77 protein-coding genes and 1 riboswitch (1 of these 78 running past the window's edge) are annotated in these 100,624 nt (G+C 51.4%); of the genes, 51 read left to right on the forward strand and 26 right to left on the reverse strand.

What is annotated here, in order from left to right; translation table 11 throughout:
* The 3 genes in view from GQS10_RS08345 to GQS10_RS08355 are tightly spaced (at most 20 nt apart) and all read right to left on the reverse strand, a layout consistent with a single transcriptional unit that may run on beyond the window.
* Positions 1-772, reverse strand: partial view of a methyl-accepting chemotaxis protein gene (locus GQS10_RS08345; RefSeq protein ID WP_166240962.1) — the start only. Its footprint begins 959 nt before the window's first position; the window shows 772 of its 1,731 coding nt (coding positions 1-772); its start codon is at positions 770-772; the stop codon falls past the left edge of the window.
* A 20-nt stretch (positions 773-792) separates the two neighbouring features.
* Positions 793-1,293: a chemotaxis protein CheW gene (locus tag GQS10_RS08350; RefSeq protein ID WP_166240964.1), complete on the reverse strand. Its 501-nt coding sequence runs from the start codon at positions 1,291-1,293 to the stop codon at positions 793-795.
* 12 nt (positions 1,294-1,305) lie between these two features.
* Positions 1,306-3,387, reverse strand: coding sequence for a chemotaxis protein CheA (locus tag GQS10_RS08355; RefSeq protein ID WP_166240965.1), 2,082 nt, complete (start codon positions 3,385-3,387; stop codon positions 1,306-1,308).
* 94 nt (positions 3,388-3,481) lie between these two features.
* A riboswitch (cyclic di-GMP riboswitch) is annotated at positions 3,482-3,574 on the reverse strand.
* A 359-nt stretch (positions 3,575-3,933) separates the two neighbouring features.
* On the opposite strand from GQS10_RS08355, the gene GQS10_RS08360 reads away from it, so the two are divergent.
* The 6 genes from GQS10_RS08360 to GQS10_RS08380 all read left to right on the forward strand — a co-directional run bounded on the left by GQS10_RS08360 (position 3,934) and on the right by GQS10_RS08380 (position 9,026).
* Positions 3,934-4,086 (forward strand): hypothetical protein, encoded by a 153-nt coding sequence (locus GQS10_RS08360; RefSeq protein ID WP_166240967.1) that lies wholly within the window; start codon positions 3,934-3,936, stop codon positions 4,084-4,086.
* 262 nt (positions 4,087-4,348) lie between these two features.
* Entirely contained in the window at positions 4,349-4,471 is a 123-nt protein-coding gene (locus GQS10_RS23090; protein WP_243735046.1) for a YjcZ family sporulation protein, read from the forward strand.
* 51 nt (positions 4,472-4,522) lie between these two features.
* Entirely contained in the window at positions 4,523-4,654 is a 132-nt protein-coding gene (locus tag GQS10_RS08365) for a sporulation protein YjcZ (RefSeq protein ID WP_166240969.1), read from the forward strand.
* Between the two features lie 202 nt (positions 4,655-4,856).
* Positions 4,857-5,486, forward strand: coding sequence for a DUF1796 family putative cysteine peptidase (locus tag GQS10_RS08370; RefSeq protein WP_166240971.1), 630 nt, complete (start codon positions 4,857-4,859; stop codon positions 5,484-5,486).
* 76 nt (positions 5,487-5,562) lie between these two features.
* Positions 5,563-7,080, forward strand: coding sequence for a hypothetical protein (locus tag GQS10_RS08375; RefSeq protein ID WP_166240973.1), 1,518 nt, complete (start codon positions 5,563-5,565; stop codon positions 7,078-7,080).
* The gene (locus GQS10_RS08380) at positions 7,077-9,026 is read left to right on the forward strand and encodes a TOMM precursor leader peptide-binding protein (protein WP_243735047.1); all 1,950 of its coding nucleotides are present in this window, start codon (positions 7,077-7,079) and stop codon (positions 9,024-9,026) included. Before GQS10_RS08375 ends, GQS10_RS08380 begins: the two co-directional genes overlap by 4 nt.
* Before the next feature lie 102 nt (positions 9,027-9,128).
* Here GQS10_RS08380 and GQS10_RS08385 read toward each other — a convergent pair whose 3' ends face one another.
* Positions 9,129-9,626, reverse strand: a complete 498-nt coding sequence (locus tag GQS10_RS08385) for a tyrosinase family protein (protein ID WP_166240975.1) — start codon at positions 9,624-9,626, stop codon at positions 9,129-9,131.
* Between the two features lie 302 nt (positions 9,627-9,928).
* On the opposite strand from GQS10_RS08385, the gene GQS10_RS08390 reads away from it, so the two are divergent.
* From GQS10_RS08390 to GQS10_RS23465, 3 genes are all read left to right on the forward strand, one after another.
* Positions 9,929-10,657, forward strand: a complete 729-nt coding sequence (locus GQS10_RS08390) for a hypothetical protein (RefSeq protein ID WP_166240977.1) — start codon at positions 9,929-9,931, stop codon at positions 10,655-10,657.
* Positions 10,658-11,008: 351 nt separating this feature from the next.
* A complete protein-coding gene (locus tag GQS10_RS08395) occupies positions 11,009-11,269 on the forward strand; it encodes a GAF domain-containing protein (protein ID WP_166240979.1) in 261 nt (86 codons plus the stop codon).
* Entirely contained in the window at positions 11,266-11,457 is a 192-nt protein-coding gene (locus GQS10_RS23465) for a response regulator transcription factor (RefSeq protein WP_166240980.1), read from the forward strand. Before GQS10_RS08395 ends, GQS10_RS23465 begins: the two co-directional genes overlap by 4 nt.
* 124 nt (positions 11,458-11,581) lie before the next feature.
* Here GQS10_RS23465 and GQS10_RS08405 read toward each other — a convergent pair whose 3' ends face one another.
* The 9 genes from GQS10_RS08405 to GQS10_RS08445 all read right to left on the reverse strand — a co-directional run bounded on the left by GQS10_RS08405 (position 11,582) and on the right by GQS10_RS08445 (position 22,463).
* Positions 11,582-12,070, reverse strand: coding sequence for a hypothetical protein (locus GQS10_RS08405; RefSeq protein ID WP_166240982.1), 489 nt, complete (start codon positions 12,068-12,070; stop codon positions 11,582-11,584).
* Complete coding sequence (locus GQS10_RS08410; RefSeq protein ID WP_341805030.1) at positions 12,071-12,718, reverse strand: ATP-binding cassette domain-containing protein; 648 nt, start codon at positions 12,716-12,718, stop codon at positions 12,071-12,073.
* A gap of 17 nt (positions 12,719-12,735) precedes the next feature.
* Entirely contained in the window at positions 12,736-13,539 is an 804-nt protein-coding gene (locus tag GQS10_RS08415) for a hypothetical protein (RefSeq protein ID WP_166240986.1), read from the reverse strand.
* 11 nt (positions 13,540-13,550) lie between these two features.
* Positions 13,551-14,405: a hypothetical protein gene (locus GQS10_RS08420; protein WP_166240988.1), complete on the reverse strand. Its 855-nt coding sequence runs from the start codon at positions 14,403-14,405 to the stop codon at positions 13,551-13,553.
* Positions 14,402-15,166, reverse strand: a complete 765-nt coding sequence (locus tag GQS10_RS08425; RefSeq protein ID WP_166240990.1) for a hypothetical protein — start codon at positions 15,164-15,166, stop codon at positions 14,402-14,404. Before GQS10_RS08425 ends, GQS10_RS08420 begins: the two co-directional genes overlap by 4 nt.
* 101 nt (positions 15,167-15,267) lie before the next feature.
* Positions 15,268-15,702 (reverse strand): hypothetical protein, encoded by a 435-nt coding sequence (locus GQS10_RS08430; RefSeq protein ID WP_166240992.1) that lies wholly within the window; start codon positions 15,700-15,702, stop codon positions 15,268-15,270.
* A 634-nt stretch (positions 15,703-16,336) separates the two neighbouring features.
* Complete coding sequence (locus GQS10_RS08435) at positions 16,337-17,044, reverse strand: class I SAM-dependent methyltransferase (RefSeq protein ID WP_166240993.1); 708 nt, start codon at positions 17,042-17,044, stop codon at positions 16,337-16,339.
* A 103-nt stretch (positions 17,045-17,147) separates the two neighbouring features.
* Positions 17,148-17,525, reverse strand: coding sequence for a hypothetical protein (locus tag GQS10_RS23100; protein WP_243735048.1), 378 nt, complete (start codon positions 17,523-17,525; stop codon positions 17,148-17,150).
* Positions 17,526-17,789: 264 nt separating this feature from the next.
* Complete coding sequence (locus GQS10_RS08445) at positions 17,790-22,463, reverse strand: endo-1,4-beta-xylanase (RefSeq protein WP_166240995.1); 4,674 nt, start codon at positions 22,461-22,463, stop codon at positions 17,790-17,792.
* Between the two features lie 352 nt (positions 22,464-22,815).
* On the opposite strand from GQS10_RS08445, the gene GQS10_RS08450 reads away from it, so the two are divergent.
* The 3 genes from GQS10_RS08450 (at position 22,816) to GQS10_RS08460 (ending at position 26,810) form a co-directional block, all read left to right on the forward strand.
* Positions 22,816-24,963 (forward strand): ABC transporter transmembrane domain-containing protein, encoded by a 2,148-nt coding sequence (locus tag GQS10_RS08450; protein ID WP_166240997.1) that lies wholly within the window; start codon positions 22,816-22,818, stop codon positions 24,961-24,963.
* Positions 24,964-25,129: 166 nt separating this feature from the next.
* Positions 25,130-25,501, forward strand: a complete 372-nt coding sequence (locus GQS10_RS08455) for a PH domain-containing protein (RefSeq protein ID WP_166240999.1) — start codon at positions 25,130-25,132, stop codon at positions 25,499-25,501.
* A gap of 85 nt (positions 25,502-25,586) precedes the next feature.
* Positions 25,587-26,810 carry a hypothetical protein gene (locus GQS10_RS08460; protein ID WP_166241001.1) on the forward strand — a complete coding sequence of 408 codons (1,224 nt, stop codon included), beginning with the start codon at positions 25,587-25,589 and terminating at the stop codon, positions 26,808-26,810.
* 16 nt (positions 26,811-26,826) lie between these two features.
* Here GQS10_RS08460 and GQS10_RS08465 read toward each other — a convergent pair whose 3' ends face one another.
* The gene (locus GQS10_RS08465) at positions 26,827-27,504 is read right to left on the reverse strand and encodes a DUF421 domain-containing protein (RefSeq protein ID WP_166241003.1); all 678 of its coding nucleotides are present in this window, start codon (positions 27,502-27,504) and stop codon (positions 26,827-26,829) included.
* A gap of 220 nt (positions 27,505-27,724) precedes the next feature.
* Between GQS10_RS08465 and GQS10_RS08470 the strand changes: the two genes are divergently transcribed.
* The 4 genes from GQS10_RS08470 (at position 27,725) to GQS10_RS08485 (ending at position 31,085) form a co-directional block, all read left to right on the forward strand.
* Complete coding sequence (locus GQS10_RS08470; protein WP_166241005.1) at positions 27,725-28,501, forward strand: MerR family transcriptional regulator; 777 nt, start codon at positions 27,725-27,727, stop codon at positions 28,499-28,501.
* Entirely contained in the window at positions 28,485-30,293 is a 1,809-nt protein-coding gene (locus GQS10_RS08475; RefSeq protein ID WP_166241007.1) for an ABC transporter ATP-binding protein, read from the forward strand. Before GQS10_RS08470 ends, GQS10_RS08475 begins: the two co-directional genes overlap by 17 nt.
* A gap of 212 nt (positions 30,294-30,505) precedes the next feature.
* The gene (locus GQS10_RS08480) at positions 30,506-30,745 is read left to right on the forward strand and encodes a helix-turn-helix transcriptional regulator (protein ID WP_166241008.1); all 240 of its coding nucleotides are present in this window, start codon (positions 30,506-30,508) and stop codon (positions 30,743-30,745) included.
* A complete protein-coding gene (locus GQS10_RS08485) occupies positions 30,735-31,085 on the forward strand; it encodes a DUF2178 domain-containing protein (protein WP_166241010.1) in 351 nt (116 codons plus the stop codon). Before GQS10_RS08480 ends, GQS10_RS08485 begins: the two co-directional genes overlap by 11 nt.
* Before the next feature lie 165 nt (positions 31,086-31,250).
* Here GQS10_RS08485 and GQS10_RS08490 read toward each other — a convergent pair whose 3' ends face one another.
* Positions 31,251-32,648 (reverse strand): sensor histidine kinase, encoded by a 1,398-nt coding sequence (locus GQS10_RS08490; protein ID WP_166241012.1) that lies wholly within the window; start codon positions 32,646-32,648, stop codon positions 31,251-31,253.
* Positions 32,649-32,650: 2 nt separating this feature from the next.
* Positions 32,651-33,424, reverse strand: a complete 774-nt coding sequence (locus tag GQS10_RS08495) for a response regulator transcription factor (protein WP_166241014.1) — start codon at positions 33,422-33,424, stop codon at positions 32,651-32,653.
* Between the two features lie 162 nt (positions 33,425-33,586).
* Between GQS10_RS08495 and GQS10_RS08500 the strand changes: the two genes are divergently transcribed.
* The 5 genes from GQS10_RS08500 (at position 33,587) to GQS10_RS08520 (ending at position 46,327) form a co-directional block, all read left to right on the forward strand.
* Complete coding sequence (locus GQS10_RS08500; RefSeq protein ID WP_166241117.1) at positions 33,587-34,504, forward strand: ATP-binding cassette domain-containing protein; 918 nt, start codon at positions 33,587-33,589, stop codon at positions 34,502-34,504.
* A complete protein-coding gene (locus GQS10_RS08505; protein WP_207952190.1) occupies positions 34,501-35,259 on the forward strand; it encodes an ABC transporter permease in 759 nt (252 codons plus the stop codon). Before GQS10_RS08500 ends, GQS10_RS08505 begins: the two co-directional genes overlap by 4 nt.
* Positions 35,260-35,268: 9 nt before the next feature.
* Positions 35,269-36,003, forward strand: a complete 735-nt coding sequence (locus tag GQS10_RS08510) for an ABC transporter permease (RefSeq protein ID WP_424991776.1) — start codon at positions 35,269-35,271, stop codon at positions 36,001-36,003.
* A gap of 245 nt (positions 36,004-36,248) precedes the next feature.
* Positions 36,249-40,061, forward strand: a complete 3,813-nt coding sequence (locus GQS10_RS08515) for an S-layer homology domain-containing protein (RefSeq protein ID WP_166241016.1) — start codon at positions 36,249-36,251, stop codon at positions 40,059-40,061.
* A gap of 716 nt (positions 40,062-40,777) precedes the next feature.
* Positions 40,778-46,327 (forward strand): cadherin-like beta sandwich domain-containing protein, encoded by a 5,550-nt coding sequence (locus tag GQS10_RS08520; RefSeq protein ID WP_166241018.1) that lies wholly within the window; start codon positions 40,778-40,780, stop codon positions 46,325-46,327.
* A gap of 94 nt (positions 46,328-46,421) precedes the next feature.
* Here GQS10_RS08520 and GQS10_RS08525 read toward each other — a convergent pair whose 3' ends face one another.
* From GQS10_RS08525 to GQS10_RS08540, 4 genes are all read right to left on the reverse strand, one after another.
* Entirely contained in the window at positions 46,422-46,652 is a 231-nt protein-coding gene (locus tag GQS10_RS08525) for a hypothetical protein (RefSeq protein WP_166241020.1), read from the reverse strand.
* 166 nt (positions 46,653-46,818) lie between these two features.
* Positions 46,819-47,949 (reverse strand): type II asparaginase, encoded by a 1,131-nt coding sequence (locus tag GQS10_RS08530; protein ID WP_166241022.1) that lies wholly within the window; start codon positions 47,947-47,949, stop codon positions 46,819-46,821.
* A gap of 295 nt (positions 47,950-48,244) precedes the next feature.
* Entirely contained in the window at positions 48,245-49,825 is a 1,581-nt protein-coding gene (locus tag GQS10_RS08535; RefSeq protein ID WP_166241024.1) for a diguanylate cyclase domain-containing protein, read from the reverse strand.
* Between the two features lie 181 nt (positions 49,826-50,006).
* Positions 50,007-50,996 (reverse strand): dimethylarginine dimethylaminohydrolase family protein, encoded by a 990-nt coding sequence (locus GQS10_RS08540; RefSeq protein ID WP_166241026.1) that lies wholly within the window; start codon positions 50,994-50,996, stop codon positions 50,007-50,009.
* 217 nt (positions 50,997-51,213) lie between these two features.
* Between GQS10_RS08540 and GQS10_RS08545 the strand changes: the two genes are divergently transcribed.
* From GQS10_RS08545 to GQS10_RS08555, 3 genes are all read left to right on the forward strand, one after another.
* Positions 51,214-52,563: a sensor domain-containing diguanylate cyclase gene (locus GQS10_RS08545; RefSeq protein WP_166241028.1), complete on the forward strand. Its 1,350-nt coding sequence runs from the start codon at positions 51,214-51,216 to the stop codon at positions 52,561-52,563.
* 247 nt (positions 52,564-52,810) lie between these two features.
* A complete protein-coding gene (locus GQS10_RS08550; protein WP_166241030.1) occupies positions 52,811-56,980 on the forward strand; it encodes a chitobiase/beta-hexosaminidase C-terminal domain-containing protein in 4,170 nt (1,389 codons plus the stop codon).
* A 260-nt stretch (positions 56,981-57,240) separates the two neighbouring features.
* Entirely contained in the window at positions 57,241-58,059 is an 819-nt protein-coding gene (locus tag GQS10_RS08555) for a methyl-accepting chemotaxis protein (protein WP_166241032.1), read from the forward strand.
* A gap of 132 nt (positions 58,060-58,191) precedes the next feature.
* Here the strand turns inward: GQS10_RS08555 and GQS10_RS08560 are convergent, their stop codons facing one another.
* Complete coding sequence (locus GQS10_RS08560) at positions 58,192-59,022, reverse strand: imm11 family protein (RefSeq protein ID WP_166241034.1); 831 nt, start codon at positions 59,020-59,022, stop codon at positions 58,192-58,194.
* A gap of 175 nt (positions 59,023-59,197) precedes the next feature.
* Here GQS10_RS08560 and GQS10_RS23640 point away from each other — a divergent pair, with 175 nt between their 5' ends.
* The 8 genes from GQS10_RS23640 to GQS10_RS08600 all read left to right on the forward strand — a co-directional run bounded on the left by GQS10_RS23640 (position 59,198) and on the right by GQS10_RS08600 (position 73,027).
* The gene (locus GQS10_RS23640) at positions 59,198-61,846 is read left to right on the forward strand and encodes a winged helix-turn-helix domain-containing protein (protein ID WP_166241036.1); all 2,649 of its coding nucleotides are present in this window, start codon (positions 59,198-59,200) and stop codon (positions 61,844-61,846) included.
* A 211-nt stretch (positions 61,847-62,057) separates the two neighbouring features.
* The gene (locus tag GQS10_RS08570) at positions 62,058-65,747 is read left to right on the forward strand and encodes an Ig-like domain-containing protein (RefSeq protein WP_166241038.1); all 3,690 of its coding nucleotides are present in this window, start codon (positions 62,058-62,060) and stop codon (positions 65,745-65,747) included.
* Between the two features lie 260 nt (positions 65,748-66,007).
* Positions 66,008-68,284, forward strand: a complete 2,277-nt coding sequence (locus tag GQS10_RS08575) for a helix-turn-helix domain-containing protein (RefSeq protein WP_166241040.1) — start codon at positions 66,008-66,010, stop codon at positions 68,282-68,284.
* Between the two features lie 234 nt (positions 68,285-68,518).
* Positions 68,519-69,532 carry a tripartite tricarboxylate transporter substrate binding protein gene (locus tag GQS10_RS08580; RefSeq protein ID WP_166241123.1) on the forward strand — a complete coding sequence of 338 codons (1,014 nt, stop codon included), beginning with the start codon at positions 68,519-68,521 and terminating at the stop codon, positions 69,530-69,532.
* A 23-nt stretch (positions 69,533-69,555) separates the two neighbouring features.
* The gene (locus GQS10_RS08585; RefSeq protein WP_166241042.1) at positions 69,556-70,020 is read left to right on the forward strand and encodes a tripartite tricarboxylate transporter TctB family protein; all 465 of its coding nucleotides are present in this window, start codon (positions 69,556-69,558) and stop codon (positions 70,018-70,020) included.
* Positions 70,021-70,026: 6 nt separating this feature from the next.
* Positions 70,027-71,535, forward strand: coding sequence for a tripartite tricarboxylate transporter permease (locus tag GQS10_RS08590; protein ID WP_166241044.1), 1,509 nt, complete (start codon positions 70,027-70,029; stop codon positions 71,533-71,535).
* A 47-nt stretch (positions 71,536-71,582) separates the two neighbouring features.
* Positions 71,583-72,347 (forward strand): SDR family NAD(P)-dependent oxidoreductase, encoded by a 765-nt coding sequence (locus GQS10_RS08595; RefSeq protein WP_166241046.1) that lies wholly within the window; start codon positions 71,583-71,585, stop codon positions 72,345-72,347.
* 32 nt (positions 72,348-72,379) lie between these two features.
* Positions 72,380-73,027: a bifunctional 4-hydroxy-2-oxoglutarate aldolase/2-dehydro-3-deoxy-phosphogluconate aldolase gene (locus GQS10_RS08600; RefSeq protein WP_166241048.1), complete on the forward strand. Its 648-nt coding sequence runs from the start codon at positions 72,380-72,382 to the stop codon at positions 73,025-73,027.
* Positions 73,028-73,090: 63 nt separating this feature from the next.
* On the opposite strand, the gene GQS10_RS08605 is transcribed toward GQS10_RS08600, so the two are convergent.
* Both GQS10_RS08605 and GQS10_RS08610 read right to left on the reverse strand, forming a co-directional pair.
* Positions 73,091-74,230 carry a glucosaminidase domain-containing protein gene (locus tag GQS10_RS08605; protein ID WP_166241049.1) on the reverse strand — a complete coding sequence of 380 codons (1,140 nt, stop codon included), beginning with the start codon at positions 74,228-74,230 and terminating at the stop codon, positions 73,091-73,093.
* 220 nt (positions 74,231-74,450) lie between these two features.
* A complete protein-coding gene (locus GQS10_RS08610) occupies positions 74,451-74,927 on the reverse strand; it encodes a DUF2798 domain-containing protein (protein ID WP_166241051.1) in 477 nt (158 codons plus the stop codon).
* 162 nt (positions 74,928-75,089) lie between these two features.
* On the opposite strand from GQS10_RS08610, the gene GQS10_RS08615 reads away from it, so the two are divergent.
* A complete protein-coding gene (locus tag GQS10_RS08615; RefSeq protein WP_166241053.1) occupies positions 75,090-75,521 on the forward strand; it encodes a MarR family winged helix-turn-helix transcriptional regulator in 432 nt (143 codons plus the stop codon).
* Positions 75,522-75,653: 132 nt separating this feature from the next.
* Positions 75,654-76,556 carry a helix-turn-helix domain-containing protein gene (locus GQS10_RS08620; RefSeq protein ID WP_166241055.1) on the forward strand — a complete coding sequence of 301 codons (903 nt, stop codon included), beginning with the start codon at positions 75,654-75,656 and terminating at the stop codon, positions 76,554-76,556.
* A gap of 53 nt (positions 76,557-76,609) precedes the next feature.
* Here GQS10_RS08620 and GQS10_RS08625 read toward each other — a convergent pair whose 3' ends face one another.
* Together GQS10_RS08625 and GQS10_RS08630 are read right to left on the reverse strand one after the other, a co-directional pair.
* Positions 76,610-78,319, reverse strand: coding sequence for a methyl-accepting chemotaxis protein (locus GQS10_RS08625; protein WP_166241057.1), 1,710 nt, complete (start codon positions 78,317-78,319; stop codon positions 76,610-76,612).
* A gap of 80 nt (positions 78,320-78,399) precedes the next feature.
* The gene (locus GQS10_RS08630; protein WP_166241059.1) at positions 78,400-79,365 is read right to left on the reverse strand and encodes an HD-GYP domain-containing protein; all 966 of its coding nucleotides are present in this window, start codon (positions 79,363-79,365) and stop codon (positions 78,400-78,402) included.
* A 262-nt stretch (positions 79,366-79,627) separates the two neighbouring features.
* On the opposite strand from GQS10_RS08630, the gene GQS10_RS08635 reads away from it, so the two are divergent.
* Entirely contained in the window at positions 79,628-79,858 is a 231-nt protein-coding gene (locus GQS10_RS08635) for a hypothetical protein (RefSeq protein WP_166241061.1), read from the forward strand.
* Positions 79,845-80,429, forward strand: a complete 585-nt coding sequence (locus GQS10_RS08640; RefSeq protein ID WP_166241063.1) for a nucleotidyltransferase — start codon at positions 79,845-79,847, stop codon at positions 80,427-80,429. The genes GQS10_RS08635 and GQS10_RS08640 overlap by 14 nt, the downstream gene beginning before the upstream one ends.
* 109 nt (positions 80,430-80,538) lie before the next feature.
* Here GQS10_RS08640 and thrS read toward each other — a convergent pair whose 3' ends face one another.
* Positions 80,539-82,458 carry a threonine--tRNA ligase gene (gene thrS, locus GQS10_RS08645; protein WP_166241065.1) on the reverse strand — a complete coding sequence of 640 codons (1,920 nt, stop codon included), beginning with the start codon at positions 82,456-82,458 and terminating at the stop codon, positions 80,539-80,541.
* A gap of 691 nt (positions 82,459-83,149) precedes the next feature.
* Between thrS and GQS10_RS08650 the strand changes: the two genes are divergently transcribed.
* From GQS10_RS08650 to GQS10_RS08720, 15 genes are all read left to right on the forward strand, one after another.
* The gene (locus GQS10_RS08650; protein WP_166241067.1) at positions 83,150-84,076 is read left to right on the forward strand and encodes a serine/threonine protein kinase; all 927 of its coding nucleotides are present in this window, start codon (positions 83,150-83,152) and stop codon (positions 84,074-84,076) included.
* A 371-nt stretch (positions 84,077-84,447) separates the two neighbouring features.
* Positions 84,448-86,619: a transcriptional regulator gene (locus GQS10_RS08655; protein ID WP_166241069.1), complete on the forward strand. Its 2,172-nt coding sequence runs from the start codon at positions 84,448-84,450 to the stop codon at positions 86,617-86,619.
* A gap of 173 nt (positions 86,620-86,792) precedes the next feature.
* Positions 86,793-87,218 carry a membrane-associated protease 1 gene (locus GQS10_RS08660; RefSeq protein ID WP_166241071.1) on the forward strand — a complete coding sequence of 142 codons (426 nt, stop codon included), beginning with the start codon at positions 86,793-86,795 and terminating at the stop codon, positions 87,216-87,218.
* A 141-nt stretch (positions 87,219-87,359) separates the two neighbouring features.
* A complete protein-coding gene (locus GQS10_RS08665; protein WP_166241073.1) occupies positions 87,360-87,815 on the forward strand; it encodes a J domain-containing protein in 456 nt (151 codons plus the stop codon).
* A 44-nt stretch (positions 87,816-87,859) separates the two neighbouring features.
* A complete protein-coding gene (locus GQS10_RS08670; RefSeq protein ID WP_243735050.1) occupies positions 87,860-88,408 on the forward strand; it encodes an FHA domain-containing protein in 549 nt (182 codons plus the stop codon).
* A gap of 17 nt (positions 88,409-88,425) precedes the next feature.
* The gene (locus tag GQS10_RS08675) at positions 88,426-88,980 is read left to right on the forward strand and encodes an FHA domain-containing protein (protein ID WP_166241077.1); all 555 of its coding nucleotides are present in this window, start codon (positions 88,426-88,428) and stop codon (positions 88,978-88,980) included.
* A gap of 15 nt (positions 88,981-88,995) precedes the next feature.
* Positions 88,996-89,838 carry a PP2C family protein-serine/threonine phosphatase gene (locus GQS10_RS08680; protein WP_166241080.1) on the forward strand — a complete coding sequence of 281 codons (843 nt, stop codon included), beginning with the start codon at positions 88,996-88,998 and terminating at the stop codon, positions 89,836-89,838.
* A gap of 36 nt (positions 89,839-89,874) precedes the next feature.
* Complete coding sequence (locus GQS10_RS08685) at positions 89,875-91,491, forward strand: PP2C family protein-serine/threonine phosphatase (protein WP_166241082.1); 1,617 nt, start codon at positions 89,875-89,877, stop codon at positions 91,489-91,491.
* 56 nt (positions 91,492-91,547) lie between these two features.
* Positions 91,548-93,002, forward strand: coding sequence for a normocyte-binding protein (locus GQS10_RS08690; RefSeq protein ID WP_166241084.1), 1,455 nt, complete (start codon positions 91,548-91,550; stop codon positions 93,000-93,002).
* Positions 92,999-93,688 (forward strand): iron-dependent peroxidase, encoded by a 690-nt coding sequence (locus GQS10_RS08695; protein WP_166241086.1) that lies wholly within the window; start codon positions 92,999-93,001, stop codon positions 93,686-93,688. The genes GQS10_RS08690 and GQS10_RS08695 overlap by 4 nt, the downstream gene beginning before the upstream one ends.
* Positions 93,689-93,823: 135 nt before the next feature.
* Positions 93,824-96,472 (forward strand): Hsp70 family protein, encoded by a 2,649-nt coding sequence (locus GQS10_RS08700; protein WP_166241088.1) that lies wholly within the window; start codon positions 93,824-93,826, stop codon positions 96,470-96,472.
* A gap of 35 nt (positions 96,473-96,507) precedes the next feature.
* On the forward strand, positions 96,508-97,287 hold the full coding sequence (locus GQS10_RS08705; RefSeq protein ID WP_341805032.1) for a DNA and RNA helicase: 780 nt from the start codon (positions 96,508-96,510) through the stop codon (positions 97,285-97,287).
* Between the two features lie 45 nt (positions 97,288-97,332).
* The gene (locus GQS10_RS08710) at positions 97,333-98,004 is read left to right on the forward strand and encodes a hypothetical protein (protein ID WP_166241089.1); all 672 of its coding nucleotides are present in this window, start codon (positions 97,333-97,335) and stop codon (positions 98,002-98,004) included.
* A complete protein-coding gene (locus GQS10_RS08715; protein WP_166241091.1) occupies positions 98,001-99,425 on the forward strand; it encodes a contractile injection system protein, VgrG/Pvc8 family in 1,425 nt (474 codons plus the stop codon). Before GQS10_RS08710 ends, GQS10_RS08715 begins: the two co-directional genes overlap by 4 nt.
* A gap of 26 nt (positions 99,426-99,451) precedes the next feature.
* Positions 99,452-100,621 (forward strand): pentapeptide repeat-containing protein, encoded by a 1,170-nt coding sequence (locus tag GQS10_RS08720; RefSeq protein ID WP_166241093.1) that lies wholly within the window; start codon positions 99,452-99,454, stop codon positions 100,619-100,621.
* Positions 100,622-100,624 lie beyond the last annotated feature (3 nt).

Below are 100,624 nucleotides of genomic sequence, written 5' to 3' on the forward strand. Positions count from 1 at the left end.
CTGTCATTCGCTGGAACGCCGCCGCCAGTATGCCAACCTCATCCTTGGAGGTCACTTCAATCGCCACGTTCAAATCACCATCTGCAATGTTTTCGGCCACACCGACCATTTTGCGAATGGGATTGCTGATGATTCGGGAAATCAGGAAACCAAGCGCGATCGCAGCGATCACGGATATGGCTACAATGGTGATCATTGTTGCAATGGTTGTATTCGATTGATGTGTTAGCTGCTCTGACTTCATATCTCCATCGGACATTTTACTTTCATACAGCTTCGCTATGTATTCCGATGCCTTCACGGCCAACGGATTCGCTTCCGATTGAATCAGCTTGAAGGCCTGCTGTGTGTTTCCTTCGCGATCTAACGCCATGGCGTTTTCAAATGCCTTTTCATATTGCTCGAGGGTTTGCTGCAGCTGAATAAAATTGTCTCGTGTTGCCTCGCCTACGATCGAGACTTCAAATTGCTTCAACGCTTCTTTAATGATTGGAAGCTGTTTCCGCGCCTCCTCTGCGTATCGCTGCTTCTCTGCCGGATCTGCAGCTAGCATGACATCTCGAATGGAAGCACGCATATGGTGGAAGGACATCCCTGCAGAGCCGATATCGCCTACAGCGACACCGTACCTGACATAAAGCTCACTGTAGTCATTGTCCATGTTATTCATATTGACGACGCCAACCGTGCCCACTACGCCAGCCAAGATCGCTACGAACACAAACGAGCTGATCAGTTTACTGCCTATCTTCATATTGATGAACCATTTCATGGCGCACTCTCCCAGATGATTTATAAGTTATGAAGCTGTTCCAGCTCATGTTCGTTCAGCAGCTTATTGCAATCCAGCAGCAGCTTGGCGCCGCCGTTCGCTTTCCCGACCCCCATGACGTACTTCGTTCCACCGGTCTTAAGATCCGGCGGCGGAACAATGTCCTCATCGGCGATCCACAGCACTTCAGACACGCTATCGACGATCAGTCCGACGCATAGGTCTTCAATTTCAATCACGATAATACAGGTACGATCGTTATAATCGCGATAAGATTTCTTAAATCTCAATCTTACGTCCATGATCGGGATAATTCTGCCGCGTAAATTGATGATGCCTTTAATATATTCCGGCATTTCCGGCACCTCTGTAATCTTGTGCAGCCCTACGATTTCTTTCACGTATTGAATGGGGATGCCGTAGTGCTCCTTTTCCACGAGAAAGGTAAGAAACTTGCCCTTCAGCGTATCCTCAAACGGGCTGAATTCACTTTGCTGTGCTGACTCGGACATGCGTTCCATGTCATCCTCTCCCTATTTCGTAATCAAATGCGGAATATCGAGTATTAAACTGGTGCTCCCGTCGCTTAATAGGGTGCAGCCGGCGATTCCTGTCAAATTTCGTAGCCTTTTAATATATTGCGGGAGTGCCTTGACCACGACCTGCTGCTGGCCAAGCAGCTCGTCTGCGAACAGACAGACATGCTGCCCATCGATTTCTACCATGGTCAAAATTCCGTGATCGACATCGGTGACGTCCGAATGGAGATTAAACCGCTCATGCAGCCGAACGATCGAGTAGCATTGACCGCGTACCATGATCATTTCGCTGCCGTCCGGATCTACCATGATTTGCTCCCGCTGAGGACGAAACGATTCCTTGATAGAGGTAATCGGGAGGGTAAAGCACGACGAACCGACCTTCACGTTCATGCCGTCGATAATCGCGAGAGTCAGCGGAATTTTAATGGTGATGGCCGAGCCCCGTCCAGGATCGCTGTCCACGGAAACGGTGCCGCCGATGCTCTCGATATTTTTCATGACAACATCCATTCCTACGCCCCGGCCGCTGAATTCGGAGATACTGTCCTTTGTCGAGAACCCGGGCAGGAAGATCAGCTGGTATACCTCACGATCGGACATGTCCGCTTCGTTTCTGTAAAGCAGCTTGTTTTCGCGGGCTCTCTTTAGCAGCTTGTCCCGGTTCATCCCTCGACCGTCATCCCGCACCATAATGATGACCTCACTGCCCGTATTGCGAGCCTCCAACGTAAGAGTGCCGGTACGCGGCTTGCCTGCGGCTTCCCGCTCATCCCCGGTCTCCAAACCGTGGTCGGCCGCGTTACGCACAAGATGCATGAGAGGGTCGGTGATTTTGTCGATGACGCTTTTGTCGACCTCTGTTTCCTCTCCGATCAGCTGAAGGCGGATGTCCTTAGCGAGCTTTTTGGACATGTCCCGAACGACTCGATTCATCTTTTGGAAGCTGCTCTCCAGCGGCACCATGCGAATGGACATCGCCTTATCTTGAATCTCCTTGGTAATCTTCGTCAGATGCCTTGCTGCAAGCTGAAACTGCTCCAGCTGCTGCCCTCGCAGCTCGGGATGCTGGGTCACCATCGCTTCTGCAATGACGAGCTCGCCGATTAAGTCCATCAGCTCGTCCAGCTTGTTCACATTCACGCTCAAATAGCTGGCCTGTTGAGCTGCGGATGAGGACCGTTCCGGAGCGGCTGCCCGGGCCGTCTCAACCGATCCCTTCGATTCGGGTTCAGTGCGGCTGCCGCTTACTTCCACTGCTTCAGCCGTCGCCGGCTCCTTCTCCGATGCTGGGGGTGAAAGAGGTGAAGGAGATTGAGCTGGATCAGCCGCATCGCTTTCATAGAAGTGTAGTGACGTGACACCGTACGCGTCTTGTATGCATTGTCGGAGCGTATCTGCGTTTTGCTTGCTAGGAAAGCAAAGCTGGAAGCCGTTGCTCCGAATGTGCTCCGCCCCGGCCGATTCATATAACCATTCGTGCGGGTAATAGCTGAAGTCCGTCTCCAGCTCCGTCACGCTTTGAATGAGCTGGACGGCTCTGACGCTCTCCATCCCGACATCATCCCCGAAGAAGGCGACCGCTTTGAAGCCATTGGGCGGGATGGGGAGGCCGGCTGCATCCGATTCAGCGGTTTCCGAACGTGTCGAGTTCGACGAGTCGCCATCCGACTTGAGCTGTTCAAGATATGAGGTAATTCTGCTTACTAAGTCGGAGCTGTCCTCATCCGCAGCGTGGTCGTTCTTCAGCTTGAGCAGCTCGACCTTAATGAAGTCTCCTCCTTCAAGCACGAGCTCCGATAGCCTCGAATAGTCAGGCAGCGCTGGTTCCCGTTCTCTCAAATATGCAAAAAGATCTTCCATAGCATGCGATAGAGCGGCAATGTGGTCGAATTGCATCATGGTGGAAGAGCCCTTGATCGTATGCATAATACGGAAGATCTCATGAATTGCTGTTGCTGGATATGCGTTCATTTGCTCACATTCGAGAATGACGACCTCCAACTGCTCCAATAAGGCGGAATTCTCGAATAAATACATCTCTAGGATCGGGTCTAATTTAGAATGATCAATCATGAGCGCTCCCCTATGCGGTCTGACATTCAGTGGGTAAAAATAAAAAAACCTTTGTCCAAATAAAAAGACAAAGGAATGGCTGACAAATGTCAGCTGCTGCAACCCGGCTGCCGTAGTGCTATAAAAATAGTACTTTAGGCCCGTGGCTTTGCGTCCTAGTCTTTCGACAAGTTTGCCAAAAATATGAGTTTTTTCGACTAATATATTGCAATCATAAGCTAGGTAATTGGGCTTGTCAACGATTTGGAGAAGGGGAAAATATTCCATATCCACCTGAGGTCAAAAAGCTTGGTAATGAAAGCATGAAACAGAGGGAGCTAGGGTACCCGTTGATACCTTGCAGCGTAGTGTAGTATAGCGGAGTGCTATAGGGTTAGGTGGTATATGGGCCATATAGTTCTGGGGCTTCAGGAAAAAAAGGGGGTTGCTCCTTCGAGCATTGAGTTGTCCGCATTTTGCCTAGGTATGTCGACTGAACGGCGTATTTTCGATCGTATGCGGCATACTAAAGCACGTCCACTTCAAAAAGGAAAGGATGTGTCTCGCATGAACGAGCAAAAGCCCGAAAATGCCAAGAGAGAACAGGAAATCAAGTCATTGACGCCGGAGGATCGGCTGCAGATGACTTCAATCAGCGAAATTGCGGAGGAAGTTGTAAAGGATGTTTCGGATGAGCCTGAAAGACAGCGCTCTAAATAGTGGAAAGGCACAAAAAGCTGGACAAGCGGCATCGAGCTGCTGTCCAGCTTTTTGTTTTGCCGAACTACTGAAGCCCCTCGAGATGAATCGGTGTCTGTTCGTCAGGCATGGTGTGTTTATCACCGCCTTCACCCCGGAGTTACGGAGGATGAAAGGCCAAGCGATTATGTTTTCTTGAAATCGAATAGGCGGATATACAGTCAATTCAGCACGAAACTTTATAAGATAAGATCAGGCCAAGAGGGAAGGAGGAAATTTGACTATGGCATACGCAGGCGGCGCAGGTGCAGGAAGCTGTGTAGGAGGTAACATCTATACTTCCACGGGTGCAATCCTTGTACTCTTCATTCTGTTGGTTATTATCAGCCGTACAGTATTGTTCTAATCCTCGACGATCCATCTCAACCTATTCGATGAGAAGGGAGGGGAATTCAATATGGCATACGCAGGTGGTGCAGCAGGTGCAGGAAGCTGCGCGGGTGGTTTCGCGATCACTAGCACAGGAACGATTCTTGTATTGTTCATCCTTCTAGTTATCATTAGCCGTACCGTTTTCTTCGGCTATTAATCACGATTTCTCAGACTGCCGGCCTTCGTCGGCAGTCTGCACTTCCCCTCTCCGGCAGGAGCCTCTGAATACATACCGGAATCGGTTTAACCGGGTTATGGATTAGGATGTTGAACTTGAAAATCAGCTTGTAGAGAGCTTTGTTGTTGGCAGTTTGGCATTGTTTATTTACATGTGAAAATTTCTAATAGAGGTGAGAGGCTTGAAGTGGGAAGATTGCCGAGGAAAATATAAAGCATTTATAAGTCTCGGAACCACCTGCCAGACCGCTCACCAGCTGAAACGGCTGAAGCTGCGGAACTCCAGCGGCCCGTTGGATTGGTTCATGTCTCCCTTCGCAGAGGATGTAGCCAAATTGCTGGACTCTCGTTTCAAAGGATTTATGGAATGGAACAATCTTCAGCTGATGGGCACTGCGCAAAATTATTATATCGTGAGGGACACTGCCTATCAGATCGAGTCCTATCATGATTTCCCCATGACCTACAACCCTGTGTCGTGGGGCACGCCTTACCCCCAATTTAAAGACACCATGCAGCGGCGGATCAAGCGCTTTGTAAGCCTCGTTCAGAAGAACGCCCCCTTGTGTTTTGTTCGCATTCAAACTTCCAAAGCAGAAGCAGAGCAGCTCGATGCCGCATTGTGCAGGCTGGCGCGCAGACCTTACCGCCTGCTCATTGTAAACCTCCACCATCAACAAAATCGGAATATTACTTTTGAGGACTGGGGATTAAAGCGTGTCGCCAGCGTGAGCATTCCACACGGAGTGGACTGGAAGGGCTCCGACGAAGCATGGAGCACGATAATGAGGGGATTTTCTTTATCGTCGTAGTCGTCATCATAATGCAAAGCGTGTCGGCATAGGTTGAGAGGGATGTCACAAGAAACTATCGGGGTGGGCGAGAAACATGAACGCTGATCAAAACCAACCGATACTGCTGGTTGGAGCGGATGGTATCGTTTCGATAATGACGGATGTATTATCGGACGCTGGCTTCACAGTCACAGGGGCTTCCACTGAAGCATTTCGAAGTGAAAGGAAAGCAGCGGATTGGAGCACGTTCATGGAGCCTTTCCCTATTATTATATATGCGGACGAAATGGACTATCCCTATGAAAATACCACTCTCCAGCACATTTGCCGGGAGCAGCAGCTGGTTCTGCTGCCTATCCATTTCATACGAAGCGCTGCCATCGTTGGACCAATCGTCGACCAAGCTTCACCAGACGCATGGGATTCCGCAAGGCGGCGTTTGCAGCTGCACAGAAGCGAGCTTGCTGGTCCGCGCTTGACCTCCGCTGCTGCAAAGCATTTTGCAGCCTGCCTCGCAGTACATATGCTGGAAAGCTATAGCCATCGAGATTCAGCGCTGATGAATTCAATATACAGGATTAACCTCCCTACTCTTGAAGTTGAGCTTCACCACTTCCTGCCGCATCCACTGACCAACAAAATCTCCCGTCCTCTTCATTGGAGCCGGCTGGATGCAGCCCGTCCCGCCAGTCTCGCGAGTACCGCCGATCTAGCTGATGAACTCCATCCCGACGAACCACATTCATTGCAGTGGGAAGCCTTATTTAAACTTTTCGAGGCATGGACCTCGGAACGAACCGGCATCCTGCTGAGCTGGTCGGAGGAAGACCTTCCCCAGCTTCCGCTGGCTTTATGCCGTGTGCAGGCTTCCGATCCTCAAGCTGGTGGACCGGCTGATTCGCTGCCCGCGTCAATCGAAGCTGGCATCACGCATATCGAGGCGCGCCAGGAAGCCGGGCTGTCCGGTCTAGAGGCTTATCTTGCTGGGCTTGCCGCAGCATGCGAGGGGCATGAACAGCTAAGGGCTGCGGGGATCGGGGCGGGTACAACCTCATGCGAAGCAATCGGCCGCGCGCTGCAGAAGTCATTGATGGAAAGACTGGAGCGCCGATGCTCAGGCCCTATTCCTCCTGCTGCCCTGGAAATGACAATCGATCCCATCGAGGATCGGCACTGTCTGTTTTACTTGGACTCTCTTACCCTCCTAAAGGAGGGACAGCCGCCCATCATCGCCCAGGGCGAGGCCTGCGAAGGCTTCCCCGTCTTTTGGATTCAAATGGATAACGGGTGGCTGGGTGCCGTGGACCTGAATCCTACCCTTGCCCTGCGTCGGGCTTTGCTGCAAGCATTATACGTCAAGCAGCTCGGAAGCTCAGGCCCAGCGGGCCCTTCATGGCCTTTTGCCTTTGATGTCCAATTGAATCAAGCTGGGACACCGCATTACATAGACATCCCAGAGGTGTCATTTCCTTATACCTCGGTGACCATTCAGAAAGCCGTGGACATCGTAAACGAACGCGAGCGGCCGGTTTGTTTTGCAGAGCTGCGGCTCGATGCAGCTTTAGACAGCCTGAAAACGTTCGCTGTATGCTGGGAGGAGGAGCCTTCATGATGGAGCTTCACAATCCAACCGTTGTCGTATACGGAAGCGGCCGGTTAGCTCAATTTACAGCCGAAGCTTTAGCACGCAGCCGCCTGCAAATCGAGCAAAACGAGCAGCTCGATCAGCCCTCTCCCGCAGCTGATTTCGCCCTTGTGCTGGCGGATGATTGGCAGCCCGAAATGCTTGTCCAGGCGGAGCACCTTCTGCGGGCTGCAGGGCTGCCTTGGATCGGCGCCTTCGCTGGACTGGCCGAAGGGGTGGTCGGCCCGCTCGTGCTGCCGGATACCCCCGGCTGCTCACAGTGTGCGGAGCTGCGCCGAAAGACAGCTGGCCGAGACAGCGAAGAACTGCTGCAAGCCCAATATCAGCTCCTGATGCATGGGCAATTGTTGAGGGAGCAGCCTTTGCCGGACCGCATCCTGAAGCAAATGGCCCTGCTGCTTTGTCAGGAGACGGAGCTGTTTCTGCAAAAACAGCAGGGTTTTACGCAGGGAAAGCTCTACATTATGAACCTCTCCACGCTGGAATGTGGCCTGCACGCTTTTTTGCCTGATCCAACGTGTTCGGTTTGCAGTGTACTCCCCGAGGATTCGCAGCAGCTCGCGCAGCTCACACTTCCATTAAGCCCGAAGCTAAACCGTGATGTCTATCGTTCTACGTCCCCGGAGATGCTGCAGGCTGGCTTGCTGGACCTTTATGTTGATAGTAAAACCGGATTGCTGCACAGTCCGAAGATAAATCCGTACACACCATTTGCGGATGTCGTGCTGGAGCTGGCCTCTCCGCTTGGAGACGAAGCGGTAGGCGGACGTTCTCATTCCTATAAGGCGAGTGAAACGACCGCAGTGCTGGAGGGCTTGGAGCGGCTATGCGGCATGGCGCCGCGCGGCAAAAAAACAGGGGTATTCGACTGCTACCGCAATCTCAAAGAGCATGCTCTCGACCCGCTCACTACAGGGGTATACAGCAGAGAGCAATATGCGAGTCCCGATTTCCCTTATGAGCCCTTTGATCCTGACCGTGAAATCCCATGGGTCTGGGGCTATTCCTTCCGCCGGTCATGTCCGGTTCTTGTGCCGGAGCAGCTTGCCTATTACAGCGGGGGCGAAGGGTTCGTCCATGAATTTTCCAACGGCTGCGCGCTGGGCGGAAGCTTAACCGAGGCTGTTTTTTACGGCATATTGGAGGTGGTGGAACGCGATGCGTTCCTCATGACCTGGTATGGACGGCTGCCGCTTGCCGAGCTGGATCCCTTCACCGCTGGCGACACCGAACTGAAGTTGATGCTGATACGGATAAAAGCCATCAGCGGCTATGAGGTGCGCCTCTTTAACGCTGCGATGGAGCATGGCGTCCCAAGCATCTGGGGGATAGCCAAGCTGACGGACGGCCAAGGCCCGAACCTCATCTGTTCGGCCGGAGCCCATGTGGACCCGATCCGCGCAGCACGCAGCGTCGTCTACGAGCTGGCCTCGTCCATCCCTGTGATGCAGGAGAAATACAGTGAGCATAGAGAGTCAATCCTCTCTATGCTGAGCGATCCTTATCAAGTTACGCAGATGGAGGATCATGCTCTGTTATACTGCCTGCCGGAAGCGGAAAGCCGTCTGCAATTTCTATTGCATCAAGAGCGAGAGCCGAAAGCTTTCCACGAGGCCTATCAGCGCACAGCTCCCTATGAAACGATGAAGGAGGAGCTCGAAGCGCTGCTCCATCGCCTAGAAGCCCATGGCTTTGAAGTCATTGTTGTGGATCAAACCTCACCAGAAACCTTGAAAAAAGGGCTGCACTGCGTGAAGGTGTTGATTCCGGGCATGCTTCCAATGTCCTTCGGTTACGCCTTTACTCGTCTCACGGGCTTGAGCCGTGTGCTCGAGATTCCTGAGAAGCTCGGCTTCACAAACCGGCCTTTAACCCCTGAGCAATTAAATCCGCATCCCCACCCCTTTTTATAAAAAATGAAAAGATCTCCTCCAATAACAAACCCCGACCACTGAATGACACCTCCAACCGGTAGATGGTTACTACCCAGTGGGGCGTTCAAGGCCGGGGTTTTCTTATGAATTACGAGTTCGTCTCCTCCTTCTGCTGATCCGCTGCCAATCCCTCCACCAACGATCAATAAGCCCATGCCAGTTATAGAAAAGGGTGCTTCTCGGGGCAAGGCTAATGAGTCCAAAATCAGGATCACGATACACCTCTGCACCGATAACATGCACGGAATCGTGAAGGGACGACATCAGCAGAAATCTGCCCAGCTCCTCGGACGAGCGAAACGACGCGAGATTCCGAGTGATGCGATCCTCTGCTTCTTGAAGTCCTTGGTTCCACATAGGGTGGCTGCGAATTTCCGCAGGGATCGAGGACCAAGCGGCCACGCTTCTTCTATCGAGCCCTTGGGCATTGTACCACTGCAAGGATCTCCGCATAAAATCGCGGTGAAAGCGAAGAAAATCGGCTCCATCGCCTTGACGCATATTCATCATATTCATATTGCTGTGCCATTGGAAATGCTCATCAAGCAGGCGCTGCGGGTAATTAGGAATCGTTGCCATACAATCACACACCCTTTTTTTACAAATATATTCAGCAATGGGTGGGTTGTGTTTGGGCGAATCGAGGAGGATGCCGAGGCTAGCGGGCGACGATGGGGAAGGACCTTCCCTTTCCTAGTTATCGGACGGATTAATGGAGACCGTTGTTGGTGATAATAACCAAAAAAGGTGAGGTCTCCTAACCGATGCCGAATTATATCCCCTACTTGGTCCTAACCCTGATCAGTCTGGCTATCTTAGTAACCATGATGATTCATAAACGGCAGTTTGGACTAATCGTATTATTTTTAACATTTTCAGGAATGATATATGTTTTTGAATTTTTTATTATGGTCTGGTGGAACAGCTACGAATATTTCCCGAGAGTTCTTCCCATCCGCTATTATGACAACGTCGTAGGGGCGACAGTATCGAACTTGTTGATTGTGCCGGCACTTGGAACGCTGGTGGCGGTTTACAGACTTCGGTGGGGCTGGATCGTTTTGTTCGCCACGTCTTTAGTCAGTGTGGAGTGGTTGTTTACCCAGTTGAATATCTATGAACCTCATTGGTGGAAAAAGGGGTACACCTGGATTGGGCTCGTCTTCTTTTTTTACTTAATTCGAATTTGGCTGGGTCAGCTGAAAGAGGGGCACAACTCCTTTCGTGTTATCAGCTTGTGGATGCAGGCTTGGAGCGGTGTGGGCACGGTTTTGTTCATAATGAGTGTTTTGGGTATGCGATATTATCAAATCGGTTTTTTTGAAGATATGTATCGGGATGACGTCTTTACATCATCAATCATGGGGATATTGAAATCGGGCGTTTTTGCTGTATTTGTTGCTTGGTTCAAGAAAGCTAAGTGGCGTTTGCTTGCCCCCGTCTTGGTTTTTGCTGTTGATCTCCCTTTATATTATGCGGGCATTCTAATGGTCAATATCCCGTTCTGGATCTATACGGTCATGTATATGGTGCTGGCCGTGCTGCTGCTTTGGTGGAACAGCTACGCTTATCGCTTCCTTAAGCAGCTGTCCGACAAGCATTTGCTGTAATGCATTCGTCAGGCTGAGGATTCAATGGAAAGATGAGATTTACTTGAGAGGCGGCACTAGCCATTAAGGCTGGTGCTTATTTCATGTTATGGGAAAGGGAGCCGCAGATGATTACTACACCTGGGTATCGATACCTCCAACTCGTATACGAAGATGAAAATATTAGGATATGCTATGCGTATTCCGAACATTTGGATCGAGTTGTACTGTGGAAAATGGTAAAAGAAGGTCCGCTCGCCATGGTTGAGAATGCGAAGCTGATCCATGAGTACGAGACGTTGCAGCCTCTCCCGATGGATCGGGTTTTGAAACCGCATACACTTTTGCGTCAGGGATTTAGGCGAGGTCTTTTTGCCTCGGGATGAGGGGACGGGCGGGGATGGAAAACGTACGCAGGCGTTTTCTACGCTCTGTGTGCCGATCATGGAAGAAGAGCGATTATGCGGCTTACTCTACGTGGAGAACAAGCTATTACCGGGTGTTTTTGCAGCGGATCGGCTTGGTGTGATGCGCATGGGCGCGATGCAGTTATATTATGCGATGCAGCTCGAGACGACTCACCAGGGCCGGAACCGGTTACTGCCGGGCAATCTGGATATCGCTAGCCTTTGACAGAACAGGAGCTTGAGGTGCTGCAATACATGGCTTTAGGCCTGCCTAATAAAGCGATTGCCCGGCAGCTGTTTATCTCCGCGGAAACGGTGAAGTCGCATACTCGCAACATTTACGCGAAGCTAAAGGTAAAGAATCGGATTCAAGCCATTGAAGCGGGAAGACGGCTGCGTATCATTTTCAGCTGAATGCTTGGTAAGGCGGATGAATCATTCCGTTGTAGGTGAAGAGAATCAAACATGTCGTACTAAAAAGGCACCCACCAACGAAGGTCGGTGCCTCATTTATAAATGGTAAGGATCCTATCATTACTTATTTTCGATTCTGATAATCCTCTTCTGTTTTATAGAAGACATATTCGTACACGTGATTTTCCTTTACACCTTTGATGTCCACAACGTACACTATCGATCCATGATCAATCCAGTCGGATTTTGGAAAACGAATTTTTTGCGGCGCTTGAGTCTTGTCCTTGTACGTTAGATAGATCTCGCTCTCGCTTGAAGCATCCATTTGGTATGGAAACGAGGTCTGAAACTGCTCATTAGCCGGAACCGAAATCGTCTGGTCGTATTTTGGATTTCCGGTCTTTAGCTCCAGGTTGGTGATGGTCTCCTTGGTAGAGTTGATGACCGAAATGTTTATTTGCTGAATGGATTGTGCATCACTGGTTCGTGCCGGTAATTCCGTTTGACTGGCCGCAGGCTGCTCATTATTATTTCCGCTGCATGCGGATAACGCGCTAATCGCAGCAACAATAACGACGAAAAAAAGATAACGGCGAATTCCTTCGTGCCTCATTTAGTGTTCCTCCTGTAACCTTCCGTTTTGTAGAATATAAACGTGATCGCAAAGGGTTTGGATATCAGCGTCGTTATGGCTGGCAAGCAGGATCGTGCAGCCTTCGTTTCTTTTCTCTAGCAAGATTTGTTTGATGAGCTGCACTCCATCTTTATCCAGCGCATTCATGGGCTCGTCCAATATTAAAATCTTTGGATTTTCCATGATTGCCTGTGCGATGCCTAGTCTTTGCCTCATGCCTAAGGAGTAATTTCTGACCTTTTTACGGTCATCCGCATCTAATCCTACTTGACGAATTGTTTCTTTAATTTGTTGTTCGTTTACAATATGGTTTATGTTTGCTAAGTAGGATAAATTTTCGAAACCGGTTTTATGCGGCAAAAAGCCCGGTGATTCGATTAATATCCCTACGGATTCGGGAAAAGCCGAATTTTCTCCGATCTTCTTTTTCCAAACTCTGACCTCCCCTTTCGTCGGTTTTATAAATCCGCTTATCGCTCGAAAGAGCATGGTTTTTCCCGAGCCATTGTGACCGATAATCCCATATATTTTCCCAGCTTCGAACTGCATCGTAATGTCAGATAATACCGTCTGGTTTCGAATCACTTTAGTGAATTGGTTCACTTCGATTGCGATCGTATTTGCCACTTGATCCTCCTCCGTCATTAGACACTCACATCCTTTTTATGAAATATCCAAGCGGTTAGTAAGAACAATAGAACAAAGATGCATGTTAAATATAAAGTGGAGTTCTCTATTTTATAAGGGATCGGGTGATGTAGGCTTTTCACATGCAGAAAGCTCATTGATTTCTGTAGAAATGCAAACCAATGAAGGCTATCCCATATGGTGAATAGCTTTGTATTTAAAAAGAGCAGTACCGCAGCCACTACTGCAGAATGCTTGGATAGTCGAGAGAAACATCCGAGAAGGATCAGGAGCATCCCGACACAGAGGAAGCCCAGTATTTCCAATATAAATAAATGTAGGATTGAAAAAGAAACGTCCTCCAATCCTAGAGAGGCTCGAAACTCGCTGCTAAAGCTCATTTCTTTGGTGAGGGAAAGTCCGCCTACCACATAAACGATCACGAATCCAATGAGGACATAAACAAAAGTAAATAAAACAAGCGTTATCATTTTTGAAAAAATGTACGTTTGTTTGGATTTGATCCGAATTAATAAATACAGTCGGTTTTCAGCAAAATCGCGTGTTAACATCTGTCCGAATAAAAGGACGAAAATCATATATGTAATGATCCACCGTAAAATAAACCAAACATTAGTATACAGACCTTCGGGAACCCCTCCGAAAACAAACAGGAAAAGGTCTGCAATCGATGCATTCCCCGTAATGGTTAATAATTCAAAGACATTGAATATGGCCAAGGCCAAGAAAAACAGAGTCATGAGAAGGATATTTCTTAGTTGGAGATAGTGGGAAAGATCAAATTGTATGATACGCAGCATGTCGCTCACCTCTACAACCTTGTATGCTCTTTACTCAAGAAATCTTTTTTATTGCTTATGGAATAACCTGTGTACAGAGCAAAAATCAGTAGGAGGAGCAGTAGGGTATATGCCTCTACGATGAATGTGTCTCCAGCGCTTGCATATCTGCTGTCCAAATATAAATTGTTAATGATGAGATAATTAAATAACGATAGCGGGCTATTTTGAAAAACGACGTAATTGAGCAGTACCAAGCCGTAAGCAAATAAACTACCAGCATAGCCGTTATTCAAGACGAGAGCCATTTGTATAAAGATAACTGCTAGAATAACGATGGACAGCGCAAATAAAAGGACGCTCAAAAAAACGACGAACGTTGGCGGATAAGTAGAAAAATTGCCCGGTACATGACTAAGGATGAAGGATTGTTCGAATACATATGCAGCATAGGAACTCCACTCCCAACTAAAGGGCACCTGCAAGAGAAATGCGGTAAGGACCGGTGAGAGATACAACAGCATGACATAGACAGCTGCGTGCAGCAGGGCAAATACGATTTTATTTCTCCACCAATAGAATCGGTTCCCTAGTCGAATTTGGTAGTAGTATTCCTGCGATAAAGAAGTACTAAATAATACATCTGAAATGAGAAGTAAAAATAGTGGGATATACGCGAAAATTATTAAATTTTGGTGGTTTGCAATCAAAAATATACAATCCCAAATATTTAAGGAAACATACTCTGGGAAACGAGTTTGGCTTGCAAAAAGATATACTCGGGCGGTAGAAATGATCAGGATGATGGTTCCTGCAAGTGCCCATCTTTGAAATGTATTTGTTCTTGCAAATTCCCTTTTAAAATAGCAAAAGTTTTGGATATTCATTGTTTACACTTCCTAGGCATGACGAAGTAATAAATACATGTACAAATGAATGCAATAATACCAAAGTCTTTGAAAATATACACCGTATCGATCGGATGGCCTGCTGCATTCGGAGTAAATGTCGATGCGGGTACAAAATAAGGGTATCCGAAGTAGGTTCCGAGCAAATAAATCATATATGGTACGGATAGAGCGATGTACCGATTATTAGATAATGCGGATACGGATAAGCCAATCAGCGTGTAGGCCATGCCAAACGAAAATTTCGTAAAGCTTAAAAGCAATAAGTAGAGCAGAGGACTATAGAGAAGCAGCTCAGGAAAAAAATCCACGTTCTGCATGATTAAATATATATTTTCCCTTGTGTAATTGAGCGGATAGGCGATGCTGAAGAGAATATATAAGAGAATGCAGGGTAATGCCGCAATGAGACCTCCGGAAAAGAGGGTGGCAGCGTATTTCACATGGATGTACTTCCAATCGCTGCTTCTGCTGATGACATAATTCATAAAGGTTGTGTTTCGGTCTACCCATAACGTGTCAATATAGACAAGGGCGATTACGGCCGGTGCGACAAACATGTAGAGTGGAGTCATGCTCATCCCCATACCGTTTAGCCAAGCAATGACAAATGAGGTGTCTCCGATATAATCTTCACGGTAGACCATTTTAAGAAAGTCGACAGAATCCACAATGCTCAGTGCTAGGGTGAATAGAATGAGAAGGATGAACTTCACACCTAGACTTCTTCGCAGTTCCAAGACCAATAGCCGAATGAATATGTAGACCTCCTCCTCTTCCTGTAACCTTCCTTGCAGCCCGGGAAGGTCCTACCGTTCCCGGGCTGCAAAGAAACTATGGATTAAAAATCGTTCTTGTCATCCGGAGACCATGTTCCTTTGGCGTAAATGTTGGAGCTGGTTTCCTTCGCGTTTGGCCCGATCTGCATTTTATAATAGCTGCCGGAGGATACTTTTGAAGTATAGGACATCGAAATCCGGTTGCCCTCATCGAAGCTAACCCAGCTTGTAACCGCTGCATCCTCGTCATTGTTTAAAATTCTGGATCTAAGCGAATAATTGTATCCGGTAATTTCTTCATTATTATTAATGGCCGAGCTAGTTGTTTTTACTTTCTCAACACCAGGACGTGTAACGGAATAGTAGCCTTTTCCTAAATAAAAGCTGTAGTTTCCAACATGAGGAGTATCTGCTGCAAAAGCTGAAAATGCCGATAGACTTAATATCGCACCCAGTGCAGTTACAGAAAGAATCGTCTTTTTAACGAGCTTTTTCAAAAAAAAGCACCTCTAAAAATAGGTAAAGGTAGTATATTGTTACTCGGCTAAGTAGTTTTATATTATAACAATTGTAAAAACATGTAAAATAATATAGTGTGAAAGTTATGTTAAATTTGTATTTATTATTTAAATTTTGTGTATCTCCGTTCGACAATTGTCAATGTATACAGGAGGAAGTCGGTACAACGAGCTAAGCATATCAGAAGTAACTGAAAATGTCGGTTACGAGGACGGCTTATATTTCAGCCGTATATATCGGAAGTAAACCGGAAAAAGTCCAAGCGAGTTTCGCAAGAACGTAATAACAACGAATGCCGGAATCGGTTATAACCGTGTATAAATGGTGCAAACATCAAAAAAAGAAGGGGCTCAAGCCCCCTATATAACTTATTATGAGGACATGAGCTCAAGCTTCACGTTGCCGCTTCCTAGAAAATCAAGGGCATCCGCAACACCGCCATAAAATAAATCAACGGTGCCTTTTTGGCGAACGGTCTATAATTCTAGCGACTACGGACTTACCATTAAAGGTCACCCGCACCCATTTGTTTTTATAGAGATTATAGATACTAGGTTCAGCGGCAATAGTGAAGTCATTCGTGTGGAAGACTTCTCCGTTACTTGTCGTTGGTTATTTCACAGCAACTATAAGCGCATATCCGAGGCTATCCTCATAAGCTGACATGATCTCCTCATATGCGGCGATGATCTCCCAGGTTTCAGGCTTCTCATATAGTTTAGGATCGCTCTGCTGCAAGGGATCCGCTATAGTAGGTACGTTCTTCGGAAATGGGAGGGGCCCCTCGATGACCATTCGGCGGAAAGGCCGTGAGTTGAGCTCCTCCTTCCATTTATCAATTCCCCATAAATGCGAAACTCCATAAAATCGATGAATCTGACATTGGGCAGCCTCAGACAAGCTCCCGATGCTGACAATTTCACGATCGTAGAGCACTCCCCCCGGCTTTAACACTCTGTAATACTCGTCTATGGATGCAGCCCCAGCAAAAATGGTGACCGATTCAGCGATAACCACATCAAAGCTGTCCCTGGGAAAAGGAAGCTCCTTCGCATCGGCTGCGAGGAATTGCACCTTGGTATGGCTGCGCTCCGCTCGAATTTTCGCCTTCTCAATCATGTCTCGGCGAAGATCGATCGCCGTCACAAGGTATCCGAGCTGCGCCAAATGACAGGCGGTTCGGCCGGTGCCGCAGCCGATTTCGAGAATATGAGCGTCGGCCGGGAGAGGATGCCGTTTGAACTGCTCGATCGTGGCGGCAAAACCTCCGGGATGCGCGTCACCGGTGCCCATGGCGGCAAGCAGGTCTAGATAATTCATGGAATCGTTCCCCCTCAGGTCTTTTTGGCGGAGCCCCTTACCCTCCCAAAAAGAAAAACTGCCGAGCAGGCCCGACAGTCGGTAGTATGGTATCCGATTCTTCTTACCAGAAGAATGGGAATGCCGCAAGAGCAGTTAACCAAAACAGAGGGAAAATCCACCACCAGCCGGCACCCCAGCCGTAGTTGCCATAGCCATAGCCGTATGGATATGCGCCGTATCCCGGGTAGCCGTATGCTTTTGTTTTCACTTTGCTCATGGTTCTCAGCTTTTCGCCGACAGCTTTTTTCATGGACTTCTTCAAGCTGGCAACCGCTGCTTCCGGCACATTGTCGATGGGGCTCATTACCAAATGACCCTCATGAACACGGTTAACCACGCCACAAACCATATCTCCATTACTTAACATCGCCATTACGGGACGTCCGATGTAAGGTGAAATCGCATCAGCCGATACTGGATGTTGAGCGAGTATTTGCACGTTCACACCCCCCTTCCTTCGAAACCAGTTTATGAGGAGGGCAAGTTCAATTCTTGGATAGGTACCTAGGGGAGGAAAATAAACTATTGCCGGCAGTTTAGCTGCGGGAAAAAGAGTGGATGGACGAATAACGTAGCGACCCTTGAGTGGCAGGATAGGGTAAAAAAAGAAAAATAACCCTGTAGGGTAGTCTTGTTAAAGTTTCTACTCTACAGGGTACAGTTTAAGCAGGCCTCCGTCTTCTTGCCCGTAATTCGATGGTCATTACCGCTCCCAAATGCGGTACAGAATGACCGCCGCTTCGGCGCGGGTAAGGGAGTCGTTCGGCGCAAGCCGGCCGTTCTTGCCCGCGATGATGCCCGACTTCACCAGGCCTGCGGCGCTCGCCTTCGCATAATCGGAAACGTTCGCCGCATCAGAATAAGCGTCCAAGGCTCCGCCGGCTTCGACCTTCTTGCCGGCTGCTTTCAAAGCTCGCGTCGTCAAGACCATCATGTCTTGACGGGAGATCGTGCTGTCCGGCTGGAACGTATTGTTTTCAAAGCCGGTGACGATCCCCAGCTCCTGCGCGATGGACAGCTCATCGTAGTAATAAGCGCCCGCTCTGACATCGCTAAACATCGCTTCATTTTCACCTGTGCCCTGTAATTCAAGGGCTCTTACAAGAAGTGCAATGAACTCCGCTCTCTTGATGGCCTCATCAGGAGAGAAGCGGTCTTCGGCTGTCCCTTGGATCATATCGCGTGCGGCCATGGCATGAATGGCTTGCTGGGCCCATGGCACAGCCTTCAGGTCTTCAAAGGACTTATCCACAGAGGTTATTGCATAGACGCTAAAATGAGTGGTTTGGAATTTGACGGTTCCCGATGCCGCATCGTAACGGCTGCTCGGAACCGGTGTGGCCCGGCCCTCGTCATTGATGTACCAAATGACGATGCGGTACGGGTCGCGCAGCTCTTCCGCCGTTGGCGAGTAAGGAATGGATACCGTGACAGGCGCTTTCGGATTGTTCCACGCCAGATCCTTGCCATCCGCTGCAACGTTCAGATCGATTACCGGACGGCTGCCGATCTGTTCGCGGACCGAGACGTCGAGTTCTTCCACATTGACATGGGATACGCGAATCGATACTTGGTCAGCGGCGCCTATTCCCGCCAGCATGCTGCTTGGAACTTCCAGAGTCGCATGCTCGGTCTGCAGCAGAAGCACGTATGCTTCTTGGCTCTGAAGGCTTTGCGCGGGCAGCCGCAGCTCGTAGGATTGTGCCCCCGCCTGCTGCGGTACATCAATCACGACCTGCTTTCTGCCGTTAGCAGCCGCCTTCGCCTGCTCCAACGCTTGTTTCAAGCGATCGCTGGAAACGGTGGCTTTCGCGGCTCCGCTGTCGGTGGTTAATTCCGGCTTTAAGGTGACTGTACCGTTGCTCCCCTCCACATTTCCGGTCTGCGGGGCAGAGCCGCCACCGCCACTTCCGCCTCCAGCACCGCCGCTGCTGCCACTGCTGCCACTGCCGTCGCCATCGTCTGCACCGTCATCGCCATCACCGGTCGAACCGCCGCCCTTCCCGGTGAGAGTCAGTTCGCCGTAAACGGAAGTGTCCATATAACCGCTGCCGCTCGTATCGTTCCATGCGGCAGCACTTTGACGCGCTCCGTCCTTCGCATCATTAATCTGCACATCAAAGCCAAGCTTCACAGCGTCAGCTGGTGTTATCGACTTCAACGGGATCTTCACTTCCACCGTGTAGTTGCTTCCGTTGACCTTCGCTGCCGATGCAAAACCATCCGCGATCCTTTCCGGATTAAAGGAAGCTTCGTTGTCAAAATTGACTCGATACTGCCCGTCATCCTCTTGATAAAACGACGTTTTTCCGTTGTTTTGGTCCAAGAAGATTTCGACGGAATCCTGCTCCCAGGCATTGGGATTGCTTTTATCTAGCTGAGAGTCGCTTACCTGAATCAAAACATACAGGTTTTGATCATCCCAAAGCGCTTTCGCCACCCCGCTGGCGCCCTGCCATGCCGTCTGGTATCGGTTGACCGGCATTTCCGCCGCGCGGCTCCATACCCCATCAACCGTCCCGTCAACAACCGGCGTCGCATAAACAGCGCTGCCTTGATTCGCTTCCACAACGATAGGCGGGTTCTCTTCCATAAATTTATCCGGTTGAATAACGCCGTAGTAAGCTGGTTTGGCCTGCAAATCCTTATCGAACAGCAGCGGACTATTTGCCGCTCTCCAGCTTGTCGCGTCATTGAGCCCCCAAAGCGTAATGCGCGCAATATGCTCCGCATGAGTCTTGTAAAGCTTAAACAGCTGCGCGTATAAATAGCCCTGCGCCTTCGCCTGCTGCTCGGTGAGCTCTCCGTTGCTTCCCGCTTGAATATCGAGTTCGGTTACACTTACTTCCACACCCAAGGAAATAAACTTCTCCAGCGACATTTTCACATTATTCGGGTTCGTGCTGGCATTGTAATGCGCCTGCATCCCGATCCCGTCGATCAGAAGCTTGCCGCCATGCGCCTGTGCATACTTCTCATTGATTTCTTTCACCATGCTGTAGATGGCGTGCGCTTTATTTTGATTGTCATCGTTATAATCGTTGTAGTAGAGCTTTATATCCCAGCCGTTCTCGTCAAGCACCTCTCTTGCGGCAAGGAACGCCTGCTCCACATAGTCCGGCCCGATAGCCTGATACCAGGCGGATTTGCGCAGCGCGGCTTGCCAATCCGCTGGATTCGGCGGGTTATCGATCATCGCCTCGTTGACGACGTCCCACGAAATCATTTTCTCCCCATAATGCTCCATGACGGTTCGGATATGAGTCCTCATATTGGCCAACGCTTCTTCCCGGCTCATCGGGATCGTGTTGTTTTCCGCATCCGTTATCGTATTCATCCAAGCCGGTGTCTGCTGATGCCATACCAGCACGTGGCCATGCATCTGCAGCCCGGCAGCGAGGACTTTATCCACAATGGTATCCGCCGCATCAAATGTAAAATTGCCCTTTGTCGGCTGCATCGCATCCGGCTTCATAGCATTTTCCGCAGTGGCGACGTTATGATGCATCTGGAGCAGCTCGGCCCGAACGCCTTCCAGGTCGGCCGCCGATACAGCATTGCCGATTAGAAAATCGTGTTGATACACATCTTTGATCGGAGCGAGGTCCTTCTCGATCGTGATCGGACCGGAGTCCGTCGATTCGAAACGGATATCGTCGATATAGTAGGATGCCGTGCTGTTATTGCTTTCCACGTAGATGGACAAGTACTCGTCACTGATCGTGTTGTATCGATAAGTCCCTTCTAATAGAACCCAGCCGTCCTCGGTGCTGACCGTTTTTGATGTGATGTTATTGTAGCTGGGGCTCGTTGTGCCAACCTGTGTGGATAACTGGAGCTGCGAGCTTGCCGGAGAAATCAGCTTCACCCAAGCTGAAATGCGGTATTCGTGGCCCTTATCGACAAACTTCTCCACACGCAGGGCCGGTCCATGCCATGTGTTCGTTCGGCCCTCCACCTTCAAAGCGTAGGAGCCGCCGTCGGTATGATTGGCTTCATCCGTGACCGTCAGCGTTTCCGTACCTGCTCTGCCTGTGAAGCCGCCGAATGCTTGATCCTCAAAATCGATTGTGGTAAAAGGCAATGCTGGATCTCTTGGTGTTTCCGGCACCGGGTTCTCGCCGCCCGATGACACCTTTTCTGTAATGATCATCTCTCCAATGTAAAAAGGAACCGTTTTGCCGGATTCGCTGGATTGCACGCGCAGCTTCGAATCCTTGCTCGTGTCGACGGTAAACTCTTTCGTCAGGGTAAGCGCTGAACCGGCTTCGTAGCTGACATTGGCGAGAAGTTCGTAGCTTTCGATCGTTTGAAGATACGCTTCTGCACCGGAAGGCACAGCGACATCGCCGTCCACATAAACGGATACGGATACGGTATACGTTTTGCCGTCTGTGAGGCCCATGTCGCTGAAGCTGAAATCCGCCGCATCCCAATTGTTCTCGCGGCTGCTTACATATAAAGCGGCACCGTCTTCGTTGCCGGCAAAAACCTTGCCCGTGACAGGTGTCAGGGCTGCGCCGCCCGATTGCACGGCTATACCCTGGCCGTCGGCGAAGGTTTCGCGGTACACGGTGACCACCTCTTCCGCAGGTGCTTCCTCCAGTGGAGGTCCTCCAACCATCGCGGCGAATTCGCTTAGGGTCGTGCCTCTCATCATGTAATGTCGGCCGACGGCATAATGGCTTTGATCGGGATAGCCTACTTTAAAGGCGTATTTGATGCCGTTTTCTTGGGCTGCCGCTTCGGCATTCGCATTAAAGGCGCCGTAGGGGTAGGCAAAGAGCATAGGATCTTCCCCTGTAATGCCCTTCAAATAGATAGCAGCTGCGGAAATTTCGGCTGACGCCTGTTCCTTGGTGATCGCGGTCGTCCAAACCCCGCCGTTCGCAGTGTCGTTGTTATGCGTTTTGGAGTGGTTTTGCAGGCTGACGCTGGGCTCGGCCGCAAGCGCTCGCAGCTGCTCTGACGTCATGCTGTACCCGCCGTCGATCCAGTCGCTGACCACAAATTGAACGGAGTTCATTCCGTATTGCTTCAAAATGGGCAGCGCATTGGTGATGAAATCAGGCGTGGCATCGTCGAAGGTCAGCAAAATCGGCTTTTCGGGAGCCGTCTCTTTGCCTTCCCGGATGCTGACATACTGCTTTGCGGACAACGTGGTGTACCCATTGTCGCTTAAATATTTCATCTGCTTCGAGAAGTTCTCTATGCTTGTATGCGTCCAGTCGTCCGTCGCATTCGCTACAATCCGGTGATACAGCATAACCGGAATATCCGGCCCCGCAGCCTTCACCGCTGAAAATAGTCCAAAGGACGGAATAAGCAACGCCGCTGTAAGTATGATCGAGATGGTTTTGTTGAGCAATGTACTCATGGAATGCATCCCTCCTAGCAAAATTCAATAATTGGATTAAGCGCTTACATGATTGTGCGATCCTGCCTCCTCTCCCGTTTTTAATTATAGCTTTACCTCAAAATCAAATAACTGTAAGAACTTTAGAATGTAGTGTAGTTATTTAATATTTCGTAAGGAGGCATGTAACCATCTTCACAGCGTTAGTGGCTATCCCTGAAAGCCCCCATGGAGTATAATTTGGGTAGTAGAACTTGGTAAGGGCTTCGAACGGCAGCCTATTTTTTTATATAGGATAGCAGGGGCATCGACTCTAGGTTGATGCTCTTTTTTGATATGGAGTAGGGGTTCTTCAAGGGGGGCGGGAAATGTCATGGCTTTTATTAAAATGGTGCTCAATCACTTTGTAAAAAGTAGAATGCTATTCTTTGTTTTTATCGTTAGTATTTTCATTGAAGTCGTATATATGGTCGCGACGCCTTTGGCGCTGAAATATTTGGTGGACGATGCGTTTGCTCCGAAAAATGGTACAGCATTTCTCATCATCATGGCCGTGCTGTTTGGCGGGGGAATCCTTAACATTGTTGCGAACACCGCTGGAGATTTTTCCTTAGGAAAGCTGAGCGGGGAGATGATTCGCAGATTGAGAACTCAGCTTTATGCGCATTTGCAAAAACAGTCACAGTCCTTTTACCAGCGGTATCAGGTGGGCGACCTTGTCTCCCGTTTTATATCCGATATGGGGGTCATGGAACGTGTGGTAAGCGGTTCGTTTCCGTTAACCGTAAAGCAGGGGCTGAATGTGCTGCTCGGACTAGGGATGCTGTTTGCAGTTGGATGGAAGCTTACGCTTGCGATGCTTGCCGGCTCTTTTCTGCTGTTTGTCGGTCCGCGCCTGCTTCAGCGTAAATCCGAATCCGCCAATTCGGCCTACAAGCAAGCCCAGGAGCAGTTCTCTAATATGATCGATGAGACGATTAAGGGGCAAAAAACGATAAAAAGCTTATATCAACAGCCCCGGTTTCAAGAACGAGCGGCAAAGCATATTCAGTCATTGTTTTCCTCCGGTTTGCGGTTACATATGATCAACTCCTTGATGGAACGTCTGCCGTTAACGGCCCTGCTGTTTTTGAACGGGATTATGTTGGGGTTCGGCGGGTACTTGGTTTTTCATGACGAAATGTCGGTCGGGGATTTTATGGCCTTTTTCACCCTGTTTTTGACGGTCGGGCAATCTGCTTCCAATTTAGCGTATTTGATTCCGATTCTGATCGATTCGAGCATCAGCTTTAAACGGGTAAACGAGATGATGGAGCATCGGACCGAGGTGCCGGAACCGGACGTGCCTGTAGAGCTGCCGGCGTTTACCGGGACGTTGCGAATGAATGAGGTTACCTTCGGCTACGCCGAGGATGTTGACCAGCTGCGTCAGGTCACTCTTGGTATCCCGGCAGGCAGCTATGTGGCATTCGTCGGTCCGAGCGGATCCGGGAAAAGCACGGCTTTGCAGCTGTTGTCGAGATTTTACGACCCGAGAAGCGGGACTGTGACATTGGATGGCTATGACCTGCGAAACGTCAGCGAAGCCTCGCTGCGCAAGCTTTTAACCCTGGTTACGCAGGATACCTTCTTGTTTGAGGCGACGGTTCGGGACAATCTTCTGCTTGACGGAAAGGACCGCACCGAAGCCGAAATGCTGGCCGCCGCCAAACAGGCGTACATTCACGAGGTCATTCAGAGATGGCCGAACGGTTACGATACTTGGATTCATCAAGGGGGCGGAACGCTGTCGGGCGGTGAGCGGCAGCGCCTGGCTATTGCGAGAGCGCTGCTTCGTAAGCCTTCCCTCTTGTTGCTTGATGAAGTGACCTCGGCGCTCGATCCTGCCGCAGAAGCGGAGATCGTCCAGCTGCTGCAGCGCATCCGCGGAGAAATGACGATTATTTCCGTTACTCACCGATTGGCATCTGTGGTGAATGCAGACCTGATTTATGTTTTTGAAGAAGGACGGGTCGTTGAATCCGGCACACATGAGGAGCTTTTGCGGGGTCGCGGCTTGTACTTTAGATTATGGGAAAAGCAGCAGGGCTTCCAGGTTTCCAGAGACGGACTGCATGCATCGGTTGATGTGGAGCGCCTTGCCCAAATGCCGTTCTTCCATGGCATCGAGCTGCCCCTCCTGCAAAATATTGCGGCTCTCTTCACTACTGAAACTTGTCAGGAGGGTGAGGAGATTGTACGTGAAGGGGAAGAAGGGAATCAATGTTACCTTATTGTTCGCGGCAAGTTTGAGGTGGTCAAGCAGGTGCCGGAGGGTGGACACACACGGGTGGCTGTCTTGCAGGATGGTGATCATTTTGGCGAAATCGCGCTGTTAAAAAATATTCCGAGAACGGCTACGGTAAGAGCCCTTGTTCCCTCGATCCTGTTGTCGATTAGACGGGAGGCATTCCAAAGGTTGATGCAGGAACAGCCTCAGATTCTTTTGACACTGGAACAAACCTTGAAGCACCGCATGTAAAAGATAGACGAAACTCAAGGACGAGGTGTGTTTAGAAATGAGCATCCGCTGCGGACGCGGTGTAGACATGCTGGAACCCCGGAAGAAGAGTTTGCGTATTTTTAATGTGGATAAATGGGCCGATTCTGGCGTAACGTGTAAAAAAGACCTAAGGGAGGTTATGTAAATGGCAACGCAAAGTATTTTGGAATGGACCTTGGTGGCGGAGTGTCCGGTTCCGTCCGATGTAAATGAGCTGCTTGTTCCGGGTGAAGTGGCGGTTGCGGCATACAAAACGTTCCGCGATTCGGCGATCTTTACGAACAAGAGGTTGATCGTAAGGGACGCACAGGGGCTCACCGGCAAGAAGGTGGAGATTTATTCCCTGCCGTATTCCTCAATTAACATGTGGTCGACCGAGAACGCAGGGCGGTTCCTCGATTTTAACGCAGAGGTGGAGCTGTGGACACGGGCGGGGCACATTAAAGTGAAACTGCAAAAAGGCGTCGATATCCGCAAGTTCGATGCATTAATCGCGAATGCGCTTTTGAAGGATTAGAGGAAGAGGCTGGCATGGACCGCACAAGGTCGATGCCTTTTTTTGCTATAATGGGGACATATGAATCAGGGCTGGAGTGAATAGGATGGCCGATATGATAACCTTGCCGGAAATGAAAGAACAAATCAAAAAACTGATCAGCTACCACTCGGATCGCGGCTTTTTACACTATGGAGATTGCAATCGGGTTTGTGACGAATTGATCCGAATCGCAGCGAGAAGTAAGATGCTTGAGGACCAGCTGCTTGCCATGGATATTCAGCTTCATATTTTGGCGGAAACGGCGAAGCTGATCTCTCACGCGGATACGTCATCCGGCGCGGCCGGGGACACCATTGATTTTAGCTTGGAGGCGATCGAGGAATGCAGCAAGTCTGCCCCCGAAAACCTGCACAAAGCGATGTTTGATTCGCTCTTAAAGACCGTAAAGAAAAAAGCTTTTTCCGAGTGGAAGGAAGTTGGGTACAAGCTGCTGCGAAGCGCGGTGTATTTGGTGCAGGACCAAAACCAAGCGAAGAAGGTCTATGAGCTGTTTCCGATCTTAGGGAACATGTACGGTGGAAAAGAGTACCCGGATCGATATCTCATCACGCATGGCATCATCGAACGGTTGGAAGGGGAGGCTGCATCAGAGCAATATTTGCTGGAGCATCTTGAAGTGCCTGAAATCCGCATGATCGTTGTGAAGCGGGCAATAGCTGCCAAAAATTATGATTGGGCGGAAAAGCTTGCTGCTGATGCTCTTCGCAAAGATCGTTCCTTTCTAGAGCCGTCGAAGTGGGCATATGCACTGGAGCGTATTTATGCAGAAACAGGAAACCGGGAGAAGCGGCTGGAGATGGCCCGTCTGATTTTGCTGAAGGGAGATACGTCGTTTTACCGTAAAATAAAGGAGCTTTGTTCGTCCGAAGAAATATGGGAGGAGCAGCGGGAAGCTCTCCTTCAAGAGCTGTCGAAGGCTTATATGTATCATATATACGCGGATTTGTTATCGAAGGAAGGGGAAGAGGCTAGACTTTTACAGGTCGTGCAGGAACATCCGAATCTCATTGAGGATTATGGAAGACAGCTGTCCGTTTTATTCCCTGAGGAGACCTATACGATCTATGAGAATTATATTGAAGAGCAAGCGGCGACAGCTACGGATCGCAGAAAATACAAAGGCGTATGCAAGCTGATCCGGGGTTATTCGGCAGCGGGGGCAAAAACTGCCGCGTTAGCTGCAATTCAGCGCTTGATCGAAAAATACCCGCGCCGCCCGGCGATGGTGGACGAGCTGGAAGGGCTGCGTAAGAAGCTGGTGAAATAAAGGACTATTCTTGGATTTAATGATATAGCGGGGGCAAAGGGGAAGGCTCCTTGTCCTCGTATTTCATAATATGCAAAGCATGCTGTTCATTAATGGTTGCCAGAAAAATATCCTCAAGCTGAACTTGCTGCTGCTTCATTTGATCCTTCAGCCACATGTCATGAACTCCAAATTTGGACAAAACATTCTTCTCGATTTTCCCCTCACGAATGATAGGGTACGAAGCGGACGTGTTCGCGAGCTCCATGATCGTTAGCTTTCCGCTTCCCTCAATCACCCCAAGATGAACATGCTGTACGTCAAAAATGTTTTTCTCCCGAAGCATCTGCAACAAGTTATCAATGGAGTAGTTTATGTTCTTTACGTTTTGGTAGATGAATTTCCCGTTATAAATGACGATGATCGGTTCAAAGGTAACGAGCTTTCCGAACCAGCGCGATTTGATTGCCGAATGGGAAAATATTTTTTGGACGATACCAATGACGATAATGGCGAAGGCCGTTGGCAGGTGTTGAATATTAGGGTCGGCAATATCCGCTCCTACCACGGATCCCAGGGACAAAATCACGAGAAAATCGAAAACCGGCATTTCTCCAATAGAGCGTCTGCCCATAAATAAGGTGATGATGAGCATGACCGGAAAGATAGTTACGATTCTGCCTAATACGACAGCCAAATCCTTGAGGATATCCATGGTATAGCCCTTTCATTTACATCTTCTTGTATGGAGTCATGCTTTTTTATTTTGCTAAAAGATGGCGCATGCTATCCATGTTTGTTTAGAGCGGCTTACGCTGCATTGCTATATGGCAATGGCGAAGCTGCTTACGTACACGTTCACGCATTGTTCACAAACCAAAGCTTGCTTCTGACGTAACGTCAAGTTGTATGATGGGGTCAAGGAGGCGAGGAACTTGAACAAACGAATGTCGATCGGTGAATTCGCCAAGACTGCGGGAGTCAGCGAGCGTGCGCTCCGCTTCTATGAGCAAAAGGATTTATTAAAGCCCAGCTATGTAAGTGAGTCGGGACGGAGATACTATGAGGATCGAGACTTTTTGCCGCTGCAAAGTATTATTGCTTTTAAATATTTAGGCTTTTCGCTGGAAGAAATCAAGGAACTGATGCAGCAGCAGCCGTCCGGTGTGCGGGAGTCACTTGCATATCAAAAAGATCTGATGCTGCAAAAAAGAGACCATATGAACCGCATTCTGAAAGCGATGGATCAAACGATGGCCGTGCTGGATACCGAGCCCGCCTTTGATCCCAAAATTTGTGCCTTCCTCATTCACAACATTATGAATGAGAAGGAGCAGCTCGATTGGATGAAAGAGCATTTTCCCCGATCGGTGGTTGACTACTTCATGGATCATTATGAAGAAAAAGAGGCGGAGTGGAGCCTGGCCTCTACGCGGATTCTTCAGCAAATGAAGCTGCTTCTGCAGGAATATCCTCCTGAGGCGGACATGGTTCAGCAGAAGGTTGCGGAGTTCCTTACGCTTGTGGAGGACATGTTTGGAGAAGGCTTTAGCTGGAATGACTTGGCGAAGCTGGAGGGACTCGACCTTCCGGAATCGATGACATCTCCGTTGTTATCCCCATTTACTCCGGAAGAAGAGCAGCAGTTTGCCAAGGCGGCGGATCATTATCTTCGATCGAAGGGGGTTGTTCTCCATGGAAATGAAGAATGATGGAATGGCAGGCGGGTGGAGCGGCTTTGTTGAGCTGCTTCGGCTGGCCAAGCCTGCGAAATGGCTGCTGGTCGTTGCCATTGTGCTTAGTTTACTGGAGGCGGTTGCGGGACTGGTCGTGCCGTTGTTCACCAAGGACCTGATCGACCAGTTTCAGCAGCCTGGCTTCCTGGGTGGAGGAACGATCGTCTGGCTGGTGCTGGCCTTTGTCCTTCAGACCGTCACCGGAGGCTTCTCCTTTTACCTGATGACGTACATTGGTGAGTCGTTCGTGGCGAAAATTCGGTCGCTGCTTTGGGAGCATTTGCTGTTTCTTCGCGTGGATCACTTTGATCGGCATGAATCCGGAGCCTTGATGAGCCGGGTAACCCAAGACACCAGCACGGTGAAAACATTAATGACCAACCATTTGGTCACGCTGGTTTCCGGCTTGGTTTCGATTGTTGGCGCCGTTGCCATTCTTCTGATCATCGATTGGCGGATGACGCTGATCATGTTGGGCTCCGTTCCCGTTGCGATGCTTATCTTAATGCCCATTGGGCGTAAGGTGTACAAGATTTCCTTGGAAACGCAGGATCAGCTGGCCTCCTTCAGTGCCCAGCTTGCCCGGGTGCTTAGCGAGATTCGTCTCGTGAAGGCGTACAATGCCCAGTCGGTCGAGTCGGAAGCAGGCAAAGGCATGGTGGGCAAGCTGTTTGGCTACGGGCTGCGCGAAGCGAGAATTCAGGCATTCGTATCGCCTTTGATGACGACCGTAATCATGGCGGTGCTTGTTGTGCTGATCGGTTACGGCGGCGCGCGGGTCGCTTCCGGCGATTTGTCTGCAGGCTCTTTGGTAGCGGTGATTCTCTACATGTTCCAAATCGTCGTGCCGTTTACGCAGCTGGCGTCTTTCTTTACCGCTTTTCAAAAAGCGATGGGAGCGACGCTTCGCATTCAGGAGCTTCTGCACACGGAGCGGGAGGAAGACACTGCTTCCGTGAACACAGCAGCGGCTGTGATGAAACCGATCAACTGGCAGCAGCCCGTCCGATTCGAATACGTGTCCTTTGGTTATCGGCCGGAGGAGCCGATTTTGCGGGGACTGCAGTGTGCGATTGAGCCGGGGCAGTCGGTCGCTTTTGTCGGGCCGAGCGGCTCGGGGAAAACGACGATTTTCTCGCTGCTGGAACGGTTTTATACGCCGACGGAAGGGGCGATCCGGCTCGGTTCGGATGCGATTCAGGAGCTTCCCCTGCAAGCATGGCGTGAAGGGATCGGATATGTTTCGCAAGAAAGTCCGATGATGTCGGGCACAATTCGGGAAAATATTTCGTACGGACTGGGACGTCCTGTCTCGGACGAGGAGCTGGTGGAGGCCGCGCAGCAGGCGGGAGCCGTAGAGTTTATCGAGCGGCTGCCGCAGGGCTACGATACGGAGGTCGGCGAGCGCGGGATGAAGCTGTCCGGCGGCCAGCGTCAGCGCTTGGCCATTGCCCGGGCGCTGCTGCGGAATCCACGGCTGCTGCTGCTTGATGAAGCGACCTCCAACCTGGACAGCGAGAGTGAATCGCTCGTGCAAAAGGCGCTGGAGCGGCTGATGGAGGGGCGGACGACGCTGATCATCGCCCATCGGCTTTCCACCGTGCTTGAAGCCGACCGGATCATCTTCCTTGATCGCGGCGTCATTACGGGTCAAGGCACGCACGAGGAGCTGATGGAGTCGCATGAGCTGTACCGCCGCTTCGTTCATCAGCAGCTGAAGCATGAAGAAGCCCCGGCGAAGAGCGAGGAGCAAGGGGCACTGCGCTAGCCGCAAGCGGAAGCGGTGTGTGTTATGACGATAAGAGCTGGGCTTCGGTCATTGATCGGGGCTCAGCTCTTTTCTTTGAGGCCTGTTCCTCATTTATACCTCTAGGAAATCAAAACAGATTAAGCAAAAATAAACGTGTTTTATTCATAAGTATAAGTAAACTTTACTTTAGTAAAAACATAGTTTATAATGTGGTTCATGAGGTGATGGTCATGAAAAAGAATTTCGGTGATTCGATATCAAATAAGGTTTATGAATATCGTGTGCTTGCCAGAATGTCTCAGCAAGAATTAGCAGAGAAAGTCGGAGTTTCCAAACAGACCATCTTCGTAATGGAAAAAGGAAATTATGTTCCGACGCTACTGTTAGCTTTTCGAATTGCCGATTTTTTTAATGTTGATGTAAATGAAATTTTTACTTATGTGAAAGGAAATGATCAAAATGATAATTGAATCTATCAGAGATATCTATAACGCAATGTTTCAACCTTTAAGGGCCTGGGCTGAACAATCTTCAGGAAATTGGAATATTCTCATTGGAGTTGGATTTTTACTGCTTATGGGCAGCGCGATTTTTGCCTATGTATTTTACAAGAAGATTGGGCAAAACGACGAACGGACAAATAAAATCTTTTTGAAAAGCAGTTACTGTATGCTGTGGGCAATTATTCTATGTGACGTAATTTTCCCTAAAGAATATATGTGGAACATCTTTTTCTTGTTCAAATATACGCTGGCATTATTAGCTGGTGGAATTTACATGGCTGTCAAATATAAAAAGGATTTTTCATAAGGAAAGATCGAGGAGGCTCGGCTATGGATGGAGGATTCGTCCATGCTGGTTATCAGACTGAAGTATCAGCGAGACCCACGCTAGGGCCTCCTCTCATCGTATCGCCCCTCCCCATTTCCTATTTTTGGGGCCCCTCCGATGGGAGGATTAGGTGATTGCACCCCATCAACCCGACTGCATGGGAAGACGCAGCTCCGCTGTTAATCCTTTTCCGCATTCGCCGCTTGATAGCATCAAGTCTCCATGATGAGCCCGGCATATTTTCGCCGCCATCGGAAGCCCAAGGCCTCCGCTAGGCTCATCTTTATTTTGTATCTTTCGCTTCACTGCATAGGGAAGCTCCCCCATATCACGAATCGTGCTCTCTGGTATGCCCTTTCCATCATCCCTCACCTTCACCCTGCACCGCTGTTCCGACTCATCGACGGATACCTGCAGCCGAATTTCACAGCCATCGGGATTGTGCTTGATGCTATTTTCCACAAGATTTGTTAGGGCGCGGAGCAGCAGTCGTTCGTCTCCTTGAACTCGCGCGCTTTCATCCATTTCGTCAATGTGCAGTGTAAAATGCGGGTCTAAGCCTTGATTGAGAATATCCGACGCCACTTGTCTGGTGAGCGCAGCCAGCCGAATTGGCTTTAGATGGAGCGGCTGCATCTCGTACTCCAGCAGCGAGACCAAGTTCAGGTCGCTGACCAACGCGCGCAGCTTTTCGGCTTGGTGCCGGATGATTCCCGCCTGACGGCGCTGCGGAGCGGGGATGTCCCCGTGCTCCTCCAGCTCGCTGGCGTACCCAAGCACCATAGAAAGCGGCGTGCGGATGTCGTGGGAAACGCCGGCAATCCAGCTGGCCCGGGCTTCGTCCCGGCTTTGGAGCGATTCGTTTTTGCGGCGCAGCAGGGCCGAGGCATGATTCACGCTTTGCGCGAGATCCGCGAGAATTCCTTTCGGCTTGAGCTGAACCTCCCGGTCTTGGGCCAGCGCCTCGATCCCCTGTGTTAAAGGGCGGATCGAGCGGACGAGCAAGGAACCGATGACTAGGGAAACCAGCAGAACGAGCGCGATATTGCCGAGAAGGAGGAGTCCGACCCGCTGCGGCAAGTCCTTCACCCAGCTCGTAGGGAAAATATGCTGATATTTCGCTAGGCTGCCTTTGGGATAGCCGACGACCATCAGTCCCTCCGGATGCTCCCACACGAACACGGGGTAATCCTGCAAGTAGTTAAAGGAAAATTGCGCGACGTCTGTCAGACTGTAAGACGACGGAAGCTCTTCCGGCAGCTGATGTCGCCAAATGACGTGTCCTTCCGAGTCGATCAGCATGGCCCAGCCCTGCAGCTCCTCCAGCAGACCCTCCGAGGTAGCATCCAGGGAGTAATCGCCATCTGAGCCCTGCAGATCTCCTGCGACCAGACGCACGACTTCGGCAGGAGTTTGCCCCTCATTCACCCCATTACTAATCCAAAAGGGAAGCAGGGCGAAGTTTACGACGAGCAGCGAGATCGAAATGATCAGGGTCGCGCTTAAAAAACGCAGGATGATGCGCACAGGACTTTTCGCCATGTTCACCCTTCCTCCTTAACGAGCAGCTTGTAGCCTAAGCCGCGCACGGTCAGCAGATGCTGCGGGTCGGAGGGGGTGTCTTCGATCTTTTCGCGGATGCGGCGGATGTGAACCATTAATGTGTTCTCATAACCGTAGTAGTCGTCGTTCCACGCGGCCTGGCAAAGTGCATCGTTGGTCACGATCCGGTTCCGGTTTTCGTAAAACTTCGCCAGCAGGACGAGCTCCTTAGCCGTCAAGGGCTGCTCATGCTCGTACTTCTGCTCATGCTTATGCTCCTGTTCCTGCTTGCCCCCATGCTCCCGATGGAGCCCTTCCCGCCGCACGACTCCGCTTTCCAGATCCACGAGGCGGCTGCCTAGCTGGAACACAGGCCGCTTCTCCTGCTGCGGCGGCGTATACACTCTGCGCAGGATGGCCGTCAGCCGCAGTACCAGCTCCCTCGGCAAAAACGGCTTCGCCAAGTAATCATCGGCTCCGAGCCCAAGGCCGAGCAGCCGATCCGCATCCTCGCCTCTTGCCGATAGAAACAGCACCGGCACGCTCGTATGCTGTCGAAGCGCGCTCAGCAGCGAAAATCCGTCTCCATCCGGCAGCATGATGTCCAATATGATCATTTCCGGCCGAATCGACCGGGTCAGCTCCAATGCTTCCGCACACGTCGCGGCTTGATAAATTCGCGTAAAGCCTTCTTTCCGTAGAAAGCCGTCAACCATTTCACGCAGGTCCCGCTCGTCATCGACGAGGAGCAGCTTCTTGTTTTTTAGCTCTTCCAAGTTCAGATCACCCAAGCTAAGTATACCGTGCTTTCTGCCCAATTGGATCCATTTTTCCCTAGTAGGTGAAGATTTAAGGTTATCGTAAGGTTGGCGTCAGCTTGAAGCAAGGGGCGGTCTGTATGATGAGCTCAAGTCGAAATGAAGCGAGGCATGGAGGAAATCATGACGAACGCAATTGTGTCTACACATCAGCTTTCTAAGCGCTATGGCGGAAGCTATTCGGTGCAGGATGTGAATCTATCGGTGCACGAAGGAGAAATTTACGGCTTTCTAGGTCCGAACGGGGCGGGGAAAACGACGACGCTGAAAATGATTTTGGGGCTGGTCCATCCGACGAAGGGGCAGGTGACGGTCTTTGGGAAGGAGCTGCAGGCGCATCGCCGTTCCATTCTTAGCCTGACGGGCTCGCTGATCGAGTCCCCCTCCTATTACGGTCATTTGACCGGACTGGAAAACCTGCGGGTGGTGCAGCGTCTGCGGGAGGTGCCGAACCGAAATGTGCTTGAAGCGCTGCGGATTGTCCGGCTGGAGCAGCAAAAGAACAAGAAGGTGTCCCAGTATTCCTTAGGGATGAAGCAGCGCCTCGGAATTGCCATGGCTCTGCTCAGCTTTCCGAAGCTGCTGGTGCTGGATGAGCCGACGAACGGGCTGGATCCCGCAGGGATCGGGGAAATCCGCGAGCTGATCACATCGCTGCCGCAGCGGTTTGGGATGACGGTGCTCATTTCCAGTCATCTGCTCTCTGAGGTCGAGCTGATCGCAACCAACGTAGGTATTATTCATCAGGGCCAAATGCGTTTTCAAGGCAGTATGGAGAAGCTGCGGGGCCGAAGCCGGGCTGCGATCCGCATTCGAACAAGCAGCAATTTGGAAGCAGAAAGGCTGCTTACCGCGTATGGGCTGAAGCCTGTCAGGCAGGGAGAGAGCTTGGCCCTGGGCAGCTTGCCGGATGCGGAGGTGGCTCGGGCGAACCGGGAGCTGCTGACCGCGGGCATCGATGTGCTGCGGATCGAGGAAACTCGCAAAAGCCTGGAGGATATTTTCCTTGACCTGACGGGAAAGGAGATCAGCTTATGATCAAGGCGTTAGCCCTAGAGTTTTACAAGCTGCGGCGCAGATATGTAGGCTTGAGTGTGCTTCTGCTGGTAGGTGTACAGCTGGCGTGGGCATTCGCTGCGGCTAGTATGGCCATCGCCCGCAACCCCGATCAAGCCGCTTGGGAGCCGGTAATTGCCATCGTGGCATCGCTGAATGGGCTTTTTGCCCCGATTGCTGCGGCGATCTGTGTATCGCGAATCGGGGACATGGAGCATAAGGGGAATACCTGGAAGCTGCTGCTGTCCCTTTCGGTGAAGCGGGGGCGGCTCTATGCGGCAAAATACAGCTGCGCTGCTCTGATCCTGCTGCTCGCCTGCCTTGTGCAGAGCGCCGCCATTGCAGGCTTTGGCATCGCCCAAGGCTTTGCGGAGGCGGTGCCTCTTACACTGTTGGCCCGGCTGCTTCTCGGGACGATGGCTGCGCATCTCGTCATTATAGCGCTGCAGCTGTGGTTATCTCTAGCGCTGCCTAACCAAGCGTTCGCGCTCTGCGCCGGAATGATCGGCGGGTTCCTCGGCGTAACGGGGGAGCTGTTTCCGAGCGGAATCCGCCAGTGGATAATATGGTCGTACTATTCGGGGCTAAGCCCGGTCGTGCAGCGCTTTGATGGCGGCGGGCTGCAGTTTGCGGTGCGTGAAGCGGGAGACGTACTGATGAAGCTGGGCGTTCTTGCTGCCGTTGGCTTGGTGATTTATACGGCAGGACGCTTTCATGTATCAAGACAGGAGGTATAAATGATGAAGCTGCTGGGAGCATGTTTATCGGCCGAGTGGATGAAGCTGCGGCATTCATACTTATGGCTGGTCCTTCTGACGCTGCCGCTTGTCAGTGTGCTGATCGGATGCGCGAATTTTTATATGAATCAGGCCGCATTACAAAAGGAATGGTACAGTCTTTGGTCTCAAGTAAGTTTATTTTATGCGCAGTTTTTTCTCCCAATGCTGATCGCGATTTGCTGTGCCTATCTGTGCAGACTGGAGCATGTCAATCAAAACTGGAACATGCTGATGAGCGCTCCGGTACCAGTGGCGGGACTCTTTTTTGCGAAATTGATCGTGGCGGGGGTGCTTCTGGGGCTTGTTCAGTTCATATTTGCTATCCTTTATGTCATTGGGGGATTAGGGGTCGGGTTTACCGTCTCAGAACTTCCTGAGGAATTACCCGGCTGGCTGCTGCACGGCTGGATGGCCTCTGTTACGTTGAGCAGCTTGCAGCTCGCGTTATCTCTGCGGATCCGCAGCTTCGCGGCTCCAGTCGGTATTGGCTTATGCGCGGCCTTTGTCGGACTCGGCTTTTATGTTGCAAAAGCGGGACTGTTGTACCCGCACTCCTTGTTGACCGTTGGAATGGGTGCGCTCAGCCAGGAGGGGCTTTCTGCGCAGGGGCAGTGGACCAGTGTCGTGATGAATGGGCTGTATACGGCTTTATTCAGTGCGGTAGCGGTTCGGAGGTTAAGAACGGCGGATGTGGTGGCTTAGGCGTAATATGTCGGTTGAGTGAGTTACGGTGAAAGCGAATACGCTTGGATTAATAAATATACAAAAAATTATAGGGTTGGCACGGATCAAATAAGATCGGTGCCTTTTTGAAATGTTACGTATTGATAAGGAACGAGTTTACCAAAAAAGAAATAATTCAACCGGAAAATAATGTGGATTTGCTAGATTATATGTGAGAAAATAGGCCTGTTTGCTGCAATAGAAAAAATAGGGAGTGTAGACTCATGATATCCAAACTTGTGCTTCGTTTAAGTTATGTGTTTCTTATTCTTTTCCTTCTGAATCCAATCGGTCTCATTAAGGCTGAAACCAATGATGTAATTACAGATATGAAGGGACATTGGGCGGAAAAGGAGGTAAAAGCATGGCTGGAGCAGGGATACGTTACTGGGTATCCAGATCGTACCTTCCGGCCTGAGCAGGTAGTATCTCGAGGTGAATTCGTAGCCCTTATCAATCGGGCGTTCCGATATTCAGACGAGAACGGAGCAAGCAGCGTTAGTTTTACGGATTTAAAGGAAGCTGATTGGGAATATTCTGAAGTCGCTAAAGCGATTTCGAAAGGTTATATCAGCGGGTATAGTGATAATACGTTTCGCACAAACCAACATATCACAAGACAAGAAACCGCGGTAATTATATCAAGAATTTTAGAGTTTACTATGGAGACTACGACAGAGTCGGTGTCATCATCAGATTCAGAATTTGTTCCTTTATGGAGCAAAGTGTCCGTGGCGCAGGTTCTTGCTAAAGGGATTATGAAGAATGATTCTGAAGGGGCTTTTCAACCTGAACGCCCTATGACTCGAGCTGAATCAGTAGTAGTGCTTAATAATGCTCTTACCTATGCGATGAATACAAAGATATATAACATGGCCGGTGTTTTTGGCGGGACTTCTACCACGAACTTACAAAAAAATGTTGAAATTCGGTCAGCAGACGTCACTTTAAAGAATGTACACATCATGGGGGACTTGCTGATTTCGAAAGAAGTCGGTGAGGGTAACGTATATTTGGAACAACTTCAAGTAGATGGTACCGTTCGGATTGAAGGCGGTGGATCAAACAGTATCCATATCAAAGATAGTCAAATAGAGCGAGTAATGGTCAATAGGGTAAATCATTCGGTTAGGGTTGTTGCCGAAGGGTCTACGACGATTGAAACGACAGACATTATTTCAAGTAGTACGATTGAGGAAAACGGTGTTACAGGTCAAGGCTTTCTTGGAGTAAATATATTGCCTCGAGTGGAAGGGGCGAATGCAAGAAATGTTTCATTTGCAGGTGATTTCGATAATATTAATGTAAACGGAACAATTCATAGACTAGAAATACGCTCTGGAGAAACAAAAAAACTGATGGTTAAAGAAGGGATAGACCAGCCTAATATCATCCTTAATAAAGATGTAATTGTCCAAGCTTTGGACCTAAGGAGCAAGTCGAACATAACTGGCGATGGTAAGATCGGCAATGTAGTTATAGCCGATGAGGCAAAAGGGTCCATAGTGCCAAGCGCCCAAAGCACTCCTATGTTTGGAGGCGGCGGAGGAGGTGGTGGTGGAGGGGGAGGCAGTCGAGGTACGGTGAATCTGGCTGTGACAAGCATTTCGGCCTCTAAAGGAACTATCCAAGTCCTATTTAATCAGAAGTTATCTAACGCCCCTGTTGCTTCGGATTTCATCGTATCGAGAAAAATAAATAACGGCGCTTTACAAACAGTTGGCGTGAGCAATATTGTTTTACTTGATAACAATACAACAGTGGAGTTAACAGTTCCTGTTATTGAAAATGGGGATGAAGATCAGGTAATTTTGTACTCCCTTACATATAAAAATGGCAACGCCGTACAATCTTCAGCGCAAACAGTTCCTAAAAGAAATATAGAGGTTACAGGCGGTCTATATTACCAAGAGTATGATGCGACGACACCATTGCCCATCTATGGTCTACCTGTTTATCTTACGGGAGTCAATGGCACTGTAGGGGAATATAAGGCAGAAACAACTTTAGGTGGAAGGTTTCAATTCAGTAATGTAGCTCCCGGAGCCTATGTCATTCAGATTTACCTTGGATTGGAACTATACGAAACGGAAGAGGTTACCGTAGAAGCTGGGAAAAATCTAACCATTCCGGACATTGTGATTAGAGAAGAGGCGCCTTTGCCGACGGTATTGAATACGGTCTATGCGGATCTTGGGTATTTATCTGGTGGTGTAATGCATTTAGAGGAAGACTTCTCAATCAAAGTAGAGATGCAAAATGGTAGTATTTTAAATACACCACAAAAATTCAATAAGTTCTTCCATATCGGTTTATACGATCATAATCCGGGGCTTAAGCTTGAGGGTGGAACAATACTATATGTGACCATTTTTACGGATAGCGGATGGAAGAGTGAACGTTATGAAGTCCAAATTATGGAACGGCCTAAGACTGCTACTCCTTCTGTAACAAGTGTTGTCTATGATGACAGCAGGTATGTTACAGGTGTTGTAGAGGATTGGTCCAATAAAATTACGGTTACAAAAATAGACGGTACTTTGCTAGGCCAGGTTAACAATTTAGGTCGTGATTTTTCAGTCTATTTAGATCCATCTAAACCCTTGAGCGTGGGGGATCAAGTTGCTGTATATGCAGAAGCGGAAGGAAAAAGAAGAAGCGAACCAAGATATGTGACCGTTGTAGCCCCAACTGTCGTAACTCTATCTCCTAAAGTTGAAAATGTTATTCTTGAGGAATCCTTATATATCTCAGGTAGGGCTGAAAAAAAATCGCGTATTTTTGTGAAACGCAGTGACGGATCGTTAATTGGTGAAGGTGAGACTGGATATGTGGATAGCTTCGGGGTGTCACTAGTATCGCCAGCGATTGCCGGAGAAACTTTATATGTTTATGCTAAAGGTTACGAGAAAATAATAAGTGAGCCATTGAAAATCGTTGTTCAGAAAAAGGAGGTTACTCCTACACCCCAAGTTGTCGGTGAGATTTTTAGTGATTTTACGTATTTGGAAGCCGTTACACTTCCCGACTCGAGAATAAAGCTCTACATCAGGGATAGTGGAGGTGCGATCGTCTCGGAAGGATATCCGCTTCCTAGTGGCCATATTACATTTTACAATTTGGAGCTCTCCCCCAATAGCAAATATTATCTAACTGCCATCGCGCCAAATATGAAGGAAAGTGCTCCGTTTATATTTACTGCAGTGGAGCCAACGGAAATTACACCAAAGCCAACAGTGACGGGGGCAGTATACGCCGATAAGGATTATACGTTCTTTGGAACCACTGAATCTCTGGCTACAGTGTATTTCACCTATGAGGACGGGACCTTTATCTGGAAAACAACTGCAAGTAATCAAGGGGAGTTCTCTTTTAGAATGCCCGACTCAAACCCTATAAAGCCAGGGACGAAATTTATTTTAAGTGCAGACGCTAGAGGGAAATTAGTAAGCGAACCGCTGCTATTAACGGCAATTGAGCCGACGATCGTGTCAGCCTCTCCTACTGTAAATAGCTCAGTCTATGGTTATACTAGAACGTTATATGGAACGGCAGCACCAAGTGCGTTGATCGAAGTATTTCATGAGGACGGTCGACAAATCTATACCGGTGTTTATGCCGATCGAAATTCTGGTCAATGGCAGGTATCAATGGTTTATGAGGTCTTACGTGGAGGAGACAAGATTTACATTATTGCAGATGAAGCAGGTAAATCGCCTAGTAACCCTACTTATATTACGGTCAAATCAGCTGCGAAATCGGAGATTCCCACAGTAACCGAACAAGTCGTAGCAGGGATGTCAGTAATAAGGGGCAGCTACTCCGGCCTTTACATAAACAGGAATATACTAACCACCATTTTACTCATTGATGAAAATGGTGATGTGGTTGGATCCGATTGGGTTAATGATGACGGGTCATTCTCAATTGATGTATCTAGATATGGGAATTCATTAACTAGTGGACAAATTTTAAATATTGTAGCGAAGGAAGGTCAAAAAGAAGTTAGCGATCCTCTTGTTGTTACGATTAAGTGATGGTTTGAAAGCTGACTAGATGACGGCTGACCCCGTTGATAAATGATCAATATATAATGTAAAAGAAAGCCATTCTTTTTGTAATTGGTTGGGTCTTACCTCCACTTACTAAGGTCTGGCTTCTTTCTTTGTTATTATACAAGAAAACTTTTTCATCAAAATTATATATTCTTTTACCTGTTTTAAATATATTAATCTAGCATAGAGAGAAAATAGGTTTAACTGGAAGTTGACTCTAATTGCAATGTTACAGGGCTAACCATTTCGGAGGTGTTCAATCAAGCTAGTTGTTCCCGTTTTAATTTTACGAATGTTTGGTACATGATTGATGGCTCGACCTGGCCTTTTCGAAGGTTCGAGTATTCAACTACGATGGGGAATACATCAATTGCAGCTGATGTCTATGAACATATCACCAACTATTGGTTAGCAGAGAATTTGGACTTCGGTACGATTTTTACAGATGCAAGTCGCTCCGATATGTGGGCCACGATTGCGGACTTGGGGGTCAGGTGTTTAATACGCTTCCTACTAAAAAAAGGTGATTTTTGTCACACTCCTATATCTTTTTCATCATTTTTAACTAATTTTAAACTACGTCTGATAGAATGGGTTAGGTATTTGGAGCTATATGGAAAATCTTACACCGCAATCAATTATTTTATACAGCAGAGAGAAATCGCAGGGGCGGTAAATTTCAACATGGGAGTGGGATGATGAAACGATTTAGAGCAGAACGAGCAGAGCAAGGCTCAAGCGTGAAATCGAAATGGCAAAGTGGAGCAGAATGGGTCAAAGGAACGGCTCATCCTATGAAAAAGGTAGTTACTACGGCAGTCCGCGTCCAACTTATGCTCGTCATGATTTGCTGTGCGCTTATTTTTCTAGGAATGCCGGGCACTGCAACTGTGCAGGCGGCAGCACCGACGACCTTGTATTTTACGACCGGTGAAAATGGTTCGAATTATAATGGGAGGATACAAAGGTTGGAGCTATCGGAAGGGGCGACTCCGGTCCAAATCGGCTCTACCCCAATGGGGTACAATTACCCGACGGCCATTGCGCTTGACCCTGCCGGGGGGTATTTCTACTATGCGGATAGAAGTATGGCTATTTATAAAGTGAAATTGGATGGGACGGGGTCTACCGTTATTTATCAAAACGACCGCTTCGTGAAGAAGTTAGTTTATGACGGGACGGGCGGAAATTTGTATTTTACAGATTCGGTCGTGAACTCAGGTTCACCGATCATGGAATCCAGGGTTCGAAAAATGAAGCTTACAAGCAGTCCGGTAGAAGTAACAACCTTGTATGAGAAGCCTGGTGTATATCTCACCCTAAACGGACTGGCGCTGGATCCAAGTACAGGCCATATTTATTTTAACTACGATGCGATGTATGAAGGTGTAAAGAATATTTACCGTTACTCAGACATGAGTTCTCCTTTTGTAGCGAATGTTGGTGACGTATTTACTGATTTGGCGATCGATAAAGTGAATGGAAAGCTTTATTATACGGTCGATAACCAAGTCTGGGCAGCAAATCTATCGGATGGAACTGTGGGGCCGAAGTCACTTTACACTCATAGTACTCCTGAATGGATGACAGATGTTGCTTACGATTCGAAGGTGAATAAGGTGTACTTCTCTGTTTCGAATTCATCGAATGGAAGTCAGGTTTACCGGATGAACCCGGACGGTACGGCCGTGAAAATGGTGCATAAAACGGCGGAATACATAAATAGCATTGCTATTATGGAGACCCCGCCTACCTATACGGTTTCACCAATCGTCGACCAAACGATGTCGGAGTTGGTCTTTGGTTATACGTCGGGCACGCAGGAGGCCAAGAGCGTAACCATTACGCGGACAGGAACGGGTGTTTTGAATAATGTTTCAGCGTCTTTGAGCGGAACGAACGCCAGTGCTTTTGAGCTTGTGCAACCGGGGAGCCGGACGCTAGACGATGCTGTGAATACCACGTCATTCATGGTTAGGGCGAAGGATGGGTTGGCGGTAGGTACCTATACGGCGACGGTCACCGTGAGGGCCGATAACATGGTGAATGAGGTCTTTACAGTAACACAGAAGGTTAGTCATTCCTACACGATTGCACCGTTAGCGAATCAGACGCTAGTCGAGCTCGCAGCCGGATATACGGCGGGTGGGCAGGAGAGTAAGAGCGTAACGCTGACGCGAACCGGCACAGGCGTGTTGAACAACGTTACAGCGGTGCTTAGCGGGGCAGGTGCGAGCGCTTTCGAGCTGACGCAGCCAGCGGTGCGAACGCTCGATGATACGACGCCGAGCACGAGCTTTACGGTGAAGGCGAAGGATGGCTTGGCAGCCGGAACCTACACGGCAAACGTGACCGTGAAGGCGGCAAACATGGCGGATGTCGTGTTTCAAGTGACGCAGGTGGTGCACTCGTATACGATGGCGCCGCTTGCGGATGTTGGGCTTGCGGAGCTGGCAGCCGGGTATGGTGCAGGCACGCAGGAGACGAAGACGGTGACGCTGACGCGAACAGGGACTGGCGTGCTGAACAATGTGACGGTGGTGCTTGGCGGAGCGGATGCAGCTGTATTTGAGCTGACGCAGCCAGCGGTGCGAACGCTCGATGGTACGACGCCGAGCACGAGCTTTACGGTGAAGGCGAAGGATGGCTTGGCAGCCGGAACCTACACGGCAAACGTGACCGTGAAGGCGGCAAACATGGCGGATGTCGTGTTTCAAGTGACGCAGGTGGTGCACTCGTATACGATGGCGCCGCTTGCGGATGTTGGGCTTGCGGAGCTGGCAGCCGGGTATGGTGCAGGCACGCAGGAGACGAAGACGGTGACGCTGACGCGAACAGGGACTGGCGTGCTGAACAATGTGACGGTGGTGCTTGGCGGAGCGGATGCAGCTGTATTTGAGCTGACGCAGCCAGCGGTGCGAACGCTCGATGGTACGACGCCGAGCACGAGCTTTACGGTGAAGGCGAAGGATGGTTTAGCGGCCGGAACCTACACGGCAAACGTGACGGTGAAGGCGACAAACATGGCTGACGTCGTGTTTCAGGTGACGCAGGTGGTGCATTCGTATACGATGGCGCCGCTTGCGGATGTGGGGCTTGCGGAGCTTGCGGCCGGGTATGGCGCAGGCACGCAGGAAGCGAAGAGCGTGACGCTGACGCGAACAGGGACTGGCGTACTGAACAATGTGACGGCGGTGCTTGGCGGTGCGGATGCAGCTGCATTTGAACTGACACCGCCGGGGGCACTGACGCTGGATGGTACGACGCCGAGCGCGAGCCTAACGGTGAAGGCGAAGGATGGTTTGGCGGCCGGAACCTACACGGCTGACGTGACCGTGAAGGCGGCGAACATGGCCGACGTCGTGTTTGCAGTGACGCAGGTGGTGCACTCGTACACGATTACGCCGCTTACTGATATAAAGTTTGTGGAGCTGGAAGCAGGTTACGGTGTGGGCACGCAGGAAACAAAGACGGTGACGATCACACGGACCGGCACAGGCCTGTTGAACGAAGTGTCGGCGAGTCTTAGCGGGGTGAAAGCTGATGTGTTTGAACTGACACAACCGGCAGAAATGTTGAACGCAGCAGAGCCAAGCACAACCTTTACGGTGAAGGCGAAGGACGGACTGGAGTCAGGCACGTATTCCGCTGCCGTAACGGTGAAGGCAGCAAATATGACAGACGTCGTATTCCAAGTGACACAGGCGGTATACGCATCGACGAACGCCGACCTGAGCAGCTTGAACCTTTCGGCAATTGCGCTCACACCTGCATTTAATCGGCACGTAACAAGCTATACAGCAAGTGTCCCCTATGAGACGGACAATACGACAGTTACAGCCGTGACGTATTACAAAAAAGCGGAACATACTCTTTTGTACAGAGGAGAAAAGGGATCGGGCTCGGTTTCACTGCAGGTAGGAGAGAACCGGATTCAAATAGAGGTGACGGCGGAAGATGGTCTAGCCAAGAAAATGTATACGGTTGATGTTTCAAGAGCGCCATCTTCCAATGCGGCAATAGGCTCGTTATTTTTGGAAGGAATTCAGCTGAATGAGAGCGTCAGCGCGAGTGTTTATCAGTACAGCGCAACTGTATCGAACGCGGTATACAGCACTGCCCTGCATGTTTCCCCCGTGCATTTTGACGCGACTGTTAGTGCAGTGAAGCTCAATGGGGAAGCAGTAAATAATCCGATTCCACTCCTTGTAGGCTCGAATGTTATCGACATTGAGATTACGGCTCAGGATGGTACAACGACGAGTAAGTACACGGTTACGGTCACTCGGGAGGCCTCGGGCAACGCACAGCTGAACCGTTTGGATGTGAGTCTTGGTATAATATATCCGGCCTTTGATCCGAATCAGTATTCCTATTCGATGGAGCTTCCTTATGAGGCGGCTGAAGCATCAGTGACCGCTGCGACTTATCATCAGAACGCTCGTTTAAAGGTGAATGGCGAGCTTTATCCGAGCGGCGCTCCTGTGTTGATCCCTGTATCGGTGGGGAAGAACATTGTAAATCTACTGGTCGAAGCAGAGAATGGGGTGGACTCCGCCAACTATACCCTTACCATTCAACGAGCGGCGAGCAGCAATGCTGGTTTGAGCGGACTTGCGTTAACGTTTGGATCGCTTACTCCGGCATTCTCCGCCGACCAGACAGACTATCAAGCGGAAGTGTCTTATGAGGTATCGGAAATCGCCGTGGCCGCAACTGCTGAGCACGCGACTGCAGTAGTAAGGGTTAACGGGAAGCGGGTGGAAAGTGGAAATCCTTCGGCCGCCATTGCACTTTCTGAGGGTAAAAATATCATTTCCATTGAGGTCACGGCACAGGATGGGCTAACGAAACGAACCTACACTATTGCTGTCGTTAGACAAGACCCGCCTTCAGATGATGAGTCTGCAGACAGTGGGAATTCCTCGGCCGACGGTCAATCGTCCGCCGGAGGTCCGCAAACCGGGGCAAGTGCAACGAATGGACCTGTGACCCCGATGGGCTTGTATGTAAACGGCACGTATGTTGACGGACTGGCAAAAGTAAGCACGTCGGTCAAAGGCGGAAAATCGCAAGCTTATGTCACTTTCGATGAAGGTTTATTGGCCAAACAGCTTAACGACATGGATCAACATGCAACTTTACTCGTCACGGTTGAGCAGGCTGCGGATGAGGTTTCTGTCGGGTTAACAGGTCAAGCGGTTAAGGCGCTGGAAAATAAATTTGCTGTACTAGATATCCGAACGCCGAACGGCAATTATCGTTTGCCGGCGGCAGAAGTACTGATTGGTCAAATTTCGGAGCGTTTTGATCAGTCTATGCTTGAAGCGATTACCGTACAGGTTGTTGTCGCACAAAGTGGACGTGAAGAAGCCGGGCGAATGGATCGTGCGGCTGAAGAGCGGGGCTTTGTTGTGGCAGCGGGTCCCATTGATTTTACCGTGACGGCATCACATAACGGGGATTCCATAATGGTTGAAAGGTTCAGTACTTACATCCAGCGGGAAATTCCTCTTTCTTCAGAGGCAGACCCCGATAAAATCACCACTGCCGTTGTTCTGGAGGAAAATGGGGGAATTCGCCATGTCCCGACTTACATTACAACGCGTGCTGGAAAGAAGGTCGCCGTCATCAACAGCATGACGAACAGCACCTATGCATTAGTTTGGAACCCGGTTCAATTCACCGATATGAACAACCATTGGGGGGAGACGGCGGTCAATGACCTTGCCTCAAGGATGATCTTAAACGGTGTGGACCGTGACCATTTCCAGCCGAATGCTGCAATAACACGTGCAGAATTTGCGGCGGTCATTGTAAGAGCGCTCGGGCTTCCTAATACTCAGGAGACGGCTTATCATGACGTAACCTTGAATGACTGGTATGCCGGACCTGTAGCAGCGGCGAAGGAGTATGGCATCATCAACGGATACGAAGATGGCACCTTCCGTCCTACACAATCAATTACCCGGCAAGAGGCAATGGCGATCATGGCTCGGGTGACAATATTGGTGGATCAGGAAAGAGCCAATACAGCCGAGGTAGACTCGGATAAGCTGTTGTCTACGTACACGGACGCTGCACAGATCGCCGATTGGGCGAAGGCAGGAGTTCTCTCTGCGATCCATTACGAACTGGCTGGCGGAGCCGACGGACAGCTGCGTCCTGCGGCGGAGATTACGAGGGTCGAGACAGCGGCTATGATTCAGCGGCTGCTTCGTAAAGCTGAGCTTATCGACGGCAAATAGGTTTATCGGCTTGAGGACAAAAAAAGAGCTTTGTCACTGTAACCGGTGATAAAGCTCTTTTTTTGCCTATAAAAAGGGTGGCGAGGCTGTATCTTTATTTTTTCATCCGCTTGCGGCTTTTCTTATGGCTGCAAACCGCTGCAGCTGCTTCGTCGGTTACGTTGTAGGCGACAGTATGGTAAGGAACGGGAACGCAGTGATGACGGCGAACGATTTGAACTGGGTGGACAATTTGCACAGGCTGAGGATAAAAATAGTCTTCGTAAACGACCTTTGTCGGAGCTGTAACGGGAGATACGGGAGGACAAACAGGATGGTATGCCATTTCATTTTCACTCCTTTTTACATGATGCTCTATCTTATGTATGACCAGGGTAGACGGAATGGATGTTTGGCTCCGGTTAGAGGCCTAATATCAGGCTGTATTGTGGAGTAATAAAAAAAGCGACCCCTCCCCACGAGCATGGGAAGAAGTCGCCGTTCCATTCATTTTAGTACTCTGCAAAGTATTCCTTAATTTTATCGGCATCAGTTGTTTTCGTGAGCGCCAGCATGAGCAGGATGCGGGCTTTTTGCGGATTCAAGGACATGGAAGTGATCTGCCCTCTTGGGGTGACGATTCCCGAGCCTACGCGGGAGGAACGGACAACAACGACACCTTTTTCTGCGGCATCCTCTAAAGCCTCGGAGCCAATGCTGGACAGCGAGCCGTTGCCGGACCCGGCTGTGACGATGCCTTTAGCGCCTGCTTCAACGGCAGCATCGTATAAGTATCTGCCTTCGTTTTGGTAGCTGTAAATAATGTCTACCTGAGGAAGCTCGGTTAAGCCGGATACGTCAAAGACGGACTCTGTGGTATGCTTTGCGGTAATTTCGCTGTAGAAATAAGGGACGCCGCCGGCGATCATACCGATATATCCTTGCTCGGTCGCTTTGAAGGTGTCCAAAGCAGTGGTGTTTGTCTTGGTTGTGTGGCGGGCGGAGCCGATGCGATCATTGAGCATGATCATCACGCCGCGGCCTTTAGCCTCTTCTGTTCCGGCGAGCAGTACCGAGTTGTAAAGATTCATTGGACCGTCAGCGCTAATGGCAGTTGCCGGACGCATAGCGCCTACGACGACGACAGGCTTATCGCTTTTTACTGTAAGATTTAGGAAATAGGCCGTTTCTTCCAGGGTGTCTGTGCCATGCGTGACGACGACGCCGTCCACCTCGTCTGTTTTCAAAAGCTCGTTAATGCGATTCGCCAGTTTAATCAGCGTTTCGTTATTTACGTTCGGGCTGCCGGTGTTGGCAATTTGTTCGCCGCTGACATTGGCGATCTCCGCCATTTCGGGGACGGCGCTAATAAGGATGTCTACCCCCAGTGCGCCGGCTTTATAGCCGGTTGTTGACGTATTGGAAGCGGCCGAGCCGGCGATCGTCCCGCCAGTGGCAAGAATGGTTACATTGGGCAGCTCTTTCTTCTTCTCTTCTTTTGCTGCAGCTGTGGACGAAGCAGGGGGCAGGGCCGTACTAGCAGTACTCTTAAGCGGAGCCTCGGCAAGTGCTGTGCCTGCAAAAAGGGTGGCGATTAAGGCGCTTGCGGTAATGGAGTTCACTAACTTGTTTTTGATGGTCATGTTAGAATTTCTCCTCTCTGTATTGGAAAGCTGTGCCTTCTACAAAAAGGATCATACTTTAAATGTTTGTTTCGTGTCAAGTAATATGACATAAACTTGGGGTGATGGTGTTAATTGATGGTGACTCAAATCCAAAATGTAACATAATATGACGTAAGCAAAGTCGATATCAAGTCAAATCGAGTCTTTTGCCTATGCGATAGATAAACGCGGGGATAGAAATGGGGGGCTAAGCATAGAGGCCAAAACTCAAGGCGGCCTCCGTGATCTCCTCACTTCAGCCGCCCCTATGTGGTCAATCTCCGTCATATACTGCGATTCCGTTTTTGCTGCCGCGTTTCACGGCATACATCGCTTCATCCGCTTTCCGAAGCAATGCCGTTAGGTCGGACGCATGGCGCGGATACAAGCTGATTCCGGCGCTAAAGGAAATGGACAGCTCCGCCTCATTGTGGATCAAAGGATGTTCTGTAAAAGGCAATAAACGATGAGAGGCCTCTTTTTCCACGGTGGCTGTGTCATTGCTGGACGGGAGGATCAGAACAAATTCATCGCCGCCGATGCGTCCGAGCAGATCGTTTGAACCTGCGTGCTTCCTTAAAACCTCTGCTATATGCTGCAAATACCGATCCCCAACCAGATGACCGTAGGTGTCGTTAATGGGCTTGAAGTTGTCCAAATCGATCAGGATGAAAGCAAAAGGCTCCTCCCTATGAATCTTTCCTTCAAGCAGCTCCTGAATCGCAGCGCGGTTATAAAGCCCGGTGAGAGGATCGTGGTGCGCTAAATATTTATAGCTTCGTTCCGATTCGAGCAGTCTGCGTTCTGTTTCTTTGAGTGAAGTAACATTCGTGAGATGCACGACGAGGAGCTCTTCGTCGGCTTCTTGAATGACATCAAGGCTGGCAATCAAATCAAGCCGGCCCGCGTTCGGGTGATTCATTTGGACTTCCCAAGATGTGTCCATGCTTCGATCCTGAAGAAACGAGGCAAGCTTACCCTTTAAGCTCACTCCTTCATTCATATAAAGGTGACAGAGTGCATTGGCATCGGAACCGGAAAAGCCTTCGAACAGCACCTTAGCCCGAGGGTTCATTTCGATAACCCGGCCTTCTTGATTGAGCAGGAGAATGGAGGTCGGTGCGGATTGAAACAAGATCTGAAACAGCTTTCGATAATCCGGGAGAAAATCGTATTTTCCGACAATATGGCGAAGTACGAAGCCCCAGACTAAGTATCCGATAAAATAAAGCATCATGGCGTTCCGTGTATCCAGAAATGCAGCTTGTAAAAGGAAGGTTACGAAGACAAACCAGGTGAAGAGTCCGAACAAACTAAGAAGCAGGGACCGAAGCAGCCTTCTTCGTTTGGTCTCTTTGGTGCGAAACCAGGAAACGGCAAGAATGGCAACCGACAAGAAAATATAGCCGGCCACATAAGACAAGGTAAGCACCAGCATCAGGGGATGAAGCGGACTGCGTCCGCCCGTAACTTCCGCATTATATAATACATGATGCTCCATACTGGCCAGCAGGATGAACAATTTGATAAATGGAGCAGCATAGATTAGGGGCAGCCAGCGCTGCAGCCTTCTTGTCACGGGACTTCCGACCAGTATGCAAAGATGGACCAGAAAACAAATGATTAACAATAACATGGGCCCGTTCCCGTACAGCACAATCTGCACTTGGTACTGAGGAAGCAGCGAGGTTTTTAAGTACTCTCCCAAAAAATAAAACAAAAAAGATAGCATGAGCAGTCCGGCCACCCGGTTGAGCGGACTTTTTTTGTTTCGAGAAAAGATCGTGATGGCCATATAAAAGAAAAAGTAAGTGGGAAGCAGAATGGTTAAAAAATCCATAAACAAATCATTCATTGAGAGGATTCCTTATCGTTGGTTTAAAATGTGGTAATTACATAATTATAAAGTTTTCGCAGTGTTTTTCATAGAAGTTTTAATACTTTTGGCCTATTGATGATTGTCGAAAATTGGAAGGTGAAAAACCCAGGCCAAATAGATAGCCAGGGTTTCCAAAAAGCGGTGTAAGGGAGCGAATTTATAGTAAAGATTCTCGGATCAGCGGCAGTGTGCAGCAGTGGATGCCGCCGCCCATTTTTTTGATTTCTGATATATCTACGGAAATCACCTCTACTCCATTGTGGGATAACACATCCATCGTGTATACAGCATCACTTGAGCATAATACTTTTCCGGGTGAGACGGCGAGTGCATTGATGGCCAGGGTGGGATCACGCAGATCGACATGAAGCATCTCAATACTTCTTTTGTGAAGCTCGTCAAGAAACCAGAAAGGAAGCAAAGCAGTATTAACTAACGCTTTGTGCTGGTCGACCATAAGAAACGCCTCATCCAAGTGAATAATGGATGCGGGCAGATCAATACAGATAAGTTCTATATCTTGAAAAGCTAAAATTTGTTTGACCTGCTCGATGCCTTGAGGGTTTACGCGCTCCGAACGCCCGATTACTGCGGTTCGTTCATCCAACATGATGAAGCTGCCGCCCTCCGCGAACCCGTTTCCTTGGACCATTCCAAGAACGGGAATCCCTATTTGGCTGAAGGTTTCTGCGGCGAGTCTGGTTTCACCGTAGCGAATATATAATGCGAAGCGAGATAAGATGACGCCGCCTGGGATCACCATTCCGAGGTCACGGGTATACATGCAGTCAGGCCACCGCTCCGTTTGACCCTGCAGATTGATGATCTCCACTCCCTCTTTTTCCAATGCAGCCTGTAAGCCTTTATGTTGACTTTGGAGCAGTTCAAGGTCGGGGAGGCTGGGGCTGCGGCTGTTGCTTAATCTGCCTTTGATTTGATTCAACAGGAGCGGACCGGACTCGATTTGGCCCGTTTGTTCATGAAGCTTCACGACCTCGCGGCCAGGACAATGCATCAATACTTTATGGATTTTTCCAACAGGGTTGTCCATCCCCCATTTATGATTCCAGATCGCTTCTAGAAGCATGCTGTCGTGAAACGTTTCTTTTACTAGTTTACGTGATAAGTAAGGGAAGTCTGAGGTCATGCAGCAGTTCTCCTTTGCTTAAAATAGGTGTACTATCTAGCTTTCCCGGCTATTTGGATTCCAATCGCAGCTTATAACAATGCATCCGATTATTTCGTTTGAGAGCTATAGGTTGGCTGAATGGTTCGACATTTAATGACATTATTCGTCAAAAACTATATTTATCTGTCCCTAAACGTTGTATACTGTAGTTAGCACGCATTAAAGGGGAATCCGCATGAATACGCCTAAGCTTTTATTGAATGTATCGATCGTCGCCGTGTTTTTTGTGTCTTTTATATGGTTGAAGGTGAATTATTTTCATCAGTTGGCCTATTCGATTCACTTAAGCTTGGATCTTGCGGCTACTCTGGTTGTCTGCCTGTTTTTACAGCCGGTGTTAATCCACGTATTAAAAAGCTTTCGAAGAGCGGCGATCAGTATTGTCATCGGAGCCACCTTTATTCTGTCGCTTTTGTGGAATGCGGAACGAAGCTTCCTTTTTCAAGAGGGGTTAGAAATCGAGTTGTATTTTTTCCCAATCATCCTTTCATCTTTATATTTATCGATGAGGACAAGTCTCATCGCAGCGGCAGCTGCGGCTCTGTCGCATATGATTTTGAATCTTTTCTTTATCGGGTTTCGCGTGGAGTTCTTGCTGCAGGGTGCGCTTTGGTTCCTGACGCTCGGGCTGATGGTGATGATGATTGTTCAGACGATGAGGAGCCGCGACAAAATTTTGAATAAACGGAATGTGCTTATTCAAGAATCGAATTCACTGATCCTGGGGATGGACAGTGCCGGAAAGATTGATTTATGCAATAAGAAAATGGTGGACCTTTTCGGGCTTGAAAGTACGCAAATTATGGGGCAGTATTTTTGGAAAATTGAGAAGCTGGTCGTAAACAAAGAGGCGCTGAAAATATTTCAGCTGCTGCATGATGATATAGAGCATAAGAATGGCGAGCTGGAGCTAGAAATGAGCGGTGAAGTACACTGCTTCATTATCGATTCCTATGCACTAAAGGACAATGGGTTGATAAGCGGGAAAATGATCGTCCTAAGGGATATTTCGGAGCGCAAAGAAATGGAGCAGCAATTGCTCGAGCTTTCGATCACCGATGAGCTTACGAAGCTTCATAATCGCAGATATTTTGACCAGAAATTTAAAGAGGAAATTATTCGTTCCGAACGCTATCACCATCCGCTCTCCCTCATTTTAGTGGATCTTGACCATTTTAAAAGAATAAATGATACTTACGGTCATTCGATGGGGGATGAAGTTCTTAAGCGTGTTGCATCGGCCTTAAGAGAATCGGTTAGACTTACCGATCTTTGTGCGCGTATGGGAGGGGAAGAATTTGTTGTGCTGCTTCCTGAGACGGACGCGACGGAAGCCTTCATTGTGGCGAACCGAATATCGGAGTGTATTCGGGAATTAGCGTTTGAAGGGTTTCGAATAACGGCCTCGCTTGGTGTCACAACACATCTTCACGATTTTCATAATCAGAAAATGATTGATGCTGCGGATCAGGCCCTCTATCTTGCCAAGGAGAGCGGCAGAAATCAGGTTTGTGTGGCCGAATAGTGGTATAGGTAAATTTAGTTGTGTCCCGGGCGTTTTGGCTGTGGATGAAACATAGAATGAGACTTTTGGGGCGCCGTTATGGTGCTCTTTTTGTTTGTGTTTGAAGTGCGTTCCTTTGATAAAAAAAGAAATGTTGAATCTAGAAAACGATGGTATAATGTGAAAAGTGTTGAAAACGGTCGATTGGTGTCGAAATGGTTTCATCTGGTATTTAAATAGTTCAGCTTAGTAGAGGGGATTAGACAGCATGATGGGGAAGCGGCAAAATGCAGCAAAAGGGTTCGTTGTGTTACTTATTTTCACGATGGTTTTATCGATGTTCAGCACCACGATTCACGCAATAACGCCAACGGGCGAACCTGCTAAAGCATGGCAGCCGGTTGGAACGCCGGGATTTACTTCAAGCTCAACGGTTTGGGATTCGATCGTAATTGAACAAGGGGTTCCTTACATCGCATATGAAGACAGAAGCAGGATGGGCAAACTGACCGTCCGGAAATTTAACGGCAGCAGCTGGGTGCTTGTAGGAAGCGCCGGCTTTACAGCAGGCGGCGCAGGCCATATTTCGCTGAAGTTTTATCAAGGTGTACCTTATGTGGCCTATCAGGATACCGATATGATGACCGGCGCGATGAAGGCCAGTGTTATGAAGTTTAATGGCTCAAGCTGGGTCGCTGTTGGAAGTCTTGGATTTTCTGAGGGGAATGTAGACTTTGTTTCGTTTGACATTGATGATTTGAGCGGTACCCCTTATGTAGCATATCGGGACAATGCATATAATGGGCAAGCAACCGTAAAGAAGTTTGACGGCTTGGAATGGGTCAACGTTGGACCTCCGGGCTTTTCAACGGGGATTGCCACAGACAACAGCCTTTTTATTGAAAATGGTGTACCGTATTTGGCCTACAATGATCATGCATTATATAGCAAAGCTGTTGTGATGGCATTTAATGGGCTGGATTGGGAACCGGTCGGAACAGAGGGGTTCACTTCCAGCTCTGCGACTTCAACTTCATTAGTAGTATATCAGGGGATCCCTTATATTGCTTTTCGAGATAACGCAAACGGTCTGAAAGCGTCCGTTATGACATTCGATGGATTCGAATGGAACTACCTTGGTACCCCGGGCTTTTCCGCTGGGGAAGCATTTTCCGTAGTCATGACGCATGAGAACGGGAAGCTGTACGTGGCCTATCAGGATAGAGTCAATGGGAAGAAAGCGACTGTAAAGACATTCAATGGCGTCGATTGGGAAACGGTAGGGAGCGGCGGCTTCTCGGCAGGCGAAGCGCATTTCCTCTCTATTGCAGTAGACAATGGCACGCCGTATGTATCTTATAATGACAGGTTTTATTCAGGAAAAGCGACGGTAATGTCGTACCGGGAGCTTCCGCCGCAGGTAGAGCCTGTGACGGCGAATCCCACCGGCAGCATGGTTGTGCCCGGTACGACGGTTGCATTGACATCCGCCACGCCGGATGCTGTGATCCACTATACAATGAACGGCGCGACGCCGACGAGCGCAAGCCCGGTCTATACCGGCCCGATCGCGATTACGAGCGCGGTGACGCTAAAGGCGATCGCGGTGAAGGCGGGGATGCTGGACAGCGTAGTCATGAGCGAGAGTTATACCTTGATGCAGCCGGCGGGTGTGCCTGCAGCCAGCCCGGCCGGCGGAGAGGTAGTGCCGGGGGCGACGGTTGCACTGGCAAGCAGCACGCTGGATGCGGCGATCCACTATACCTTGGACGGTACGACACCTACGAGTGCGAGCTCGCTATATAACGCCCCGATCACGATTACGGGCGCGGTGACGCTTAAGGCAGTCGCGGTGAAGGCGGGGATGTTGGACAGTTCGGTGATGAGCGAGAGCTATACACTGATGCAGCCGGTCTCGGTGCCGACGGCAAGTCCTGCCGGCGGAGCAGCAGCACCCGGCACGGCGGTTGTATTAACGAGCAGCACACTGGATGCAGCAATTCACTACACAATCGACGGCACGGCACCGACGATTGCAAGCCCGGTATATAACGGGCCGATTCCAATTACGGGGGACATGACCGTTCGGGCGATCGCTGTGAAAGCTGGAATGCTAAACAGTGCGGTGATGAGCGAGAGCTACACCTTACTTCCTCCGTCGCCGTCCGGAATTTCTTTTGACAAGCAGTCGTACGAGATGGACGAAAATAGCTCTGTCCCCATGCAATTATTTGTATCGTACTTGGAAGGCGGGAGCGATGAGGTTACCTCGTACGCCCAGTACTCATTTTCCCCGGGTGGAGTGGCGCAGGTTACTTCCTCAGGAACGCTGAAGGCCATGAATGCAGGCAGCACGGTCATGACAGCGGTTTATGGCGATCATTCCGTTTCGGCGTCAGTTAAGGTGAGGCCGTTAGTAAACGGCGTTCGGTTTAACGATCAGACGGTTTCCTTGAAAAAAGGCGAGAGCAAGGGAATTGCGCTGACAGCAACTTATTCGGACGGAAGCAAAGACAGTGTTGCGGCGAACCAGGTGGCGTTCACCGTTATGGATTCGCAGGTTGCGGGCATTGATTCTGCGGGTACGTTGACTGCTTTAGGAACAGGCTCTACGGTTTTAAAGGCAGTATACAAAACGTTTTCGGCGGAATTGCCGATAACCGTAACCCATGAAACAGCCACGGCCGATATTGAGGAAGCGCTGAAGACTATCGAAATCGGTTATGCGCCGGGCGATAGCTGGGAAAGTGTGACACAAAACGTATTTTTTCCTACGATCGGCAAGCATAACACGGAAATTACATGGACATCGAGCAATACAAACACACTCTCCCATACCGGAAGCGTGAATCGCCCGGCAGATAAGGATGTAACCGTCATTATGACGGCAACGGTAAACAAAGACGGCAGCATTGGACAGCGTCCTTTCCTAGTTATCGTAAAGAAGGGTTCGGTCAGTATTGTGAATGAAGACGTTTCTCGTACGGTGCCTGTCCGCTTAGGAGAAGAGAAGACGGATGCGCAGCAAACGACGATTGTTCGAAAAACATTGACTGACGGCACGAAGATCGACAAGGTGGATTACGATCCGCTTAAAGCTCAGCTGGCACTGAACGAAGCGCTGCAACAAAACAAAAAGGTCGTGCGGGTTGTCGTTACGGACCTGCCGGATGACAAGGCCGATCAAGTGGCGGTCCAGATTCCTATGGCTTCTTATACGGGTTATGCGAGCGGAGCGGGAATGGATCTTGCGGTTGAAACGGAAGAGGCAAATGTGGTGCTGCCGAGTCAGACCTTGCAGCAGCTGGAGGCCAAAGGACTGGATCTCTTTTTCAACTTTGTTCCGATTCGCAGCAGCACAGAAGCAGCGCAGGTAACACAAAGAGCGATGGTTGACCCGATTGTAACCTCGCAGGCCGTGAATAAAACGGTGACAGAAGTCAGCACGCCAATCGAAATCGATACCAACATTGCTTCACATGAAGTAAAATTGGTATTCCCGCTGTCTAAGCTGAATGCACCATCCGACCCGGCGCTTCAAGAGGCGTATTTGTCCGGGATGCACGTATATATTGAGCATAGTGACGGGGACATTGAGTTTCAAAAGGCAGCGATTGAACGTGACAGCGCAGGAACCATCATTGGTGTTTCCATTACGATCAATAAGTTTAGTATATTTACGCTGTTAAAGCTGGATGACGCGCCATCCGGCCAGGATGAGGAGGATTCCTCTACTCCATCCGGAGGGTCTGCAGGGTCTGCAGGAGCTGCAACACCGGCAACACCGGCGACGATTGAGCAAAAGCCTGCCGAACCAACGAATGCTGAGGTTCATGAGCCGTATATTTCCGGCTATGACGGGGGGCTGTTCCAGCCCGAGAAGGGCACGACACGTGCAGAGTTTGCTGCAATGCTGTGGAGAATTCTCAAGCATGAAGGCGAAAAGGCTCCTGCAATAAATGCTTCGGCATATCACGATGTACAGCAGGATCACTGGGCATTCGAAGCGATCGAGGCTTTGCGAAGCAAGGGAATCTTCCAAGGTGTCGGGGAAGGCCAATTCCAGCCTGACCGGACTCTGACCCGCGCGGAATTCGCGGCGGTGGTCGTACGCTGGAAGGCATTGAAGGCTGCGGAAGCCGGACGTTTCTCCGATGCAAACGGACACTGGGCCGAGACGGAAATGAATGCGCTGGCTGCTTCGGGTATTGCGTCCGGATATGAAGACGGGCTGTTCCATCCGGACCGGACAGCGACTCGCGCTGAAATTGTAAAAATGCTCAACCGGTTAATGAGCCGCGGTCCGTTAATCGGGGTTGCAGAGCCGACATGGAACGACGTAGCTCCGACGCATTGGGCATACGGCGACGTGGAGGAAGCTTCAAGGAAGCATGCCGTGAATCGATTGGAAGACGGCAGCGAGAGCTTAATCAAATAAGAACCATAGGGGTGGGCGTGCCGAATTGAGGCGCGCCCATTTTTTTTATAAGTCACCAATATGAAAGTCTTCATGGGTTTCAATGAAGTGAGATTATCGACATAAATCGTCAGAAACGATAGGTATTCTCGCTAAAACCTAGTATACTGAAGCTAACTGGCTCTATTTAGAGAGGCGACATATGGGGATGAACGAAAGGGATTTCTCGAGTGTTTGTTATGTTCATTAACGATAAAATGTAACAACGGAGGTAAACAAATATGAATGTCGTTCGGTCGCTAGAGGATTTTGCAGCCATGATTCCAGTCATCAAAGCGGCTGTTCCTACGGATCTTTCTATAGCTGTGTGTAATTTGGAAAAGTTTATCGCATACTGGCCGGGAAAAGACATTGACTTGCAGATCAAAGTGAATCAGGCGCTGCATCCAGAGGAGCCGCTGATGCACGCATTGCAAAACAATATATCCTTAAGGGCGGATGTGCCTGCAGATTATTATGGCTTTGAGTTTACGGGGACGGCAACGCCGCTGCACGATGAGCAAGGGAACGTAATCGGCGGCATTGCTGTCCAGCTGCGAAGACAAACGGAGTTGCGAGAGATTTCGGATCGAATTGCGCAATCGTTAAGCCAAGCCAATGAACAGCTGTCCCAAGTGGCAAACGGCTCCAATCAGCTGGCGGACTTCACGGGGCAGCTTTTAACCCTGTCCCAACAGACGGTGGCGCAGGTGAATCAGACGGATAAGGTTGTCTCCATTGTAAAAGGGGTCGGAAATCAAACGAATCTGTTGGGAATTAACGCAGCCATAGAGGCCGCTCATGCCGGCGAAGCGGGGAGAGGCTTTGGGATCGTAGCGAATGAGATCCGCAGGCTGTCGAGTGAGACGATAACCTCAACGAAGGACATTCAGGAAACGCTGCTAGGATTCCGGGAAGTGACGTCTGAGATCGGGGTCTCCATTGAACGCATCGCAAAAATCGTTGAACAACAATCAGAATCATCCCAATACATCTCTTCCCTAATTCATGACATTCATCAAATGGCAGAAAAATTGAATGAATTTACGAGAAAGCTATAGGGTTTGATTTGTAATCATAGTTATCGTTTAGTCCGCCTGCTCCTCCATTGGTAGGATTACAGATTCAGTATTGAACACCGTCTGACGGCGGACTAGTCGATTTGTAACCGCATCAATGGTGATTTGTTATTGTTATTTAGCCAATTTATCCACTACATGCCACTTCAGATCTAATAAAATCGGCGGATAGTAACTCGGCTGAATCCAATGGTAACTGCCGTCTGCCTGTAAGCTGCCCATCCTTACGGTTCCATCTTCGGCCTGCTTCAGTCTCCATTTCCCGCTTGCAATACATTCCCCGGCTTCCATCTTTCTTTGGGCCGCCTGAAAGTTGAATTCTTCTCCTTTGTTTCGCTCTATTGCGTCTAACTGTTCTTGAACCTTCCGTTCCAAATCTGCTTCTGCATCTCCGACATTTTCGGAATCCCACACTAACTCAAAGGTAAAGCCTTTTAAGTGGTTAGCCTCAACGGCCTCTTTAAAAGAGTCGGTCACAAATACACGAAGTTTCTTATACTCTGGAATTTTAAATATCGGATAATCCCGTATTGCTTCTAACTTAAATGCAAATTGACTAACGCCTTTAAAAAGGTTTGGGTTCCCTTCTACATACTCCACAACGGATTTTTCGTAATCTAGCGCATCGATGACGCGAATAACATTAACGGCATAAAACATTTTTGTTGGGTGTTTCAAAGGAAGTAATTCAACATTCGAATCCAGATAAGGCTTAAGTGCTTTAACCGTTCGATCATTGAATATAGGAATTTTGTTGCCAATACCGGTACAGTCACTAGACATTTTTCCAGAGCGATAGGTTTCAAATTCTATCTCTCCCCATTTGTCACCAATGAGAGTTCCATTAAAATGAGGTCGGATATATTCATCCATTACTTCAGTAGTGTTGGGAAATGTAAATGAATCGTATTTATCGGCTTCATAGCCCCAGCGCCAGACTTTCATCATATCTCCTCCCATTATCACGAATACATAACAGCATTTCCAATTATACCCTTCCCTCTCTTGTTTGGACACACCCCAAAAAATCACTTCTATTTAAGAACAATTTACACAAGGCCTGTCCAGAAACATGGTACAATAGTTAACATTAGACACGGTGGCAGGAGGCTTAGCTCGAGTGAGTAAGGCAGAACACTCTTTTTATACACAAGTAGATCAGTTTAATGGGGAAAGGCCGCTTCTTCGCTCGAAGCTGAGCATTCCGCGTCACGCTTCGGATGAGTTCATCGCGCGCGATCGTTTGATTAATAAGCTGCAAGGCCAGAAGAATACGGCGTTACGATTCATTTGTGCTCCGGCCGGTTATGGCAAGACGACGCTTGCCGCTGCATGGATCGAAAGCTGCGGATTGGATGCGGCTTGGGTGTCCCTGGATGCCGGGGATAATAAAGGCGGCCGGCTCTGGCATTATATAACCGCCGCTTTGGATGCAATTCGTCCCGGTTTTGCGGCGGCGGTACGCCCGATTTTGCCGGCACTTTCATCGGGGGAAGCGGAGCAGGCCTTCGTCGTTTTTCAAAACGAGTTAAACCGTTTAAACGGTCCGATTGTCCTTGTTCTCGATGATTTTCATGTCATTCAAGACCAACAGCTGCTGGAGCTGATGGCCTCGATAGCCGCCTACTTGCCGCCTGCTATCAAGCTGTGCCTTATAAGCCGGACGGAGCCCGGCTTCGCGGTAAGCCGATTGGAGGCGCGTCAAATGGCTTTTCGGCTAGATGCCAATGACCTTAGGTTTACGGAAGAAGAGGCGCTGCATTTTTTCCGTAGGGTTAACCTGTCTTTTGATGCGAAGCGGGTCTCCGCATTGGTGGAAAAGACAGAGGGCTGGATTACCGGGCTAAAGGTTGCGGCCTTATCCTTGCGAAAGACGGAGGGATGGAACGGCCTTGATGAAGGATATGGCGGGGACAACCGACATGTCATGCAGTATTTGCTGGAGGAGGTCTGGACGCAGCAAACGGAGCGGATGCGCAGCTTTCTGGTTCGATGCTCGATTTTAAAGCGGTGGAATGTTTCGTTGTGCCGTGCTGTTACGGGGTTTGCCGACAGCGAAGAGCTGATCAATGATCTCGTACGCGGTCATGTTTTTGTTGTTTTCTTGGACGCTCAGGGGAACTGGTTCCGATTTCATCATTTATTCTATGATTTTTTGGTGCGGCAGGCAGAACGGGAAGGCTTGGAAGCGCCCTCGGAGCATTATCAAGCGGCTGCGGAATGGTGTTTGGACAAAGGGCTTGAGGAGGAGGCTATCGAGTATTTTTTGCTCGGAAAGTGTTACGGACAAGCTGTCGGCCTGCTGGAACAAATGGCCTCGGGCATTGTCGGGTGGAACTGGAAGCAGCTTGGAGAATGGCTGTCCGCGATCCCGACCGATATATTGCTGGAGCACCCGGTACTGTTTTTCTCCTATGTGAATTCCATGGTAGCGGAGGATGCTGGAGAGGTTGCCCGGGCGGAAATGCTGCTGGCTGATGCGGAGCGTTGGTTTAAATCTGCCTCGAAGGGGCTGGATGAGGGGCGGCGGAATCAGTTTCTCGCGCTGTTTCAATATGTACAGGGGACAATAATGGTGTTTGGGTACTACAGCCTGGATCAGGCGCGAGTTCATTATGAGCAGACGCTGCGTTATGCGCCGGATGGAATTCGTTTGTTATTTGGCTCCCCGATGAAGCCGCTTCATACCTCGACTGCCCGAAGCTATAGAATTTCTCCGGGACATGTGCTGCGATCCGTTGCTGAGCCGTATACACTGCAGCTGGCGGAGTTATTTCGGGCAGTGAATCCGCTTTTTCTCGGCAGGCTGTATATCAATTATGCAGAAATGCTTTATCAATGGAATGATCTCGAGAAAGCGGAAGCATACGCTGCCGAGGGCTTAAAATGGGCGCGGCAGCTTAGCGTGGCGGCTGATTACGAGCTGATTCCGGGCTGGATCGTGATGGCGAATGTGTTAACGGCCAAAGGCAAGCTGACCCAGGCGATCTCAGATGTAGAGGCGGAAGCTCGTAAGTTGAAAGAACGAGGGAATGTTCGCGGTGGGACACTTCTGCAGCTGGAGGCGATCCGCCTTTGGCACCGAAGCGGAGAAGACGCGCCGCTGCAGGAATGGATGCGGGAAACAAAGCTTGGAGTCGGAGATTATTTATCTGTATTTGAGCTCTACGATTACGAGCTGTATGCCCGGGGGCTTCTTGCCGAAGGCCGCTTGACTGATGCATTCGAGCTGCTGGAGAAGCTGCTCCACTTAGCAAGAAGGGAGCTTCGGCCGATCGACGCAGCGGAGATTGCAGCTCTGCAGGCTTGTGCGCTGGATCGGCTCGGCCAGAAATGGCAGGCGCTTGCGAAGCTTGAGGAGGCGCTGCGAACGGCGGAGTCGAACGGGCTGCTGCGCGTGCTCATGGATGAAGGGCGCTGGATAGGAGGCCTCATGGCCGAGCTGGTGCAGGAGAAGCAGCGGGGTGATTTTCGCGGGCAGGATGCAGTGCCGTTGGCTTTCGTTCGTACCGTTTATGCCGGCTTAGAGGGAGGGGCGGAGGCTTCTGCGGCAGAAGCACAGCCCTTAACGGCATTGCTTACGGCAAGGGAGATGGATGTGTTAAGCTGCCTTGTTGATCATAGGAATGGAAAAGAGATCGCTGAAAGGCTCCAAATTTCGTACGAAACGTTAAAAACGCATCGCAGCAATATTTATAGCAAGCTTGGCGCAAAAAACCGGGAGGAGGCGCTGCGTTTGGCAGCCGAGTTCGGGGGATGGAAACGATAGCTGCTCTATCGATTGGAGGGAGTGGTGCTCTAATCCGAATCCCGTTTCGGACGATAACCACGTTACATTCTCGCATCCCCCTCTAGGGGGATTTTTTATTTGGTACGATATCGTACAATAAATGGTAGGCTAAACGGCTTTATACAGAGAACGAGGTGCTTTGTTCATGGAAGTGAGAGGAAAATCAGGTTTTTCGGTATTGTTGATTTTTATGATAGCAGTGGCGGTATCTTTATTTATATTGACGCCTGTGCATGCGAAGGAACGGCTTGTGGGTACCCCTATTCCGGTCGCAGGTGCGCCTGTGTTTTCGGATTTGCAGCCTGTTTCAGATGGCGGATATATCGCTTCTGGTGGGTATGCACTTCAGGGGCTTGATGGCGTTGCTTTTGTCATGAAGCTGGACTCAAATGGCGTTGAGAAGTGGAGAAAAGAGTTTAAGGGGTCCGGTTTGCCTCACATTCCATACATACGGGAAACCAAGACAGGAAGCTTTATGTTTGCCGGAAGTAAGGATGACAAGCTGTTCTTCGGTGAAATCAAGAAGGATGGATCCGAAGTGGTATGGGAAAAAGGGGATATTGCCAATGGCCGGGCGATGGCGATCGTAGAAGGCGGCGCAGGTGAGTTTCTGATCGGCGGTTACACATATGATGGACCATTGGATCAGGTTGTGCTCGTCCGAAGGGACCGAAATGGACAATTCCATTCCAAGATCGTTCCTTCTCAGAAGAGTTTAACTTTGTTTTCGGGGATACCCGGAATTGATGGTGGGATGGTGCTGGTTGGAAGCTCTGATGATAAAGGCTATATGCTGAAGGTGAATCAGGAGCTGGATATAGAGTGGGAAAAGACCTTTTCTACGACAAACGAGAAAACAGGTCAACAGGAATACGGTTATTACAAGCTCAATGCTATTACCTATACACCTCAGAAAGATAGATACGTTATCGCAGGACATGTAGGTGTTCAGCAGGGTGGAACTAGGCAGTATATGCTGTTCGTAATGACGGATGCAAATGGCAATATGATGCTGATTAGCAGTTTTGCTGACTATGGTCATCAAATTGGAAGGGCGATCACAGCGACGCGGGACGGTGGCTATTTGATTGCGGGGGGCAATCAGTTCGAACATGCAGCTTTGCTGAAGATCAATTATTTTGGCTTCGTGCAATGGGACAAGAAAATGGACAACGTGGGAAGCTTCCGCAGTGCCCTTCAGCTCGCAGATGGCAGCTACCTGCTTAGCTCAGGTTGGGGTAGTGCGGCGTTGTATGATCTGCGGGTAGGTGAGCCGCAAGCTGTTTCTGTAGATGATGCTGCAAACCGGATAATCGGCCTCAATGAGAAAATGGAGTATTCCACGGATGGCGGACAAACCTATAAAGAGTATTGGACGTGGGAAAAGGAGCCGGTATTCCCCGGGGATCAGTCGGTGCTCGTTCGCTACAAGCGGGAGTCGGCGGCGGGATTTGAAGCGGGGCCTCCGAAGGAGGTACAGTTTACGGCCAATCCCGTGATCGAGACGGTGAGCGCGCTGTCGGACCTGCCGGTCGCGTACGGCACGTCGCTGGCGGAGGCGGGTTTGCCGCCGGAGGTGGAAGTGACGCTGAGCGGCGGAGCGAAGGTGCGGGCGGCGGTGACGTGGGACGGAGGCAGCCCTGCGTATGACGCGAGTCGGGCAGGCACGTACACGTTCACGGGCACGCTGACGCCGCCGAGCGGAACAGCGAATCCGGCGGGTGTGACGGCGACGGTGCGGGTGATCGTCGGAGCGGCGCCGATCGAGGCGGTGAGCGCGCTGACGGACCTGCCGGTCGCGTACGGCACGCCGCTGGCGGAAGCGGGCTTGCCGCCGGAGGTGGAAGTGACGCTGAGCGGCGGAGCGAAGACGCGGGCGGCGGTGACGTGGGACGGAGGCAGCCCGGCGTATGACGCGTCGCGCGCAGGCACGTACACGTTCACGGGCACGCTGACGCCGCCGAGCGGAACAGCGAATCCGGCGAGTGTGACGGCGAAGGTGCGGGTGATCGTCGGAGCGGCGCCGATCGAGACGGTGAGCGCGCTGACGGACCTGCCGGTCGCGTACGGCACGGCGCTGGCGGAGGCGGGCTTGCCGCCGGAGGTGGAAGTGACGCTGAGCGGCGGAGCGAAGGTGCGGGCGGCGGTGACGTGGGACGGAGGCAGCCCGGCGTATGACGCGAGTCGTGCCGGCACGTACACGTTCACGGGCACGCTGACGCCGCCGAGCGGAACGGCGAATCCGTCGAGTGTGACGGCGAAGGTGCGGGTGATCGTGGGAGCGGCGCCGATCGAGGCAGTGAGCGCGCTGACGGACCTGCCGGTCGCGTACGGCACGGCGCTGGCGGAGGCGGGCTTGCCGCCGGAGGTGGAAGTGACGCTGAGCGGCGGAGCGAAGGTGCGGGCGGCGGTGACGTGGGACGGAGGCAGCCCGGCGTATGACGCGTCGCGAGCAGGCACGTACACGTTCACGGGCACGCTGACGCCGCCGAGCGGAACAGCGAATCCGTCGAGTGTGACGGCGAAGGTGCGGGTGATCGTGTCTGAACAAGCCGCCTACCTGACCGACGTTGAAGTGGATCCTGTCTCTTATCGCCTAAATGTAGGTGATAGTCGTCCTACGGTTGTGAAGGCAGTATATTCGGATGGAACCCGCCGGACTATTGCGGATGAATCCCTGCTGCAGTTCACCTCTACTGCTCCGGCAATTGCCGAGGTAAGCCTTGACGGGATAGTGAAGGGGCGAGCCTCGGGCAGTGCGACGGTAACCGTACAGTATCAAGTATATGAAGCTGATTTTGAGGTTTTTGTGATCGCAGTGACACCGCCTCCGGTGGACACGGGTTCGGATGATGAAGATGAGGAATATCAACCGCTCCCGTCGAATCCGAATCTTTCAACAACCATCTGCGGTGAGGCCTCCTGTACAGCGAGCTTTGGAGATGCGGTTCGGATTGAGATCCCGGCTCAAGGGGAGTCTTTTACGATCACGATTGAGAAGGTTACGGTTTCAGATCAAATAAAGCCCGATTCGATGACGATGATGAGCTCCGTCCACGAGCTGTTGAAAAACACGGGCCGCACGTTTGTAAGTCCGGTGACTCTACGTTTTGCATTTGATCCTGCGGATGTGGAGGCAGGACAACGTCCGGCACTGTTCTTTTACGATGAGGACACCTCCAAATGGGTGGAAGTGGAGGGCTATGCGGAGGGAAAATACTATTACGCCAAGGTAGATCATTTCACGAAATTTGCGCTGTTTCAGGTGAAGGAGGAAGCTCCTGCTTCCGAGCAGCCAAACGCGACCCCAGCCCCAACGCCTGTCCCGGTCGAGCTCTTCTCCGATGTGAACGGACACTGGGCAGAGATAAGCATCCAGGAAGCGGCTGCTAAAGGTATTGCCTCCGGTCATGCAAACGGCCTGTTCCTTCCGGATCAGCCGATTACCCGTATGGAGTTTACCGTTATGCTGATGCGTGCTTTGGGCGAAGCGGAGTCGGTCCCTGCCGACAGAGCGGCTTTCACGGACGCCGAGGTTATTCCCGAATGGGCGCTCCCTTACATTGCGGCGGCCGCAGACCGCCAAATTGTCAGCGGGTATTCGGACGGCTCGTTCCGGCCGAACGTCCAGGTGACGCGTGCGGAAATGGCGGTTATGCTTGATCGTGCCCTGAAAGTAAACGATCAGCAGGCAGAAGCGAATGCCGCTTCGCCGTCCTTTGTAGATGAGGATCGCATTCCGGAGTGGGCCAAATCGGCTGTAACAGCCGTATATCAGTATAACCTTGTTCAAGGACGGAGCGGGAATGTGTTCGCTCCGGATGCCTTGACGACACGCGCGGAGGCCGTGGTTGTATTGCTGAGAATGTTCGGAAACTAAAAATAGGATAGGCCACCGATCTTGCCCTACTCTCCCCCGGTCAATACTGGCCGGGGGTTTCTTATGCATGAATACCGTGGATAAATTTGGTATAAACAGGCTTTAATGTGTTATAATAAATCCGCAAAATGAAAGCGCTTCCCAAAAAAATGCTCCTCATTGAGCTTACCGACAAACGATGAAGTATTTTCTATAAATACGCCTAGCAAAGGTTACGAAAGTTTTTTCAAAAAAGCCTGTGGGGCAAAGGGGATTTCCGAATGCAGCTGAATTTCCGTGAAAAGCTATTCTACACCAGCAAGCAGCTGAAGCTAAGCTTTTTCCTGACCTTGCTGGTTTCTTCCTTCATATCCTTTGTCAGCTTTTTCCTTTACTATGATTACCGGAGTAAGCTGGATCGGGAATTGCATCAGCCGAACGCCGAGCTGCTGCAAATGAATATTGACGTAACGAATCGGGCGTTTCGCAGCTACGACAGCAAGGCGGTCCAGTTGTCTTTTCATCCGGCCGCCTTAGGTTACGTAACAGCTTCCACGGAGGATAAGAAAAAAGCTGCCTCCGAGCTGCATTTTTATTTTAAAGAAACCGTATACGAGGAGGAGATCGTTTCCGTCTATGTTGTCGATGCGGTGCGGCAGCGCATGGTATCCTCCGTCAATGGCGTGGAGTACTCGATCTCGGAGGGATCTGATCAGAGCTGGGCGGCCTTTATCCAAGAGATGGAGAGGAAGCCACTCCTTATCAAAAGAAGAACTGAAGGCAGCGGTCATGCCTCCCAATCGCAAGGTGCTGAGCTGATTTCCCTATATCGGCCGATTCGTTCCGAAGGGAAGCTTGCCGGGCTTGTCGTCGTAAATTTGGATTATGACCGGTTATTCACGACAATTCATACTCAGCTGAAGGCGCCGCAATATATTTTTAATCTAGATGGGGAATTGATTTACCCGAAAAAGAACCTGGCCATTGGGGAGGCTGATATGCGTCATGTCGTCGAAACATTAAACATTCGACCGTTTACGGAAGTGAAGCTGGACAGCCGCTTGTATTTGGCCAACCAGGCTTTTTCCGATATGACAGGCTGGCGCTGGGTTTCCGTCATTTCGCTGGACGACCTGCTCACGCATGCGCGCCTTGTGCGCAATATTATCGTTTCCTTATCCCTGCTTTCCATTTTGATCGGCTGCATTGCCATTTACTACTACAGCTACACCGCATATCGTCCTTTAAAAAGAATACGTGAGTTAATCGTCCAAGAGGGGCATAGCAGGCATGACGAGGATCTTGAGGATATCGAGCAGTCGATCCGCAGGCTGATGAAGGAATTTGATCGAAAAGCAGCTTTAAACAAGCAGAGTCTCGTGGAAATCCGGTCCAAATACGTGCAGGATGTTCTGTTCCGCCGTATCGGGGCAAAGGAAACGCAATTTAAATGGCAGCGTTACTTCCAAGACTGGACGGAGGAGCCGCTGGCCGTAGTGATGGTATCGATTAACCGGTACAAGGCTTGGTCCGCGCGTTTTGACGAGGAGGACCAGCTGCTTTTAAAATTTGCGCTTTGCAACCTCATCCACGAGATCGCAGAATCGGGTTGGCATTCCGCTCATGTGTTCCTCGATAAAGAAAACGTGGTGTTCATTTTGCAGCCGAAGCACTACACACACCATGTCGCCGACTCATCCCTTTCGGAGCTTTTTCAGAAGGTCATTGATTTGTCCGCTAAGTACTTGCATCTGCAGCTTTCCATCGGTTTGGGATCGCAGGTGAAATCGGTATTTCAATTACGGCAGTCCTTTATGGAGGCGAAAGCGGGCTTATCGAGACGTTTATATGAGGGCTACGCGAAAGTGATCGAATATACACTTGGCTTAGAGCCGACAGACCTGCCTCTGGAACAAGCAAACAGGTGGAAGCAGAGGTGGGAACAAAGCATTGAAGACGGAAATTCAGAAGCGGCAGCGGAGACTATCGAAGCTTGGATGGAGTGGATTAAAGAACATAGGCCTGCCCCGGAATCCGTGTATTCTTTTGCCGACGAGTGGATGGAAAGGCTGCTTCATTTGTACGAGACTCATGAACTGACGAAGCCTCATGAGCTTGAGGATTATACCTCCCATCACTTAAGAATGATGGATTTGTCGGATCTCACCGGCCTCCTGCGTAATTTATCTACAGAGGCTGCGGAGGGGCTAAAGCATCGGGCTGCCCGCAGAGAGTACACACTGGTGCAGAAGATGATTGAATACATGGAAACGAATTTAGCGGAAAATATCGGGTTGCAGCAGGTAGCCGATTCGGTACAAATGAGTACGTCCTCCGTGAGCAGTATGTTTAAGCAGGAAACCGGATATGGAGTGTTTGAATATTTAACGAAGTTGCGTATTGAAAAGGCATGTCGGCTCCTGCAGGAAACAGACCGTAAAATTGCCGATGTTGCCTCATTTGTTGGGTATCAGAACGAAACCAGCTTTATCCGCAGCTTCCGCAAAGCAAAGGGAACGACTCCGGGCAAATACCGCGAGGTTCGTCGGATATTTTGACTGCAGGGACTGCCTGGTAAGCCGTGTACATGGCCAGGGCAGTCCCTTTTTACCGCTTGCAGTCAAGACAGTTTCCATGCAGATCGACCGATGGCATGCCGTTTTGGCGGATCTGCAAGGAGAACGGCTAAACGACAGATTGCTGCGCGTGCCGGGCGCGCTCTATTCTAAGCTTGCGGCTTGAACGTCTATCAAGCAAATCCTTATGAACGAATGGAGTAGATGACCATGGCAATGATGAAGTGGAGATGGAAGTCATTGATAGCGATGACGACGATCGTCGGCATGACCGCCCTCACTGCATGCGGCGGAGGGACCCAGTCGACTGCAGGGTCGCCGTCAGGGCAAGCACCTGTTTTTCCAAAAAAGCCGATTACGTTAATCGTGCCTTTCGCGGCGGGGGGCGGAACGGATACAACGGCAAGAGCACTGGCTCGAACCGCAGAAAAGTATTTAAAGCAGCCGGTTACCGTTGTAAATAAAACGGGAGGCGGCGGTTCGGTAGGCATGACGGAAGGCTCCAACGCCAGAAACGATGGTTATACGGTTACGGTGGTTACTGTGGAATTGACCACGTTGTCCCATCTGGGGCTTTCTCCGATCACGTACGAAAGCTTTAAGCCGGTTGGCATGATGAATTACGAGCCGGCGGCGATTACGGTTCGGGCCGACAGCCCGTGGAAGACAATGAATGAATTTTTGGAGCATGCCAAAGCGAATCCGGGACAGGTCAAGCTTGGGAATTCCGGAACGGGTGCGATCTGGCATTTGGCTGCCGCAGCCCTAGAGAAAGGGACGGGAACGAAGTTCAACCACATTCCGTTTGAGGGCGCAGCCCCGGCAATTACAGCGCTGCTGGGGGGGCATGTGGATGCGGTTCCAGTGAGCCCGCCTGAGGTGAAAAGCCAAGTCGAGTCGGGGAACCTTCGCTCACTCGCCGTGCTCGACGATAAACCGGCGGAAGTGCTGCCTGGAGTGAAAACCTTTAAAGAAGAGACGGGCAAGGAATTCGGTTATATCGGCACTTGGAGAGGTTTAGGCGTTCCAAAGGAAACACCAGATGAAATCGTACAGGTGCTGTCCGATGGCTTTAAGAAAGGGATGGAGGATCCGGAATTCAAAGATTTTATGAAGAAAAACGGACTGACCATTGTGTTTAAGGACGGTAAAGAGTTCGGTCAATATATGAAAGAAAATCATGAGAAATTCGGCAAGCTCATACCGGAGCTGGGGCTTTCGAACAAATAATTGCGAAGCAGGGAGGGGTGGAAATGAAGCTGAAAAACAACCTGAGCTTCTACTTGTCTCTTGTATTAATGATCTTTGCCGGAACGTTTTTGTGGCAATCGTGGGAGCTCGATTATTACAGCAGTTTAGGTCCGGGGCCGGGCTTGTTTCCGAGATGGTTAAGCGGCGGACTGCTGCTGATCTCCATATGGTATATGGTGAGCTCGATCGGGCAGCCGATCCATTGGTCGGAGGTCATGCCGAAGGGAAGGGACATGCGGAACGTGCTGACCGTGCTTGCGTCAGTGTTGGTCTTCGTTTTCGTGCTGTCATCGCTGGGGTTCGTGCTGGCAGGGTTTCTCATGATGTTTTCCCTTCTGGCTCGTTCCTATCCTTGGCTTCGAGCCTCGGTCATCGCGCTATCGGTGAATGTGCTGATCTATTATACGTTTAGCGGCTGGCTGGACGTCCCTTTGCCAAAAGGAGAATTATGGAGCTGGGTCGGGTGATCGGAGATGCCGGAATTTGATGTCGTTCTACAAGGTTTTGTAACCGCTTTAAATGGCTGGAATCTATTGTATTGTCTTATTGGCGTATCCATCGGGATGCTGGTTGGCGTGCTGCCTGGCCTGGGGCCGACCACAGGTGTAGCGGTACTGCTGCCGATTACATTCGGGATGGAGCCGGTCTCCGCAATAATTATGCTTTGCGGCATTTATTATGGTGCCATGTATGGAGGGACGATAACCTCCGTATTAATTAATACCCCCGGTGAAGCCGCTTCCGTAATTACTTGCTTGGACGGCAGTCCGCTTGCCAAGCAGGGCCGGGCCGGAGCTGCGTTAGGAATTGCGGGGTTAGGCTCTTTTATCGGCGGAACCCTTTCGATTTTAGGCATGATCTTGATCGGGCCGCCGCTTGCGAAATGGGCACTTCATTTTGGGCCTCCCGAGTTTTTTGCCCTTATGGTGCTGGGGCTGTCCACAGTGATCGGCTTAATGGGCAAATCGATTGTGCGCGGCTTGATCTCCGCGTTTATAGGGTTAAATCTCGCGATGGTCGGTATTGATTCGATGTCGGGAACCCTCCGCTTTACGTTTGGGAGCCCCTATTTGATGACCGGCATCGATTTTGTAATTGTCGCTATGGGGCTGTTTGGTTTATCGGAGATTTTGCTTGGGATAGAGAAAATGGCTTCCACGGAGAAGCCTCCAAAGCTGCAGGGAATGCTCCCTCGTAAGGAGGAGTGGGGGCCGAATATGAAGGCGATCGGAAGGGGGACCGTACTCGGCTTCCTCATCGGTCTGATCCCCGGCACCAATTCGGTCATTCCGGCGCTGCTCTCTTATTCCCTCGAGAAAAAACTGGCGAAGGATCCGTCTCGGTTTGGGAAGGGTGCGCTGGAAGGTGTATCCGGGCCTGAAACAGCAAACAACTCCTACTGCGGAGGGGCGTTGATTCCGCTTTTTACACTGGGGATTCCAAGCTCGCCGACCATTGCAATCATTTTGGGCGCCTTTATGATGCATGGCTTAACGCCGGGGCCTATGCTGTTTGAAAGCAACCCGGTTTTTGTATGGGGTGTTGTTGCGAGCATGTTTATCGGAAATTTCGTGCTGCTGATTATGAACCTGCCGATGGCCAACTGGTGGGCCAAAATTGCCACGGTGCCGCCTAAGCTGCTCTACCCATTGATCTTGGTCATCTCCGTCGTTGGAGCCTACACGGCAAATAACAGCTTGTTTGATGTCGGAATTATGATTGTTTTTGGAATCGTAGGGTATTTGATGAAAAAAGCGGAGATTCCGATGGCGCCGATTGTGCTGACCTTTGTTCTGGGAAAAATGATGGAGAGCTCTTTGCTGCAATCCTTAAAGATGCTGGACGGATCATTCCTTGGGCTGTTTGAACGTCCGATTTCGGGGACGATTCTAAGTATAGCGATACTGATTTTGCTGCTCGGCATCGGATCAGGCTTTCGTAAAAAAGGCTCAACCACTCTTGCCGGGGATGTGGAAATGTAATAGAACTCTAACTTTAATAGGATAAGGAAAAAAGGAGCGATGTGGTTATGAAACTCAGCTTGACGGATAAGGTGGCGCTGGTTACAGGGGCGAGCTCGGGAATTGGCGCGGAGGTTGCGTTGCGGCTTGCGGAGGCCGGGGCCAAGGTTGCGGTGAACTATAACAGCAGCAGGGTGAAGGCGGAGGAGGTTGCAGCCCGCATTCGGGAAAAGGGAGGAATTGCGCAGGTCTTTCAGGCGGATGTCACTTCCATACCTCAAATCGAAGCGCTTGTGCAGAAGATTGAAGGCGAGCTTGGGGTCATCGATATTCTTGTCAACAATGCAGGCCATATGCTTGAGCGGCTGAGCAATGCGGAAATGACGGAAACGCTCTACAATCAAGTGATGGATTTGAATCTAAAAAGCACGGTGTTTATGTCGAAGGCAGTGCTGCCTGGGATGTTTGCCAAAAAGTCCGGACACATCGTGAATATGTCCTCTGTAGCTGCGCATCACGGCGGGGGCCCGGGCGCCAGCATTTATGCCGCCAGCAAAGCGGCGGTGCTGACCTACACCAAAGGGCTGGCCAAAGAGGCGGCGCCGCATGGAGTTTTGGTCAACTGTGTGTCGCCGGGATTCATTGGAAACACCCAGTTTCATGCTAAAGTAACCTCCGAGGCAGGGAAGCAGGCGGCGATTTCCGGTACACCGCTTCAGCGGCAGGGAGAACCGGCGGATGTAGCGGGGGCGGTGCTGTTCCTGGTTTCGAGCTTATCCTCCTTTATAACGGGGGAGACGATCGAAATCAATGGCGGCGCTTATATGCGATAGGGTTCGATCGTTGGGATAGCGGGGGATGAAATATGGACAGCTCGAGCGTCATTCAGACTATACAGGAAAATAGTGTCATTGCCATTGTTAGGGGAATCCCGTTGGAGACGATAGCGAGAACAGCCGAAGCCTTGTATGCGGGGGGGATCAGAGCGATTGAAGTAACCTGCAATACCGAAGGGTATTTGCAATGCATTAGAGAGCTGTCCGAGAGCTGGGGCGATAAAATGGTCGTAGGAGCGGGTACGGTACTACATTCTGCGGCCGTTCAGCTTGTACTGGATGCGGGGGCTCAATTTGTGTTGGCTCCTGATCTGAATCCGGAGGTGGTCAGCGCCGTGCATGAAAGAGGGAAACTCATGATTCCGGGCGTGATGACAGCAACGGAGATGCTTCAAGCCCGCCGTCTTGGGGTGGAGCTGCTTAAGCTGTTTCCTGCGGGTGCTCTTGGCGCAAATTACTTGAAAGAAATTCGCGGGCCCTTGAACGACCTCCCAATGATCCCGGTTGGCGGCATCAATCAATCGAATATAGCGGAATTCGCAAGAGCCGGGGCGTTTGCCGTAGGGGTTGGCAGCGAGCTGGTCGATAAGGCTGCGGTTGCAGCGGGAAATGTTGAAGCATTAACGGAACGGGCGCAAAAACTTATTGCAGCTTTTCAAGCCGGTCGGCAGCAGTAGGTATAATTAAGGAAATTCTCGTGTTTGCGGCACCGCTAGGGTGCCGCTGTTTTGTTTGTTATGTCAAGGGAGGGCCGATATAGAGCCTTGAGGTTGATGCTGGACCTCGCGCTTCATATCCTCGAACAACCAGGTGACGCCCTTCCACCAGTTTGGATCCTCCGCATAGGTATGATTAATCCACTGAATCGGATCGCTTCCGGCGGGACGGTCCTTGCTCAGTTTAACGATCAGCTTTGCGGCGATGTGAGCGGAATCCTCGATGGTCGTGCTGTAACGCTCCCAGCTGCCAAATACGTTGAAAGGGTTATTGGCGATTTGCTTCGCTTGCTTATGCCCGCTTGGTACAAATCCTTGCTCCTGACCTGTAATCGCGAAAAGCAGAAGCGGATGAAGATCATGCTTCTCCGCAGCCTGAATAATTGCCGAAATATAAGGCTCTTCGGCGAGGGCCGACTTCTTGTTGGCGAGATACAATTGGAGCTTCGATTTATCCACAGCGGTATACCGAATGTGATTCGAAATTCCGCCAAGGGCATCGGATTTTTCGGCTGCGTAGATTGCCGGGTCTGCTGTTTTGACTGCGACTGATTCCGGTATCGTAGATTGATGGGCGGAGGGAGGCATAAGAAGAAGAGCCAAAAGCAGGAGAAGAGCGGCTCCCATAATATACATCCCCGGGCGATAGCTTGTTAACGAGCCAAGCAACGTTTGTTTTAGGGGATGGGCCGCCTCTTGGGGCTCGTTTTCTGTGCGGGCAAGCTTAGGTAGCGCCTCTGCCAAAGCTTGCTCCAAAGCGCCGATCCCATCCAACTGTGCTTGTGTCCCTTCTGCAGCAATTCCATGGAACTCATTCATGATGACTCGACGGACCTCCTCTTCGTGTAACGAAGAGGGGAATTTGCTGCATGTCCAAGCGATAAAGGGTGTTAGAAGCTCTTCCTGCTCCAAATTGAGCGTTAGGCACTCCCGAAATACATCATCGACTCGGATAGCCATAACTGACTTATGATTTTCCAAGAGCCGGTGTCGTATTTGCTTTTTAACAGTGTCAGGAAATCCAGGCAGCCGGCTTTCCACCGTCCGGTGGACGGCATCGGCCAATATCAACGCTTTGCGGCGGGGCTCGGAGTTTTGATGCTTATGCTCGATATATTGTTTAAGTCTGAGGATCTCCTCGCCGGATAGGACAAGCTCCTGCATTGGTATCATCCCAACTGTGACCAAATTGTTCGGGCCGGAAAATCATTCCAGTCCGTTTGCCACATAATTCGATGAAGAGGAAGGAAATCCCTGCTGAAATGTGGATGTGAGAGTCCAGTTTGGTTGGAGGGGAGTCGAAGTGGATGTCGCAGGCAGATTAGGCGGCCCAAAGGGAGGGCCGCATAGCAAACGGGAAATGGAACTAGTTAGCCTTCTATTTTTACGACCCCAATTGAGGAGCTGCATGAGGCGGGTACAGCCGCATAAAAATAACTCGCGTGATCGGCCCTACAATCAGGAGCTGCAGCGGTAAAGCGCAGATGAAGTTTTTCCAGAGAAGCGACCCATACGAAGGCAGGAAGCTTGCGGAAAATCCGGATTGCATCAGCGCGCCGAAGGCCGACATGAAAAACACCATACCTGTGACCATAAAGACAGACATGAACATAATTCTTTTGACAAGGGGATCGGAGGGTTTAACAAGCTTTCCGGTCAGGCCCTTCGCAATTTTCCCCACGACAAATACATCCAAGATCAGCGCGACAATGAAACCCGGTACATAGCCTGCGGCGACCTGGAGCCAGATCGCACCGGTAAACCCTTGCATGAGAATCATGTTGTAAAAGCTCATTCCTAATACCATCAACGCACACATAATGAGTGTAAACACAAAAGCTTCTTTTTTGTTTCTTCCCACCCGAAACGGCTCCTTTATCTCTATATTGTGCTGCGGACTTATGGTAGCATTGAAATTGTACTATTGTCAACCTAGTTGACAATTTGTTTTTTCGCTGCACCGATTTTGGTATGATGGAAAAAAGGCATGTTATGGGATATGGAAAATGGGGAGTAGGGTGCAATGGATCGCGGGGGCCGGAGGCAAAATCTTATCGATTTAATTAGCGATACGCATATGGTGCTGCGCAGACAGGTCATGGAGCGCACCGGTGAAGAGGTGAATAAGACGGAAATGCACGTCATCTCGATTTTGGAGACGCACGGCCCGCAGTCCATCTCGGAGATCGCAAGAATCATCGGCATTTCCAGACAAGGAGTCCACAAGTGTGTACAGGGCTTGCTTTCCGCTGAGCTTGTTCATATGGCGGATGCAGCGGGGAACAACCGCGATAAACCGATTGAGCTAACTGAAAAAGCCCGATTGCTTAGCCGGCATATGCGGAGTGTGAAGGAGGAAGTTGAGAAGCAAATTGTCGAGAAGATCGGTGCGGAGCAGGCTGAGCTGCTGCGCAGGCTGCTTCAAGCGTCGGCAGCGGCGGATAAGCCGTCGTAAAACTGCCTAATTCAGGGCGACCCCATTCGAAACAATGGGGTTCTTTTTACGTGTATAGAAAAAACATGAGAAAATAGATCAAAAAAACAGCGGAGCCTTCGTGTTATTTTGGATAAGGAGGAGGGATACGAAATGGGCGCAAACGATGAGCTTTACCGCAACACGGTAAACCAATCGCTCGACTACATCGAGAAGCATCTAACGCAAACGATTTTATTGAAGGATGTTTCGAAAATCGGGATGTTTTCGAAGCACCATTTTTATCGGGTGTTTTACTCCGTCGTCGGCTCGACGCTGGCGGATTATGTCCGTACCCGAAGGCTGACGAAAGCGGCATTGGAGCTGGCTCATACGAACGAGCGGATTTTGGACATCGCGCTGAAATATCACTTTCAGTCGCAGGAGGCCTTTACGCGGGCCTTCAAAAAGATGTTTCATTTAACGCCGCGCCAATACCGTGAGTACTCCAAATCCTTACTTAATAAGGGAGGTAGAAGCATGTCGAATCCAAAAACTACAGCACCGGAAGGCTGGACAATTACAGGGCAAAATACAGAAGGGTACCGGGTCACCGTAGATGAAAAAGAGGTGCATGTAGGCAGGGCCGCCGCGCGTTTAGAGTCTATCACGAATCATGGGGGAGAAGGGTTTGTTACGTTAATGCAAATGTTTGCTGCGGAGGCGTATGCCGGGAAGCGATTAAAGCTGACGGCATTCGTCAAGTCGGAGCTGAGCCAGGGCTGGGCAGGTGTCTGGATGCGTGTCGACCACCGCAACGGCGATATGCTGAAATTCGATAATATGCAGGATCGGCCGATTCAGGGAACCTGCGACTGGAACCAGTTTGCCGTCGTGCTGGACATACCGAAGGACAGTGATGCCATTGCGTTTGGGATTTTGTTAAGCGGGGAAGGCCGGGTGTGGGCGGATAATTTCAGCTTCGAGGTAGTCGATGAGAAAACGCCGACGACCGATAAGGACACCAAGGCGCCATTGCCGCCGGAGCCGCTCAATTTAAATTTTGAACAGAAATAAGAATGGAACAAGACGAGGTCCTGCTGGATCTGGTCTTGTTCCATTTGTTACAGCTATAGCTTAAACCGTTGAATTTCTCCCTGCAGCTCAAGCGACATATCGGCCATGCCCGCCGTAAAGGAGGCGATTTCCTCCATCGAGGACAGCTGCTCTTGGACGGAGGAGGCAACCTTCGCCGAGCCTGCCAGGCCTCGGTCGGCTATGGCGGAGATGCTGTCTAAGGAATGGGCGACCAGCTCGGTGCTTGCGGTCATTTGCTCTGCCGCCGCCGTAACCTCCTGAATCTCTTCCTTAACCTCAAGCACGGCCTGCTGGATGTCTTGAAACGCTTTTCCTGCAAGATGAACCGCTTCGATTCCGGCGACGACCTCTTCCGACCCGGCATCCATCCAGTGTACAGCCTGCTTCGTTTCCGCTTGAATGGTGGAAATCAGCTCCCCGATTTGCTCCGCTGAGCTGGCCGACTGCTCGGCAAGCTTGCGAACCTCTTGAGCCACTACGGCAAAGCCTTTGCCGCTTTCACCGACCCGTGCGGCTTCAATTGCCGCATTTAATGCAAGTAGATTTGTTTGTCTAGCGATTCCCGTGATCACCTCCACGATTTGGCCGATATCCTGCGAACGATGATCGAGCCCTGTGATGGAAGAGGAAAGGCGGCTGATCGTCTCATGGATCACATTCATCTGCCGGATGGTTGCTTCAACGGTTTGCGTGCCTTCCGACGCTAAGCTCGAAGCTTGATGAGCCAGCGTTGTTGCGTCTTCCGCATTAGCGGCAATGTGCTGCATGCCTTCCGCCATTTCTTGAAAAGCCGCTTGGCTTTGCTGTACGCTTCGCACTTGTTCTTCGGACCCGTCTGCCAACTGCTCCATCGTGACAGCAATTTGTTCCGTCGCACAGCGGATTTGCTCGGAGCTTGCCGTCAGCTCCTCTGCACTCGCTGCAACCTGCTCAGCCTTCGTTCCGGCTGCACGGATGAGAGTTCGCAGATTGGAGGCCATTTCTTCAAACGATTCGGCTAAATCCCGGATTTCGTCCTTTCTTTTCAATTGAAGAGGCTCGGCGGTCAGATCGCCGGACGCGATGCGCTGTGCCGCCTCGGACAGCTGGATAATCGGCCTGGAAATCATGCGAGTCATGACGACGGCGATAATGATTCCGAGAAGAATAGCCGTAATCGATAGGAGGTTGACATCCCGCAAGCCCGTTTCAAACAGAGTGATGGAGTCGGTTAGTGCTGCCGAGGAAGAAGCGCTGTTCCGCTCGATCATTTGTTCAATGATGGCAAGCGCTTGGTCGAAAGGCTCCTTAAGCTGTGTCGTTAACGACTCTATGGCGGCCGAATCTTTGCGCTGACCGGCCTCGAGTAAGGCGGTCGTCAGCGTCCCCAGCTGATCTTCCTGCTCGACAAGCAGCGCAAGCTGCTTTTGCATTTCATCATTAGATGTAAGGAGTGTTTCGTACTCCTGCTGTACCGTCTGAAGCTCGCTGATTTCTGCGTTCATTTGCGCCGACAGTGCGGCTTTTGCCTGCTCATTGGAGCTCGGCTCTAAAAGATAGCGCAGCAAGAGCCGTTCCACATCAATGATGCTGGCCTTCATTTCGCCGAGCAGCTCGATGCTCGGTAAGTAGCTGGTCTGCACTTTTTTTGCATGATCCCCCATCGTTACCATTTTGGTATTGACGACACCGCCCATAATCAAGAGAAGCAAAAGCATACTGAAAAATCCAAGGCCTAATTTCTTTCCGATCGTGAGCTTCATTCGATAAAACCTCCTGTGAGTGTAGCTGGATGTTGTGCTGCTTCGTTAAAACGAAAGGTGTGACCGATAATTACTGCCGTCTAGGAGGCGAGGCTCTCGATTTGGGTCAAAGGAGAAGGCCGGTGGATTTGGCCCTGCTCCAGCATGTGGATAAAAACATCAGCAATTTGCGGATCGAATTGGCTTCCACGGCATTTACGAATTTCGTTAAGCGCGAAATCGTGGCCGGGTTCGCAGCTTCGGTATATTCGCTTGGACATCATCGCGTCATAAGCGTCGGCGACGGCAATGATGCGGGCATGAAGCGGAATTTGTTCGCCTTTTAAACCGTAAGGATAGCCTTTTCCGTCGTAACGCTCATGATGATGGAGCACCATTTCAAGCACGCCGTTACGGCGGAATTTCGGAATGTGCTTCAAAATTTCGTAGCCCAGCATCGGATGCTGCTGGATGGCTTGGTATTCGTACTCGCTCAGCTTCGAGGGCTTGGTCAGCACCGACTCGGGGACACCAATTTTTCCGATATCGTGCAGAAGGCCGCCAATATAAATGGCGTCGATGCTCCGCTGCGGAAGCTTCATTGCGGATGCGAGTTGCACGGCATAAGCGGCAACGCTGCCGGAATGGAAGGCGGTATACGGATCGCGGGAATCCAGCGATTTGCTGAGCGCGATGATCATGTCCGCTCCGTTTCTGCCGGCCTGCATAAAATACAATACAAGTCCTTTGGCCAGCAGCGCCGTCGTAAAGTGGACGAGAAGCTGAATGGCGATCATCTGCCATTCGTGGTGAAGGGCTGCATCCTTGTGCCAAAATTCAAGCAGCGTCACGCTTAAGGATAAAGGGAATAAAAGGAGGCTGCGCTGCTTCCAAAAGCTAACTCCCTCTAAAATTCCAGTTAGCAGAAAGAGTAAATTATGGAGGAAGCGCTCAAGCTCCATGCTCGGAAGCAGCGCGTACATAGGTACCACGGCAGCATAGGCTGCAATGATGCGGACCGGACGCTCCAGCCAATCCTCCAGTTTAGTTCGAACGCTTTGAACCATTATTTCATCCACCCTTCGTGGTTTATGTCGTGGAATGTTTTACCTACCGCCTTATCATAAAGCCGCTGCTTGAAGCTGAACTGAGGACAAACTAAAAGATTGCTGAAAAAAGTTTCCCTGTTGGGAACACGTTTTCCAAGATCAAGGAGGAGCTTCTAGGATTTCGGCGAGGAATGGGCGTGGATGGTGTATTTGTGTCTTGCGACTTTGTTATAATGATAAGAAAGCAAAAAGGAACGATTACGAACGGGGAGGGTTGTACATGAATGAAGTTTCTCTTTCCACATTAAATGAAGAAATAGAAAAGGTACGCCCCGAGGTTACCGCAGCGATTTTGGCAAGAAAACAAGGCCCGACCTATATACGAAGAAGCCGCAGCGAGGATGAAGTGCAAATTCTTCATGAAATTTGCCGTCGAAAATGGGAGCAAGCGGTGCAGTCGGGAAAAATCAAGTATTTGAGTGAGAGGGAAATTTTTTATGCTCTCGATTGAAGAGGCCCGCATACAGCTTCGAGCATTGAAAGGGAAGCCGAAGTTTCAAAGAATGCTGCATTTTTCTGCGATACTGACTTCATTATTGGAGCAGGAACAGATTAGACCTGTCATCGTTGGCGGATTCTCAGTTGAGATATATACGAGAAGTGAATATACGACGAGTGATGTGGATTTTATCCTTAATGGTAGGAGCGTTGCAGCAAGGTATTTGGATTCTTTGGGCTTTCAAAAGCTTGGGAAGGACTGGTTTCATCGGGAGCTCGAGCTTGCGATGGAAATTCCGGATAACTTGCTTGCGGGGAATTATGAAAAGGTGACGAAGATTCTGCTAGAAAACAGCCAGTATGTTTATGTTATAGGAATTGAAGATATTATCCTCGATCGTCTCCGTGCGTTCGTACATTGGCAGTCGTCAAGGGACGGGGAGTGGGCGGAACGGCTGTTTTTGACGCATAGAAATCGGGTTGATGTAAACTACCTCGCAGAACAAAGCAAGAAAGACGGTACGGATCAGCTGGTACAGGGCTGGCTTCAGCTTGAGCATAGGAATGAGCATGAGGAGCTGTAAACCGGGTTTCTTCTATAATAAGTAGAAACGGGGGAAGCGGCGCCCGGAAGTCTTCCAAAAGGACTATCCCGGTGCTCTGCTCCCCTTCGTCGTCTCTGGGTTTAAGTTTCTACCTCTTCAAGCGAATGTCCTCGCGAATCGCAGAAATCATATCCGCCAGGCCCTTCGCGCCAAGCTCGCCTTCGCCGCGCTTACGCACGGACACGGTGCCGCTGCTGCGCTCGTTTTCTCCAAGCACAAACAGATAAGGGACCTTCTCCAGCTGCGCTTCACGGATTTTGTACCCGAGCTTTTCGCTCCGTACATCCGCTTCCACGCGAATTCCCGCGTCCTCCAGCTGCTTTTTTATCTGCAGAGCATCCTCAATAAACACATCGGATACCGGAAGCAGCTTCACCTGCACCGGGGCAACCCACAGCGGGAACGCACCGGCATAATGCTCCGTTAAGATGCCGATAAACCGGTCGATCGAGCCATACACGGCGCGGTGGATGACGACCGGACGATGCTTTTGACCATCCTCGCCGATGTAGGAGAGATCGAATTTCTCCGGCATCTGGAAATCAAGCTGAATCGTCCCGCACTGCCAGCTGCGCTTCAAGGCGTCGAGAATGTGGAAGTCGATTTTCGGCCCGTAGAACGCTCCATCGCCTTCATTGACACGATAAGGCACGCCCCGTGCGTCCAGCACCGCCTTCAAGGATGCCTCGGCTTGGTTCCACAGCTCCTCCGAGCCCATGGAATCGTCCGGCCGCGTCGACAGCTCGATACGATATTCAAAGCCGAACACCTCGTAAATATGGGCGATCAGGTCCATGACCCGGCTGATTTCCTCTTGAATCTGATCCGGGCGGACGAACAAATGCGCATCATCCTGGCAAAAAGTACGAACCCGCATCATCCCGTTCAATGCGCCGGAATATTCATGACGGTGCACCTGTCCGAATTCGGCGATGCGGATCGGCAGCTCGCGGTAGGAATGCAGGCTGTTTTTGAACACGAGCATATGCCCCGGGCAGTTCATCGGCTTCAGTGCAAAGGTCGTGTCGTCCACCTTGGTAAAATACATATTGTCCTTGTAATGATCCCAGTGACCGGACTGCTCCCACAGCCGATTGTTCATCATCAGCGGCGTACGCACCTCGTCGTATTCCCGCTGGCGCTGCAGCTCACGGGCAAAGCTCTCCAGCTCGTTGCGGATGGTCATGCCCTTCGGAAGATAAAACGGCATGCCCGGCGCTTCCTCGGAAAACATGAACAGCCCCAGCTCCTTGCCGAGCTTGCGGTGGTCGCGCTTCTTCGCTTCCTCCAGCAGCTGCAGATGCTCGTCGAGCTGCGCTTTCTTCGGGAAGGCGGTGCCGTAAATCCGCTGCAGCATTGCATTGCTGGAATCGCCGCGCCAGTACGCTCCGGCCACGCTCATCAGCTTGAATGCCTTGATTCGCCCTGTAGACGGCAGATGCGGCCCGCGGCACAGATCGACGAACTCGCCCTGCTCGTATAACGAAATGACGGCATTCTCCGGCAAATCGCGAATCAGCTCCAGCTTGAGCGAATCCTCCAGCTCTTCAAACATCGCGATCGCTTCCTCGCGGCTGACGACCCGGCGAACGATCGGCAAATTTTCCTGCACGATGCGTTCCATTTCCTTTTCGATCCGCGCAAGGTCCTCTGTGGACAACGATTGCTCCAGATCGATATCGTAATAAAAGCCATCCTCGATGACCGGCCCGATCCCCAGCCTTACCGACTTCGCTCCATAAATGCGGCGAATCGCCTGGGCCATCAGGTGAGCGGTGCTGTGACGATACACCTCCAAGCCATCCTTGGAATCAAGCGTCACAATCTCGATCGCGCTGTCCTGCGAGACGGGGCGGTCCAGATCGACAAGCACCCCGTCGACTTTGCCGGCCACGGCATTTTTCCTTAGACTGGGGCTGATCGATTGAGCAATATCCCCGATCGTCGTGTTCAGCGGAACCTCTTTTTTCATTCCGTCAGGCAGTGTAATTTGAATTTGCTTTACCATGGGGGAACCCTCCGCTCTAAAAAATATTGAACGCAAAAAAACGCCTCTCATCCACCAAGGGACGAGTGCGTTCAGCTCGTGGTTCCACCCTCATTTGGCCTGACTTTTCCCGAGCGGCACCGCCGCAAGCAAAAAAAGACCAGACCCTCATTGAGCATCCGGTAACGGGGATGAATCGGTGAGCTTTACTTCCGCTGCATACGAATCAGCAGGTTCAAGTTCACGGCTGCAAAGGGGTAATTTCAATCCGTAGCCGAAGAAGCTTTCAGCAATCGCTTCTCTCTCTGGGCAGCCCGTGAAGGAAATCATGTCTTTGGTCGATGCCGGTTCGTGTATGGGTAGGATTATAAAATATTCGTTTTGTACATGTCAATGGCAGGGGTAAAAAGACGATCAGCACCTTGTGAGTCCTGAAATGGAAATTTTTATACAAAAACACAACCAGAGTACTATATGGATGTTGTGTCTTTAGGACTAAACATCCGATCCGCTCCGAGTCGAATAGTGAATTTATTCACGGAATCGAGCTGTGGTGATTCGAGCTGGCGAAGCGATATGGGCGTAAGACCTATCCGGTGGCCGGGCCTATCATCCTATCCTGAAAGCGGATTCAAATCTGCTTCCTTCAAAAAGCTACCTGGAAAAGAAGCCCTTGTGATAAAATGAGGCGTAAAAAGGGGGAGCCGCCGCGATGCCGCACGAGATCGATCAAGCCTTGCCGAAAGGGACCATACTCAAACAGCGTTACGTGATCACGCGTACGGTCGCCTTAAGCGATGTGTCGATCGTGTATCTCGGGCGTGATGAGGTGACTCGCGAGAGGATTGCCGTCAAGGAATTTTACCCCGGCGCGCTTGTGCTGCGTGACCTGGATTCCTGCACGGTAGCGGTTCGCAGGCCATCCGATCGAATCAAATACCGGGACTGGCTGGCCGACTTTTTCCGGGAAGGACGGCTGCTGCGGCTGCTGCGGCACCCGAATATTGTCCCGTACCGGGATCATTTCTCGGAGAATGGCACCGGGTATCTAGTCACAGCCTACTGCCGGGGACGGACACTGAAGAAGCTGATGGCCTTGGCAAAGTGGCGGGAATCTCCTGAATTTATGGAACGGTTGATGCCGGAGCTGCTCGAGACGATTCAGTTTATTCATCAGAAGGGCTATATTCACGGGGACTTAAAGCCCGGCAATGTGATTATCGGCAGGGACGGCAGACCCGTACTGATCGATTTCGGCTCGGCGCACTTCTACCGAACAGCGGCAGAGCACCGGATCATGACAACGCCGGGCTTTTCCGCGCTGGAGCTGCATTCCAAGACCTCCGTCTTGGGGCCGTGGACGGACATTTACAGCCTTGCTGCGATTCTATATTCCTACTTTGCGGGGGAAGCGCCGCTTGATGTTTCGCAGCGGCTCATTGAAGACGGGCTCGTGCCCGTAAGAAGCCGGTGCCCGGAGATGAGCCGCTGGCTGAGTGCCGCGGTCATGCGGGGGCTGGCGGTTGAGCCCGCGCGGCGGCTGCGCCGATTGGCACTGCTGCAGGCGGCCGTGGAGCTGGAGCGCCGGCACCAGAAACGAAAGCGGAGCCTCGCAGCAGCGTCTCCTAAAAAAGAATAAAATGTTCCACCCAAAGCAAATCCATCCCTGAAAAGGCGGGTTTGCTTTTTTCGTGCTTGGGTTCCATTTTCTGGGTAGTCGCTTAGTACGAAAATGCGAAGTTGAAAAACAAAGAATGGTGTCGAAAACATAGGGTTTACACCAGAAACATGTAAGGAAACCGATTACATTTTACATGAATTTGGGAACTTAGGTGGGTGTTTTGTAATCTAATATTCTCATTTTCGGGACCAAAAGACTATTTATATCATTTATTGACAAAAAATACTAGATTGGAATAATCTATTCTCGTCATCAGCTACAAGAAAAATTTGTTACGTAAGTCTTATATTTGCAGGTGAATGACATTTGCAGAGGGGATGTGCTCATAGATGGAAGTGATCCAACAAACGAACCGGACCATGCTGTTCGAAGAAATCAACCCGGAAAAGCTGGACCTGCTCACCATTGTCGGCGAAGTGATCGGAGTCGACAGCTTAAGCGACGAAAAGATTAAAGAAGTAAATCAGCATCTGCTGGTGAAAAACTTCGACGAATTTTTGGACAAGTTTACGCCGACGGTGTACTCGTTCTACAACGCGTCGACGCAGAAGGTGATGTACACGCTGCGCAAGCCGGAAGGCATTCCGGACGACTGCGTGTCGGAAATCCGTCTCGACCAAAACAACGATTTTCTAAAAATGCTGTTTACGCTAATCGACACCAAGCGCAGCCAAGGCATTCCAAACGTCGACTTCAAGTTTGAAAATCTGCTCGATATGATCTCGCCGAAGAAGGTCATGGACGACATTCGCCAGGTGCGCAAGGAAATCCATTACTACTACACCGAGTATGAAAAGCTGGAGGACGGCGATCCGCGCAAATTCGACATCGGCGACAAGCTGAATGCGAAATTTGAGGAAGCGAGCAAAAACTACAACAACGTCATGGCAATGCTGCCGCTGGCCATCGACGACATCAAAACGCGGCTGCTGCTGGGCGAGGCCCAAGGGGAATCGAAGGCGGATTCGCTGAAAATCGGCATGCTGACCATCGGGGACGGCGGTGAGCTGAAAATCATCGAAGCTCCAAAAACGGAAGCGATGCAGCTTGCAGTCGTGAACGAAGAGAACCATACCGGCATCGTGGCGGTGTTTGAAGACGATTATCAAGCGATCACCGAAAACCCGACGCCGTATGTGAAGGATCTCGTGGTCCGCACCTTCTGCCCGCTGCCTGCGGTGCAAACGGAGGTCAACGTCGAGCAAGAGGTTCAAAACTACAACAAGTATTTAGAATTCTATAAGACGGCGAAGGACGATTTTGTAAAGACGGTAAAGCCGCTTGTGGAAAAGATTCTCGGGGTCAAAATGTTCTTCGACCAATATGCGACGAAGAGCAGAGGCATGCAGCCGACGCTGCTGATCACGAACACGAAGCTCGACATGATGGTGAAGAGCAACAACATCCCGCGCCTGGAAATGTACCTGAACACGGTCAACTCCAAGAACGACTTCACCGATACCGTATGGTTCGGCATCGTGCCGTCGATCCAAATGGAGCACAACGTTTCGCAGGTGAAGGTGCGTAGGGAGCGCTTTAAGGGCAACGACACCGTCGTTGCGAAGGACGGCCAGCACATCGAAGCGCTGACGATGCTGCTGCAGGCTGTAAAGCCTTACCGTGTGCAGCTGTTCTTTAACTTTGAGACGAATGAGCTGACCACCTTCAACAGCTTGTCCACCACCGGCATCGACCGTTTCATGGACAAGTGCGAGGTGCTGGCGCGCAAGGATTTCAGCGAATTTGCGATTCCATGTCTGCCGAACTTCACCGTCATTCCGAAGGACAAGTCAGGCGTCATACTGGACAGCAAGATGCTGAAAACCGAGGAGGGCGTAAAGCTTTCCGACGCCAAGGAAGATGTGATGAAGCTGTGGATCGAGGGCGTATACATCGGGGCTTCTTACGTAGCCGCAGGCTTGGTCGCTTCTTACCAATGCCCGGAATATCTGCGTGAGATTTTCAAGAAAGCGAAGAAGGAATACCCGGGTGTCCGCTTCGATGTCGAAGCCGGCGATCACAACCTGCGTGTCGTGACGACGATGGCCAAGGAAATTTCCGGCTTTACGAACACGATTAAAGACGCAATTAACCGCAGCAACTTCGGCTTCGTGTTCTCTTCCGAGAATGCGCAGTACCAAGGCACGAAGATCAATCGCATTACCGTATACAAGGCGAGAAGCATGTCCGTTACCGACGACGGCTATGATTCCATATACAAAACGCTGGTCAGCACCTACATCGAACGGATGCTGCGCTTCCATACCGGCGACTTCAAGCATGATAACATCGTCAAATTTTTCAGCAACAACCCGAGCAGTCAAAAGAGCCGCTGGCTGGATTCCAAAGGGTTTGTTAACTCGATTATCCAGAACGGCGACGACATCAACTACATCATCGACGAAGAGACGAATTTGTGCCAGATCGACCTCATTTTCAACGGCAATGTGAAGAACCTCGAGGTTACGATCAGCAAATCGACCTCCGCTGTGAAGGTGTAATCCGAGCGGCGTAATCCGCTTCTCCGCCCGGCGCACAGCCGAATCCGGAATTCCGCGGGTTGTGCGCCGCGCAAATTCTGGTTATAAAGGCGGATTCCCGCAGTCCGCTTTTATACATAAACCGAAGGCAACGCTTTCGGAATCATTTAACCATTTTTGGGAGGTAATTACACATGGGCTTCAGACTTAAAGTTGAAGGTTCTGAAACAATTGAGCTCGGCATGGACAACATCAAAACCGTGCAATTCGACACGGACACTCCGGATGACTCCAATGCGAGATCGACCGATGTAGGCGCGACTCTGCGTCTTACAGGCAAAATCATCACTGCTACGGACGGTGATAGCGCAGACGACACAATGAAGCTTGCGCTGTGGTCGCTCGTTTCCGCAGAAAAAGCGGATTGCTACCGCAAAGTAACACTGGAAGTAATCGCTGCTGATCAAGTGATCCGCAAAGTATTCTTCCCGAACGCATTCGTGGTGGACTACACCGAAAACTTCGGTGACACCGAAGGCGTTGGCACATTCAGCCTCTACATCAAGCAAAAGAAAGACAAGACCGAATTCACGAAAATTGAAGGCGGCTACGCGGTTTAATCGATTCGTTATTCATTTTTGCGGGTGTAATAAGGGGTTTTCCGACCCCTTATTGCACGTTCTAAACCCTATTGGTTGATTTTGGGTTTTGTAAAATATTTATGCAAAATTTATGCGCAAATAGACAGGATGGGCTTTGGAATGAAAACATGCTATGAAATCTTGGGTGTACCGAGTGACGCCTCGCAGGAGGCCATCAAAAAAGCTTACCGGCGTTTGGCCAAGCAGCATCATCCCGATGTAAACGGAGGAAGCGTTGCGGCCAAGGAAAAGTTTCAAGAGCTGACGCGAGCCTACGAAACCTTGTCGAGTGAAGAGTCCCGCAAAGCCTACGACGCATCGCTTCGCAATGGAGCGGGAGGGCCAGGCCGGACACAAGCGGGAGCTCAGTCGGGGCAGCAGGCCGGAGCCGCAAGGCAAACCGCCGCAGCTCAGGAGTTCAGCATGGAAAATCTCGGCCAATCCTTTGAGCGGTTTTTCGGCTTTGATCCGAAAACCATGAAAAAAACCGACACGAAGGGCAGCGGGGCCTCGAAGGATGGAGGCATTCCGACCTCGGCCTGGTTTGAATCGTATTTTGGCGTCAGAAAGAAATAATCCGTGTAGCCTGATTGGAACAGGTACAGATCAGGAGGATGAGGATGAAGGCAGCGGCGGGTTTTTATTGGATAAAGGCAGTAGATGCAGTACTTGTTTTGATCGTATTGGGAGCGATTTTTTATGTATATGGCTATAACCCTAGCACCGAGCTGAAAATCGGATTCGGTATTGCCGCAGGGGCGTTCGCTATCGTTTATGGAACGGTGCGTCTTTGGCCGAGGCTGGCGGGGACGAAGGTGAAGGAGTCGGCATTGTCCCGTCTCGCATTGCTCGACGAGGAAGGGGAAATCGTGCGCGAGTGGGACCTGCAGGGCAAAACCTCTCTGCTGATCGGCAAGGGCGGCGGTGTGTCGGGAGAGGTGGATATCGACCTGTCAGACGCGGAGTATGCTTCGCTAATCAGCAAGCAGCATGCGGTCATGAACCTCGTGGAAGGCGTTTGGTACATCGAGGACATTCAATCCCGCAACGGAGTCGGGATGAAGAAGGCAAGACAGGAAAGCAAGCGCAAGCTGGAAGTGGAAGTACCGCAGCAGCTTGATATCGGTGACGTGATCTTTATCGCCAACACCAGAATTCTCGTGTTATAGAAAAGGGGAATCAGCAGATGAGTTTGTCAAGATGCGCAAACGGTCATATGTTCAGCACAAGAAAGCATGGCAGCACATGCCCCTATTGCTTTATGTCGGTCGAACCGGAAGCGGGCGCCGGCGCGGGATTCGGAGCGGGAGCCGCAGCCAGAAGGCAGCAGGCGGCTGCACTGGAGCTGGCGGACGAGAGGACGCTGCCGTATTTGGAGGAGCCGGAGGGCATCGAGCCGGTAACAGGCTGGCTGGTGTGCATTGAAGGCCCGCAGCTCGGTCAGGATTACCGGATCAGCGCAGAGAAAAATTTTATCGGCCGCGCGGAGGATATGCATATCCAGATCGTCGGCGACAACGCGATATCGAGAAGAAATCATGCCGTCATTGTATACGACCCGAAGAAACGCAATTTCTTTCTGCTGCCGGGCGATGCGTCGGGGCTTGCATACCACAACAACGAGGCGGTCTACTCCCCGGTGGAGCTGACGCCGTACGACGTCATTCAGCTGGGACGCAGTAAATTTATTTTTATCCCGTTATGCGGCGTGCATTTTGAATGGGAAAATCATAGGGCGTAAGGTGTTGAGGAAGCTATGGATTGGCTCCAAGAGGGACTTCCGTACGGAATTGTAGCAGGACTTGCGGTGCTGTTTGGAGTGCTGCTTTTTGTGCGGCACCGCTTACAAATTCAATTGAACCGTCCGCGCATCCGCATCGGCAACGGTCAGACGATCGGCCGCCGGGAGGAGCAGGACGATTATTTTGCCACCGCGCATAGGAGCGGAACCACCTTGGCCGTGCTGGGCGACGGCATCAGCGGGATGTCCAACGGCCGGCTGGCCAGCACTGTGGCGGTGACGACCTTCGTCCAGACCTTCCAGGAGCTGGGCGAAGGTCAGGAGATCGGGGCGTACCTGCACCGCGCGGCGCGCAGCGGGAACACGGAGATTTTGCGCCGTCTGAACGGCGCAAAGGGCGGCACGACGCTGATCGCAGCGGTCATCCGCGACGGCCTGCTGTACTGGGGCTCGGTAGGCGACAGCATTCTGACTGTGCTGCGCGGCAATACGTTTATTCCGATCAACAAGAAGCACACGTTCGGCTCGGTATTGGAAGAGCGGGTGCTCTCCGGCGAGATCACGAAGGAAGAGGCGGTTCACAATCCGCTGAAAAACCGGCTGGTCAATTTTATGGGCCACGAGGGCTTTAAGGGCATCGAAATCGGCGATGAGCCGTTTCGCCTGGAGCCGAAGGACCGGGTCATCCTTTGCAGCGACGGCGTATACCATGCGCTGAGCGAGGTGGAGCTGGAGGACATCTTCAAGCGGAATCGTTCCCCGCAGAAGGCGGCGGAAGCGATCATTGAGGCGGTCGAGCTGAAGTCCCGGCCGAATCAGGATAATGCAACAATTATCATTTTGGATAAAGGTTGGTAAAGGCCGGTAAAGGGTACGAAGGAGCGGTTCAATGCCATGAGAAAAGACAACAGTGAATTTAAAACGAGCTTTCTCTCCGAAGCGGGGACGTTCCTGGATAACAAAGATTATTTCGCCTACGCCGAGATGGACGATCTGGCGTGCTGGGTGCTGGCCGACGGCTTGGACGCGGCCCCGGATGCCGACAGCGCGCGGCTGGCGGTGGAGAGCGTGCTCTCCCGTTTCACGGAGCAGCCGACGCTGTCCCGTCGTAAGCTGAAGTCCTACCTGCGCAAGGCGCATAAGCGGCTGCAGGCGGAAAGCCGGAAGGTGCGGCTGAAATGCAGCCTTGTGATGGTGGTGACCGACTACAACCAGATGGTGTGGGCGTCGGTCGGGCATGCCCGGCTTTACATGCTGCGCGGCGGCAAAATTGCGCTCGCCAGCAAGGATCAGAGCTTGGCGCAGCGCCTCGCGGATATAGGCAAGCTTCAGCAGCAGGATGTCGATCGGCACGCCGAACGCGGCAACCTGCTTCACTATATGGGGAAGCCGGGAGCGTTTCGCCCGCAGGTGTCCGGCAAGGTGAAGCTGCAGGACGGCGACACGATGCTGCTGTGCACGCACGGCCTATGGGAGGGCGTGCATCCGGTGGAGCTGCTGGACGCCCGCGAGGAGGCGGATGAGCCGGAGCAGCTCATCGATATGCTGGAAGAGATCCTGCTCAGCAAGCAGCGGAAAACGGTGAATAATTACACCGGCGTGGCGATTTTCGCCAATAAGATTTACAAGGTGGAGCCGAAGAAGCGCGACATCAAGAAATGGGTGCGCACGGCAGCCATGATTCTGATTCCGATGCTGCTGTTTGGCGGGGGAGCGGTTTATTACAAAATCAAGAGCGCCGAGGTTAAGGCCGAAACCGTTGCCGCGATGATCGAGCATGAGCAGAACGGCGATAAGGAGATGGAGGAAGGCGACTACGGAAGCGCTCTGAAGGAATACAGCGAGGCGCGCATAGCTTCGAACCGCTTGAAGAACAAGGTGCAGACGAAGCTGATTTCCGATAAGCAAAATGTAGCCGACCTGGTGGTGGCCGGGGACAAGTTTTTCAAAGAAGGCGAGTATGAAAAGGCCGTAGAGCGTTACCAGAAGTCGCTGGAGGAGGCCAAGCCCTACAAGTCGTTCAATATGAGCGGCGTTGAGGAGTCCATCAAGAAGGCGCAAACCTATTTGGTCATCCTCGGGGTGATGAAGCAGGGCGACGTCAAATTCGAGGCCAAGGATTATGCCGGCGCCCGCCAGCTTTACGAGGAAGCGCAGAAGCAGGCGACGATGGCTGCTTTTGAGCAGGGCGGGCAGCAAATCTCGGCGAAAATCGCGGCTGTGGACAAGGAGCTTGTGCAAGTGAAGGTCGGCGAGCAGCAGGCGAAGGGCGAGGAAACCGAGAAGCAGGGCGACAAGCAGCTTGAGGCGCAGGAATTCGCCAAGGCGATTGCGACGTACACCATCGCGCAGAACATGTACAAGGAAGCCGGCCTGACCGACAAGGTGCTCAGCGTCCAATATAAAATGATCGAAGCGCAGGAGCAGCTCGACTTGAAGAAGGTGCCGCCTCCGGCAGAAGGCGCGCCGGAGGGCCATGCGGTCCCTGCGGCCGCCGGTCAGGCCGGGTAGGCCGGACTGCGGAGCCGGCTGCGTCTAAACCACAGCAGCAGTAGGAGGGGGAAGCGATGAAAGAGATCGTACTGGATCGGCTCAATAAAATGCAGGATTTGGAGCAGCGCAAGCTGTTGAAGCAGATCATGACCGGTCTGTTCCTCCATCTTACGGAGCATCAGGAGGCCGCGAACGAGCAGCTGGAGCGCCGGGTGTTCGGCGAGCTGGAGACGCAGGAGCACTGGTACGACATTCACACGGCGTTATGCGTGAGAGACGAGCTGGACCCGGTGCATGACTACCTGTATCCGATGCGTCCGGCGGATGCGGCGGAGCACGCCATGGAGCTCGAGGAGCTGCGCGCGAGGCTGGAGGAAGCGTACGCGGCTGACCGCGAATCCGCGGTTGCATGGGGCGGCGGGGGCAGCACCCTCGCCGGGTTAGCCGCGGGGCAAGCGCCGTCCGCTAACGCCCATGGACGTGATGCGGTCCCAGCGGCGAATGCGCTTGGCGCGGCAGGCGGCATCGTGCTGCAGACGCTGTACATGGAATGCGGCCAGCGCCAGCTCCGCACTCTCGCCGAGCAGACCGGCGGCCGCATCTTTCAGGGCCGGCTGGAAACGACGGAAGGCCCGGCGGCCTTCACGTTTCGCCTTCGGCCGTGCACGGCGTACCTTGAGGAAATCGAGCGGCTGTACCGCCTTTTCCAAGCGAATGCAGCGCCGTGGCGGACGGTGAATATGCCGTTTGCGCGGAAGTTTTTTGATGTGGTGCTGGTAGAGTGCGAACCGCTGCCGGGGCCGGAAGCGAGACTCGTTCGGATCGCCACCGATCTGCAGGAATACGACCGCTTCAAACGGCCGGAGCTGATTCCGCTTTGGAACGTGGAGAAGCTCGAGCTGAAATCGATCGGCTTCCCCATCGCGGCGGCGGATAAGGTCAACTACGAGCATGTCATTTCGCTGCGCAAGACGGGCGATGCCCACGGCTACCTCGTGAACGCGGAGGAAGAAATCCGCTACACGAAGCGGGAGCCCGGCGAAATGACAGTTGTCGCTCCGAGGGAGAAGGCCGGAGTTTGGAGCATTTGGAAGCTCACGCAGCCTGCTTCGGCGGGGACGACCGCCGATACGGCCCTCACCGAGTGGCAGACGAAGCGTGTGTATACGAACAAGCGGCGGGACGCGTTTACGAGCCGTTTTGCGGACAAGCAGGCGGCCATCATCCGCTCGAAGGCGGAAATCGCGCGGATTGTCCATTCCTACGAGGCATCCGCCGGCTTTCAGCTGGAGCGGGTCGAGCTGGACCCGACAGGAGCAGGCTCTGCCGCATGGCTGAGAGAGCCGGCCACGTATGCGATGAACCCGTTTATGGTCGACACGCTGCGGCCGGAGCATCGCCGTCCGGTGCTGAAGCTTTCTTTTTCCGGGGGAGAGGAAGGGCTATTTCGTGACGATGTGCTGAGCTTCCTCGTGTCGGAAGTGCAGCGGGTTTTGCCGGAATATCACTGTATAGGGGAATGCCTGTGAATTACATCTGGGACCTGATTATCCGGGCGGAGCAGTCCGGCATTCCGAAGCATGAGCTGCAGTTTGTCGTTGCGAAGTCATTTTCCCCGTATATGGAGCTGAGCAGCGGGCTGCTGAATTCGACTTATGTCGAGCGGATCGTGGAGATCAATCCGCATTACCGCTTTGATGAGCTTTTCGGAGAACTGCTGGATGTGAATTACGAGGAAGACATGGAGCTTCGCGAAACGATTTTTGACATCCTCGTTCATTACATGGCTGAATTCGATCTGCGCAGCGGGATGAATAAACGTGAGTTTCATATCCGCTTTGCGATGGCGGAGCTGGAGCAGGGGCTTTGGGGCGAGCGGGTTCGCGAGCGATGGGCGCTGTTCGGCCGCAGGGAGCAGGAAACCGTCGCAGCCAACCTGCTGAACCTGTACGAGACCGGGGAAGCGGTGTACTGGTTTAAGGACACGATCGCCAAGCTGTATCCGGAATCGATCGTTTCGTTGAAATCGGATGATTGGAACGAGCTGCTTGTGCACATCGACAAGCGGGAGAACGAACGGGACCGGGTTAAGGTGGGGCTATTGAAGGAGCTGTTTTTGCCCATCGGGTATGGGGCGGATGTGTTCTGGAGGGAATACGTCGGGGTGATCGGTGCGGAGCAGACGATGATCATCGGAGAAACGGCACTGTATTAAACGGGGGTAACGAGCGCAGGTGCAGGGGGCGGCGGTTTTGCAGCTGCCGGACCGGGCCAAGCGCAGCAATAGCGGCAATCGGCAAATTGTAAAAGTGAGCAAGGACAAGCGGGAAAGCAGCAAGGAGGCAGAGGCATGAGTTACTCATACAAAATTTACGGAAATGTGCGCCGCGAGCAGGAAGCACGAAGCCAGACGCTGTATACGCGCGACGAGCTGAACGAGATGACGACGTTTCAGCTTCGCAACATCTGCTACAAGGAGAAGCTGGTCGAAAGCCTGACGCATACGATGGATCGCGAGGAGCTGATCCGTACGATCCTGAAATTCCGCAGCGCGGAGGAGAGCCTGCTTATTCACGAATATAAGCAGGGCGGTCTGGAGCGGATCGAGGCGGTGCTGGGCAAATATTTGCGGACCCAGCTGAGCGACGACGGCAGCATTCAGGTGCCGGCCAAAATCATCCTGTATCAAGGACTGCGGGTAGACCAGATGGACCAGTACCGCGTGGAAGCGCCGGCGCTGGGCGAGTCGAACGTGCTGATCGTTAACGGGAACCTCGAGGTGTGCGCCATTCTCCATCTCGTGAAGGACGAGAAGCAGCGTGGCGTTTTTTATCTGACGACGGAGAGCGAGATCGAGCTGCGCAAAACCGCGAATAAGCAGTACAGCTTCCTATTTTTCCGCAAGCAGGACTCGGAGTATCTCTACAAGGCGTACACGCAGGATAAGCCCTTGCCTCCTGTGAACCTGCATTTTTACAAGGTGCCGATTCACGATTTGGAAATTCGCGAGCTGGAGGAAACGCAGACGGTGCTGGCCATCGACTTCGGCACCTCCAACACGACGGCGGGCGCCTATTTGGACAGCCGCTACGTGGAGCAGGTGTGCACGAACGGCGTGCTGAACGGCCGGATTCGCTTGAACCAGATCAACTACGTGAAATTCCCCGATACGACGCATAAAACGAAGGACTGGATCGAGCTGCTGCCGACGGTGGTCAGTGTGACCGACTGCTCGGACTCCAAGCAGATCCGTTACGCCTTCGGCTTTGAAGCGATGAATTACATGAAGAAAAACGGCTACAGCACCACCGCCACCGTATGCCACGCGATCAAGCGCTGGGTGAACAGCCACACCAAGGTGGAGGAGCTGACCGACGGCCAAGGCAACAGCGCGGTCGTACAGCGCGGCGATGTGCTGCGCGCGTACCTGCTGCATGTGATCCGCACGGCGGAGCAGCAGTTCAAGTGCCGGTTTAAGGCGCTGCATATTTCAAGCCCGGTCAAGCTGAAAACGCAGACGCTCGAGGTGCTGACGGCGATTCTGCCCGAGTACCATATCGAGGCGCAGAACGCGCTGGATGAAGGCATGGCGGTGCTGTACAACACGATTGCCGAGCAGATCGAGAAGAACAGCTTCACAGACGGAAGGGAATACAAGGCGCTCGTTATCGACTGCGGCGGCGGCACGACTGACTTATCCTCCTGCCGATTCCGCATTGAGAACGGCAGCATTTCGTATAAGGTCGACATTCAAACCACCTATGAAAATGGCGACACGAACTTCGGCGGCAACAACATCACCTATCGAATCATGCAGTTTATGAAAATTGTGTTTGCCGAATATTACCGCAATAAAGGGGCGGTCATCGATATCGACAGCCTGATCGACATTCCGGGCAACGATATTTTCCGCCATGTGGATGAGTACGGCGTGCACGCGGTGTACGAGCAGTTCGAGGCCCGCTATCGCGAGGCCGAGGCGGTCGTGCCGACGCGCTTCTCGGAATACGAAAACCGCACGCGCGACGAGTACCAGCGGGTAAAGAGCAATTTCTACTTCCTCTGGGAAATCGCCGAGAACATGAAGAAGGAATTTTTCCGCAAAACAGGTATTCTCCGCAACCGGTTCCACTCCGAGAGCGAGAAAAGCCGTGAAAATGACTTGAAAATTACCGCAATCGACCGCTGGTGCTTATCCTTGCTCGAAGGCGGACGTTTCCAGGCCGTTTACGAGCTGCCGGAGGTCGTGTTCAACATCAAGGAGATCAACCACCTGATTAAGGCGGATATTTACGAAACGGTGCGCAAATTTTTGGACGAGTTCTACCAGCAGGGCAAGCTGCAGGAGTACTCGATCATTAAGCTGACCGGACAGTCGTGCCGGATCGATGTGTTCCGCGAAGCGCTGAAGGAGTTTGTGCCGGGGCGCAGCATCGAATTTAAGCAGAAGTCGGAAGAGGACGGCAAGGTGCCGGATTTGAAGCTGGCCTGCTTGCGCGGAGTCATCCGGTATTTAAGCGCCCAGAAGATGGGCTACATCGTGGCCGATATTACGAACCACGATCCGGCGGTGCCGTATTCCGTCAGCGCGTATACGCATACCCGCGATGAGGTGCTGCTGATCAGCAGCTACGAGCGCTTGAACCGGATTTACGGCACGATTTCCCGGCCGACCGGCGTGGCCGAGGTGGAGTTTATGCTGCGCGGCAGCGACGGCAAGGTGCGGCATACCTACAACTACCGCAACGAGGAGCGAAATTATACGCGGGTGCTGTATCAGGACATTTACAACCAATACGGTGAAAAAATTCCGCAGGAAGATACGGACTCCATCGTCAACGGCGAAGTAAAGTTTTTTGTATTTGCCGGTGAAAACAATTGGGGCTTTCATGTCGTTCCGATCTCGCGGAAGAACGAGCAGCTGTACATGGGGAACCGGCGGTTTTACGCCTTTGAAACGGATTTGTCGGAGCTGGATTTCTTCGACGGGTTGAAATAAGCAGGGCATGACGGAGGCAAAAAGGGGGACAGCGGGTGTTTACAGATCATAAGGCGGTATTTGAAAAGGGGCGCATTCTGAAAGCCGATATGCTCAGCAGCGTCCGGGATTATCCGCGCGATCGGCTGGAGCTGATCTATGCCGATTATGCGGACGGGATTGTTGCCGGAGCGCGGGTAGAAGCGACGGAGCAGTGCCTGTTCGTCGGCAAAGGGCTGCTGAAGCTGAACGGCCGCCTGCTCATCATGGCGGAGGACACCGCTGTTCTCTATAAGGCGACAGGCCGGGAGCAGGTACTGAAGGCGCGGCTGGAGAGCGGCGCGCTGGAGGGCGATTTTATGCGATGCCAGGCCAGCCTCGTGCTGGACGAGCATACGGAGCTGCGGGACGGCGAGCTGGAGCTGGCGCGGTTCAAGCTGAAGGAAGGCGCGAGGCTGCGCACGGCGTACCGCGACTTCGAGGATTTGGCGACGGAGTACAACACGCTGCATTATGTTCACGCGACGTACGCGGGACTGGGCCGCAGCACGCTGCATCCGGTCATCACCGAAAGCTTTGCTTCGTCGGTGATGAAGAGCAGGGGCGCCGACGGCGACGATCTCGCGTTTGCGATGCTCGTGATGAATCAGGGCATGGCGCAGCGGGAGCTGCTGCTGCATTACGCGGCGCGCCGCTTGGGGCGCGAATATCGGGAGCTCTCGAATTTCGAGCTGTACCGCGCGCTGCTGCGGATTTTGCAGCTCATTCAAGAGGGACGCGGCGGTCCGCGCGGGGATTTCCGCGCAGGCGGCCCGCAGCGCATGATCGTGGACTAATAGCTGGATGCGGAAGGAATCGAACGAAGAAAGGGGAGGCGAGGCATGAACAAGCACATGGACGAAAAAATCATCGCAATGATCCGTGAAGCGGAGGAGGAAGAAGGTGCGGCAGCGGCGGCGGCCGGCGATACGGCCGAAGCAACGGAGGAGGAGAAGAAAACTCCGATGCAGCAGGGGCTGGAGCTGGTACAGCAGCCTTTTGTACAGGTCGGCAGCGAGCTTGTTCCGTTAGAGGATCGGCTGATCCTTGAGGACAGGGTGCGGATTCGCATGCCGAAGCTGTTCCACATCATGCCTCCGGAGGTCGCCAAGATCAAGTACGCCTCCGAGCGCAGGCCGAATTTGATTTACACGGATGACAGCACCTCCGTCAATCTGGCGTTCACCCATTCCGCGTCCCTGTTGAATGACGAGGAGATGGGCCAATTTACGGAGCTGATCGTGCAAATGCTGAAGCGAACGCAGCAGGGGGCGCGCTGGCTCGGCCAGGGCGTCATTCCTGTCGGCGGGCGGGAGGTCGGGTACTGCGCCTGCACGCTTCCGGTGCTCGATTCGGATTTGTACCAGCTGATGTTTTTCATATCGCTTGAGGACCGGGCGCTGCTCTGCACGTTCAACTGCTTGGCGAAGGATCGCCAGAAGTGGGAGCAGCTGGCCTTGGGCATGATGCAGACGCTGCGAATTATGGAGACGCGCGAGGAGGATGAGGGATGAGTACAGCGGCAACCGCCTACGACAATATCAAAATTTCCCCGTATCAGCTTTCGCATCTGCAAAAGCTGACGATTACACAGGCCGTGAACGAGCATGCGCGGCTGCGCCTGACGGGAATCGTACCCGAGGAACAGAAAGACAGCTATGTCGCGGCAACCGAAGCGGGAACTTCGATTCAGGTCAGCCAAACCGCGGAGGACGGCTCCGAGACGGTGCTGTTTCACGGCAAGGTGCTGCATATCGAGGTGAAGGCCGTTCGCGACATTTATTACCTCGAGGTCGAGGCGGTTTCCCCGACCTATGATATGGATCTTAAGCTGCACAGCCGCTCCTTCCAAAACAAAGGCATGGCGTTTTCGGCCCTGCTGCAGCAGGTGATGTCGGCGTACGGCGGCTCGGATGGAGTCGATCTGGCATCCGGCGGAGCGTCTATCGGCGGGTTTACGATTCAATATCAGGAGACGGACTGGCAGTTTTTAATGCGGATGGCTTCGCGGTACCAAGCGGGTCTCCTGCCTTCCGCCTCGCAGGGAACGGCAAAGCTGACGGTCGGCGTGTCCGAAGGGGACGACCGGGGGCAGCTGGAAAACTTCCACTACCGCGCAAGCAAACGGATCGCGGACTACCGCATCGCCGCGCAAAACGGCGGGTACGACGTGGACGAGAACGATTTTATCGACTACGAGGTCGAGACTTATCAGGCGTTGGAGCTGGGCAGCCGCATCACCTTCAAGGGCAGAAGCTTGTTTGTCCGCGAGGCGTATACGGAGATGGCCGACGGCCTGCTTAAGCATAGATACCGTTTTTGCTCGAAAAAAGGCTTGGTGTCCCGCAGGCTCTACAACGAAAAGCTGATCGGCGCTTCGGTCTCGGGCAGAGTCATTGCCGTTTCAAGGGATCAGGTGCAGATCCATTTGGATATCGACAAAAGCCAAAGCAAGCAGGAGGCCTGCTGGTTCCCGTACTCCTCGGTATATACCGCCGAGGGCAACAGCGGCTGGTACTGTATGCCGGAAATCGGCGACGTTGTGCGGTTGTATTTTCCCGGCAGGAAAGAGGAAGAGGGCATTGCGATCAGCTCCGTCCGCCAGGACTCGGAGGAAGGCGAAACGAACAAGCTGGGCAACCCGGACATTAAATATTTCCGTACGGCCTCCGGCAAAGAGCTTATGATGTCGCCGAGCGAAATTGTCATTACGGGCAAGGACGGCGAGGTGTTCATTCGGCTGAACGACAGCGACGGCATTGAAATTTTCAGCAAAAAGGAAATCAAGCTCATTTCGAAGGAAGATATCACGATGAACTCGGAAAAGAAAATCGTGATCAGCGCCAAGGAAGAAATTTCGATGAGCTGTAAGGAAAGTAACCTGAAAATGGACGGCAGCACGATCCTTTCCGGTCAGGAAACGAAGACGAACTAATCGCGGCAGACGGGGTGAGCGGGGATATGTTGATGAAGGAAAATGCGGTGGAGCAGTTTCGCAAGACGGAGCTGGCCCAGCGGACGGCGAAAGCGCTGCTGGATTTGGAGGCGTATTACCAATCGCGTAAAGGCTCCCTTGTCTATGGTGTCGTTGAAGCGGTTGAGCGGATCAGCCGGATGACTCGGGAAAAGCAGCAGGCGGGCGAAAAGGAGCCAATCGCCAACCTGACGTTTTCTTTGCTGCGCACCGAGCTTTTGGAGGAGCGCGACGTGTACCTGCTGGAAGCATCGGACAGCCGCTGGTTTTTGGATCGGACGGCTTTGCGGACGGAATATGACGCTTCGTGGGCGTTCCGCTTTTGGCACCGACTGAAGGAGGAGCTCCGTGCCGATTTGCGGGAATACCGCGGGGCGGTGACCGAGGTGGATCTGGAGCGCCTCATGATGAAGGAAGTGGACAAGTTCCACAAGTACGTGGTCCAGCTCGTTCGCCGGGCGATGGGAATCGCCTGGAGGCAGCCGGAGTTCGCCGCGCTCGTGCAGGACGAGACGCTCGAGGTTCGGGTCGGCGAGTATTTGGATATGAGCGAGCTGGTTTGGAAGGAAGACCGCAGACCGAGAAAGCCGAAGCAGGTCAAGGAGTGGCTGGAGGAAAAGGAAGCGGGCGCCTACAACTACGAGGTGTTCCATGGGCTAGACCTTTCCGGCATTGATGGTTCGGGGCTTGACCTGAACTATGTGCGGTTTGAGGGCTGTACGCTGCGCGGCGCCCGGTTTGCGCCGTCGTTCATGATCAGCACCCGCTGGGGACGCTGCGACTTGTCGCAGGCGGACCTGCGCGTCAGCCTGCTGCATGGCGCGGATTTTTCCGGCTGCGTGCTGCGCGGCGCGAATTTAGGCGGCGTGCAGGGAGCGCATGGGCTGCCCGAGGTCGAAGGCTGGCAGGAGCCGGGCTTCGATGAGGTGAGCTTTGCGGGCGCCGATTTGGAAGGCGCCGATCTAAGCAGCGCGGATCTGCGCGGTGCGGATTTTCGCGGGGCGCGGCTGCGTGGGACGCGCTTCACGGGGGCGCGGCTTGACGGCGCGAGGTTTTCGCGGCACAGCGCCGAGACGGTGGAGCTGGACGCGGGGCAGCGCAGCGCGGTGGTTTGGGTGGACGAGGAGCGGGCCGCCGAAGGGAGACACGGAGCATGAGCT

It is taken from the genome of Paenibacillus turpanensis (genome assembly GCF_011421635.1).
GTDB lineage: Bacteria > Bacillota > Bacilli > Paenibacillales > YIM-B00363 > Paenibacillus_AK > Paenibacillus_AK turpanensis.

Excerpts from the sequence above, each read along its gene's own strand:
- GQS10_RS08350 (WP_166240964.1), bottom strand. The coding sequence starts at position 1,293 with ATGGAACGCATGTCCGAGTCAGCACAGCAAAGTGAATTCAGCCCGTTT.
- GQS10_RS08355 (WP_166240965.1), bottom strand. The coding sequence starts at position 3,387 with ATGATTGATCATTCTAAATTAGACCCGATCCTAGAGATGTATTTATTC.
- GQS10_RS08360 (WP_166240967.1), top strand. The coding sequence starts at position 3,934 with ATGAACGAGCAAAAGCCCGAAAATGCCAAGAGAGAACAGGAAATCAAG.
- GQS10_RS23090 (WP_243735046.1), top strand. The coding sequence starts at position 4,349 with ATGGCATACGCAGGCGGCGCAGGTGCAGGAAGCTGTGTAGGAGGTAAC.
- GQS10_RS08365 (WP_166240969.1), top strand. The coding sequence starts at position 4,523 with ATGGCATACGCAGGTGGTGCAGCAGGTGCAGGAAGCTGCGCGGGTGGT.
- GQS10_RS08375 (WP_166240973.1), top strand. The coding sequence starts at position 5,563 with ATGAACGCTGATCAAAACCAACCGATACTGCTGGTTGGAGCGGATGGT.
- GQS10_RS08380 (WP_243735047.1), top strand. The coding sequence starts at position 7,077 with ATGATGGAGCTTCACAATCCAACCGTTGTCGTATACGGAAGCGGCCGG.
- GQS10_RS08385 (WP_166240975.1), bottom strand. The coding sequence starts at position 9,626 with ATGGCAACGATTCCTAATTACCCGCAGCGCCTGCTTGATGAGCATTTC.
- GQS10_RS08390 (WP_166240977.1), top strand. The coding sequence starts at position 9,929 with ATGATATATGTTTTTGAATTTTTTATTATGGTCTGGTGGAACAGCTAC.
- GQS10_RS08405 (WP_166240982.1), bottom strand. The coding sequence starts at position 12,070 with ATGAGGCACGAAGGAATTCGCCGTTATCTTTTTTTCGTCGTTATTGTT.
- GQS10_RS08415 (WP_166240986.1), bottom strand. The coding sequence starts at position 13,539 with ATGCTGCGTATCATACAATTTGATCTTTCCCACTATCTCCAACTAAGA.
- GQS10_RS08420 (WP_166240988.1), bottom strand. The coding sequence starts at position 14,405 with ATGAATATCCAAAACTTTTGCTATTTTAAAAGGGAATTTGCAAGAACA.
- GQS10_RS08435 (WP_166240993.1), bottom strand. The coding sequence starts at position 17,044 with ATGAATTATCTAGACCTGCTTGCCGCCATGGGCACCGGTGACGCGCAT.
- GQS10_RS08445 (WP_166240995.1), bottom strand. The coding sequence starts at position 22,463 with ATGAGTACATTGCTCAACAAAACCATCTCGATCATACTTACAGCGGCG.
- GQS10_RS08450 (WP_166240997.1), top strand. The coding sequence starts at position 22,816 with ATGGCTTTTATTAAAATGGTGCTCAATCACTTTGTAAAAAGTAGAATG.
- GQS10_RS08455 (WP_166240999.1), top strand. The coding sequence starts at position 25,130 with ATGGCAACGCAAAGTATTTTGGAATGGACCTTGGTGGCGGAGTGTCCG.
- GQS10_RS08460 (WP_166241001.1), top strand. The coding sequence starts at position 25,587 with ATGGCCGATATGATAACCTTGCCGGAAATGAAAGAACAAATCAAAAAA.
- GQS10_RS08465 (WP_166241003.1), bottom strand. The coding sequence starts at position 27,504 with ATGGATATCCTCAAGGATTTGGCTGTCGTATTAGGCAGAATCGTAACT.
- GQS10_RS08475 (WP_166241007.1), top strand. The coding sequence starts at position 28,485 with ATGGAAATGAAGAATGATGGAATGGCAGGCGGGTGGAGCGGCTTTGTT.
- GQS10_RS08480 (WP_166241008.1), top strand. The coding sequence starts at position 30,506 with ATGAAAAAGAATTTCGGTGATTCGATATCAAATAAGGTTTATGAATAT.
- GQS10_RS08485 (WP_166241010.1), top strand. The coding sequence starts at position 30,735 with ATGATAATTGAATCTATCAGAGATATCTATAACGCAATGTTTCAACCT.
- GQS10_RS08490 (WP_166241012.1), bottom strand. The coding sequence starts at position 32,648 with ATGGCGAAAAGTCCTGTGCGCATCATCCTGCGTTTTTTAAGCGCGACC.
- GQS10_RS08505 (WP_207952190.1), top strand. The coding sequence starts at position 34,501 with ATGATCAAGGCGTTAGCCCTAGAGTTTTACAAGCTGCGGCGCAGATAT.
- GQS10_RS08515 (WP_166241016.1), top strand. The coding sequence starts at position 36,249 with ATGATATCCAAACTTGTGCTTCGTTTAAGTTATGTGTTTCTTATTCTT.
- GQS10_RS08520 (WP_166241018.1), top strand. The coding sequence starts at position 40,778 with ATGAAACGATTTAGAGCAGAACGAGCAGAGCAAGGCTCAAGCGTGAAA.
- GQS10_RS08525 (WP_166241020.1), bottom strand. The coding sequence starts at position 46,652 with ATGGCATACCATCCTGTTTGTCCTCCCGTATCTCCCGTTACAGCTCCG.
- GQS10_RS08530 (WP_166241022.1), bottom strand. The coding sequence starts at position 47,949 with ATGACCATCAAAAACAAGTTAGTGAACTCCATTACCGCAAGCGCCTTA.
- GQS10_RS08535 (WP_166241024.1), bottom strand. The coding sequence starts at position 49,825 with ATGAATGATTTGTTTATGGATTTTTTAACCATTCTGCTTCCCACTTAC.
- GQS10_RS08540 (WP_166241026.1), bottom strand. The coding sequence starts at position 50,996 with ATGACCTCAGACTTCCCTTACTTATCACGTAAACTAGTAAAAGAAACG.
- GQS10_RS08545 (WP_166241028.1), top strand. The coding sequence starts at position 51,214 with ATGAATACGCCTAAGCTTTTATTGAATGTATCGATCGTCGCCGTGTTT.
- GQS10_RS08550 (WP_166241030.1), top strand. The coding sequence starts at position 52,811 with ATGATGGGGAAGCGGCAAAATGCAGCAAAAGGGTTCGTTGTGTTACTT.
- GQS10_RS08555 (WP_166241032.1), top strand. The coding sequence starts at position 57,241 with ATGAATGTCGTTCGGTCGCTAGAGGATTTTGCAGCCATGATTCCAGTC.
- GQS10_RS08560 (WP_166241034.1), bottom strand. The coding sequence starts at position 59,022 with ATGAAAGTCTGGCGCTGGGGCTATGAAGCCGATAAATACGATTCATTT.
- GQS10_RS08570 (WP_166241038.1), top strand. The coding sequence starts at position 62,058 with ATGATAGCAGTGGCGGTATCTTTATTTATATTGACGCCTGTGCATGCG.
- GQS10_RS08575 (WP_166241040.1), top strand. The coding sequence starts at position 66,008 with ATGCAGCTGAATTTCCGTGAAAAGCTATTCTACACCAGCAAGCAGCTG.
- GQS10_RS08580 (WP_166241123.1), top strand. The coding sequence starts at position 68,519 with ATGATGAAGTGGAGATGGAAGTCATTGATAGCGATGACGACGATCGTC.
- GQS10_RS08585 (WP_166241042.1), top strand. The coding sequence starts at position 69,556 with ATGAAGCTGAAAAACAACCTGAGCTTCTACTTGTCTCTTGTATTAATG.
- GQS10_RS08590 (WP_166241044.1), top strand. The coding sequence starts at position 70,027 with ATGCCGGAATTTGATGTCGTTCTACAAGGTTTTGTAACCGCTTTAAAT.
- GQS10_RS08595 (WP_166241046.1), top strand. The coding sequence starts at position 71,583 with ATGAAACTCAGCTTGACGGATAAGGTGGCGCTGGTTACAGGGGCGAGC.
- GQS10_RS08600 (WP_166241048.1), top strand. The coding sequence starts at position 72,380 with ATGGACAGCTCGAGCGTCATTCAGACTATACAGGAAAATAGTGTCATT.
- GQS10_RS08605 (WP_166241049.1), bottom strand. The coding sequence starts at position 74,230 with ATGCAGGAGCTTGTCCTATCCGGCGAGGAGATCCTCAGACTTAAACAA.
- GQS10_RS08615 (WP_166241053.1), top strand. The coding sequence starts at position 75,090 with ATGGATCGCGGGGGCCGGAGGCAAAATCTTATCGATTTAATTAGCGAT.
- GQS10_RS08620 (WP_166241055.1), top strand. The coding sequence starts at position 75,654 with ATGGGCGCAAACGATGAGCTTTACCGCAACACGGTAAACCAATCGCTC.
- GQS10_RS08625 (WP_166241057.1), bottom strand. The coding sequence starts at position 78,319 with ATGAAGCTCACGATCGGAAAGAAATTAGGCCTTGGATTTTTCAGTATG.
- GQS10_RS08630 (WP_166241059.1), bottom strand. The coding sequence starts at position 79,365 with ATGGTTCAAAGCGTTCGAACTAAACTGGAGGATTGGCTGGAGCGTCCG.
- GQS10_RS08635 (WP_166241061.1), top strand. The coding sequence starts at position 79,628 with ATGAATGAAGTTTCTCTTTCCACATTAAATGAAGAAATAGAAAAGGTA.
- GQS10_RS08640 (WP_166241063.1), top strand. The coding sequence starts at position 79,845 with ATGCTCTCGATTGAAGAGGCCCGCATACAGCTTCGAGCATTGAAAGGG.
- thrS (WP_166241065.1), bottom strand. The coding sequence starts at position 82,458 with ATGGTAAAGCAAATTCAAATTACACTGCCTGACGGAATGAAAAAAGAG.
- GQS10_RS08650 (WP_166241067.1), top strand. The coding sequence starts at position 83,150 with ATGCCGCACGAGATCGATCAAGCCTTGCCGAAAGGGACCATACTCAAA.
- GQS10_RS08655 (WP_166241069.1), top strand. The coding sequence starts at position 84,448 with ATGGAAGTGATCCAACAAACGAACCGGACCATGCTGTTCGAAGAAATC.
- GQS10_RS08660 (WP_166241071.1), top strand. The coding sequence starts at position 86,793 with ATGGGCTTCAGACTTAAAGTTGAAGGTTCTGAAACAATTGAGCTCGGC.
- GQS10_RS08665 (WP_166241073.1), top strand. The coding sequence starts at position 87,360 with ATGAAAACATGCTATGAAATCTTGGGTGTACCGAGTGACGCCTCGCAG.
- GQS10_RS08670 (WP_243735050.1), top strand. The coding sequence starts at position 87,860 with ATGAAGGCAGCGGCGGGTTTTTATTGGATAAAGGCAGTAGATGCAGTA.
- GQS10_RS08675 (WP_166241077.1), top strand. The coding sequence starts at position 88,426 with ATGAGTTTGTCAAGATGCGCAAACGGTCATATGTTCAGCACAAGAAAG.
- GQS10_RS08680 (WP_166241080.1), top strand. The coding sequence starts at position 88,996 with ATGGATTGGCTCCAAGAGGGACTTCCGTACGGAATTGTAGCAGGACTT.
- GQS10_RS08685 (WP_166241082.1), top strand. The coding sequence starts at position 89,875 with ATGAGAAAAGACAACAGTGAATTTAAAACGAGCTTTCTCTCCGAAGCG.
- GQS10_RS08690 (WP_166241084.1), top strand. The coding sequence starts at position 91,548 with ATGAAAGAGATCGTACTGGATCGGCTCAATAAAATGCAGGATTTGGAG.
- GQS10_RS08700 (WP_166241088.1), top strand. The coding sequence starts at position 93,824 with ATGAGTTACTCATACAAAATTTACGGAAATGTGCGCCGCGAGCAGGAA.
- GQS10_RS08710 (WP_166241089.1), top strand. The coding sequence starts at position 97,333 with ATGAACAAGCACATGGACGAAAAAATCATCGCAATGATCCGTGAAGCG.
- GQS10_RS08715 (WP_166241091.1), top strand. The coding sequence starts at position 98,001 with ATGAGTACAGCGGCAACCGCCTACGACAATATCAAAATTTCCCCGTAT.
- GQS10_RS08720 (WP_166241093.1), top strand. The coding sequence starts at position 99,452 with ATGTTGATGAAGGAAAATGCGGTGGAGCAGTTTCGCAAGACGGAGCTG.